Raw genomic sequence first — 115,343 nt, forward strand, 5'->3', positions numbered from 1 at the left:
ATCGTTGAACGCCTTGCGATGATTGAGGCCCATGACGCTGCCGATCACCGCGCCGCTGTCCTCGTCCTCAGCCAGCCAGTACACCGGGCCGCCCTCATGACGCGGGGTCAGCAGCGCGGGATCGATCGGCAACATGCCGCGCGCCTGGTACAGCTGATTGATCGCCTGCCAGTCCGCTTCGCTTTGCGCACGACGAATGCGAAAGCCACGAAACACGCGAGTGGCCGGACGATAGTCGCTGAACCACAAGCGCAGAGTGTCGGACGGGTCGAGGAACAACTGTGTCGGTTCGAGGCCGAGAATCTGCTGCGGCGCGGCGACGTACAGGGCGATATCACGCTCGCCCGGCTGCTCGTTGAGCAGTTCCTGGGCCAATGATCCAGGGTCGGGAAACGTGTGACCGATCAGCAACCGGCCCCAGCCGCAATGCACGGCAATCGGGGTGGTGTTGAGTTCGCTGCCGTCTTCAGCCAGACGCGCCTGTAATCGTTCATACGACGGTGTCTGGCCGCGTAGCAGGCGTTGGTTGATGGCTGTGGCGTGGGGTTTCATCAATCAGATTCCTTGTTCACTGAGCCACAGGTTCAGGGCTGCCAGTTGCCACAGCTTCGAGCCGCGCAATGGGGTCAGTTGGCCTTGCGGGTCAGTCAGCAATTTGTCGAGCATGGCCGGGTTGAACAGGCCGCGATCCTGACTTGGATCGAGCAGCAATTCGCGCACCCAACTCAATGTGTCGCCTTGCAAATGCTTGAGGCCGGGCACCGGGAAGTAGCCTTTCTTGCGGTCGATCACTTCACTTGGAATGACTCGTCGCGCAGCTTCCTTCAGCACTTGCTTGCCGCCATCGGGCAGCTTGAACTTGCCTGGCACACGGGCCGAGAGTTCAACCAGTCGATAGTCGAGGAACGGCGTGCGCGCTTCCAGACCCCAGGCCATGGTCATGTTGTCGACGCGTTTGACCGGGTCGTCGACCAGCATCACCGTGCTGTCCAGACGCAGGGCTTTGTCCACTGCGGCGTCAGCACCGGGCTGGGCGAAATGTTCTTTGACGAAGTCGCCGGCAGCGTCATTGGCGGTCAGCCATTTCGGTTGCACAGTGGCGGCGTAGTCGTCGTAGCTGCGGTCAAAAAACGCGTCGCGATACGCCGCATAAGGATCGGTAGCGCCATCCACCTGCGGATACCAGTGGTAACCGGCGAACAACTCGTCGGCACCCTGACCGCTCTGCACAACCTTGCAGTGTTTGGCCACTTCGCGGGATAGCAGATAGAAGGCGATGCAGTCGTGGCTGACCATCGGCTCGCTCATCGCGCGGAACGCGGCGGGCAGTTGCTCGATGATCTCTTTCTCGTCGATGCGCAGTTGGTGATGCTGGGTGCCGTAGTGCTTGGCGATCAGGTCGGAATACTGGAACTCGTCACCGCGCTCGCCACCGGCATCCTGAAAACCGATAGAGAAGGTCGACAGGTTTTCCACACCGACTTCACGCAGCAGGCCTACAAGCATGCTCGAATCGACGCCGCCGGACAGCAACACACCGACATCCACCGCCGCACGTTGACGAATCGCCACGGCTTCGCGGGTGCTGTCGAGCACGCGGTCGACCCAGTCTTCGAGGTTGAGGTTTTTCTCGTCTTCGCGGGGGCCGTAGGGCAGGGTCCACCAGGTTTTCTGCTCGGTGGTGCCATCGGCTTCAACGCGCATCCAGGTCGCTGGCGGCAGTTTTTCAATGCCCGCCAACAATGTGCGCGGCGCCGGTACAACGGCGTGGAAGTTCAGGTAATGGTTGAGCGCCACCGGATCGAGGATCGGGTTGATGTCGCCACCCTTGAGCAGCGCCGGCAGTGCAGAGGCGAAACGCAGGCGCTGGCCAGTGCGCGACAGGTACAGCGGCTTCACGCCGAGGCGGTCACGGGCGATAAACAGACGCTGTGCATCGCGTTCCCAAATGGCGAAGGCAAACATGCCGTTGAGTTTCGGCAGCAGTGCTTCGCCCCAGGCGTGGTAGCCCTTGAGCAACACTTCAGTGTCGCCACCGGAATAGAAGGCGTAACCCAGCGCTTCGAGTTCGGCACGTAGCTCCGGGAAGTTGTAGATCGCGCCGTTGAAGGCCAGGGACAAGCCCAGTTGACTGTCGATCATCGGCTGCGCCGAGCCGTCCGACAGGTCCATGATTTTCAGGCGACGATGGCCCAAGGCAATCGGCCCTTGGGCATGGAAACCCCACGCGTCAGGGCCGCGAGGGGCCAGGTGGTGGGTGATTCTTTCAATGGCTGCAAGGTCTGCAGGTTGTTGATCAAAACGTAACTCGCCAGCTAATCCACACATAAAATCCTTACCGGTTTTTCCGTTGGGGAGGGGTCAAACGCTACCTCGCCAAAAGGGCGGGTACTCAGAAACTGACCCGCCCCGGTAAATGGAGTTTTAGAACGATAAGTTATAAGGCTGCCAGTACGGCGACTGCCGGGCGCAGCTCAGGCCCCTAAACGTTTGTCATCCGGCGCAGGTGATTGTCTGTTTTGAGTTTCGCCTGCCTGTAGCGGCCTACGCTTACTGTGGCAAATGCCATCCGCTGGTTGTCGAGTACATTACGGGCGGTCTGAATGCGCTTTTATCGAGCGGGTGAATAACTCGCCAACCTTGGGAGGTGTGCTGAACCTTATAGGCACTGTCCTTGATCCAAATGTAGTAGTTGCCGTTAAGGTCTAAAGTCTGGTCATTATTGCTAGAGGGTTTGCCTGAGTTTTTCAGTCGATTTGCCACAAGCGCAGATTGTTGGTAACCCGACAGGTCGCGTTTCCACAGTAGAAGAAGACTTTTATTTTCAGACCTTGAGTTTTTTACCAGCTCGAAATCTTTGAAGTAATCGATGAACCGGGTTTGAATATCGCTGTTGATAGAGGGCGTGTTCTTCTGATTAAGCAGCTTCCTCAGTTCCAGTAATTGGCACACTTGCCGTTGCTTTTCTTCAATCGTCCAGTTCTCTACCCCTGTAAACAGTTCGTTCAACAGAGAATCCACTGGAGCCGACCGCTGGCGTGTGCGGAAGGAATAGGTGATCTTTTCGGACACCGTTGGGCGTGAATGTGAATGACAATTTGCGCGACGGTCGGCATGGATGGGTTGGTTGACTTCGTTTACGGGAACGGCAATTCGTTTGCTGTCGGATATAAACGTATTCAGATTCAGAGTGGAAATATAGGCGAACAGGCCTTTTTCCTTTAATGGAATGAACGCTACCCGGTCCTTGCCGGATAATCCGCCCCCAGGAAGTTTTTTTTCAGCCAGATCCACATCCTCATTCTGTGTGTCTTTTTTTTCGTCAAATGTCTTTAGCTCATTCAGGAAAGTTGCTTGGTCGACCAGGCTCATTCGGGACGCCAGGAAGTTGGCCAGTGGTGTGCCGTGTCTTAGTTGGTGATCCATCTTGGAGAGATACTCCACCGGGGTGTCGTACACATGGAAGCCAGGCCCGCTGTCATCGGGTACATATATGATGTATTGGCTTGTCGAAGGGGTTTTTCCGCGAACTAACAGCGCTACGGCATTCGCCACGTACTTGTCTAAAAGGCTCACGGCGTGAAAAACAATCGGCTCGCTCTTGAGTTCGCTACCGTTAACAATGTCGACTTTTCTGTCTGTCAGTTTTTTTATTGTTAACCAGGTTTCTTCATTGATTTCACCGCTGAAGAACTTGCTGTATGCCGCCACTCTCATATTGAGTATGGCCAGTTTCACGGCATTTTCGCGGGCGTCTGGAGTATCAAATTTGTCCTTGAGCATTTTTTGGTATTCGCTGCCCATATCAAGACTGCGGCTCAGTTCGGCAAATGCCTGCGCGGTGATTTTCTCGTTTGGAGATTCGTCAGGCGAACCCTGCGCACTGGATGAGACGCCGCTGTCGCTAGAGTAGTAATCCGGTGCGATTTCGGCACCGGTAAAGTTCAACATGGCAGCCTGTAGCAGGGTAATGCTGTGTCCGGCATCCTCTACGGCGGTATTGGGTTTGAGCTTGATTTTGTCCTTGGGCCTGAACCGGGCTGTGGATTTTTTTCGCAATGCCTCGCGGAGCTTTCGCTTGCAGAAGACGACGGGTGTCTCGAGTGTAGAAAGCGACCCTTCGAGTGTGCACTGAAGCACAAATGCTTCTTCCAGTGCCGTACGGTATTCATCAATCCTGGTGTTGTGTGACGTGTCGAAATTTTTCATCTTTGTGGACATGAATTCTTCCACAAGCAGCGCTTTGTACCGGTTTTTTCTGGAAGTAGTATTTCCCATGGGCGGGAAGCAGTTGGTAATTGTCCAGTTGAATAGTGTCATGTAAGTTGTTCCGTCTAATGGGTTGAAGTTGTCTTGCGCGTGTAGGCTGGATAGATAAACGCCAACAACAATAGTTTGTTGCCCGGAGTTTGCGGGTTTTGAAAGTCTTGTCCGGCGGGCCGCAGTCTGTTTCCGCAAGGCAGCGTCATGTTAGGTGCTTTCTTTGTGAAAGAATAACGCCATTATTTAATGGTTTTGCGGGTGAGTTCAGCGGGATTTTGAATTATTGATATACGTATGTATTGCACAATTATTTTTCAAATGTGCTCGGTCTGCTATTGGTTAAATATATCCGGTTTTATGTTTTTTATTTTGTCTGGTATCGATATGGTTGTAACTCAAACCTGCAATAAAGGAATATTGCCGATGCTCACTACACAAAACCAGGTCAACCCTCAGCCACCAACGAGTAACGAAGTTCTTGGCGTGCTACTGGAAAGCACGGGCGATCTGGACAGCGCCGAAGCGCTGCAAAAAAGCCTGCCCGACATACTGCTCAAAAGTTCGGCCGCAACTCTGGTCGCACTCGATCAAACGGCCCGCGACCTGCACGCCGCTCAGTTGGCAGTCGATAAGGAACTGAGCAAGCTGAAACCGTTGCACACCTTCTGCAAAAGCCAACTGATCAAGGCGCTGAATTCCAGGTGGACAGCCGTTTTTGATGTTGAAAAAGACCTGCTGAGTCTGCCGGGAGCCGAGTGTGGCTGCCCACCGAGCGCTACCGACAAGGAGGGTATTCAGACTTTCCCCCACGCCACGCAGACGTTGCTGCAAGCGGCGATGCAGAATTTCAGCAAAGACGAAGAGACCAACGATTACCCCGTCGGCAGCCTGGTGCGTGTGGCCAGTGCGCCTGCCGGCGTGGCCGGGTTGACTCCGGCGTCGTTTGCAAAGTTCTGTCGCGAACTGGATCTGGGCAAACGCTACCAGGAACATTTTCAGGAGGTGTTCGGCCTCAGCGACGCTGCAGGCAAGGTGGTGGCCACCAGCCCGGTAACGCGGGACATCGCAACAATGAAAAAACACCTGCTGCACCTGGATATGCACCTGGCCGGGCTCAGGCAGCACATCACGCCAGCAGGCTCGCAGATGATGCAAAGACTGATTGCCGCGGACGGGGTGGTATCGGCGAAAACCCTGCATTACCGGAAGCGTCCCTGGATCATGCAAGGCATTGAGGTCCTCGACAGTTGCATCTGGGGCGTCGTGGTGTTTTCTCAGCGCTCTTTCGAGTTGTACCCAGACGAAAAGTGCGTGGTGTACATGGCCGCAGAGCCGCAAAGACCTTTGTACGAATACCAGAGTTTCACCGCGTTCAAGCAATACCTGGCGCAGAGTCTGCGTACGCAAAGCTACAAGGATTATCTGGCCGACAGCATTGACGAAGATGACAAGGCGGACTTCTTCAAAGCCCTCAAGAAGACCGCAGACCTTGGACACATCAAACAGTTGTCAATCACCGTGCCGCTGTTCGAGTTCATGGTGCAAAGTCACCTCGGCAAGTTGCAGATCGACGCCTGCAAACTCGCCGTACCGACGGCAGAGATCGATGAGGATGTGCGACGCAAGCGCCTGCTCGACTTTATCGAGCTGGGTGTGACGGTGGCGACGGTGGCGGGATTTTTCGTTCCGGTCGTAGGGCAGTTGATGATGGGCGTCGCTGTCGGGCAAATCCTTGGCGAAGTGTATGAAGGTTACGAGGACTGGCAGCGGGGCGATCAGCAGGAGGCACTGTCACATCTGCTAAGCGTGGCGGAAAACATTGCGCTGATGGGCGTGTTTGCTGCGGGGCAGAAGGTGGTTGGAGCATTGGGGCGCAAACTGGTTCGTGCCCACCCGGAGTTTTTCAGTGAGTTCACCGCGATTCTCAACCCCGCCGGAAAATCGCGTCTATGGAAGCCTGATCTCACGGCTTACGAGCATCGCCTGCCACCAGGGTTCACAGTGGCGGACGACTCCGTGCAGTTGTATCAAGTCCGAGACAAAAGCGTTGGCTGTGTTGATCACCGGATCTTTTCCGGGACATATGATGCGGCCGCCCGCCGTTGGCACCTCGAACATCCCGCACGTACTCAGGCCTATACGCCCAGGCTGGACCAACACGTTGAAGGGGGCTGGCGCCTTCCGGCTGAAGATGCCGAAGAATGGAACAGCGCACCTTACACACTCAAACGTATTGATCCAGGTTTGTGCGAGTTCGGCGACAAGGATCTGGACGTGATCCGGCGGCTCGGCGGTGCCACTCATGACGAGTTGAATCGCACCTACAACGATAATCTCGCGCTGTCCGCTCGCTTGCGCGACACCGTACAACGCATGCGGATCGAACGGCAGCTGGATAAGTTGATCCGCGAGCTTGCGAGCGGTGAAACACACGCAGCCCAGCCGTTGCCAGAACAATTGCAGGGTTTGCCGCAAACGCCAGGCTGGCCCACTGACCGTTATTTGGAAATCACCGATGCGGAGGGTGGGATCACGGCGACCTATCCCGCCAACGTAGCGCATGACGAGACCCTCAGTGTGGTGGTCGGCCAGGAACAGCTGGAAGAGGGGCAGTTATTGCAGACGGTGATCGATGGCCTGTACCCGAAAGAGGTCGAAACATTGCTTGGGGCCAAGGTCAGTGCCGGCAACCAGAGACAGGCCTTGGCCAGGAAGCTGGGGGCGACATTCAACGCTGATCGGCGTGGGGTGTTCGAGCGGATGTACCAGCGCTACGACCAGAGTGATGCTGACGAGGTGAAAAAATTGCGCCAGGTATTCGCCGACATTCCGGCGCGTTATGCCCAGCGCTTGATTGATCAGGCGCCGAGTATCGAGCGAGTGCATTTGCGCTCGACCGGGCGAGTGCCTTTGCGCCTGGGGCAGAAGGTTCAAAGGGCCATTGCCACAGTGCGGGTGGATCGCGCGCTGAGCGGGTTTCACGTGCCGCAGATCGCCAACGCCGACAATGAAAAACTGGCAATCCAGTTGTTGCCTCGGCTGAGTGGCTGGGACGCGCGACTGCGCCTGACGGTGCGCGACAAAACGTTGACCGGGCCGGTGCTGGAAGCCATCGGCGACGAGGCAGCGACACCTTTGCACACTTGTACGCTGGTCAAGTCCGGCGATGGCTACGAAGCATTTGCCGGTGACGGTCAATCCCTCGGCCGCGTTGCCCCCGGCCCTGATAGCCTGTACGCCGCCATTCTCAAAGCGCTGCCACCACGCCAACGCATTGCCGCCGGTTTCTCCGACCCGGTGGACGCCGACAGTGCGCGGCTGCGCGGCAAATTGCTGGACGTTGCGCTCGATAATCGTGAGACCTGCGCGCAGGTATTGGCAGACGGCAAGCTGGATCCGCGGGTCAATGAGCCTGCGTGTATGCAGGCCAACCCGCCGGCGACAGCGTCGCTGCATCCGCTTGCGTTGCTGCGCAAGGTCAGAAAACTTTACCCGCTCTTGAGCGAGGTGCAGGCCAGCGAATTCATCGACGACCTGGGTGCCGACCCGTTGACCCGCGCGATCCGGGTGAAAACGTTGCGCCGTAATCTGGAGCAACTGCGTGACGTGCTGGAGGCATGGGACGGCGATGACGCGGCCATCAAGGCGTTGGGTGGCGACGTGCGCGAGGTGCAACAGAGCCGCACGATGATGGCAGAGCAGATCGAAGACAGCTTCCGGCGACTGTTCATGGAGAAGAATGAAAGCGGCAGGCTTGTCTGCACACTCAATCTTGACGGGTTACAGGGGGGTAAGTTACCCACGCTGCCGCCAGGGCTCAACTTTGACCATATCGAACATTTGTCGCTGAAGAACATGGCGCAGGGCGATGACCTTGCGTATTTCCTCAAGTCATTCAAGCAGGTGGTGTCGCTGGAACTCGACGGCAATCAACTGACCCGCATGCCGGAGGTGCTGTCGCAAATGCCCAGGCTCACGCATTTGAGTCTGGCGCGCAACCGCATCAAGTTGACCGAACAAACCCTGTCGAAGTTGGGCAACTTGCGCACATTACGCACCTTGATTCTGGACAAGAATCCGCTGGGTGCGACCCTCAAAGTCGAAAAACTGGCTGATCTGCGCACGCTTTGTCTGAACGATACCCACGCCACCGAGTTGCCCCTGGGGCTGCAACGCTTGCCGCATCTGGACTGGGTGGATCTGCGTAACAATGAAATCAAGGACTTGCCGGACTGGTTGTTCAAGACCGGCAAGCGTTTCAGTCGTACGCTCAATCTGCGCGGTAACCCTTTGTCACTCGTCAGCCAGACGCATCTGGCCGACTATCGCAACAACGTCGGCATCGGCATGGGCTATCTGGAGAACGACATTGCCCGTATGGACGAATACCAGGCACGTTCGTTGTGGTTCACCGATAAGGCCGGCCAGGAATGGGAGCGACGCAACCGGATCTGGACGGCATTCAAGGATGATCAAAGGGCCGATGGCTTGTTCCATTTGCTCTCGGAGCTGGGCGATACCGCCGACTCCGAGAGGGTCAAAGAGGACATGCATCGACGTGTGTGGCGGGTACTTGAGGCCGCCGAGCCGGATGCGCAGTTGTCCGCGCAGGTAATGGACGTGGCCGCTTCGCCGATCAACTGCACGGACACCGCGGCGATGAATTTCAGTGATGTGGAAATCGTCGTGGAGGTCAGCCGGGCGGCGGATAACCCTGAGCGGTTGCTCGAGCTTGGGCGCGGCCTGTTTCGGCTGGCTCAACTTGACGAGATTGCCCAGGCGCATATCAAGAAAAACCCCGGGGTCGATCCGCTGGAGGTGGGGCTCGCCTATCGCACCGGATTGGTCAATGAACTGAGCCTGCCCAACCAGCCGCAGCACATGCGCTATGCCGCGCTCGCCGGAGTGACAACAGCCGATCTGGCGGCGGCGAAAACTTCGGTCATTACCGCAGAACTGACGCCTCAGCTGCAGGCATTCGTGATGCAACAGGCGTTTTGGCGCGACCACCTCAAGCGTAGTCAGCGCCAGAAATTCGCCAGCATCGACGCAACTTACCCGCCACGGATGAACGAGTTGTACGAAAAGGCGAGTTCATTGAGTTCTGCCGACTACCGCAACCAGATGGAAGCCATCCAGCTCCAACAGGAGCAAGCCGAGGATGCGGTGATCAAGCAACTGACCGACGAAGCGATGCGCAGGGTGGATCTGGGCATCTGTGCGATGACCGATGTGTAAGGGTTACTTGCCACGAATCAACTGGCGTAACACGAAGCGGTTCGGATGACAGGCCTCGGCGACGCTGCGCGGCACGGGCAACGGTTCGTTGTTGAGCCAGGCGGCGAGCAATTCGCCGGACAGCGGAGCGGTGATCAGCCCGCGCGAACCGTGGCCGCTGTTGACGTATAAACCGTCGAGCCAGGGGCAGGGGATGTCCGGCACTTGTCGGGCATCCTTGCTCAGCGCTGCATAGGCTTGAGTGAAGGCTTCGCGATCGGCGAGGGGGCCGACAATCGGCAGATAGTCGGGACTGGTACAGCGAAAAGCCGCGCGGCCCTGAAGGTCTTCGACATTCTGATCGGCTATGTGCAGACGGGCGACGAGGTCGCTTGAGATCTCTTCGAGCATCGCCAGATTGCCCTGGTGTTCGGCGGTGGTCGGGGTCAGGTCATCGCTATTGAAATCGAAGCTGGCACCGAGGGTGTGTTCGCCCAATCGCGCGGGCGCAACGTAACCTTCGGCGCAGACCACGGTGGCCAACGCCTGGCTTTGCACTGTCTGCGCCAAGCGAGTGATCTGACCGCGAATGCGCTTGAGCGGTAGCTCGGCACTTTGGGCGAAACGCTTGATCTCGGCAGCGCCGGCCAGCACCACGACCGGCGCGCTGGCGAGCAGATGGTCACCGTCGAAGGCTTGCCACTGATCATCGACCCTGCGCAGTTCGACAGCCTCCTGATGGCTGAGCAATTTGATATTCGGGTGCGTCGCTTGTGCCTGGCACAACGCGGGCGGGTGCACCCAACCACCTTCGGGGTAGTACAAACCGCCATGGGCCAGACCGACACCGGCGCGGGTTTGCGCCTCGGGCTGTTCGAGCCACTGCAACAGATCTTCCGGGAACGCTGCAGCCAACTGCGCGTGGCGTTCGGCTTCCTTGGCATTGAACGCCAGTTGCAGCACGCCGCAATTGTCCCAGTCGGTGCCGCGTTGCAGGGTTTCAAGCAGGCGTCGGGTGTAGCCGAAACCACTGACGATCAGTTGCGACAGCGCCGTGCCATGGGCAGACAGTTTCAAATACAGCACACCCTGCGGATTGCCCGAGGCTTCTTGCGCAACGCCAGCGTGACGCTCCAGCAAACTCACCTGCCAACCGCGTGACGCGAGGCTGGCCGCCGTGGCACAGCCGGCCAGACCGGCGCCGATCACCAGCGCTCGCCGTTCACCGGTCAAGGGGGCCGGGCGCGCGAACCAGGGTTTCTCGGCGGCGGGCGGCGCAACGCCTTCGGGCCAGCCGAGGAACTCACCCCGCAGGATTTCCCATTTGTGGCCGATGCCCGGCGTGCGCTTCATCTTGAACCCGGCGGCATTGAGCAAGCGCCGCACCCAACCGGTGCTGGTGAAGGTGCTGATGGTCGAGCCGGGCGCCGCCAGACGTGCCAGTTCGGCGAACAGTTCGGCAGTCCACATGTCGGGGTTTCTTGCCGGAGCGAAGCCGTCGAGAAACCACGCATCGATCTGGGCATCGAGCTGCGGCAATTGCTCAAGGGCATCGCCGATCAGCAGTGTCAGGGTGACGCGACCATTGGCCAGCGTGATGCGCTGGAAGCCTTGATGAATGGCCACGTAATGCTTCAACAACTGATCGGCGAGCGGCTTGAGTTCCGGCCACAACGCCAAAGCGCGGTGCAGATCCGCCGGGCTCAACGGGTACTTTTCGACGCTGACAAAATGCAACTGCGCACCCGCCACGGCGTGTTGTTCGAACACTTGCCAGGCGCAGAGAAAATTCAACCCGGTGCCAAATCCGGTTTCGCCGATGACCAGCCGTCCACCTGCCGGCAACGCGGCAAAACGCTCGGCCAGACGGTTCTGTTCAAGGAACACATAACGGGTTTCATCGAGCCCCGACTGATCGGAAAAATACACGTCATCGAACTCCCGCGAACGCGGACGTCCGTGGTCATCCCAGTCGAGTTGGGCGTGGGGCGATACAGGTTTCATGGCAGGCTCGGCAACGACAAGGCGGCCATTCTAGCCGATCAGGAGCAGGGCGCTTGATCCATGGCAAAGTGCAGGGTGGACAGCTCACGGACAATCGATGGTTCAGGACTGGATATAAGGATTTATGTGGCGGAGATCCCTGTGGCGAGGGGATTTATCCCCGATGGGCTGCGAAGCAGTACCCAAACCATTCAACCCGGTTAATTCAGTCAAACCACATGTGCCGGGTTTGGGGCCGCTTCGCAGCCCATCGGGGATAAATCCCCTCGCCACAGGTTTCTTATTCACAAAAGTATCTGTGTGTGATCCTCGGGAATTTGTGCCCTGTAGCCGTGCCCAATCCGCTAGTCTTGCTGAATTCTGGAAGGAGCCGTCCTATGTTTGAATCCGCTGAAATCGGTCATGCCATCGACAAAGATACCTACGAGGCTGCCGTCCCTGCGCTGCGTGAAGCACTGCTCGAAGCCCAGTTCGAATTGCAGCAGCAAAAGCGTTTCCCGGTGATCGTTTTGATCAACGGCATCGAAGGTGCGGGCAAGGGCGAGACGGTCAAGTTGCTCAACGAGTGGATGGACCCGCGACTGATCGAGGTGCGCACCTTCGACCAGCAGACCGATGAAGAGCTGGCGCGTCCACCGGCGTGGCGCTACTGGCGGATGCTGCCGGCCAAGGGGCGGATGGGGATTTTCTTCGGCAACTGGTACAGCCAGATGCTTCAGGGCCGGGTTCATGGTTTGTTCAAGGACCCGCGGCTGGATCAGGCGATCGCCGGCGCCGAGCGTCTGGAAAAGATGCTCTGTGATGAAGGCGCGCTGATTTTCAAGTTCTGGTTTCACCTGTCCAAAAAACAAATGAAGGCGCGGCTCAAGGCCCTCGCTGACGATCCGCTGCACAGCTGGCGCATCAGCCCGCTGGACTGGCAGCAATCGCAAACCTACGACAAGTTCGTCAAATACGGCGAGCGTGTGTTGCGCCGCACCAGCCGCGACTATGCGCCGTGGCACGTTATCGAAGGCGTGGATGCCAACTATCGCAGCCTGGCGGTGGGCAAGATTCTCCTTGAAGGTTTGCAAGCGGCTCTGAAGCGTCCGGACGTTCATCCTCACGAAGTCAGCGCCGCGCCGCTGGGCACTGCGGTCGATCAATTGAACCTGCTCGACTGCCTCGACCTGAGCCAACAACTGGACAAGAAAGACTACGAAGAACAATTGATCACCGAGCAGGCACGGCTGTCCGGGTTGATGCGTGACAAGCGCATGCGCCGCCACGCCTTGGTGGCGGTGTTTGAAGGTAACGATGCGGCGGGTAAGGGCGGGGCGATTCGCCGGGTGGCGGCGGCACTCGATCCGCGCCAGTACAGCATCGTACCGATTGCCGCGCCGACCGAAGAGGAGCGCGCGCAACCGTATCTGTGGCGTTTCTGGCGGCATCTGCCGGCGCGGGGCAAGTTCACCGTGTTCGACCGTTCGTGGTACGGCCGGGTTTTGGTGGAGCGCATCGAAGGTTTCTGCCCGCCGGCTGACTGGTTGCGCGCCTACAGCGAGATCAACGACTTCGAAGAGCAGCTCGCCGATGCGGGAGTGATCGTGGTCAAGTTCTGGTTGGCGATCGACAAGGACACGCAAATGGAGCGTTTCCAGGAACGTGAGGAAATCCCCTTCAAGCGTTTCAAAATTACCGAAGACGACTGGCGCAACCGCGACAAGTGGGACGCCTATCGCACCGCAGTGGGCGACATGGTTGATCGCACCAGCACCGAGATCTCACCGTGGACATTGATCGAGGCCAATGACAAGCGCTGGGCGCGGGTCAAAGTGTTGCGCACGATCAACCTTGCGTTGGAAGAAGCCTTCGAGAAATCCGACAAGAAAGCGAAAAAACACAAGGACTGAAACGATGGGCACGCATACGCGGGGTGAATGATTGTCGCGGTCGGTAATCGGGTGGACTTATGCTCAGGTCCACTCTCAACCGACAACAACAATGAGGTATGCCATGCGTGAAGTGGTGATCGTCGACAGCGTACGGACCGGCCTGGCCAAATCCTTTCGCGGCAAGTTCAACCAGACCCGTCCCGATGACATGGCGGCTCATTGCGTCAACGCGCTGCTTGAGCGCAATGACATCGACCCGGCCAGTGTCGAGGATTGCATCGTCGGTGCCGGCTCCAACGAAGGCGCGCAGGGCTACAACATCGGTCGCAACGTCGCGGTGCTTTCGCGTCTGGGCACCGGCACCGCCGGCATGACCCTCAATCGTTTCTGTTCCTCAGGCTTGCAGGCCATTGCGATTGCCGCCAACCAGATCGCTTCTGGCTGCAGCGACATCATCGTCGCGGGCGGCGTCGAATCGATCAGCCTGACGATGAAAAGCGTCAACACCGATCACCTGATCAACCCGCTGCTCAAGCAGCAAACCCCGGGCATCTATTACACGATGGGCCAGACCGCCGAAGTGGTTGCGCGTCGTTATGGTGTCAGCCGTGAAGTCCAGGATCGCTACGCCCTGCAAAGTCAGCTGCGCACCGCGCAAGCCCAGGCCGCCGGTTTGTTCGACGATGAAATCGTGCCGATGGCGGTGAAGTATCGCGTTGAGGACAAGAACACGGGCGAGGTGCAGATCCTCGATGGCGTCGTCGAGCGTGACGACTGCAACCGTCTGGACACTACTTATGAAAGCCTCGCCGGGCTTAAACCAGTATTCGCCGAGGACGGTTCGGTGACGGCGGGCAACTCCTCGCAACTGTCCGACGGCGCGTCGATGACGCTGGTGATGAGCCTGGAAAAGGCGCTGCAACTGGGGCTCAAGCCGAAAGCGTTTTTCCGTGGTTTCACCGTGGCCGGTTGCGAGCCGGACGAGATGGGCATCGGCCCGGTGTTCTCGGTGCCGAAACTGCTCAAGGCCAAGGGCTTGCAGGTGGCTGACATCGATTTGTGGGAACTGAATGAGGCGTTTGCCTCGCAGTGCTTGTACAGCCGTGATCGGCTGGAGATCGATAACGACAAATACAACGTCAATGGCGGCTCGATTTCCATCGGTCACCCGTTCGGCATGACCGGGTCGCGGCAGGTCGGGCATCTGGTGCGGGAGTTGCAGCGGCGTAACTTGCGTTACGGCATCGTCACCATGTGCGTGGGCGGCGGGATGGGGGCGACGGGGTTGTTTGAGGCGGTGCGCTGACTCACCGCACCCCTGTAGGAGTTGCGGCACGCTGCGATCTTTTGATCTTGCTCTAATAAAGCCAGAATCGAAAGATCGCAGCCTCGTTTCACTCGAATGCTCCTACACAGGGTCCTGTTCGGATTAGCGGTTGGAATCCTGAAGTTGCATCCGCGCGATGTAAGCCTTGATCTCCTGCTCAGCCTTCTCATGGCTGTCAAACGGCCCCTCAAGGGTATTTTCCCGGGTGCTGAAAAACAGTTCGCCATTGACCCGACACACTCGGTCACTGCGAAAGTGCGTGGCGGGGGCGGGGTCTTGGGCGCGCATGCCTAACATGATCGATCTCCCTGCTGATGCAGCGCTTGGGCTGGATCGAATGAGCTTATGCCTGAACCACTTGGCCCGCCTGACCAGCCGATCAACGGCGTTGCGTCAATTTAATGCTGCGACCTGCACAGTTTCATTAGCGGCCCGACCCTAACTGTCCCTGTGTTGCATCAGGCGCGAAGCCTAGAATGAGCGCTCTAGTCAGCAGGCTTTGGGGTTCACATGCACATTTCATCCGGTCGCTGGGTTTACGGTTTGTTCCTGGCGCTGCTGACCGCATTTCTGTGGGGCATCCTGCCGATCAAACTCAAACAGGTGTTGCTGGTGATGGACCCGGTCACGGTGACCTGGTTTCGTCTGCTGGTGTCCGGCGGCTGCCTGTTCATTTATCTGGCCGCGGTCAAACGCTTGCCGAGCCGCAAGGTGCTCGGGCCCAAGGGCGGCTGGCTGGTGCTGATGGCGGTGCTCGGGCTGGTCGGCAACTATGTGCTGTACCTGATGGGTCTTAACCTGCTCAGCCCCGGCACGGCGCAACTGGTGGTGCAGATGGGCCCGATCATGTTGCTGATCGCCAGTCTGTTTGTGTTCAAAGAGCGTTTCAGCATTGGTCAGGGCGTGGGTCTGGCGGTATTGCTGATCGGTTTCGGGCTGTTTTTCAATCAGCGACTGGCGGAGTTGCTGACGTCGCTGTCGGATTACACCGCAGGCGTGTTGCTGGTTTTGTTGGCGTCGACGGTCTGGACGTTCTATGCGCTGGGCCAGAAGCAGTTGCTGACGGTGTGGAATTCGCTGCAGGTAATGATGGTGATTTACCTGTTTTGCGCGTTGTTGCTGACACCGTGGGTGCATCCGCTCGAAGCGCTTGAGTTGAGCCCGGTGCAGGGCTGGCTGCTGCTGGCGTGCTGCATGAACACGCTGATTGCCTACGGCGCGTTTGCCGAAGCGCTGGCACATTGGGAGGCCTCGCGTGTCAGTGCGACGCTGGCGATCACGCCGCTGGTGACATTCGTGGCGGTGGCGATTGCGGCCAGGATCTGGCCGGAATACGTGCATGCCGAGCAAATCAATGCGCTGGGGTATGGCGGGGCGGTGCTGGTGGTGCTGGGTTCGGCGCTGGTGGCGTTGGGGCCTTCGTTGCTTGCCGGGCTCAAGGCACGGCGCCTGCGGATGGCTTGAAGGTCAAAAGATCGCAGCCTGCGGCAGCTCCTACAGTTGGAATGCGTTCCCCTGTAGGAGCTGCCGAAGGCTGCGATCTTTTTGCTTCTAGCCTTTGGCGCCAGCCTCGATCATGTTCTCCGGCCGCACCCACGCATCAAACTCTTCATCCGTCAGATAGCCCAACTCCAGCGCCGCTTCGCGCAAGGTCAGCCCTTCGCTGTAAGCCTTCTTGGCGATTTCCGCCGATTTGTCATAACCGATGTGCGGGTTCAATGCCGTCACCAGCATCAAACCGCGCTCCAAGTGCTGGGCCATGACCTGCGCATCCGGCTCGAGTCCTGCGATGCAGTGCTGCTGGAAGTTGCTGCAACCGTCACCCAGCAAGCGGATCGATTGCAGCAGGTTGTGGATGATCACCGGTTTGAACACGTTCAACTGCAAATGGCCCTGGCTCGCGGCAATGCCGATCGACACGTCATTGCCCAGCACCTGACAGGCGAGCATCGACAGCGCTTCACACTGGGTCGGATTGACCTTGCCGGGCATGATCGAGCTACCCGGCTCGTTGGCCGGCAAGCGCACTTCAGCGAAACCTGCGCGTGGGCCGGAGCCAAGCAAACGCAAGTCGTTGGCGATTTTCATCAGGGCCACGGCGAGGGTTTTCAGTGCGCCGGACAGACTGGTCAGCGGTTCATGACCGGCCAGCGCAGCAAATTTGTTTGGCGCGGTGACGAAGGGCAGGCCGGACAGCGCAGCGAGCTCCGCCGCGATTGCCTCGCCAAAGCCGTGCGGCGAATTCAACCCGGTGCCGACGGCGGTACCACCCTGCGCCAGCTCACACACCGCCGGCAGTGCCGCGCGGATCGCGCGCTCGGCGTAATCCAGTTGCGCTATGAAGCCCGACAACTCCTGACCGAAGGTGATCGGCGTCGCGTCCATCATGTGCGTGCGGCCGGTTTTCACCAGTTTCATGTGCCGCGCGGCCAATTCAGCCAAGCCACCTGACAGCTCGGCAATCGATGGCAGCAAATGCTCTTGCACGGCTTTGACCGTGGCGATGCTCATGGCAGTGGGGAAGCAGTCGTTGGAGCTTTGCGAGCGATTGACGTGATCGTTCGGGTGGACCGGGGTCTTGCCGCCGCGTGGATTGCCGGCCAGTTCGTTGGCGCGACCGGCGATCACTTCGTTGACGTTCATGTTGCTTTGGGTGCCGCTGCCGGTCTGCCAGACCACCAGCGGGAACTGGTCGTCGTGCTGGCCGTCGAGGACTTCGTCGGCAGCCTGCTCGATCAAGCGGGCAATATCGGCGGGCAGATCACCGTTGCGGTCGTTGACCCGCGCGGCGGCTTTCTTGATCAGGGCCAGGGCGTGCAGTACCGGCAGCGGCATGCGTTCCTGACCAATGGCGAAGTTGATCAGCGAGCGTTGCGTCTGAGCACCCCAGTATGCGTCGTCCGGGACCTCGATCTGGCCCAGGCTGTCGGTTTCGATACGGCTCATCGTGCACACTCCTGTTGGTCTGTTTGCGCAGTTTAGGCCGGTGTCGGCCCAGGTGGTTCCCTCGAATCGATTGTTGACCGGTAAAACCCCGCCAATCAAGCGCGGCAAGGCTTGGGGGGTTGAGCCGCGATGAATGTTAGGCGCAGAATGGGCGCCCTTGGGGTTTTACCTCGCCTAGCTGAAAAGGAAACTCGATGACTCGTCTTCGTGCCATCTGTACCGCAGTAGCCCTGGTTTGCGCCAGCGGCCAGGCCCTCGCCGATACCGCCAGCCACAACGCCAGTGCCGAAGCTTTCCTGACCCTGGCGCACGCTGACAAACTGGGCACCCCGGTGTACATGCAAGTACAGCAAATGTTTGCCCAGCGTTTTGAGCAGACCAAAGCCCCGGAAGCCAAGAAAGCCGTGCTGGAAACCTATCAGGCCAAGGCTAACGCTGCGCTGGACCAGGCCATCGGCTGGAACAAGCTCAAGCCGGACATGGTCAAGCTCTACACCACCAACTTCAGCGAGTCCGAGCTCAAGGACCTCGTCGCGTTCTACAAGTCGCCACTGGGCAAGAAAGTCCTGGAAAAAATGCCGCAGCTGACTCAGCAATCGGCCCAGATGACTCAGGCCAAGCTGGAAAGCGCCGTGCCGGTGGTCAACAAGCTGCTGGAAGACATGACCAAAGAGCTGGCCCCTGCAGCTCCTGCGGCCAAGAAGAAGTAAGCGGAGTTCGTGATGACCATGCAACAACGCATTGAATCGACGCTGGCGCTGCTTCAGCCTGAACATCTGCAGGTGCTGGATGAAAGCCATATGCACAGTCGTGGGTTACAGACTCACTACAAGGCCGTGGTAGTCAGCGCGCAGTTCGAAGGGCTGAACCGGGTCAAGCGCCACCAGAAAGTCTACGGCACGCTCGGCGAGCTGATGGGCGAGTTCCATGCGTTGGCGCTGCACACTTACACCCCGCAGGAATGGGCAGAGACCGGCGCCGCCCCCGCGTCGCCGACCTGTGCCGGCGGTAGCAAGCACTGATTTGTATGTAACGGGCTTTTTGTGGTGTGGGAGCTTTTGTGGCGAGGGGATTTATCCCCGATCGGCTGCGCAGCAGTCGTAAACCCACAGAATGCGGTATCCCTGAGAGACTGAATTCGCAGGTTTTGGGGCCGCTTCGCAGCCCATCGGGGATAAATCCCCTCGCCACAGAGTTCTCGGCACATCCTATAACGATCCTGTTTTTGCTAGAATCCGCAACGCGCCGCTCACCCGGCGCGTTTTTTTTCGCATCCGGTTCACCCTTTACGAGGGTAGCCACCTGGAGAAATACCCATGACACAACCGATTGTCGTGGCGGCACTGTATAAGTTCGTCACCCTCGAAGATTACGTCAACCTGCGCGAGCCACTGCTGCAAGCGATGGTCGACAACGGCATCAAAGGCACATTGCTGATTGCCGAAGAAGGCATCAACGGCACGGTTTCCGGCACTCGCGAAGGCATCGACGGCCTGCTCGCCTGGCTGAAGAACGACCCGCGCATGATCGACATCGACCACAAAGAGTCGTATTGCGACGACCAGCCGTTCTACCGCACCAAGGTCAAACTGAAGAAAGAGATCGTCACCCTCGGTGTCGATGGCGTCGACCCGAACAAAAAAGTCGGCACCTACGTTGATCCGCAAGACTGGAACGCGTTGATCAGCGACCCTGAAGTGCTGTTGATCGACACACGCAACGATTACGAAGTTTCGATCGGCACCTTCGAAGGCGCCATCGATCCGAAAACCACCAGTTTTCGCGAATTCCCCGACTACATCAAAGCGCACTTCGACCCGGCCGTGCACAAGAAAGTCGCGATGTTCTGCACCGGTGGCATCCGCTGCGAAAAGGCCTCGAGCTACATGCTGGGCGAAGGCTTTGAAGAGGTTTACCACCTCAAGGGCGGCATTCTGAAGTACCTCGAAGAGGTGCCGCAGGAAGAAACCAAGTGGCAGGGCGACTGCTTTGTGTTCGACAACCGTGTGACCGTGCGCCACGACCTCAGCGAAGGCGACTACGATCAATGTCATGCTTGCCGCACACCGATCAGCGTTGAAGATCGCACCTCCGAACACTACGTCGCTGGAGTCAGTTGCCCGCATTGCTGGAACACGCTGAGCGAGAAGACTCGCCGCAGCGCCATCGACCGGCAGAAGCAGATCGAACTGGCCAAGGCCCGCAACCAGCCGCACCCGATCGGCTTTAACTATAAGCAAGCATCTACCGAGGCTTAACCATGTCTGCGCGCCTGCTCTATGTGATGGATCCGATGTGTTCGTGGTGCTGGGGATTTGCTCCGGTGGCCAAGGCACTGGTCGAGCAAGCGCAGGCAGCCGGGGTCGAGCTGCATCTGGTGGTGGGCGGATTGCGCACCGGCAGCGGTTCGGCGCTGGAGCCGAGCACCCGCCGCTACATTCTTGAACACTGGCAAGCGGTCACCGAGGCCACGGGACAGCCGTTCAAGCTTGACGGTGCGTTGCCCGACGGTTTTGTCTACGACACCGAGCCTGCCTGCCGTGCAATTGTCACTGCACGCAGCCTGGCACCGGATTGTGCGTGGAAACTGGTCGGACTGATCCAGCAGGCGTTTTACGCTGAAGGTCGCGATGTCACTCAGGCCAGCGTACTGGTCGAGTTGGCGGAGCAGGCGGGCGTGCCGCGCATCGAATTCGCTGCGTTGTTCGATCATGCCGATCAACACAAAGCCACTCAGGCCGATTTCACCTGGGTGCAGGACCTCGGCATCGCCGGTTTCCCCACGCTGCTCGCCGAACGCAACGGCCAACTGGCGCTGTTGACCAACGGTTACCAGCCGCTCAGTGAACTGTCGCCATTGCTCGGCCGATGGCTGGAGCGCGCAGCCTGTGCCTGACCGGGCCGATGACACGCCAGCCGTAAAGCGTGTCGACCGGCTGAGCTGGGCAGAAGTCCGGCGACTGGCACTCACTCACAAAAAATCCCTGTGGATCGCCAACGGCGTCGCCGTTCTGGCGACGCTGTGCAGCGTGCCGATTCCGTTGCTGCTGCCATTGCTGGTGGACGAAGTGCTGCTCGGCCATGGCGATGCGGCGCTGAAGGTGATGAATCACCTGTTACCGACGATGTGGCAGCAAGCGGCGGGCTATATCGGCCTGATGCTGGTGGTCACCTTGACCCTGCGCTGCGGCGCGTTGGGCTTTGGCGTGTTGCAGTCGCGGCTGTTTGCGCGTCTGGCCAAGGACATCGTCTATCGCATCCGCGTGCGCTTGATCGAACGGCTCAAGCGGATTTCCCTCGCCGAATATGAAAGTCTGGGCAGCGGCACGGTGACCACCCATCTGGTCACCGATCTCGATACCCTCGACAAGTTTGTCGGTGAAACCCTCAGCCGGTTTCTGGTGGCGATGCTGACGCTGGTCGGCACCGCGAGCATCCTGATGTGGATGCACTGGAAACTGGCGCTGCTGATTCTGCTGTTCAACCCGCTGGTGATCTACGCCACGGTGCAGTTGGGCAAACGCGTCAAACACCTGAAGAAACTCGAGAACGACAGCACCGCGCGGTTCACCCAGGCGCTGAGCGAAACCCTCGACTCGATTCAGGAAGTACGGGCGGGCAACCGTCAGGGTTTCTTCCTCGGCCGGCTCGGGTTGCGGGCGCAGGAAGTGCGTAACTACGCGATCAACTCGCAGTGGAAAACCGACGCCTCCAACCGTGCCAGTGGCCTGCTGTTCCAGTTCGGTATCGACATCTTTCGCGCGGCGGCGATGCTCACCGTGCTGTTCTCTGATCTGTCGATCGGGCAGATGCTCGCGGTGTTCAGTTACTTGTGGTTCATGATCGGCCCGGTGGAACAACTGCTCAACCTGCAATACGCCTATTACGCGGCGGGCGGGGCGCTGGCGCGGATCAACGAACTGCTGGCGCGGGCCGATGAGCCGCAGTATCCGGGCGGTGTCGATCCGTTCAAGGGCCGCGACACCGTGGGCATCGAGGTGCAAGGCCTGAGCTTCGGTTACGGCGATGAACCGGTGCTGGATCAGTTGAATCTGTCCATCGCGCCCGGTGAGAAAGTCGCGATTGTCGGCGCCAGTGGCGGTGGCAAAAGCACCCTGGTGCAATTGCTGCTGGGGCTGTACACGCCGCTGTCCGGGACGATTCGCTTTGGCGGTTCGACCCAGCAGGAAATCGGTCTGGAGACGGTTCGGGAAAACGTCGCGGTGGTGTTGCAGCATCCGGCGTTGTTCAATGACACCGTACGCGCCAACCTGACCATGGGCCGCACGCGCAGCGACGAAGCCTGCTGGCAGGCGCTGGAAATCGCTCAGCTCGAACCCGCCATCCGGGTCTTGCCGGAAGGCCTCGACAGCATTGTTGGGCGTTCCGGTGTGCGCTTGTCTGGTGGACAGCGCCAGCGCCTGGCGATCGCGCGGATGATTCTCGCCGAGCCGAAAGTGGTGATCCTCGACGAGGCCACTTCGGCCCTCGACGCCGCCACCGAATACAACCTGCATCAAGCCATGGCGCGGTTCCTCCATGGCCGCACCACGTTGATCATCGCGCACCGGTTATCGGCAGTGAAGCAGGCGGATCGGGTGTTGGTATTCGATGGCGGACAGGTTGCCGAGGATGGCGATCACCAGCAGTTGATAGCCGACGGCGGGCTGTACGCCAAGTTGTATGGCCATTTGCAGCAGATTCAGCGTCCCTGAGCTTCCAGCCCTTTTTGCCCTCAGTGTGTGAATCTCATTGAGTAAACCTGCTCGGAAAGCCTCTAAAGATCAGTCGGTTGCACGATCAGCGTTGCAGACGGCCAACCTGTCCCTTTGACATATCAAAAATTAGCCTAGGCTGAGCTGTCAGGAGCGGGATTTTACGGTTGTTCATCTGGCAGTACTTGCGCAAGGGATCTCATGGAGCAAAAGCGGACTCTCGGAACGCCACGGTTGTTGGGCATCGTCTGGCCATTTATTGCCGTCGTGTTGTTTCAAGCGTTATTGGGGGGCGTGAGTCTTTACGTGCTGTCGGCCGTTCGCGGTTACGTGGCGGGGGAGAGTCTCTGGTCCAAGGGCCAGAAAGATGCCATCTACTACCTCAATCTGTACGCAGACAGTCGTGACGAAACGATATTCCTCAAGTACCGGACCGCGATTGGCGTCCCTCAGGGCGGTCATCAGCTGCGTCTGGCGCTGGATCGTCAACCGCCGGATCTGGCCGCCGCACGCGAAGGCATTCTGAAGGGTGGCAACCATCCGGACGATGTCTCTAGCGTAATCTGGTTGTACCTCAACTTCCGTCATTTCAGTTACCTGGAGACCGCCATCGACCGCTGGACGGTGGGTGACGCTTATCTGGTCGAGCTGGATGAGCTCGCGCGCGGGATGCACCGCAGTATTTCCGAGAATACCGCCAGCAGTGCCGATATCCTGCGCTGGAAGGCGCAGATCTTTGCGATCAATGATGCCGTGACTCCGGCGGCAAAAGCCTTCAGCGATGCCTTGGGCGAAGGCTCGCGGATGATCCTGCGCCTGTTGCTGGTGATCAACCTGGCCACGGCGCTGGGGCTGATCGTGCTGGCCTTGTTGCGCACCCAGAAATTGCTCAAGCAGCGCCACGCCTTTGCCGAGGCGCTGCAACTGGAAAAGGATCGCGCGCACGTCACGCTGCAATCGATCGGCGATGGCGTGATTACCACCGACGTGACGGGGGCCATCGATTACATGAACCCCGCCGCCGAAGCCATGACCCACTGGAAAGCCGAACATGCCGCCGGTCTGCCGCTGGCGGCGCTGTTCAATTTGCTTGATGACAACGCCCAGGCCGAAGGCCTGGCACTGATCGAGCACATTCTCAGCGGTCAGCTCAGTGGCGGCAGTGAACACTCCAAGCTGATCCAGCGCCTGGACGGCAGTACGTTGTCGGTGACGCTGGTCGGCGCACCGATCCGCAATGCGGGCAAGGTCAGCGGCACGGTGCTGGTGCTGCACGACATGACCCAGGAACGCCAGTACATCGCCAATCTCTCCTGGCAGGCCACCCACGATGCGCTGACGGGGCTGGCCAACCGTCGCGAGTTCGAATATCGCCTGGAGCAGGTGCTGCACAACCTCACGCGGCAGGCGGGGCGGCACGCATTGATGTTCCTCGATCTGGATCAGTTCAAACTGGTCAACGACACCTGCGGCCATGCGGCGGGCGATGAACTGTTGCGACACATCTGCACGCTGCTGCAATCGGGCCTGCGCGAGGGCGATACGCTGGCGCGGCTAGGCGGTGACGAGTTCGGTATTTTGCTGCAGAACTGCGCGCCGGAGGCGGCGGAGAAAATTGCCGATGCGCTGCGCCAGACCGTTCAGAACCTGCACTTTGTCTGGAAAGGGCGGCCATTCCTGACCACCGTCAGCATCGGCCTGGTGCATATCACGCAGACGCCGACGACCCTCGAAACCTCGCTGCGTGCAGCTGATATGGCCTGCTACATGGCCAAGGAAAAGGGCCGCAACCGTGTGCAGGTCTATCACGCCGACGACTCCGAACTGTCGCTGCGCTTCGGTGAAATGGCCTGGGTCCAGCGTTTGCACATGGCGCTGGAAGAAGACCGTTTTTGCCTTTATGCCCAGGAAATCTCCCCCCTGAAACCGAGTGTAGGCAAGGGCGGGCACATTGAAATTCTGCTGCGTCTACATGATGAAGCCGGGCGAATGATTCTGCCCGACAGTTTCATTCCCGCCGCAGAACGCTATGGCTTGATGACTCAGTTGGATCGCTGGGTAGTGCAAAAAGTATTCAAGGTAATTGCTCAATGTATTACGCAAGAGCATGAAGGTCCTTTAGCGATGTGTGCGATTAATCTGTCAGGCATTACTATAGGAGATGACGCGTTTTTGCACTTTCTGCGCGAGCAGTTTGTTAAGTATTCAATACCGCCTGAAATGATTTGTTTTGAAATTACTGAAACCAGTGCAATTTCAAACTTGGGCAGTGCAATTAGATTTATTAATGAACTCAAAGGCTTAGGTTGCTATTTCTCACTGGATGACTTTTGTGCCGGAATGTCTTCGTTCGCTTATCTGAAACATTTGCCTGTAGACTTCCTGAAGATCGACGGGAGTTTCGTAAAGGATATGCTGGACGACCCGATAAACCGCGCAATGGTCGAAGTGATCAATCACATCGGGCATGTCATGGGTAAGCAGACAATTGCCGAGTTTGTTGAAACAACTCAGATCGAACAGGCATTGCTTGAAATTGGTGTGGATTACGCTCAAGGTTATGTTATTGAGCGTCCGCAATTATTTACCTGTGACAGTTTGCAAAGTCGGCCCGCCAGACCGCAACCGCTGTTATTCAAAGCGCCTGGCACGTTCCGTTGAAGTCTCTCGCCGATCCTTACAATCACAAATCAAAAGGAGCCGAACAGTGATCGACACATTCAACCGAACCGGACCACTCATGGAAGCCGCAAGTTATCCAGGCTGGGCACAACAGCTGATAGATGATTGCAGCGAGAGCAAGCGCCGGGTTGTCGAACATGAACTTTACCTGCGCATGCGTGACAACAAACTCAGCGCCAAAACCATGCGCCAGTACCTGATCGGGGGCTGGCCGGTTGTTGAGCAGTTCGCCTTGTACATGGCGCAGAACCTGACCAAAACCAGGTTTGCCCGTCATCCCGGCGAAGACATGGCGCGGCGTTGGCTGATGCGCAACATTCGCGTCGAGCTCAATCACGCCGATTACTGGGTGCACTGGAGTCGCGCGCATGGGGTAAGCCTGGAGGATCTTCAGGCCCAGCATGTGCCGCCCGAATTACATGCCTTGAGTCATTGGTGCTGGCATACAAGTTCCGCCGATTCACTGATCGTCGCTATCGCCGCGACCAACTACGCCATTGAGGGCGCGACCGGGGAGTGGTCGGCGCTGGTCTGTTCCGATGGCGTGTACGCCGCGGCATTCCCTGAAGAAGATCGCAAGCGTGCGATGAAGTGGCTGAAGATGCACGCCCAGTACGACGATGCTCACCCATGGGAGGCGCTGGAAATCATCTGCACCCTGGCGGGCATGAACCCGAGCGAGGCCTTGCAGGCCGAGTTGCGTCAGGCAATCTGCAAGAGCTACGACTACATGTACCTGTTCCTGGAGCGGTGCATGCAATTGGAAACGTCCGAACGCTTGCTGGTAAGCCGTGAGCGCAGGGCTGTGCTCGAGAACTGATTGCTCGGTACAACGCAAAAAAATGTAGGAGTGAGCCTGCTCGCGATGGCGGATTGTCAGTCAACATCATTGTTGAATGTCAGACCGCATCGCGAGCAGGCTCACTCCTACAGTTGTTTTAGGGTGTCTGAAGGGGCTCAGCCCGCCATTGCCAACCGATTCCGCCCCTCACGCTTGGCCACGTACAGCGCGCTGTCGGCACGGCGCAACAGGCTTTCTGCCGATTCACCCGGTAGCAGGGTGGAGCAACCCAGACTGACCGTCAGCTCGATCAGTTTTCCATCGGCGTAATACTCCGCCGCTTGCGCCGCATAACGCAGACGCTCGCCGACCATCGCCGCGGCTTCCCGGCTGGTGTTGGACAGCATGATCAGAAACTCTTCCCCGCCATAACGAAAGACCATGTCGACGTTGCGCAGTTGGCCCTTGATCGACGCCGCAACGGCTTTAAGCACATCATCGCCTGCGCTGTGGCCGTGACTGTCGTTGACGCGTTTGAAGTGGTCGATATCCAGCATCAAAACCGACAGCGGTTGCACATGGCGTCGAGACATCTCGATCTCGCGTTGCAGCGTCTGCTCCATCGCGATGCGATTGCCGGCGCCGGTCAGCGGGTCACGCAACGCGCTCTGGGTGGCCGCTCGGTACAGCAAGGCATTGCGCATCGGGTACAGCAACGACGACAGCAGCGATTCGAGATTGCCCTGATCCTGCTCGTTGAAGCGCTGATTGCGGCGAAATACCACTTCGCCCATGTGCTCGCCTTCGTGGCTCAGGCTGTAGCTGACGGAATGGTGACCGCGTGCGCCGAACTCCAGGCGCAAGTCGCTGCCCTTGTGCTCGTAGCTCAAGGCGTCCAGCGGCACAAGGCGTTGAACCTCGCGGAAAAACAGACCGAGTATGCGTTGCGGTTCGAGACTGGTTTGCAGTTGCAGGCTCATTTGCTGGCGCAATTGCGTCAGGCTGGTCGGGCGTTCCAGAAGTGGAGGAAGCTGACCAAAGCCCAGGCGTTGCAATTTGGCACTGTCAAAGTCAATTGCATTGGTCTGGGAGGGTGATTTCATGTGGCGTGAGCCCCTAAGCAGTAAGTCTGTCTTACAGGCTGGGTGAGAGCGGCTATGGGCTGCGCGTCGTACTGATCCATCAGTCCCGTAGGACATTTGGCGTAAGTTTAGTCTGCCTGATGACGATTAGTAAGCTATCGAACCAGGCCTCGCCCCACTGCCTTCACACGGCATGCTTTGTGGGAAATTAGAGCGAAAGTCGTGCCATTCAGTTCGGTTTTATTTAAACCCATATGAATCAATGGCTTGTGAAACCATTGGGTGGGGAGGTGCTGGATATTTGACTTTATTGTGACGGCCGATAGCGGCAAATGCCTGCCGCGACGGGAATCCGCCGCGGCAACAAAAGCGACGTATGGCATTACTGCGCGTTGAATGCCTGACCGTTGATACCCGTGCTGTCGGGGCCCATCAAGTAGAGGTAGACCGGCATGATGTCCTCCGGGGTCGGATTGTTCAGCGGGTTCTCGCCGGGATAAGCCTGCGCTCGCATGCTGGTGCGGGTGCCGCCCGGGTTGATGCTGTTGGAGCGCACCGGCGCCACGCCGTCGACCTCATCGGCCAGGGTTTGCATCAGGCCTTCGGTGGCGAACTTCGACACACCGTAAGCGCCCCAGTAAGCACGCCCCTTGCGACCGACACTGCTGGAGGTAAACACCACCGACGCATCCTGCGACAGCTTGAGCAGCGGCAGCAGCGTGCTGGTCAGCATGAACATGGCGTTGACGTTGACCTGCATGACACGCATGAAGTTTTCCCCGGACAACTGCTCGATCGGCGTACGCGGGCCGATGATCGAAGCGTTGTGCAGGAGGCCGTCGAGGTGGCCGAATTCGGTTTCGATCATCGCTGCCAGTTCATCGTATTGATGGGGCAGGGCGGTTTCGAGGTTGAAGGGGATGACTGCTGGTTGCGGGTGGCCGGCAGCTTCGATTTCGTCGTAGACCTGCGTCAGATTGGCTTCGGTCTTGCCCAGCAGCAACACGGTGGCGCCATGGGCGGCATAGGTTTTCGCGGCGGCCGCACCAATGCCGCGACCGGCACCGGTGACCAGAATGACCCGATCCTTGAGCAATTCGGGACGAGCGGAATAATCAAACATAAAAACCTCACAATCCGTTAATAGCTAAAAGATCGCAGCCTTCGGCAGCTCCTACATGAGTTAGGTAACTCCCCTGTAGGAGCTGCCGCAGGCTGCGATCTTTTGACTTTGATCAGCAACTGCAGAGCGCGCTATCCAGCACCTTGCGCAACTCCAGCGGATGATCCACCACCACATCCGCGCCCCAGTGCCGCGGGTTGTCGTCCGGATGGATGTAGCCGTAGGTTACCGCGGCCGTTTTGGTCCCGGCATCGCGCCCCGACTCGATATCGCGCAGATCATCGCCCACAAACAGAACGGTCGACGGATCCAGATCAAGCATCTTGCACGCGAGGGTCAGCGGTTCCGGATCCGGCTTGCTGTTCTTCACGTGATCCGGGCAGATCAGCAGCGCCGAGCGCTCGGCCAGCCCCAGTTGCTGCATGATCGGCTCGGCGAAACGCACAGGCTTGTTGGTGACCACGCCCCAGATCAGGTTGGCCTTTTCGATGTCGGCCAGCAGTTCGCTCATACCGTCGAACAGTTTGCTGTGCACCGCACAACCGACGAGGTAACGCTCAAGAAACTCCAGACGCAGTTCCTCAAAGCCCGGCGACTCCGGGTCCATCGAAAACGTCACCGCGACCATGGCTTTGGCGCCACCGGAAATCTCGTCGCGAATGTGCTTGTCGTTGATCGGCGGCAAGCCGCGATCCGCGCGCATCGCCTGGCAGATGGCAATGAAGTCCGGCGCGGTGTCGAGCAGGGTGCCGTCCATGTCGAAAAGAACTGCTCTGATGGCCATCGGCTTACTCCTCGCGCAGGGTCTGGATCATGTAGTTGACGTCAACGTCGCTGGCTAGTTTGTAGTGCTTGGTCAGCGGGTTGTAGGTCAGGCCGATGATGTCCTTGACGGTCAGGCCGGCGATGCGGCTCCAGGCGCCCAGCTCGGACGGACGAATGAATTTCTTGAAGTCGTGGGTGCCGCGCGGCAGCAGCTTCATGATGTATTCGGCGCCGATGATCGCGAACAGGTACGCCTTCGGGTTGCGGTTGATGGTCGAGAAGAACACCTGACCGCCCGGCTTGACCATGCGGTAGCAAGCGGCGATGACCGACGATGGATCAGGCACGTGCTCGAGCATTTCCAGGCAGGTCACGACGTCGAACTGCTCGGGCATTTCCTCGGCCAGGTCTTCGGCGGTGATCTGGCGGTACTCGACGCTGACGCCGGACTCCAGTTGATGCAACTGCGCGACCGCCAACGGCGCCTCGCCCATGTCGATGCCCATGACGGTGGCGCCGCGCTGGGCCATGGCTTCGCTGAGGATGCCGCCGCCGCAACCGACGTCGAGGACTTTCTTGCCGGCCAGATTGACCCGTTCGTCGATCCAGTTGACCCGCAGCGGGTTGATGTCGTGCAGCGGTTTGAACTCGCTCTCACGGTCCCACCAGCGATGGGCCAGGGCTTCGAATTTGGCGATTTCGGCGTGGTCGACGTTGCTCATGGTTCAATCCTCTAAAACTTGAAAAAGGCTGTAGCCCCGCAGGTTGGCTGCGAGGTGTTTACGATTCGGTGTGGCCGCTGATGCGCTGGCCCCAGGCCCGGGCGGTGGCGCCCAGTTGTTGTTCATCCATGCGCGTCAGGCGCCGGTCGTCGAGCAGTTGTTTGCCGGCGACCCACAGGTGTTTCACGCAATCGCGCCCGGTGGCATATATAAGCTGCGAAACCGGGTCATAGACCGGTTGCTGCGCCAGGCCGGACAGGTCGAAGGCGACGATGTCCGCGGCTTTGCCGATTTCCAGCGAGCCAACCTGCGCCTCTATTCCCAGTGCCCGGGCACCGTTGAGCGTAGCCATGCGCAACGCACGATGGGCATCGAGCGCGGTGGCGGAACCGGCGACAGCTTTGGCCAGTAGCGCTGCGGTACGGGTTTCGCCGAGCAGGTCGAGGTCATTGTTGCTCGCCGCACCATCGGTGCCGACCGCGACATTCACGCCAGCCTGCCACAAACGCTCGACCGGGCAGAAACCGCTGGCCAGCTTCAGGTTCGATTCCGGGCAGTGGATCACGCTGGTGTTGCTTTCTACCAGCAACGCCAGGTCGTCATCGCTGATCTGCGTCATGTGCACCGCCTGGAAGCGCGGGCCGAGCAGGCCCAGTCGGCCTAGACGGGCCAGAGGCCGTTCGCCGCGCTGCTCGACCGCTTGCTGCACTTCGAACGCCGTTTCGTGGACGTGCATGTGAATCGACGCGTCCAGCTCCTCGGCAATCACGCGGATTTTCTCGAGATTTTCATCGCCGACGGTGTAGGGTGCATGAGGGCCGAAGGTGATCTTGATGCGCTCGTGATGCTTCAGATCGCCGAACAGCTCGACACCTTGGCGAATGGCCTCATCGGCGCTGGCGGCGCCCGGAATCGGGAAGTCGAGGATCGGAATGGCGATCTGCGCGCGCATTCCACTGTCATGCACGCGTTCGCTGGCGACTTTGGGGAAGAAATACATGTCCGAAAAGCAGGTTATGCCGCCCTTGATCTGCTCGGCGATGGCCAGATCGGTGCCGTCACGAACGAAGTCTTCATCGACCCATTTGGCTTCGGCCGGCCAGATGTGGTTTTCCAGCCAGGTCATCAGCGGCAGATCATCGGCCAGGCCACGGAACAGCGTCATAGCCGCGTGACCGTGGGCGTTGATCAGGCCGGGGCTGAGCAGCACATCCGGCAATTCGCGTACTTCAGTGGCGTTACACTTCAACGCGTCGCTGCGCGGGCCGATAAAAACGATGCGACCGTCGCGGATGCCCAGGCCATGCTCCTTGAGCACAACGCCTGCGGGTTCGACGGGTACCAGCCAGGTCGGCAGCAATAATAAGTCGAGCGCAATGGCAGGTTTCGGCATCGAGGGTCGGTTCCAGTGCTTTTGTAAAGGATGGCGAAGTATACCCGAGCGTCTTCGCGGGGGGATCGCTATAATCGGCGGCTTTTGTTCATGAGTGCGGGGTGTGGGATGCGCGATCGACTGTTGGCTGCGGAGAAAGTGAAGGCCATCGATTGGCGAGATGGCGCGCTGCACCTGCTGGATCAGCGTATTTTGCCGTTCGAGGAAACCTGGCTCGCCTACACCAGCGCCGCCGGCGTGGCCGAGGCGATTCGTTCGATGGTGGTGCGTGGCGCGCCGGCCATCGGCATCAGTGCCGCTTATGGCATCGTCCTCGCGGCGCGTACGCGGGTAGCCGAAGGCGGCGACTGGTACGCGGCGCTGGAAGAGGATTTTGCCCTGCTGGCCGCTTCCCGGCCGACAGCGGTCAACCTGTTCTGGGCGCTGGGCCGCATGCACGATCGGCTCGATCGCCTCAAAGGCAATGCCGATCCGCTGGCGGCGCTGGAAGCCGAGGCCATCGCCATCCACGAAAGTGACCGCGAGGCTAACCTGACCATGGCCCAGCTCGGCGTCGATCTGATCCGCAAGCATCAGGGCAACGCCCAGGCGATTCTCACCCACTGCAACACCGGTGCTCTGGCAACGGGCGGTTTTGGCACGGCGCTTGGCGTCATTCGTGCGGCATTTATCGAGGGTATGGTCGAGCGCGTTTATGCCGACGAAACCCGGCCGTGGCTGCAGGGCTCGCGCCTGACAGCATGGGAGCTGGCCAACGAAGGCATTCCGGTCACCCTGAATGCCGATTCTGCCGCCGCGCACATCATGAAAACCAAAGGCGTGACCTGGGTGATCGTCGGCGCTGACCGGATCACCGCCAATGGCGACGTGGCCAACAAGATCGGCACTTATCAACTGGCGGTCAATGCCATGCACCATGGTGTGCGTTTCATGGTCGTGGCGCCGAGTTCGACCATCGACATGAATCTGGCCAGCGGCGACGAAATTCCGATTGAAGAGCGCGATGGTGCCGAATTGCTGGAAGTCGGCGGCAAGCGTGTCGGCGCGGACGTTGAGGCGTTCAACCCGGTGTTTGACGTGACGCCGGCGGACCTGATCGATGCCATCGTTACCGAAAAGGGCATCGTCGAGCGGCCGGACACGGCAAAAATGGCCCAGCTGATGTGCCGCAAGCGCCTGCATTGAGGCTGACACGTTCAAACCGTTGACACCTATTCAATGTAGGAGCTGCCGAAGGCTGCGATCTTTTGACTTTGCTGTCAAAGAAGCAGGATCAAAAGATCGCAGCCTTCGGCAGCTCCTACAGGGATGTGAGTCGTCATAGATGACCGGGTTTGCTCGCGATGAGGGTCTAAAAGTCAATAAACATCCTCAAACCAACCCCGAATTCTGCATTCAAAGAAGCTCTGAGCCTCTCTCGTCCCCGTTAAGCCTGTCACCAGTCAACTAACTATGCTCCATGCGCGTCTGGGGGATAGGTGCGTGGCGGCCTTTGTGATAACATCCGGCGTTTTCCGAGGCAGCTCCACGGAGCTGTCTTTACTGCGCAAATCCACTCTCCGGATTGTTGATTTGTCGTAAGTCGGCGCACGGCACTCGGCCGTGCCCGACGAGCTTCGTTGCTCCCACATGGAAATGACGAAGTTTCACCAGAAAAAGGAATCAGGCTTCTCATGGGCGAACTGGCCAAAGAAATCCTCCCGGTCAATATCGAAGACGAGCTGAAGCAGTCCTACCTCGACTACGCGATGAGCGTGATCGTCGGCCGTGCACTGCCGGATGCGCGCGATGGCCTCAAGCCCGTGCACCGTCGCGTACTGTTCGCGATGAGCGAGCTGGGCAACGACTACAACAAGCCGTACAAGAAATCTGCCCGTGTTGTCGGCGACGTGATCGGTAAGTATCACCCGCACGGTGATACTGCGGTGTACGACACCATCGTCCGCATGGCTCAGCCTTTCTCCCTGCGCTACCTGCTGGTCGACGGTCAGGGCAACTTCGGTTCGGTGGACGGCGACAACGCCGCGGCCATGCGATACACCGAAGTACGCATGACCAAGCTGGCGCACGAGCTGCTGGCCGACCTGCACAAGGAAACCGTGGACTGGGTGCCGAACTACGACGGCACCGAGATGATCCCGGCGGTCATGCCGACGCGGATTCCCAACCTGCTGGTCAACGGCTCCAGCGGTATCGCCGTGGGCATGGCGACCAACATTCCGCCGCACAACCTCGGTGAAGTCATCGACGGTTGCCTGGCGCTCATCGACAACCCTGAGCTGACCGTCGATGAACTGATGCAATACATCCCCGGTCCGGACTTCCCGACCGCCGCGATCATCAACGGTCGCGCCGGCATCATCGAAGCCTACCGCACCGGTCGCGGGCGCATTTACATGCGTGCCCGCTCGATCATCGAGGACATCGACAAGGTCGGTGGTCGTCAGCAGATCGTCATCACCGAACTCCCTTACCAGTTGAACAAGGCGCGTCTGATCGAGAAGATCGCCGAGCTGGTCAAAGAGAAGAAGCTGGAAGGCATCACCGAGCTGCGCGACGAGTCCGACAAGGACGGTATGCGCGTCGTGATCGAACTGCGTCGCGGCGAAGTGCCTGAGGTGATCCTCAACAACCTCTACGCCCAGACCCAGCTGCAAGCGGTGTTCGGCATCAACATCGTCGCGCTGATCGACGGCCGTCCGCGGATTCTCAACCTCAAGGATCTGCTGGAAGCCTTCGTTCGTCACCGCCGCGAAGTCGTCACCCGTCGTACCGTGTTCGAACTGCGTAAAGCCCGTGAACGTGGCCACATCCTTGAAGGTCAAGCGGTTGCCCTGTCGAACATCGACCCGGTGATCGCCCTGATCAAGGCTTCGCCGACCCCGTCGGAAGCCAAGGAAGCGCTGATCAAGACCGCGTGGGAATCCTCCGCTGTGGTCGCGATGGTTGAGCGTGCCGGTGCTGATTCGTGCCGTCCGGAGACCCTCGATCCGCAATACGGTCTGCGTGAAGGCAAGTACTTCCTGTCGCCAGAGCAGGCGCAAGCCATTCTGGAACTGCGTCTGCACCGTCTGACCGGTCTGGAGCACGAGAAACTGCTGGCCGAGTATCAAGAGATCCTCAACCAGATCGGGGAGCTGATCCGCATCCTCAACAGCGCCGTGCGCCTGATGGAAGTGATCCGCGAAGAGCTGGAAGTGATCCGTGCCGAATACGGCGATGTGCGTCGCACCGAAATTCTCGATGCGCGCCTCGATCTGACTCTGGGTGACATGATCCCGGAAGAAGAGCGTGTCGTGACCATCTCCCACGGTGGCTACGCCAAGACCCAGCCATTGGCTGCGTACCAGGCTCAGCGTCGTGGCGGTAAAGGCAAATCGGCGACCGGCGTCAAGGATGAGGACTACATTGCTCACCTGCTGGTTGCCAACAGCCACACCACGCTGCTGCTGTTCTCCAGCAAGGGCAAGGTGTACTGGCTCAAGACCTACGAGATCCCGGAAGCGTCCCGCGCTGCCCGTGGTCGTCCGCTGGTCAACCTCTTGCCATTGAGCGAGGGCGAATACATCACCACCATGCTGCCGGTCGATCTCGAAGCCATGAAGCGTCAGGCTGATGAAGAAGAAGCCGAAGGCGCCGAGGCTGATGTAGAAGAAATCGAAAACAGCAACGAGACCGACGAAGAGCGCCGCGCGCGCATCAAGGCTGCCGACCGCAAGAAGGCACCGTTCATCTTCATGTCGACTGCCAACGGTACGGTCAAGAAGACTCCGCTGGTGGCCTTCAGCCGTCAGCGTAGCGTTGGTCTGATCGCGCTGGAGCTGGACGAAGGCGACATCCTGATTTCCGCAGCCGTCACCGACGGTGAACAGGAAATCATGCTGTTCTCCGACGGCGGCAAGGTTACTCGCTTCAAGGAATCCGAAGTTCGCGCCATGGGCCGTACCGCCCGCGGTGTGCGTGGTATGCGTCTGCCGGAAGGTCAGAAGCTGATTTCCATGCTGATCCCGGAAGAGGGCAGCGAGATTCTCACCGCTTCCGAGCGCGGTTATGGCAAGCGTACCGCCATCACCGAGTTCCCTGAGTACAAGCGTGGCGGTCAGGGCGTTATCGCCATGGTCAGCAACGAGCGTAACGGCCGTCTGGTCGGTGCGGTTCAGGTGCAGGACGGCGAAGAGATCATGCTGATCTCCGATCAGGGCACGCTGGTGCGTACCCGTGTCGACGAAGTGTCGAGCCTGGGTCGTAACACTCAAGGTGTCACGCTGATCAAACTGGCCAAGGATGAAACCCTGGTCGGCCTGGAGCGGGTGCAAGAGCCTTCGGAAGTCGAAGGTGAAGAGCTCGAAGGTGAAGAGGGCGAGGAGTTCGAAGGCAATGTCGTGATCGACGACGCTGCCGAAGACCAGCAGCTCGACGCCGCAGCAGACGAAGAACCGCAAGAATAAGCGGACAAGCGAGGGGGCGGATGAGAATTCGCCCCCTTGTTATTTGTCCCGTATGAAAATAACGCAAGACCCTGTAGGAGCTGCCGAAGGCTGCGATCTTTTGATCCTGTTTTTTACAATCAAGATCAAAAGATCGCAGCCTTCGGCAACTCCTGCAGAGGTAGATGTGCAGAATTATCGATTTACAGATTTATTGTGATACCACCAAATCAGAGCGAGATTGGATGTGAGCAAGCGAGCCTATAACTTCTGCGCCGGTCCTGCGGCGCTTCCTGAAGCTGTCCTGCAGCGCGCCCAGGGTGAACTCCTTGATTGGCATGGCAAGGGCTTGTCGGTCATGGAAATGAGCCATCGCAGCGATGAGTTCGTGTCCATTGCTACCCAGGCCGAGCAGGATCTGCGTGACCTGCTGAATATCCCGTCGAACTATAAAGTGCTGTTTCTGCAAGGTGGCGCCAGCCAGCAATTCGCGCAGATTCCACTGAACCTGCTGCCTGAAGGCGGCTCGGCCGACTATATCGACACCGGTATCTGGTCGCAGAAAGCCATCGAAGAAGCCTCGCGCTACGGCCATGTCAACGTTGCCGCCACCGCCAAGCCTTACGACTATTTCGCCATCCCCGGCCAGAACGAGTGGAACCTGTCGAAAGACGCCGCTTACGTTCACTACGCGCCGAACGAAACCATTGGCGGTCTGGAATTCCAATGGATTCCGGAAGTCGGTGACGTGCCATTGGTGGCGGACATGTCTTCGGACATTCTGTCGCGTCCAGTCGATGTCTCGCGTTTCGGCATGATCTACGCCGGCGCACAAAAGAACATTGGCCCGAGCGGCATCGTCGTCAACATCATTCGCGAAGACTTGCTCGGCAAGGCGCGTGCGCTGTGCCCGACCATGCTCGACTACAAAGTCGCGGCGGATAACGGCTCGATGTACAACACGCCGCCGACGCTGGCCTGGTATCTGTCCGGTCTGGTGTTCCAGTGGCTGAAAGAGCAGGGTGGCGTCGAAGCCATCGCCAAGCTGAACGACACCAAGCAGCGCACGCTGTACGACTTCATCGACGCCAGCGGCCTCTACAGCAACCCGATCAACAAGTCGGATCGCTCGTGGATGAACGTGCCGTTCCGTCTGGCTGATGATCGTCTCGACAAGCCGTTCCTGGTCGGTGCCGAAGAGCGCGGTCTGCTCAACCTCAAGGGTCACCGTTCTGTGGGCGGCATGCGCGCCTCCATCTACAACGCCGTCGACATCACCGCCGTTAATGCGCTGGTGGCGTACATGGCTGAATTCGAGAAGGAACACGGCTGATGTCCGAGCAAGAACTCAAGGCACTGCGCGTTCGCATTGACGCTCTGGACACCAAAGTCATGGAGCTGATCAGTGAGCGTGCGCGTTGCGCCCAGGAAGTCGCGCGAGTAAAGATGGCCTCGCTGGCCGAAGGCGAAGTGCCGGTTTTCTATCGTCCTGAGCGCGAAGCCCAGGTGCTCAAGCGAGTGATGGAGCGCAATCAGGGGCCGTTGGGCAACGAAGAAATGGCGCGGTTGTTCCGCGAAATCATGTCTTCGTGCCTGGCGCTGGAGCAGCCGCTGAAAGTGGCTTACCTCGGTCCTGAAGGCACCTTCACTCAGGCTGCGGCCATGAAGCACTTCGGTCACGCGGTGATCAGCAAGCCGATGGCCGCGATCGACGAAGTGTTCCGTGAAGTGGCGGCCGGTGCGGTGAATTTTGGCGTGGTGCCGGTGGAAAACTCCACCGAAGGCGCGGTCAACCATACCCTCGACAGCTTCCTCGAGCACGACATGGTGATTTGTGGCGAAGTCGAGCTGCGCATACACCATCACCTGTTGGTCGGTGAAAACACCAAGACCGACAGCATCAGCCGCATCTATTCGCATGCTCAGTCGCTGGCCCAGTGCCGCAAGTGGCTGGACGCGCATTACCCGAATGTCGAGCGCGTTGCAGTGTCCAGCAATGCCGAGGCGGCCAAGCGGGTTAAAGGCGAGTGGAATTCTGCGGCGATTGCCGGCGACATGGCGGCCGGTCTGTATGGCCTGACGCGTCTGGCCGAGAAGATCGAAGATCGCCCGGACAACTCCACGCGCTTCCTGATGATTGGTAACCAGGAAGTGCCGCCGACCGGCGACGACAAGACCTCGATCATCGTGTCCATGAGCAACAAGCCCGGCGCGCTCCACGAGCTGCTGGTGCCGTTCCATGACAACGGCATCGACCTGACCCGCATCGAAACCCGGCCGTCGCGCAGCGGCAAATGGACCTACGTGTTCTTTATCGACTTCGTCGGCCACCACCGTGATCCGTTGATCAAGGGTGTGCTGGAAAAGATCAGTCAGGAAGCAGTAGCACTCAAAGTGCTGGGTTCCTACCCGAAAGCAGTTCTGTAAGGGGCGGTAGTAAATGAGTGGCAATTTCCTCGCTCTGGCACAGCCGGGCGTGCAACAACTTTCGCCGTACGTTCCGGGCAAGCCTGTGGACGAACTGGCGCGCGAGCTGGATCTGGATCCGGCGAAAATCGTCAAGCTGGCAAGCAACGAAAACCCATTGGGCGCCAGTCCTAAAGCCTTGGCGGCGATTCGCGAAGAGCTGGCCGAGCTGACTCGTTATCCTGACGGCAACGGTTTCGCACTCAAGTCCCTGCTGGCCGAACAGTGCCGCGTAGAGCTGGACCAGGTCACGCTGGGCAATGGCTCCAACGACATTCTTGAGCTGGTGGCGCGCGCCTATCTGGCGCCGGGCCTGAATGCTGTGTTCAGCGAACATGCGTTCGCGGTGTATCCGATCGCGACTCAAGCGGTCGGCGCTCAGGCCAAAGTAGTGCCAGCCAAGGATTGGGGGCACGACCTGCCTGCAATGCTGGCGGCCATCGATGCCAACACCCGCGTGGTGTTCATCGCCAACCCGAACAACCCGACCGGCACCTGGTTCGGCGCCGAGGCGCTGGACGAGTTTCTGCAGGATGTTCCGGAGCATGTGCTGGTGGTCCTGGATGAGGCATACATCGAGTACGCCGAAGGCAGCGACTTGCCGGATGGTCTGGATTTCCTCGCGGCGTACCCGAACCTGCTGGTTTCGCGCACCTTCTCCAAGGCCTATGGCCTAGCGGCATTGCGCGTTGGCTACGGTCTGTCGACTCCGGTAGTGGCGGACGTGCTGAACCGTGTTCGCCAGCCATTCAACGTCAACAGCCTGGCCCTTGCGGCTGCCTGTGCGGCGTTGAAAGACGAGGAGTATCTGGCGCAAAGCCGTCAGCTCAACGAGTCCGGCATGCAGCAGTTGCAAGCCGGTTTCCGTGAGCTGGGTCTTGGCTGGATCGAGTCCAAAGGCAACTTTATTTGCGTCGATCTCGCTCAGGTGGCAGCTCCGGTGTTCCAGGGCTTGCTGGCCGAAGGGGTGATCGTGCGCCCGGTGGCCAATTACGGCATGCCGAATCACCTGCGGATCACCATTGGTCTGCCGGCCGAAAACAGCCGTTTCCTTGAAGCGCTGCGCAAGGTTCTGGCTCGTGGGTGATGTCACTGCGCTGCAATCTGCTGCACCTATGATCGGTCGCCTTGTGGTGGTCGGTCTGGGGTTGATCGGTGGTTCGTTCGCCAAAGGCTTGCGTGAAAGTGGTGTTTGCCGCGAAGTGGTCGGGGTCGATCTCGATGCGCAATCGCGCAAGCTGGCGGTTGAGTTGGGTGTGGTGGATCGCTGTGAAGACGATCTGACGGCTGCCTGTCAGGGCGCTGACGTGATTCAGTTGGCGGTGCCGATTCTGGCCATGGAAAAAGTCCTCGCACGTTTGGCGAGCATGGATCTGGGTCAGGCGATTCTGACTGATGTCGGCAGTGCCAAAGGCAATGTGGTGCGCGCGGCGACCGAGGCGTTTGGCGGCATGCCGGCGCGGTTCGTGCCGGGCCATCCGATTGCCGGCTCCGAGCAGAGTGGGGTGGAAGCCTCCAATGCCGAACTGTTCCGTCGTCATAAAGTGATCCTGACGCCGCTTGAGCAAACCGATCCGGCTGCGCTGGCGATCGTTGATCGGTTGTGGCGCGAATTGGGTGCCGACGTCGAGCACATGCAGGTCGAGCGTCACGATGAAGTGCTGGCCGCAACCAGTCATTTGCCGCACTTGCTGGCCTTCGGTCTGGTTGACTCGTTGGCCAAGCGCAATGAAAACCTTGAGATCTTCCGTTACGCTGCCGGTGGTTTCCGCGATTTCACAAGAATCGCCGGAAGCGACCCGGTGATGTGGCACGACATCTTCCTCGCCAACCGCGAGGCTGTTCTGCGCACACTCGATACATTTCGCAGCGACCTCGACGCCTTGCGCGACGCGGTCGATGCAGGGGATGGGCACCAATTGTTGGGCGTTTTCACTCGCGCCCGGGTTGCTCGTGAGCATTTCAGTAAAATCCTGGCCCGCAGGGCCTATGTGGACGCTATGAATTCCAACGATCTGATCTTCCTGGCTCAACCTGGTGGCCGCCTGTCCGGTCGGATTCGCGTACCGGGCGACAAATCCATTTCCCACCGTTCGATCATGCTCGGCTCGCTGGCCGAAGGCGTCACCGAAGTCGAAGGTTTCCTCGAGGGCGAAGACGCTCTGGCAACCTTGCAGGCCTTCCGCGACATGGGCGTGGTTATCGAAGGCCCGCATCACGGCCGCGTGACCATTCACGGTGTTGGCCTGCATGGCCTGAAACCTGCGCCGGGTCCGATCTATCTGGGCAACTCCGGTACATCGATGCGTCTGCTGTCCGGGCTGTTGGCGGCGCAGAATTTCGACAGCACCCTGACCGGCGATGCTTCCCTGTCCAAGCGTCCGATGAATCGCGTGGCCAACCCGCTGCGTGAAATGGGCGCGGTGATTGAAACTGCCGCCGAAGGGCGTCCGCCGATGACTATTCGTGGCGGTCACAAGCTCAAAGGTCTGACCTACACCATGCCGATGGCCAGTGCTCAGGTTAAATCCTGCTTGCTGCTGGCGGGTCTGTACGCTGAAGGCAAGACCACCGTCACCGAGCCAGCGCCAACTCGCGATCACACCGAGCGCATGTTGCGCGGCTTCGGTTACCCGGTGAGCGTTGAAGGCGCGACTGCATCGGTCGAGTCCGGCGGCAAGCTGACCGCAACCCATATCGAAGTGCCGGGCGACATCTCGTCTTCCGCGTTTTTCCTGGTGGCGGCTTCGATCGCCGAGGGTTCCGAGCTGGTGCTTGAGCACGTCGGTATCAACCCGACCCGTACCGGTGTCATCGACATCCTGCGCCTGATGGGCGCGGACATTACTCTGGAAAACCAGCGTGAAGTCGGCGGCGAACCAGTGGCTGACCTGCGTGTGCGAGCAGCCAAGCTCAAAGGTATCGAGATTCCTGAAGAGTTGGTGCCGCTGGCCATCGACGAGTTCCCGGTGCTGTTCGTGGCCGCGGCCTGTGCCGAAGGGCGCACCGTGCTGACCGGCGCCGAAGAGCTGCGGGTCAAGGAATCGGATCGCATCCAGGTCATGGCGGACGGTTTGCTGGCGCTGGGTGTCAAGTGCGAACCGACCCCGGACGGCATCATCATCGACGGCGGCCAGATCGGCGGCGGCGAAGTGCATGGTCACGGCGATCACCGTATCGCCATGGCATTCAGCGTGGCTTCGTTGCGCGCCACTGCGCCGATTCGCATCCATGATTGCGCCAACGTCGCGACATCGTTCCCGAACTTCCTCGCGCTGTGTGCGCAGGTCGGTATTCGTGTGGCACAAGAGGCTCAGTCGTGAAAAAAATTGCACCGGTCATCACCATTGATGGGCCAAGCGGCTCGGGCAAAGGCACGGTAGCCGGGATTCTGGCCAAACGTCTGGGCTGGAACCTGCTGGATTCCGGTGCGCTTTACCGCTTGCTGGCGTTTGCTGCGCACAATCACGGTGTCGACCTGACCAATGAAGAGCTGCTGAAGAAACTTGCCGCTCATCTGGATGTGCAATTCATCGCGGCGACCGACGGTCAGCTGCAGCGCATCATTCTGGAAGGTGACGAAGTCAGCGATGTCATTCGTACTGAAAGCGTCGGTTCCGGCGCCTCTCAAGTGGCTGCATTGCCCGCCGTGCGCGAGGCGCTGCTGCAGCGTCAACGCGCGTTCCAGGAGGCGCCGGGTCTGGTGGCCGATGGTCGCGACATGGGTACGGTGGTTTTTCCGACCGCACCACTGAAGATTTTTCTGACCGCCAGTGCCGAGGAGAGAGCGCGCCGTCGATATTTGCAGTTGAAGGGCAAAGTCGAGGGTGTTAGTCTGTCGAGTCTGCTAGATGAGATCCGTGCACGCGATGAGCGTGATACCCAGCGCGCAGTAGCCCCGCTCAAGCCGGCGGCTGATGCCATACAGCTGGATTCCACGGAGTTGTCCATCGATCAGGTGCTTGAACGCATCATGAGCGAGATCGCCATTCGCGATATCGCCGGGTGACCAAGAAGGTTGCAGGGGACCAGTCATAGTCCTGCGGCGCTTCTTCTATATGAAACTAACCCACACCGTCTGGGGTGTGGAGATGGGCGTATCCTTCGCCCTCATTTACAGGAATTAAAATGAGCGAAAGCTTTGCGGAACTCTTTGAAGAAAGCCTAAAAACCCTGAACCTTCAGGCAGGCTCCATCATCACCGGTGTTATCGTTGATATCGATTACCAAGCTCGCTGGGTAACCGTTCACGCTGGCCTGAAGTCTGAAGCACTCATCCCGCTTGAGCAGTTCTACAACGACGCTGGCGATCTGACTATCAATGTCGGTGACGAAGTTCACGTTGCTCTGGACTCGGTTGAAGACGGTTTCGGTGAAACCAAGCTGTCCCGTGAAAAAGCCAAGCGCGCTGAATGCTGGATCGTTCTGGAAGCTGCCTTCGCAGCCGAGGAAGTGGTCAAGGGCGTTATCAACGGTAAGGTTAAAGGCGGCTTCACTGTCGACGTTAACGGCATCCGTGCGTTCCTGCCAGGTTCCCTGGTTGACGTCCGTCCAGTGCGCGACACCACGCACCTGGAAGGCAAAGAGCTGGAATTCAAGGTCATCAAGCTGGACCAGAAGCGCAACAACGTTGTCGTTTCCCGTCGCAGCGTCCTGGAAGCCGAGAACTCCGCCGAGCGTGAAGCTCTGCTGGAATCCCTGCAGGAAGGCCAGCAAGTCAAAGGTATCGTCAAAAACCTCACCGATTACGGCGCATTCGTCGATCTGGGTGGCGTGGACGGCCTGCTGCACATCACCGACATGGCCTGGAAGCGCATCAAGCATCCTTCCGAGATCGTCAACGTTGGTGACGAAATCGACGTTAAGGTTCTGAAGTACGATCGCGAACGCAATCGTGTTTCCCTGGGCCTGAAGCAGCTGGGCGAAGATCCATGGGTTGCTATCAAAGCCCGTTACCCAGAAAGCACTCGCGTTACCGCTCGTGTAACCAACCTGACCGACTACGGCTGCTTCGCTGAGCTGGAAGAAGGCGTTGAAGGTCTGGTACACGTTTCCGAAATGGACTGGACCAACAAGAACATCCACCCTTCGAAAGTCGTACAAGTCGGCGACGAAGTGGAAGTTATGGTTCTGGACATCGACGAAGAGCGTCGTCGTATCTCCCTGGGCATCAAGCAGTGCAAATCTAACCCATGGGAAGATTTCTCTGGCCAGTTCAACAAGGGCGATAAAATCTCCGGCACCATCAAGTCGATCACCGATTTCGGTATCTTCATTGGTCTGGACGGCGGCATCGACGGCCTGGTTCACCTGTCCGACATCTCCTGGAACGAAGTTGGCGAAGAAGCTGTTCGTCGTTTCAAGAAGGGCGACGAGCTGGACACCGTTATCCTGTCGGTTGACCCAGAGCGCGAGCGTATCTCCCTGGGTATCAAGCAACTGGAAAGCGATCCGTTCTCCGAGTACGTTCAAGAGAACGACAAAGGCGCAATCGTTAAAGGCACTGTGAAAGAAGTTGACGCCAAAGGCGCCATCATCGTTCTGGCCGACGACATCGAAGCGACTCTGAAAGCCTCCGAAATCAGCCGTGACCGCGTTGAAGACGCGCGCAACGTTCTGAAAGAAGGCCAGGAAGTAGAAGCCAAGATCATCAGCGTTGACCGCAAGAGCCGCGTAATCCAGCTCTCCATCAAGTCGAAAGACGATGCTGAAGAGAAAGAAGCTATCCAAAGCCTGAAGGCTGAAGAAGCTCCTGCTGGCGACACCACCATGGCGGCACTGCTGCGCCAGGCAATGGCCAAACAGAACTAAGTTCTGCTTGATCATTAAAAAGGGCGACTTCGGTCGCCCTTTTTTGTGCCTGCGATTTGATGCGTCGCTTCAGCGCGTGAAACCATTTCCTTTGCTCGTGGGTCTGTTTCTTTAATCGGATCAATCGTCTATTCACGACTAAGCTTGGTCTTAAGCGTGTAGTCGTCGGGCATGGCCTGGCATAAGGAAGTGGATGAACAAGTTTATTGTCGTTGCAGTGTTGCTGGCGTTGGCAGGTTGCACCACAAGTGCGAAGACCCATGCTGTGCGCGGCGTCAGTGGTATCGAGGTCGACTGTTCCGGGCTGGGCTCTGGCTGGGAAAAGTGCCAAAAGCGTGCGGCGAAGGAGTGCAAGGGTGCAGGTTACAAAGTCATTACGCGATCTGACGATGCCAAGGATGAGGATGATTACCCGTTCGGCTTCAACCCTGCGGGCTTCGTGACTCGGACCATGCTGGTGATCTGTCGCTGATCTTGCGTGATCGGTCAGGTGTTGATGCCCCGAAAATGGGCGTTTGGACGCGGTGGAAGATATGTCAATCCCTGGGCTGTTCAAATTCTTCCGGGCGTGCTAAAACCTTTCAAGCGCTGATCTAGCTGCTTGAAAAAGAAGGGAAAAATATGACGAAGTCGGAGTTGATCGAACGAATTGTCACCCATCAAGGGCTGCTCTCATCCAAGGATGTGGAGCTGGCCATCAAGACCATGCTTGAACAAATGTCCCAATGCCTGGCCACTGGTGATCGCATCGAGATCCGTGGGTTCGGCAGCTTCTCCCTGCACTATCGCGCGCCGCGCGTTGGTCGCAATCCCAAGACCGGCCAGTCCGTCAGTCTGGATGGTAAATTCGTTCCGCACTTCAAGCCGGGCAAAGAACTGCGCGATCGTGTGAACGAAGAAGAGGAGGAGGGGGTTTGACAGTGGCAATCTTTCAGGGAGCTAGTCATGCGTAACCTGAAGCGCATACTTCTCGGCGTTTTTATTCTTTTGCTGGTGTTGGTGATTTTGGCGTTTGTGCTTGAGAATCAGCAGTCGGTATCTTTGTTGTTTCTTGGGCTGTCTGGTCCGCAGTTGCCAGTCTCGTTGGTCGTCGTACTGGCGTTGCTCATTGGTATGTTGATCGGGCCAATACTCGGCTGGTTCTTGGGGCGTTCCTCCAGGGCTGCGCGAAAACGACTGGTCTGAGAACGAGAGGTGCAGGGCATCTGTCGAAATTGCTCTCCAACCTATCTTTATCCATTAGTAAAACCGTCATTAAGCTGTAAAATGCAACCCTTGTTCGATAGTGCCTTGTTGCACGTCGTTTCAGACTGACACTGACGGATGCCACTACTTGATGGCTTCTGCATTCATGGATTAGACAGCGCTCTTTGTTGGCTCTGTCCGCAGCTCAAGGGTATCGTTTCGCGTGAAAATTCTAGTTACCGGCGGCGCCGGATTCATCGGCTCGGCAGTCATTCGTCACATCATCTCCAATACCACCGACTCCGTCGTTAACGTCGATAAGCTGACCTACGCCGGTAACCTCGAGTCGCTGGCAGAAGTCAGTCAGGATTCGCGTTACGCATTTGAGCGCGTGGATATCTGTGATCGCGATCAGATCGACCGTGTTCTGCGTGAGCACCAGCCGGATGCAATCATGCACCTGGCCGCGGAGTCTCACGTTGATCGCTCGATTTCCGGCCCTTCAGAGTTCATCCAGACCAACATCATCGGTACTTACACTTTGCTGGAAGCCGCACGCCATTATTGGGCTGCGTTGGATGATGCGCGCAAGACTAACTTCCGCTTCCATCACATTTCGACTGATGAAGTTTACGGAGACCTCGAAGGTCCGGAAGATCTCTTCACCGAAACCACGCCGTATCAGCCAAGCTCGCCATATTCGGCCAGCAAGGCCAGTTCCGATCACCTTGTTCGCGCTTGGGCGCGTACCTATGGCCTGCCAACACTGGTAACCAATTGCTCGAACAACTATGGCCCATGCCACTTCCCTGAGAAGTTGATCCCGCTGATCATTCTCAATGCGCTGGAAGGCAAGCCGCTGCCGGTTTATGGCAAAGGCAATCAAGTTCGTGACTGGCTGTATGTAGAAGATCACGCTCGTGCGTTGTACAAAGTCGTTACCGAAGGTGTGATCGGTGAGACTTACAACATTGGTGGTCACAACGAAAAACAAAACATCGAAGTGGTGCATACCCTCTGTGCATTGCTCGATGAATTGCGTCCGGATTCGGCGCATCGGCCACATTCGAGCTTGATCACATATGTTCAGGATCGCCCGGGTCACGATCAGCGTTACGCAATCGATGCGAGCAAGATCCAGCGCGAACTGGGCTGGACTCCGGAAGAAACCTTCGAAACCGGTATTCGCAAGACCGTTGAATGGTATCTGAACAACACTGAATGGGTTGAGCACGTGAAGAGCGGTAGCTACCAGCAGTGGATCGATCAGAACTATAGCGATCGCTCGAGCAAAGCATGAAGATCCTGCTTTTAGGAAAAAACGGCCAGGTGGGTTGGGAGCTGCAACGTTCTCTTGCACCGCTCGGTGAATTGATTGCCCTTGACCGCAACTCGGGTGGTGATCTGTCCGACTTGGACGCATTACGCGAGACCATTCGCCTGGTCAAACCTGATGTTATTGTCAACGCTGCCGCCTACACTGCGGTTGATAAGGCTGAGTCAGAAACCGAGCTGGCCGACCGGGTCAACGGTGGGGCATGTCAGGTCATGGCTGATGAGGCCATGTTCCTGGGCGCGTGGTTAATTCACTACTCGACCGACTATGTGTTCAGCGGTCAAGGTTCTCAGCGCTGGCAGGAAACTGATCAAGTCGCCCCCGTGAATCACTATGGCGCCAGCAAGCTGGCTGGTGAGCAAGCGATTATCGCATCGGGTTGCAAGCATCTGATCTTCCGCACCAGTTGGGTGTATGGCGCTCGTGGCAACAATTTCGCTAAAACCATGTTACGTCTGGCCAAGGATCGCGAAACCCTTAGCGTTATCGCCGACCAAGTTGGTGCGCCGACGGGTGCAGACCTGATTGCCGACGTGACTGCATCGGCTATTCAGCAGGTCATGCATCGCCCTGAATTGGCGGGCCTATATCACTTGGCCGCCAGCGGCGAAGTTTCTTGGCATGGCTACGCCAGTCATGTGATCGATTTTGCGCAGACAAATGGTGAGGAACTCGCCGTTACGGCGATCAATCCGATTGATACTTCTGCGTATCCAACACCTGCGCGTCGTCCCCTGAACTCCCGATTGAATACTCAGAAACTGCGCGACAATTTTTCTCTACACTTGCCGGATTGGCAAAGTGGTGTAACCCGAATGCTTAGGGAAGTTCTGAACAAATGACCACGACAAATCGTAAAGGCATCATCCTCGCTGGCGGATCGGGAACGCGTCTGCACCCGCTCACGCTTGGTGTCTCCAAGCAAATGCTGCCGATCTATGACAAGCCGATGATCTTTTATCCGCTGTCGGTCCTGATGCTGGCAGGGATGCGCGAAATCCTGATTATCTCCACGCCTGAGGACTTGCCGTTATTCCGCAAGTTGTTGGGCGATGGCAGCCTGTATGGCATCAAGTTGACCTATGCAGAACAACCTACTCCGGATGGTCTCGCTCAGGCGTTCATTATCGGTGAGGAATTTATTGGTCAGGATCCTTGCTGCCTGATCCTCGGCGACAATATTTTCTATGGCCAGCACTTCTCGGACAATTTGCGTTCGGCGACCGAACAGAAGAGCGGCGCGACCGTGTTCGGTTATCACGTTTCAGATCCCGAGCGTTTTGGTGTAGTCGAGTTCGATGCTAAGGGCCGAGCGCTCAGCATTGAAGAGAAACCACTAAACCCAAAATCCAACTACGCAGTAACGGGTCTTTATTTCTACGACAACGAAGTTGTGGAAATAGCCAAGAACATCAAACCGTCTGAGCGTGGTGAACTGGAAATTACCGACGTAAACCGCGTTTATCTTGAGCGCAAGTCCCTCAGTGTCGAAATGCTTGGTCGTGGTTTCGCTTGGCTCGACACGGGCACTCACGACTCGTTGCTCGAGGCCAGTCACTTTGTGCACACCATCGAACAGCGCCAAGGTCTGAAAGTCGCTTGCCTGGAAGAGATCGCTTACCACAACGGCTGGATTTCTGCCGAGCAGTTGGGTGAACAAGCCAACGCGTTGAAAAAGACTGGCTACGGTCAGTACCTCCAGAAACTTCTGGATTCACCTTCGCACTGATTCAAACACCAGTTCCCGTCGAACATCAGCGTTTTTTCAGTGCAGCAGGAATGGCATGCCAGTAAAACGTCCCAAGGTTGCAGTTTTGCTGGCTGCTTATAATGGCATGCAGTGGATCGAGGAGCAGTTGGCCTCGATCCTTGGCCAGTCAGCAGTCGATGTAACCGTTTATATAAGCATCGACCCCTCTACCGACGGTACTGAAGCGTGGTGTGCAGTTTATGCCTCCAATCACCCGCAAGTTCGGGTCTTGCCGCCAGCAGGTAACTTTGGTGGCGCATCTCGTAATTTCTTCCGACTCATCCGCGATATTGAGTTTGAAACTTTCGATTTCGTTTCCTTTGCTGATCAGGATGATATTTGGCACGTAGATAAGTTGCAGCGTGCGACTCATGCCATCCAAAGTCGTCATGTCGACGCCTACTCCAGCAATGTCACGGCTTTTTGGCCTGATGGAAAAACCCATTTGTTGGATAAGGCGCAGCTTCAGGTTGACTGGGACTTTCTTTTTGAAGCGGCGGGGCCTGGCTGCACTTATGTTATGAACAAAAGGCTCGCTGACTCATTAAAGGTGTCAATGATCAGTAATTGGCATCTGTTACAAGATGTCAGTCTGCACGATTGGTATTGCTATTCCTTTGCTCGTAGCCATGGTTTTCTTTGGTACATAGATCCTGAGCCGACGATGGACTATCGCCAGCATGAGCGTAACCAGGTAGGCGCCAACAAGGGGTTGGCGCCATTGCTTGCGCGTTATAAAACTATCCATGACGGCTGGTGGTTCACTCAAGTTCAATTAATTGTGCACTTGGTCGGACAGGATAAAAATCCATTTGTAATGACTTGGCTCAAACTGCGCCGCAGGCAATTAATTAAACTTTCATTCAGTGCCTGGCAGTGTCGCCGTCGGGTAAGGGATAAAGTTTTTTTCTTTTGTATTTGCTGGGTCACTGCGTTGATTGGGAATAAGGCCCAATGACTGCCCTAAAGGTTTTGGTAACCGGGGCGAGCGGTTTTGTCGGAGAAGCTGTGGTTTTCAGGTTGTTGATGGACGGGAAATTTTGTCCGATCGCAGCATCGCGCAGTGCCACCCGCTTAAATGGATTGTGTTCCGTCCAGCCTTTCAATATGAATGCCGATGTTTTGCCTGCGCTGGATGATGTTCAAGTAGTCGTTCATGCTGCGGCTCGGGTGCATGTCATGAATGAAACGGCAGAAGATGCTCTCGCGCAGTTCCGCAAGGTCAACGTGCAAGGAACCTTGAGGCTGGCACGGCGCGCAGCGGAATCGGGAGTCAAACGTTTCATCTTTGTCAGTTCAATCAAGGTCAACGGTGAAGGCACAGTCCCATCCAGACCTTACGAAGCAGACAGTCGGCCGAATCCTGTGGATCCCTATGGCATCTCCAAATACGAAGCCGAAGAAGCGTTGAAGAAACTACACTCCGATACCGGGATGGAGGTTGTCATTATTCGGCCGCCCTTGGTTTATGGGCCTGGGGTGAAGGCCAACTTTCTGAACATGATGATGTGGCTGGATAAGGGTATTCCGCTGCCTCTGGGATCAATCCGCAATCAACGAAGTTTTGTAGCAATTGGCAATCTCGTGCATTTGATCGTCGTATGCATTGATCACCCCATGGCGGCCAATCAGACATTTTTGGTAAGCGACGGCGAAGATCTGTCCACAACGCAATTGCTGCGTCGCCTTTCGGTAGCAATGGGTAGATCTGCACGACTTTTGCCAGTGCCAGCCTGGCTTTTGAAGCTGGCGGCCATCACATTGGGTAAGCAAGCTTTCGCTCAGCGACTATGCGGTTCGTTGCATGTTGACATTAGTAAAAATCGAGAATTAATGGGCTGGACGCCGCCCGTCAGCGTTGACGACGCTATGCGACAGACTGCTGATCATTATCTGGAAAACGTAAAGAGATGACTGTTTGGAGCCTATTACTGGCGGTATTCGTGTTGTCGTGGGTTTTGACAATGATTCTGCGTCGATACGCTCTGGCGAAGAGTTTGATGGATATACCCAATGAACGTAGCTCCCACTCTGTGCCTACTCCAAGGGGCGGGGGCGTTGCGATCGTTGCCGCCTTTCTACTTGTCTTACCAGTTCTTGCCCAGTTGAATCTAATCAACCCAGCTGCGCTCTGGGGGCTCTCGGGTTCAGGTTTGTTGATAGCCGTTCTCGGATTCATTGATGATCACGGGCATATTGCTGCCAGATGGCGGTTGATCGGCCATTTTGTTGCTGCCGCCTGGGCGTTGTACTGGCTCAATGGACTGCCTGCGATCCTGCTCTGGGGTATCAACTTTGATCCGGGATGGATCGGGTGCTTTCTCGCTTTGATTTATCTGGTCTGGATGCTCAACCTCTACAACTTCATGGACGGTATCGATGGATTGGCCAGCGCTGAAGCGATGAGCGTCTGCCTGGGCATGTGTCTGGTTTATTATGTCCTTGGATGCGTTGAGCTGATCTGGCCACCACTAATGCTAGCGGCGGCCGTTGGAGGATTTCTGTGGTGGAATTTCCCTCCCGCGAAGATATTCATGGGCGATGCGGGGAGTGGCTTTCTCGGTATCATCCTAGCCGTCTTGTCTCTCCAAGGAGCCTGGAGCAAGCCTGAATTGCTGTTCAGCTGGGTTATCCTGTTAGGTGTCTTCATCGTGGATGCGACATGGACTCTCGGTCGACGCTTGCTCAGAGGTGACAAGGTTTATCAGGCACACAGTTCGCACGCTTACCAGCATGCTGCTCGAAGTGTAGGTCACAAGAAAGTCACGCTCGCCGTTGTGATGATAAACGTGCTGTTCCTGCTGCCTTTATCGATGTTCGTTGCATTGGGCATGTTGAGCGTAATAACCGCTCTGCTCATTGCTTTTACTCCGCTGATTTATCTCGCTTATCGCTTTGGTGCTGGCAAGGCTTGAAGTCGTAAGGTATCTGTAGCGAGTGGGGCGTTTACAATGTGGATGCAGGCTGTCCGAGCGTCATTCAGTCGGTCAGGGGCTGCACTCGAAAACGGTCAGACATCAAAATGACGAGAAATTATGCAGAATAATCTCACTTGCCAGCCTATCTCGACGACCAGTCGGGTGCGCGGCGAGCAAAAAAATCAGCGTCCCGTAGTAATCTGGCTGACCGGTCTTAGCGGCTCAGGCAAGTCTTCTCTGGCCGATGCGCTTGAGCAGCGGCTCATAGCGAATGGCTTCCACACTTATCTGCTTGATGGCGATAACGTACGAATGGGGCTGTGCAAGGACCTAGGGTTCGGTGATCAGGATCGAACGGAAAACATCCGTCGCGTGGCGGAAGTAGCTAATCTTTTCATGGATGCCGGGCTAATTGTCATTACGTCCTTTATATCTCCGTTCCACCGCGATCGTGCGCTTGCCCGCAGTGTGATTGGTGAGGAGTCCTTTATCGAAGTCTATCTTGATACACCGCTGAGCGAGTGTGAGCGAAGGGATCCAAAAGGCCTTTACAGCAAAGCTCGGCAGGGGCTTATCAAGAACTTCACCGGTATCGACTCGCCCTATGAAGTGCCTGATTCTCCTCACGTCAAAATCGATACACTGACTCATTCAATAGATGATGGGGTGGATACCATCATGGCTTACTTGAAACAATGGAATACCAAGTGAAGCGTTTAGTCATCATTGGCGCAGGCTTTAGCGGGGCAGTAACGGCTATTGAGTTTCTCAAACACGCCCCCAAGGGATCCCGACTCACCATTATCAACCGTTCAGGCAAGATGGCGCGTGGGTTGGCTTATGGAACCAGCAGTCCTGACCACTTGCTGAATGTACCCGCAGGCAATATGTCTGCACTTGTAGGTGATCCCGACTCCTTTCTTGAATTTTGTCGCAATTTTGATCCAGAAGTACATTCCGGTAGTTTTGTCTCGCGCAAAATGTACGGTGCGTATCTGAGTGAGTTGCTGGCTCAGGCTGAAAAAGAGTCTGAAGTCCAATGTTCGCGTATGACGGGCGAGGTCTTGTCAATTGAGCCTTCGGGAACCGGGGCGGTATTAGAAATTCATACCGGAGAGCGGATTGTTGCGGATCATGTGGTGTTGGCATTCGGGAATTTTTCGCCAGCCAAGCCTCAAGGGTTACAAAAACTCGACGAGTGCCCAGCATATTTAGGAGATCCTTGGTCTGCACCCGCTGCCGAGATGAATCAAGAAGCACCCACTGTTTTATTGATTGGAAGTGGCCTGACCGCAGTTGATACTTTGATCTCTCTGCGTCGTACACATCCGGATGCCAAAGTAACTATGGTTTCGCGCCGTGGCTTATTGCCGACTGCACATAGAGTGCGGCTGCCTGCACCTGGATTCAAGACAACGATCTGTGATGACCTGCTTGCCGCCGATCCTGTTGTTTCCGTGTACACCCAGCTAATTCGCAGGGAAGTTTCCCGCTCCCCAGAGCACTGGCGTGAAGTTGTGGCGGCACTCAGGCCCATTACCTCTATTTTGTGGGAGCGCCTGCCTGTTAATGAGCGGAAACGCTTTTTGCGTCACCTGCAACCGCACTGGGATGTTTACCGTCACCGAGTCGCACCGCAGACTTTCAGGATTTTTCAGGAAGCGTTTGCAGCGTCCACTGTCAGTTCGATCGCTGGTCGAATCGTAGCGATTGACATCAAAGGAACGTGTGTCTCAGCGCAAATCAAATTAAGAGGCACTGATAATATTCTCGAGCGTCAGTTCGATCAGGTCATCAATTGTACGGGACCGTGCACAGATGTCTGTAAAATTACTGATCCGTTCATTTCTTACTTACTGAAAGAGTCTGTAATTTGCGCCGACGATCTGCACCTCGGCATCAAAGTTGCTGACGATTACGCAGTTATTGATCGGTCCGGGAAAAGTCTGGATTGGTTAAGTTATGTCGGCCCTATGCTTAAGGCTCATTTGTGGGAAGCCACGGCGGTTCCTGAGCTTCGTCAGCATGCCCGTGCTCTGGCGAGCAAAGTTGTTAAAAGCTTTTCAAAGGATGAACCCGAGGCTGAATAGTAGTTTTCTCTGAACACTTGGAGCCCTCAACCGTCACGCGGTTGAGGGCTTTTTCATTGTTCAGGATCAGACGAGAGTTGATAGCAAAAAAAGACCAATAGCATCTTAAGCTATTGGTCTTTTCAAAAGACAACTGGATGCCGTGAGTTTCCGCATCGAACCTGGAGGAGAAGGGCAGCAACCCATCAATAACCTTCGGTGCTGCCATTCAGTTCTTGAGTTTTCAGAGGATCAATTCTGCACACCGAAACTTGGGTTGCCGAGCGTAAAGCGAGTGCAGTTCTTAACTGCCTCGACATCCACACGAACACGTTTGATGTCAGCTCCTACTGGCCAATTCGGAATTGTTTTCAGGTTGATCAAAGACTGCCCGGTTCGCAACAGCAACCGAGTGCTATGCGCTTCATCGTAGTAGGCCTGCCCATCTTCCATCCAGAACAACTGTAGCGGAACGGTTGGAGAGCCGTCAGTACACGTCAGATTGATATTGAGGTACTGAGCACTGATCCGCGCATCCTTACTGGAGAATGAGTAATCAACGTAGGCGTCATCACCATTGATTTCATACTCATTAACGGACGGTCCGGTTGCCAATTGATTTACTTTGGCGGTCGACGCGATGCTCCCAACCTGGAAATTTTCACCTGTAGGGATCACACTGATTGCAGGCATGCTGCTCGACCAAAGTGACGGCGTCTCGCGCTCAACTACAGTCATAAAAACGTAATCCGGTTTCCACTTTTCAACCAGTTCAGTGAAGTTACCGTCAGGCCCTGTTGCGTTACCCCAATGAATTTGAAGCACTTCGCTAAACGTCGCAGCCATCAAAGGCGACAGGCTGTTCCCAAATGAATCCCTCAGCCATAGCACTTTTTTGTTATTCAATGCACCTTCAGACTTTACAATAAATGCTTTACTGGTAGGACCGACTTCCGGGTTGCCACCCTCAAAAAGAATTTTTTTGGTTTCGAAGTCAATTCTTGTCGTCTTTATCGGCAGGTTGCCAGCATTTATGAGCGGTTCGCTATCGGAAAGACTCGCTGACAGCCTAAGAAAGTTTGCCAAATCACCACCATGTATATTTTTGATTTGTGCAATCCCGTACGCCTCCTCTGAAGGCCATTTAAGTTCGGGGGCAGCTTTTGCAACTTCATAAGCAAAACCCCGAAATGCCAATCCGGCACCCAGCGCATTCCAGTGAGTATCTGTTTTAAAATAAAGATTCTCAGGGTGTGTCTTTTTCGCTGCCAACAGTGTTGGCCTCAGGTCAATAAAGGTCCCTGGCTCGGCTTCAGCAAGAAGCGCATCAGTCGGATTGAACGAGGCTGTCTTAGCCCACGATGGCAAATGTTCAGGGTAAATGCTGCCTTTGTCTGGTCCGATCATGATGCGGAAGACTTTGACGCCTCTATCTGCCAAGAAGGAGTTCCAATTCTTGGTGGCCGCGGCAATTCTTTTCGCAAGAACAATGTCCGAATCTGTCGCGGTACGTCGGTTATTTGATAGGGTTTCGTGGTACATGTCACCCAGATAAAGCCAATCATCCTTGCCGATAATTACCTGTTTGGAATCTATGCTGATACCGAACGGATAGAGTATTTTCGACGTCCACCGGGCAACGAAGTCCATGTTGTACAGAAAAGACTTCTCAGTAAGTTTTATGGCGCTTTTGCTTGGTGCATTTATGATGTTTATTGCTGGAATAAACAACAGTATGAGCAAAATTGATGATAGGAAAATAAGTGCGATACGTTTCATGTCGACGCCATCAAAAGTTGAAGTAAAGAAATACAGAGCTAGTAGCAGCGAGCATGAAACACATCGCTACCGAAAATAGGGCTGCACCGTAAGCCAGCCTCCATTTACCTATCACTCCTTTTGCCATTTCAAGCGAGTTTTTTTGAGCAACAATGATAAACGCCAGAGCAATGGCCACAAAAATTGGCAGTTGACCCACCAGTGTTGCCGGCATGATGTTCAATGCGACATCGGACAGACTGCCTCCCCAAGCCAAATCTGCTACTGGCACGGTAGCCGCTGTGTGTCCAAATGCCGAGCTCACATCAACCATGCCGCTCAGCACGCGCATCGCGTCGTCCATGGTCTTTGCGCGGAAAAATACCCATGTCACATTCACGAACATAAAGGTCAGAAACCAGCCAAGTATCGGAGACATGGGGCGGCGCAATTGTGACCATAAGCGATGGATGACCAGGGCGGCGCCATGCAACGCTCCCCAGATTACAAACATCCACGTTGCACCGTGCCAGAGACCGCCGAGCAAGAATGTGGCGAAGAGATTGATGTAGGTACGAAATTCGCCAGAACGATTGCCACCAAAGGGGATGTAGAGGTAGTCACGCAGAAAATGACTGAGCGTTATGTGCCAGCGCCGCCAGAAATCCTGGATGCTCAGGGCCTTGTAAGGCGAATTGAAGTTTATTGGCAGCCAGATATTGAAGAGTAACGATGCCCCAATGGCCATGTCGCAATAGCCGCTGAAGTCAAAATAAAGCTGGAATGTGTAAGCCAGACTGGTTGCCCATGCTTCGAAGAATCCGAGGCTATGACTACCATCGAATCCCGCAGTGGCCCAGACGGCAAAACTGTCCGCAATGACGACCTTTTTGAATAGGCCGATCGCAAAGATAAACAAGCCCTTGAGGATGTTCGGATACCTGCGCACCAGTGTCCAGCGCGAAGCAAACTGCGGCATTATCTGGCGGTGATGAACAATCGGACCGGCAATCAGATGTGGAAAGAATGTCACGAAGAGCGAGTAATTCAGCAGGTCGTACTCTGCGGTTTCGCCTCGATAGCTATCCACCAGGTAAACGATTTGGGTGAAGGTAAAGAAGCTGATCGCTAACGGCAGCAGGATATGCTGAATGGCGTAGTCAGTGCCGAAAACGGCGTTAACGTTGCCAATCAGGAAGTCGGTGTACTTGAAATACCCCAAGAGCACCAGGTTAGCCACGATTCCAGTTGTCAGAACAACTTTTCTGTTAATCGCGTGATGTGACTTCTTGATATCGTCAAGGGAGGCTTTGTGCGCTTGGGCGAGGCCGGTACCTATCGCGAAGTTCAGGAAAATCGAGCCCAATATGAGGGGGAGGTAGTGAACGTCCCAATAAGCATAGAAAAACAGGCTGACGGCAACCAGCCAGACCTTTCCTGCCACGATTAAACGTCGGTCGTTTAACCAAAAATAGACGAAGAATGAGATGGGCAGAAAAAGCAGAATAAACTGCCACGAACTGAAAATCATGTTGGTTATGCCTGATGGGATGAAGGGAAAGGTCCGGCGATGGCTTTGAGGTCGCCGGAGCTTTAAAAACAAGCCAATCGCAGTATCCGGAATCCTCATCCATCGTACCGATGGTTAATGCCACCACTGGCGTCAGATGAGAGTTTGATCCAGGTACCGCAGTACTCAAGCCCGCAAGATCCTGGAGATCTTATCGATTACTTGAGGATTGAACGCATCATCCCAATCACGAACCCAGTCGAACGATGCCCCTTGAATGCGAGCTTCGCTATCACTGGCGCGCGCCACTGCAGTTTCCAGGGCTTCGGCGATCGAGAACGGATCGGCCTCGCACGGTTCGATGTTTGAGGAAATAGACCGTAACACGTCGGCGGTACGAGATTCATAGGTGTTGGTGACGACGACCTGACCAGCCGATGCCATTTCGAATGGCAGAATACTCGGATGCGGAGCCAGCATCAGGCTCAAGCCGATATCGAATTCACCCAAGGCTTTACCGTAATCGCTCTGCGGAAGCGTTCCGCTCAGTTTCATCACGCGGCCGTGACCCAATTCAACATCGTAGTCAGGACCCAGCGTACCAACACCATAGAATTCCCAATCGCTATCGAACACGCCGTTGGCGATAGCAGCTTTGAGCCCGAGGATGCCGATCTCGAAGATATTACGACGAGCGTGGCCTTCTGGACGTCCGTAAAACAACAAGCGTTTTGTCTCGCGTTTCGCCAGCTGCTCAACCGAAGGCGGTGTTGTAGGCGTCAGGGCGTGCTGAAAAGCAACGTAATGATCCTCCAGCTCTTCGCCTTCGTGGCGCGAGAACACCCCTAGTTGTTTACTGCGGAAATAGTCGGCGAGCAACTCGGTATTGAAAATCACCTTGTGAGGTAGTCGATATACATAACTGCCAATGGCATACAAGGAATCGTGCGGGTGGAAAATTGGTTCATATTCCTGCAAAAAGAAGATGAACTCTTTTCCGATTGCCTTGGCCAAATGGTGCGCTTTGATACACGTCCAGAAGGAATAGCCGACAAATGCGTCGCCTGGAGATATCACCAGCTCGTGCGTCCCTTGCGTAATATCTTCAACTTCAGCAGCGGCGACTGCTTTCTGCAAAGCCGGATTGGAGGCAAGTTTTGAATCCACGGCTTCGCGGTCAAATCGATCAGACTCGGTGAGTAGAATCCTGACCTGAAAACCCTCGGACTGGATTTTCGAGATGAACTGCAGGCAAGCGATATAGCCGCCGAACATGATCAATGGATCCAGTTGCGGCAACAGGACATTCACCCGCGAAGGTGCCAGAGGATCAACTACAAACGGTGGAGCGGAGATTTTTTCTTCCAGCAGGAAAATGTTTCCCAGGCCAACTGGTTGCGTGATACCCGGGTAGCACTTTTCCAGTGCCTGAGCCTTGAGCAAACCTGGGTGCGAGGTTTCATCGGCCTGGTGAACGCGGGCAAGCACCTTGTCTTGCTCGATTTTGTCCTTGGCCAGATTTATTACAGTTTCCTCATTGTGTCGGGGTACGGCGGCAAAGAACCGGCGTACGTTTGCCATGTTGAGGTTACGCACGAAAAAGCCGGGGTTGGCAATGCTGAGTTTTATAAGTTTGTACAACAGACTGATCTTGGCTTGCTGTTTCATAACATCCTTTCCAGATTCTTGCTTGGTACGTTTCTTGAAGAGAGTGCTGAGTGTTCTAAGTGGCTTCGTGGCGCACCAACTTTTGGATTTGTAAATCGCTTCTATCCTTGTGTCACGCTCCAAAATCACTGCGTTACGTTCATTGATCTGCACGTCACGCTCCCATATCACTGCGTTACGCTCATTGATCAGAGCGTCACGTTCCGAGATCACTGCGTTAAACCTATCTATCTGCGCGTCCCGTTCGCAGATCACTGCGTTACGCTCTTTGATCAGCGCGTCCCGTTCCGAGATCACTGCGTTAAACCCATCAATCTGCGCGTCCCGCTCGGAGATCACTGCGTTGCGCTCATTGATCAGCGCGTCCCGTTCGCAGATCACTGCGTTAAACCCATCAATCTGCGCGTCCCGCTCGGAGATCACTGCGTTGCGCTCATTGATCAGCGCGTCCCGTTCGCAGATCACTGCGTTAAACCCATCAATCTGCGCGTCCCGCTCGGAGATCATTGCTTTACGCAGCGCGTCCCGCTCGGAGATCACCGCGTTACGCTCATTGATCAGCGCGTCCCGCTCGGAGATCACTGCGTTACGCTCATTGATTAGCGCGTCACGTTCCGAGATCACTGCGTTAAACCCATCTATCAGCGCGTCCCGCTCGGAGATCACTGCGCTAAACTCAACTATCTGCGCGTCACGCTGAGCTATCATTTCATCACGCTCGATTATTTGCTGCTCGCGATGTGTCAGCTGGGAGTCACGGTCAGTGATCTTTGCCTGCTGTTCCAACAGCAGTGCGTCCAGTTCGGCGACTTGTGCTTCGCGCTTCGACAACGCAATTGAAATTTCTTTAATCTGAGATTCACGTTCTGAAATCACGATGCCGCACTCGGCCAAGTGCTCGTCACGCTTGTAAACCTCAGCTTCGTGCTCAGCTGCCACCTTGGCAAGGTGGTCGAAATGACCCATCTTCAATGGATCAAGCTCTGCAGTAAGTCTGACGAACTCAGTTACGCTGAATTCTGCTGGCACTTTTTTGTCAGGCGAATTCAGAATTTTGAAAAGATCTGTCAAGGCGAAAGGTACGACAATGTCAAATGTCTTGACCTCGAGCATGGCTCTTGCCATTGCGTAATGCACGCAAGTGCCTTCCTCGCTGAGGAATGCCTCGGCTTCAGGAAACACCTTCAGAAGATCGTCTTTGTCAGTGATCTGACCGTAAAGCGGCAGTAGCATGCTGAACTCAAAGAGTACACGAGCGCGTGTTTCTGGTCGATTCCCGCTGGAATTTGCCTCGTTGTCTCTCACCCGGAACTTGACAAGTTTTTCCGGCAGGACGTGGATCTCGTATTTCAGGCAGAGTCTGATCCACATATCAAAATCGGCAAGCTGTGCCAGACCCAAACGGTACAAGCCACAGTCGTCATAGCATTGCCGACGGATAAGCACGCTCGGATGGCAAAGCGCATTACCTTGATCGAAGAATAAGCGCAGCCATTCCTGGCGTGAACGGTTTTCTCGATCGAACACAGAAGAATAGTAATGCGAGGTATCCGGATGGATTGCCCCGTCTTCGTCGATTGCCCGCGCGTTGGAGAATACTGCGCCGACTGACGGGTGGGTGTTCAGAAAGCCTATTTGCTTGGCAAGCTTGTCGGCTTCCCAGACATCGTCGGAGTGGTGAATGGCGATGTATTCACCTTGCGCAACATCAGCAATGGCCTTGTTGATGCCATAGACGCCACGCTTCGATTTGCTGTTTCGAAAGGGTTTAATTCGCGCATCGGCGTAACTGTTGATAATTTCCCACGATTCATCCTGAGACGCATCGTCCCAGATAATCAGCTCGAAATTCTCGTACGTCTGGTTCAGAACGCTTTCAATCGCCGCTCGCAAATATTTCGAGTGATTAAAAGAGGTCAAAATGACGGAGACTGTAGGGGCTTGCAACATGACCATTACCATTGTTTTAGGTGTGTTTTAAAGCGCCTTGGTGCTGAACATGCAATCCTGAAAACACACGTGCGATCTCGTTGTGAGTTGAGCTCACCGTTTTCTCGTTACTTCAAATGCTGCAGTGCCGGTGTATGGCGCGTCAGTCATTCCCAGCTTTCTCGACAACGCTTCAAAATACTTCGCAGGCGAAGCGCAGAAGTCTTCGTATTGGACGACCATCTTCCGAGACTCGGCAACGTGTTTCAGACCAGTCTCAACGGCTTGATTGATGGCGCGAACCTGGCCTAGCGCTTGCTCAGATGGGCTGAGGTGCATCAGTTGCTCTTTTTCCGGGATGTCGAACGAATACCAGGCTTTTTCATCGCCCAGTTGCCGTCTGCGCGCTTCCAACACGGACTCGGCATTCGTCACTTCGTCTCTGACGATATGAACGAAGAGTACCTTATTAAAGACTGAGTCAAGGAAGGGAATGTTGTAGTTGAACAACATTCCCTTGGCTGCAAATGGCTTCTGGAAAACATCCATCATCCCTCGAAGCTCGCTTAGCATGGTCTGGGTATCCATGTTCTGCTTCAACTCTGGGTCGCTCCACACATCGCGTGAAGGTTCAGCGAGAAAGCGGCGCCAGAAATACCAGAATTCGTTAGGGGCCAGAGCGCCCTCAGTCTTGCCGTTCTCGGAGCGATACTGAGTCTGCTGTGCGAACTCGGACAACTCGCCCCGGAAGTCAAACCGCGGATCGGTTAACAAAAGTTGAATTTTGGCGCCGATCACAGGTGCCTGATAGAAGCGCGACAGCAGATTGGTCGGGTACGCAACCAAGCCAGTGTTTGCGAGCCATTGCATAAATAACGTGGTTCCACTCCGAAGAGGGCCCATCACGAATATCACTGGGTGGTCGGCGTCCAAGCTGCCCTGTTGCTTCAACAAGGCTTGTTCAGACGGCTGCAAATCCTTGTTCAACTCCGCGAGGAAATTTTCCAGCAACTCGTTGCGGCGAAATTTGGCCGTACGTTCATCAGACAAGGTCGTACTCCTGAAGCAATTGAGCGCATTGCTCTCGGTCATTGAACATCATCACATCGACGATGGACAAATTGGGCAGAAATTCTTTGCCGAACTGTGAATAGCTGATGGGGCGTGACTGAATGAAGGAAAGCTTCAAGCCATGTGAGGCGAAGGATTGCGCATCATAAAGCGCCTTACCTCCAGCCGTATTGATGTAGTGTGTAGCTCCAAGCTCGCGGCAGATGGCGATTACTTTGTCTTGGCTACGCAGTTCGATATTTTTTTTGAGTGCGGAGGAGATATGCCACTCCGGGCTTAGGTTGAGATAGCCGCATAGAACTCTTAGTTGGTGATCAAGAAACTCCGCCAGATTGCGGTGGTTGTATCTGAGGATTTTTTCGAGCATGGGGAAGACACACTCGAAATAGGGCGCCTTGTTGTAATTCTGCCGAATGCTCTGCAAGATCTTGTGCTGAGTACCAATGTCGACCTGATTGATCATTTTGTTTGGGCTGGCACCCTGCAGCGGCAGTGTGATCAGCTGCTTGTCACCATTGGAGAGAATGTAATTGCGGTTGATCCAGCCACCTTTGATGAAGTTGACGTCGTCGTAAACAACAAATGCATCAACTGCTCGCATCAGCTGAAAGTAGCCAAGATACGGGAACAGGTAAGGTTGCATGATCGCCAGCTTCAAATGTTCCACCTCAGGACTCAAGCACATTCTTGATGCAAGTAGAAATCATCGAGATTTCTTGCTGAGAGAGCGCAGTATAAAGTGGCAGCGACAGGACGCGGCTCGCCAGTGATTCCGAGGTGGGACACAGGCTACGGGTAGCATCATCCAGAAATGGCAGGGTGTTGAGAGAAGGGTGGAAGTAACGACGTGGAAATACGCCGCGTTCGTTCAGGGCTTCTCGTACTGCCATTGCTATTTGATGAGTTTCGAAAACGACAGGGTAGTACGCATAGTTGTAATCAAGCCCACTGACAACTTGTGGCCGTTGTAGTCGAGTACCTGCCAGAAATTCATCGTACCAAGCCGAGCATTGGCGACGCGCCTCGATGATCGAGCTGACATGCGGTAGCATGCTAAGCCCCATGGCTGCATGTAATTCGGACATCTTTGCATTGATGCCCAGATCAATGTAGTCATCCTCGCCCAAATGACCGAACTTGCTCATCAGGAACGCCCCGTCGGCTACTTCCTTATCGCGAAATACGATTGCACCGCCTTCACCCGTATGAAAGAGCTTTGTAGCATGGAAGCTCAGGGTGCTGCAGTCACCGTGATTTAACACTGATTGCCCGTGCAGGCGCACACCGTACGCGTGCGCGGCATCGTAGATGACCTTCAGGTCATGACGGTCCGCGATTTCCTGAATTCTGTCGACATCGCATGGGTAGCCATATACATGCGTTGCCAAAATAGCGGATGTCTTTTCTGTGATTGCAGCCTCGATCAAGTAGGGGTCAATGCAGAAGGATTCAGCGTCCACGTCGACAAATCTCGGCGTGCAGCCCTCCCAAAGGATAGAGTTTGTCGTAGCTACGTAGCTGTAGGGCGTGGTGATGATCTCGCCTAGCAATCCAAGGGCCTTGATAGCCAGTTGTAGTGCCAGCGTGCCGTTGGTAACGAGTTGCAGGTGGGTTACGCCGAGCGCACTGGAGAGCTCTGCGCCGAGTTGCTTCACCAGCGGACCATTGTTTGTCAGCACCCCGGATTCCCACATACCCTTGAGGTACGCGGTATAGACATCCAGTTCTGGCAGGTGCGTTCGGGTAACCGGAATCATGATGCAGTTACAACGAGCAGGATGCGCGAGGATTGGCGGCCTGGATGCACAGGAGTACCCGGTTCAGCGGCGCACCATGTGCCAGCATTTGACAGCTGTAAGCGCCTTGTAACGTTCAGTGTGGACGTGCTCATAGATTCTGCACCTCGATAGTGTTTTCCACATACGCCTTGGCCCAGATACGCCCCGCGGCGCGTCTCTGCACATTGAAAACAATCGCGTCATCAATGACATCGAGAAACTCGGCACTTTGCTCTAAAACCACCGGTTTTGAAATTTGAATCTGAATGCTGTAATTGCCTTCTTGCAAAGGCAGTAGGGTAGTGTAGGAAACAATGTACCGCCCGCCCGCCACGCATTCCAGAAGCGGTAGTCCAGCCGTTCTGAATCCAGCACCAAGAATCTGAATCTTCTTGTCGTCCTGGATGTAGTAGTTGACTGAGCATTCCGTCTGCTCTTCAGCTTCAATATAGATTCTGATGGTTACTTTCTGGTTGAACTCAGCAGCGACCACAGGCTCGCCAGAGGCGTCTATCAATTCCGCAAAGGCAATTCGTACACCACCTTTGCCATATCGGAAGCCGGCGGCGCGACGATCGAACTCCTGGGATTCTTTAAACCCATGAGTGCTGGCGGAGGTCGACAAGACCTCGGTCTTGTCGGCTTTCGGATTTTTTATTTCCGGCAAATATTTGAGCACTTCACTGTTCATTTCTTCGCGGGTGACGCGAATATATTCTTCCGTGAGAGTGCTTGCCTTGCCAAAACTCTTGAGCCTGCCTTGTTCAAGATACGCTGCCTGGGAGCACAGACTGCGAATGCTGCCGATGTCATGGCTGACAAAAAGTACGGTTGCACCGTTATCTTGAATGCGGCGAAGTGCAGTCATGCATTTGGCTTGGAAACTCATATCGCCAACGGCTAATGCCTCATCCACAATCATGATGTCTGGTTGGGACACGATGTTCACCGCAAAGGCGAGGCGGACGAACATTCCGCTTGAATATGTCTTGACCGGTTGTTCGATGAAATCGCCGATATCCGCGAAGCTGGCAACATCATCAAAGCGCGCGTCGGTCTGTTCTTTGGTGAGCCCAAGCAGAGCGCAACTCAAATAGACGTTTTCCCGGCCCGTGAACTCGGGATTGAAGCCAGAGCCGAGTTCAAGCAGCGCCGCGATGCGTCCGTTGGTCTCGATCAATCCACCGGTTGGGTTGAGTGTGCCGCAGATAAGCTGCAGCAACGTCGATTTCCCCCCGCCGTTGCGGCCGATAATACCGACGGTCTCGCCCTTTTTGATTTCGAAGGATATATCCCTCAATGCCCAGAATTCGCGATAGTACTGCTGAGCCTGCATGCCTAAAGTGCTCTGCAATTTTGGCAAAATGAACTGCTTCAGGCGATCACGTGGCGTGTTGTAGATCTCGTAGCACTTGCTCAGACCTTCTATCTTGATAGCGATTTCAGAGGACATCTGCGAACCCCTTTCTTGTCTTCTGAAACAGAGCAAAACCTAGCCAGGCGATAACCGCAGCAGCCAGGGTATAAATTGCCAGCGCGTTCAGGTCGGGCGATTTGCCCCAGTAGAGAATGTCCCTGACCATCTCAATCACGGGCACAAGAGGATTGTAATAAAGGATGTGTTGATACTCGTCGGGCAAGGCGCTGGCCGGATAAAAGATCGGGCTTAAAAACATAAGGACGGATGTTACTACGGCGATCAGTTGGGACACGTCACGCAGGAATACTCCAAGTGATGCCAGTGTCCAGCATAGGCCCATGATGAACAGGGCGAAGGGAATCAGGACCAAGGGCAGGTAAAGTGCCGTGATCATAGGGGCGCCGATGAGAAGGGCATAGGCGACAAGCCACACTGTCACGCTGATTGCAGCGTGATAGAACGCTGCCAGCAACCCCACGAACGGTAGTATTTCCAGCGGATACACCACTTTTTTAACGTAGTTCGCATTGGACAGGATCAGTGATGGTGCCCGGTTTACACATTCGGCGAATAAATTGAAGACGATCAGTCCGGCAAACAACACCAGGGCGAACTCAATTTTTGAACCCTCTCCGCCGGTGCCCCAGCGAGCCTTGAATACGACGCTAAATACAAACGTGTATACAAGAAGCATGAGTAGTGGATTGAAGAATGACCACAGCAAACCGAGCATTGAGCCGCGATACCGGCCTAATACCTCGCGTTTGGCTGAGGCGTGAATTAGCGCTCGATGGCGCCACAGGCTTGCCACCATTTCAACCGGTGTAGCTGGGAAGATACGCATTAACCGACAACCTCGACAAGTGAGTGCCCGCCGGGGTGAATACAGGAAGGGGTGGTTGCTGTTTTAGTGATTTGACCGGCTTGACGACTCATCGAAGCGAGTGTCGGACCACGCATTATGCATCCCGCCGCTTGGATAAACATCGAATATGGCGGTTTGGAGGGTGACAGATACGACATTTTTGAGTTGTCTCTTCAATATACCTGATGCTTAAAAGCCTTTAGCCGCTTTGGGAGGCAGCCGCCACCTGTAGGTCGTGGCTGGAGCTAACTTTATTTGGGGAAATATTCCCAGAGCATAGCCGCTCAAGATTAACAGGACATGGCGTTTCAGGGCTAGCGGTCGTTGCTCAACTGAAGTGTTTCAGAGCTTGGCAAGCGGAAAGGACAGAGATTTTGCTGGGCTTTCCAAAGGCTGTCCCATGCGTGGATGGCCTGAGCCCGATGGTGGCTAATGAGTGGCCGGTATCAGTCGAGCGGCCCTCGCAAAGGCGTGGTTGAAGTTTTGCCAGCAGCTTCCTGAGATCAGGCACGTGACCATGATGTCTGGTGTATGCGCAATTGATTGGTGTCGAGCTCGATCAGAGCGTTCCAATCAATGATCAGGGCTCTTTCGATCAGCAGGTAGTGTTACTCCTGCGAGGGTGAATCAATCTACTGATTACATTTTGTTAATTAAGATCGCTAAAGCCAGGCCTACATTGCCTATGAAAGTCTGACGATAAAAGCGGCTGGAAATCATCATTTTGATTCTGCTGAAAAGTGCGGCATTGCGGCCGCGCTCAAATTGCTTGAACGTCTCCACATTGCGTTCGCTCAAATGCGCGGAAAGAAGCGTCAAGGCGGCGATGTTGGCATCGTTCCATTCTTTCATTGAACCCTGGAACATCCGCTTGACTCGAAGCAGGCGACTTTTGACCGAGGTGTTGGCGCCGATGACGTTTTGCGAATGTTGACGATAATCCAGCGTGGGGGTCGGATCGTAATGGACGTTGCCGTCAGAGCCGGTGATCAACAAATAGGTCCACCAGTCATGACATACCAATGGTGCGGCCGGCGGAGTCATGTTCAGTAGAGAACAGGCTGCCTGATTAATCAGCATCGTGTTGCCGCCAGCCAGATTCTGCATCAACGCGTTTTCGAAGCTCGGAGGTTTGCAAAACAAAGGAGACAGTCCGGCGAACTCACCTGTCTCAGTGACAATTCGAGTGCGTCCGCAATAAAGCGCGGGCGTGTCGACGGGCTGGCATTTCAGCCATGCCACTGCTCGTTGCAGTTTCGTGGGATGCCAGTAATCGTCCTGATCGCAGAAGGCGTAATATTTTTGACGACCGCACGCATGACCCAGCACGGACAGAAAATTGTTTGAAAAACCGCGTCCTGGCCCTTGCAGGATAATCAAGCGATCCTGACCCCAGGCTTCACGGTAGCGCTGCAGGGTTTCGAGGGTGTCATCCGTCGAGCCGTCGTCGGATGCGTATACGACCCAGCGCTCGTGACTTTGAGCAGCGATCGAGTCCAGCTGATCCTTGAGAAAGCTACCGCCATTGTAGGTGCACAGAAGAATCGCCACGCATTCAATTTCTATCGCTGGCTTACTCGTAGCGGCGGCAGGGGAGCAGGAGTCATTTGGCACAGGTCTTACGCTCTTTCCATGGTGGCGAGTAAAGCTTTGATATCACAGCTAGGCTTGTTAGCTTATCGTGTTTGTCCGGGTATTACACGGCATAAGCCGCATCAGGCAGTGGCGTGCCAAAACAGATGTACACGCCGGGAGCAGTTAACGTTTTCGGGTGCGTTCGTCGTTTCAGTGAAACACTTCTCCTCCGCGTTGGTCCGACTCTACGGTAACGCGGCTCATGCGCCTCACGGATTGGAGAAGGTGTGCATTCGTTGACTTCTCATCGGCTATCAAACTCCCCTTGACCGAGAAAGTTTCAGATTCGAGCCGTTCAGATTCTTCAGGTCAATGCGGTATGCTGTCCGGAGCTCGACCGGTAATGCAGCCGCGGAAAGGAGAAGTTTGAGGTGAGCGAGGTATTTATGGACAAAGTCAGGACTTATCTGGTGAATCTGCCCCGACGGCGCAAGCGTCTGATTCAGGTCGCTACCGATGTTTTCCTGGTCTGGATCGCTTTGTGGCTGGCGTTTATCGTTCGTCTGGGAATAGACGACATGTACAACCCGCTAAAAATACATTTTTGGCTGTTCGCTTGCGCTCCGGTGATCGCTATTCCCCTTTTTATTCGCTTCGGCATGTATCGTGCCGTAATGCGTTATTTTGGCAATGACGCTCTTATTGCAATCATCAAAGCCGTTAGTCTTTCATCGCTGATTCTTGCTGTAGTTGTTTACTGGTACAGCAACCATGAAGCCGTAGTACCTCGTTCTATTATCTTCAATTACTGGTGGCTGAGCCTCGTCATCATCGGTGGCCTGCGCCTGTGCATGCGTCAATATTTCATGGGGGACTGGTTCACGGCTGCCCAGCACGTGCCGTTCACCAATCGCGATGATGGCCTGACCAAGGTCGCCATCTACGGTGCAGGCGTTGCGGGCAACCAATTGGTTGCTGCATTACGGATGGGCAGGGTCATGCGGCCTGTGGCGTTTATCGACGACGATACCAATATTGCTGATCGATCCATTTCTGGTCTCCAGGTCTACAAACCCAAGCATATTCAGCAGATGATCGATGTCACGGGCGCGCAGGAGATACTCCTGGCGCTGCCCTCGTCAACTCGAGCACGACGCAGGGAAATCCTCAATTTTCTTGAAGCTTATCCGCTCCACATACGCAGTGTTCCCAACTTCACCGACTTGGCCAGCGGCAGAGTTAAGGTTGAGGATATTCAGGAAGTTGATATCGCCGATTTGCTGGGGCGCGACGCCGTTCCAGCGCAGCCGGAATTGCTGGAGCGCTGCATCAAGGGCAAGACAGTCATGGTTACTGGCGCCGGCGGTTCGATCGGCTCGGAGCTGTGCCGACAGATTTTTTCGCTGGGGCCAACTGAGCTTCTACTGTTCGACCATAGCGAATTCAATCTATATAGCATTCTCTCAGAGTTGGAGCAGCGAAGTACGCGAGAGTCGGCGCCTATCCGTCTGCTACCGATTCTCGGTTCTATCCGGCATCAGGAAAAGTTACTGGATGTGATGAAAGCCTGGCAGGTGGACACCGTTTACCACGCAGCCGCTTATAAACATGTACCGATGGTCGAGCATAATATTGCTGAAGGCGTCCTGAATAACGCAATCGGAACGCTTAACACGGCTCAAGCGGCTTTGCAGTCTGGCGTATCGAACTTTGTTCTGATTTCAACTGATAAGGCGGTTCGTCCGACCAACGTCATGGGGAGTACCAAACGTCTGGCGGAGATGACTCTCCAGGCGCTGAGTCGTGAAGTCGCTCCAGTGCTGTTTGGTGACAGCGCCAATGTGTCTCGGGTCAACAAGACCCGCTTCACCATGGTCCGCTTTGGTAACGTACTGGGCTCGTCAGGTTCGGTCATTCCACTGTTCCACAGTCAGATCAAATCCGGTGGTCCACTGACAGTCACCCACCCGAAAATCACCCGCTACTTCATGACAATCCCGGAAGCCGCGCAGTTGGTCATTCAGGCAGGCTCAATGGGGCAGGGTGGCGATGTGTTTGTTCTGGATATGGGCGAACCGGTGCGAATTGTCGAGTTGGCAGAGAAGATGATCCATCTGTCCGGCTTGAGCATTCGCTCCGACCGCAACCCGCAAGGTGATATTTCCATCGAGTTCACCGGCTTGCGACCGGGAGAAAAGCTCTATGAGGAGCTGCTGATCGGCGATAACGTCGCAGCAACATCGCACCCGATGATCATGACAGCCAATGAAGACCACCTCCCTTGGGAGGTATTGAAGGCCAAGTTAGATGAGTTGCTCATCGCTGTAGAAAAAGACGACTACACCCGCGTCCGCCAACTCCTGCGCGAAACCGTCAGCGGCTACACCCCCGATGGCGAAATTGTCGACTGGATCTACCAGCAACGCCGCCTCGAGCCCTGATTGTTTCACATCCTGTAACGCACGCATTTTTGACTTGCGCCCGTCATGGCCTACTTTTGAAGAGCAGCTTCGGAAAAGCTGCTTTCTCAAATGATGATGGAGCGTCACCTATGCGTACCGGTTACTTTTACTCCTTGATGTTTGCCCTGCTTACAAGTGCCTCGATAGCCGCGATTGCTGCGCCTCTGTCGCCACCGGAGCCAGTGAAGGCGCCAATCGTCATTGACGTTGCGCCGTCTTCACAAAGCGCAAAAATCAATCTCAACGACGCCGACTCGGCAACGCTGCAAAAAGAACTGTCCGGTGTAGGAGAGGCCAAAGCCAAAGCGATTGTTGCATATCGTGAAACAAATGGGCCGTTCGCATCGGTGGACGAGTTGCTGGAAGTGAAGGGTATTGGAAAAGCGATCCTGGATCGCAATCGCGACAAGCTGGAAGTGAACTAAGCTGATTGTTCAACGCCAAGGGGCCGGTCATTGACCGGCCTTTTTGTTTTTCAGGTAGCGCGTTTGCCTGAGGAAACCAGAAGCACGCTCGTCTGCCAGTTAAAAATTACGGCTATCATATTGCGCTAGGATTATGCCTATAATAATTACCGCGCGCTCTGTATCACCGAGATCCAGAGGGCGATCCCCCAAGTATTCCAGGAGTCCTGTCATGAATTCTGTTGCGTCTCAAGGTACAGCTCTCGTCACTGGTGCATCGTCTGGTATCGGTGCGATTTACGCAGAGCGGTTGGCATCGCGCGGTTTTGACTTGTTGTTAGTGGCCCGTGACCAAGAGCGTCTGGACAGTGCCGCAAGCAGGTTGCGGGATGCCCATGGCATTCAGGTCGAAGTGCTCAAGGCGGACCTGACGCAAAAAGATGATGTGCTCAAACTTGAGCAGCGTCTGCGCAGTGATTCCAGCATCAGCCTGCTGGTCAACAACGCCGGCGTTGCGGCTGATGGTCTGTTGGCCAATGCAGATTTAGACAATCTTGAGCGTCTGATCCAGCTCAACGTCACCACGGTCACCCGGCTGGCATCGGCCGCTGCGGCGAGTTTTGCCAAGGCTGGTCGCGGCACGATCATCAACATTGCCTCGGTTGTGGCCCTGTTTCCAGAGCGTTTCAACGCCACTTACAGCGCCAGCAAAGCCTATGTGCTGAGCCTGACTCAATCGCTTAACGCCGAACTCGACGGCACCGGTGTAAAAGTCCAGGCGGTGCTGCCCGGCGTTACCCGCACTGAAATCTGGGAGCGTTCCGGAATCGACGCCAGCGGCATACCGGCCGAAATGGTCATGGACGCTGGCGAGATGGTCGATGCCGCGCTGGCAGGTCTGGATCAGGGCGAGCTCATTACCATCCCGTCCCTTCCGGATGCGGGTGAGTGGCAAGCCTTTGTGGCTGCGCGGATGGTGATGGCGCCGAACCTGTCCCGCAGTTCGGCTGCCAGCCGTTACAAGTAAGTTTTTCTGAATCAGTTAGAGGTACATGCGGTATGGATCAGCGTCGAATAGTCGTCACGGGCATGGGCCTGGTTTCACCCTTGGGCAGCGGTGTTGAGGTTGTTTGGCAACGTTTGCTGCAGGGGCGTTCGGGGTTGCGCAATTTGCCTGAAGCAGTGGTCGCTGACTTGCCAACGAGTGTTGGCGGCAGAGTGCCGACTCTGGAAGAGGACGCCGAGGCCGGTTTCGATCCGGATCGCGCCACCGCGCCGAAAGAACAGAAGAAGATGGACCGCTTTATCATGTTTGCCATGGAAGCGGCGCGGCAGGCGTTGGAGCAGGCGGGATGGCATCCAGCCGATGCGACGGATCAAGAACGCACCGCGACAATCATCGGGTCCGGTGTCGGCGGATTCGGTGCCATCGCTGACGCGGTGCGTACGACTGATAGCCGTGGCCCGCGTCGTTTGTCGCCATTCACCATTCCGTCGTTTCTGGTCAATCTCGCAGCCGGGCACGTATCCATTCAGCATCACCTCAAAGGACCGTTGGGGGCGCCAGTGACTGCTTGCGCCGCCGGTGTTCAGGCGATTGGTGATGCGGCGCGATTGATTCGATCCGGTGAAGCCGATATCGCCGTGTGCGGCGGCGCGGAAGCGTCGATCGATCGCGTCAGTCTTGCGGGTTTCGCCGCGGCACGAGCGCTGTCCAGCGGCTATAACGACACCCCGGAGCGAGCCTCACGTCCATTCGACAGTGGTCGTGACGGCTTTGTCATGGGCGAGGGCGCCGGCCTGTTGGTGATCGAGTCTCTTGAACATGCCTTGGCTCGTGGCGCGCAGCCCTTGGCCGAACTGGTCGGTTACGGCACCACGGCCGATGCCTATCACCTGACCGCTGGGCCGGAAGACGGCAGTGGTGCACGGCGGGCAATGGCGCTGGCCCTGGCTCAGGGCGGCATCACGCCGGATCAGGTCCAGCATCTGAATGCGCACGCGACGTCCACGCCGGTTGGCGACCTCGGCGAACTGGCGGCCATCAAGGCGTTGTTCGGTGTGCAGAATAAAATCGCCGTGACCTCGACCAAATCCGCCACCGGTCACTTGCTGGGTGCTGCGGGCGGACTTGAGGCGATCTTCACGTTATTGGCGATTCGCGATCAGGTGGTTCCACCGACGCTCAATTTTGACAATCCGGATCCTGCCAGTGAAGGCGTGGACATCGTCCATGGTCAGGCCCGGCCGATGCCGATCGAATATGCGTTATCCAACGGGTTCGGTTTTGGCGGTGTGAATGCCAGCGTGTTGTTCAAGCGTTGGCAGGCTTAGTTTTCGGATTGTTTGAGGTGCTCGCGGGTGACGTCGAGGATGCGTTGAGCAAACTCGGTATCCGCGACACTGCGTGACAGCAGTAGCGCGCCAACCAGGGTCGACATGATGACGATGGCCCGGTCGGCGCGATTGTCACCTTCGAGGGTGTTTTCGATCTGATCCAGTCGTGCGTTAAGCACGGCGTCACTGGTTGGACTGGGTTGTCCGCGCAATCCCAGTTCTGCAGAGATGGTCGGGAGAGGGCAGCCTTCCTGTGGAGACGTCTGATGCCATTCGGACAGGTAAGTGTCGATAAACAGTTGCAACGGATGTTCATGGGCAAAGATTTCAGCGCATAGCCCATCAACCTGGTCGCTTGCTTCTTGCAATGCCTTTTCGACCAACTCGTCCTTCGATCGGAAGTGCGAGTAAAAACCGCCGTGGGTCAGCCCCAGCGCTTTCATCAGCGGCTGCAGGCCTGTCGCACCGATTCCATCCTTGCGGAATCGTGCCGAGGCTTCCTTGATTATCCGTTGATGTGTCTGGGCTTTATGGTCCTGCGAGTAACGCATTTGGATCTCTCCGCAACAATACCCCCATATTAACCATGGAAAATTAAATGGTGACTGTACTTCTACTTCTAAAAAACACACAGAAGGGCGGATACGGATCTGAAAAACAAACCCCGCCAGTTAGGCGGGGTTTTTTCTTTAGCGGTCTTGCGCTTCTTTCGCGTCCGCTTCGGCATTGCGTTGAGCGACACGCTTGCGTTCTTCATCGGTCAGTTCGACCTTGTTGGCGGTGTCTCGCAACATCATCAACCCGCCCACGATCGAGCCGATTGCAACGACCAGAATCAACCAGGCATACCAAGGCATAACGGCTCTCCTTAAAGGCAGATCGGTGGGCGAGGATTTCGCCTGAACCGCTGCATACAACTTTTGAGCGAAGTGAACTCGCAGTGGTTCCATTCTAGGCCCGTTATGCCCGGTGCACCCGATCAATCCCTCATTGACCGGTAAGCATTGCGTCGGCCGGTGCGTTGGCACGCAGTTGGCCGGTGAGCAGGAAGTAGCCGAAACCGACCGCCATGAAGCCGAGGAAAATCAGCCCGATCAGCGTGTTGAACCACGCCATCGCCACCAGACACACCACCGCCAATACCAATGCAATCATCGGAATCAATGGATAGCACGGCGCGCGAAAGGTGCGCTCAAGGTTCGGTTCGGATTTACGCAGTTTGAACAGGCTGAGCATGCTCATGATGTACATCACGATCGCGCCGAACACCGCCATGGTGATCATCGCGGCAGTGAGGGTCATACCGCCGAGGTTGATCAGGCCGTCGCTGTAGATCGCGGCGATGCCGATAATTCCGCCGGCGATGATCGCCCGATGCGGCGTCTGGAAGCGCGACAGTTTTGCCAGCGAGGCGGGCAGGTAGCCGGCGCGGGCGAGGGCGAAGAACTGGCGCGAGTAGCCAAGAATGATCCCGTGGAAGCTCGCCACCAGACCGAACAGGCCGATCCATACCAGCATGTGCAGCCAGCCGGAATTGTCGCCGACCACGGTTTTCATCGCTTGCGGCAGTGGATCGTTGATGTTCGACAGAGTGCGCCAGTCACCTACTCCGCCAGCGAAGAACATCACGCCCATTGCCAGCAGCACCAGAGTCAGAATGCCGCTGATGTAAGCCTTGGGGATCGTGCGTTTCGGATCCTTGGCTTCTTCGGCGGCCATGGCTGCGCCTTCGATGGCGAGGAAGAACCAGATAGCGAACGGAATCGCGGCGAACATCCCGGCAATCGCTGGCGCGCCGAAAACGTCCGAGCCGGCCCAGCCATTGAGGGCGAAGTTGCTGAAGCTGAACGCTGGTGCGACGACGCCCATGAAAACCAGCAATTCAGCAACGGCCAGCACGCAGACGATCAGCTCGAAGGTCGCCGCCAGTTTCACCCCAAGGATGTTCAATCCCATAAAGACGATGTACGCGCCGACTGCCGCGTGTTTCGGATCAAGTGCCGGAAATTGCACATTCAGATAGGCGCCGATGGCCAGAGCAATCGCCGGCGGTGCGAAGACGAACTCGATCAGCGTCGCCAGCCCGGCGATCAATCCGCCTTTTTCACCGAATGCTCGACGGCTGTAGGCAAACGGCCCGCCAGCGTGGGGAATCGCGGTAGTGAGTTCGGTGAAGCTGAAGATAAAGCAGGTGTACATGGTCGCGACCATGAACGAAGTCACCAGAAAACCCAGCGTCCCGGCCACGCCCCAGCCGTAACTCCAGCCGAAGTATTCCCCGGAAATCACCAGCCCCACGGCGATGCCCCACAGGTGCAGCGTGCCCAGCGTGGGTTTGAGTTGTGTGTTCATGCGTTTGCTCCCTGAACGGTTGGAAAGCTCGGGGGAGGGTGTGTGCAGTGGGCGTGCCATTGCGGTGAAACAAGTCGTAATGAGTTGAAAGCTGTCGTATCGGGGATGCTTACTGCTGAGCGAACCGTTTTTGTGCGCCAGTTGGGTGCGATGTCGTCTGTAATGCCGCCATCGCGAGCAGGCTCACTCCTACAGTCTGGAATGCATTTCCTCTGTAGGAGTGAGCCTGCTCGCGATGGGGCCAGTGAAAACACCGCTGTAAAGCCCGCATAAACCCACTCTTTACGCTTTCTTTATGCCCCGCCACACCCCTCGCTCTCGTTCCTTTACAGCCTCCTTCCCGACAATCACTCCACACGCGGCAATACGCCGTAACACGGAGATCTTCCATGAGCGTTCTGGACGGGGTGTCACTGCTATTGGCAGTGGGGCTGTTCATTTATCTGTTGGTTGCGCTGTTGCGCGCGGATCGGAACTAGGAGCGGCTATGCACAGTTATGACTATTGGCTGATCCTCGCGTTCTTCGCGTTGGTCTTGCTGCCGGCGCCGTTCCTCGGGCGCTTCTACTACAAAGTGATGGAAGGCCAGCGCACCTGGTTGACGCCGATTCTCGGCCCGGTCGAGCGCGGCTGTTTTCGCGTGGCCGGGGTCAATCCGCAGGATGAACAGAGCTGGCAGAAATACACGCTGGCGCTGCTGGCTTTCAACCTTGCCGGTTTCCTGCTGCTGTTCACGATTCTTCTATTTCAGGATCACTTGCCGCTGAACCCGCAGAACCTGCCGGGCCAGGAATGGACTCAGGCGTTCAACACTGCGGTCAGTTTCATGACCAACACCAACTGGCAGTCCTACAGTGGTGAAGCGACGCTCAGCTACCTGAGTCAGATGGTCGGCCTCACCGTGCAGAACTTCGTCAGCGCCGCCACCGGCCTCGCCGTGTTGGTCGCGCTGTGCCGTGGCATCGGCCGCAAGTCGAGCAAGACACTGGGCAACTTCTGGGTCGACATGACCCGCGCTACCCTCTACGGCTTGTTGCCGCTGTGCCTGCTGCTGGCGCTGTATCTGGTCTGGCAGGGCGTGCCGCAAACCTTCGCGCAGTATGTGAATGCGGTGACCCTGCAGGGCGTTGATCAAGTGATCCCGCTGGGCCCGGCGGCGAGCCAGATTGCGATCAAGCAACTGGGCACCAACGGTGGTGGCTTCTTCGGCGTCAACTCGGCGCATCCGTTCGAGAACCCGACCGCGTGGAGCAACCTGTTTGAAGTCGCCTCGATCATCCTGATCCCGGCGGCGCTGGTGTTCACGTTCGGCCATTACGTGAAGGACCTGCGTCAGAGCCGCGCGATCATCGCCTGCATGCTGGCGCTGTTCCTGATCGGCGGCGCGACTTCGCTGTGGGCTGAGTACCAGCCGAATCCGACTCTGAACAACGCGGCCGTCGAACAGACCGCACCGCTGGAAGGCAAGGAAGCGCGCTTCGGCACAACCGCCACTGTGCTGTGGTCGGTGACCACCACGGCGGCGTCGAACGGCTCGGTCAACGGCATGCACGACAGCCTCAATCCGCTGAGCGGCATGGTTGCGCTGGTCAACATGATGGTCGGCGAAGTGATTTTCGGCGGCGTCGGTGCCGGGCTTTACGGCATGTTGCTCAACGTGTTGATCGCGGTGTTCCTCGCCGGTCTGATGATTGGTCGGACGCCGGAATACCTCGGTAAAAAACTCCAGGCGCGAGAAGTGCAATTGCTCGTGGTCACGCTGCTGGTGATGCCGGTCGGCGTGCTGGTACTCGGTGCGATTGCCGCCACCTTGCCAGGCCCTGCGGCAACCATCAGCAACCCCGGCCCGCACGGTTTCAGCCAGTTGCTCTACGCCTACACCTCGGCCAGTGCGAACAACGGTTCAGCGTTTGGTGGCCTGAGCGCGAACACGCCGTTCCACAACCTGATGCTCGGCTTGGGCATGTTGATCGGTCGCTTCGGCTACATCCTTCCGGTTCTGGCCTTGGCCGGCAGCCTGGCAATGAAGAAAACCGCACCGATCGGCCAGAACAGCTTCCCGACCCATGGCCCGCTGTTCGTGACCCTGTTGACCGTGACCATTTTGCTGGTGGGCGGCCTGACCTTCCTGCCGACGCTGGCGTTGGGTCCGATCGCTGAACATCTGAGCCTAGGCTTCTAAGGAGTCCATGATGAATATGCCCGCCATCAAACCGGCTGCCGTCAAGGCGCCGGAACAAGCAAAAACCGCGATCTCGGCCCTGTGGCGTCCGGCGCTGGTGCAAGCCTTCGTCAAGCTCGACCCTCGGCAACTGAAGCGTTCGCCAGTGATGCTGGTGGTCGAACTGACCGCGATTTTTACCACCGTGTTGTGCTTCATTCCCGACGCTGATGTGCCGACGTTCGTCGCCGCGCAAATCGCCCTGTGGCTATGGTTCACCGTACTGTTCGCCAACTTCGCCGAAGCCTTGGCCGAGGGTCGCGGCAAGGCCCGCGCCGATAGCCTCAAGGCTGGCAGCGAAGGCCTCAGCGCTCGACGTAAACAGGCGAACGGCAGCTTCCAGGTTGTGCCGGCGACCAGTCTGCGCAAGGGCGATGTGGTTCGCGTCGAAGCGGGGGAGATGATCCCGGGTGACGGCGAAGTCATCGAAGGCATCGCGGCGGTCAACGAAGCGGCGATTACCGGTGAATCGGCGCCGGTCATTCGTGAGTCTGGTGGCGACCGCTCGGCCGTCACCGGCAACACCCGACTGGTGTCTGACTGGTTGCTGGTGCAGATCACCGCCAATCCCGGTGAATCGACCCTCGACCGCATGATCGCCTTGGTCGAAGGCGCCAAGCGCCAGAAGACCCCGAACGAAGTCGCGCTGGATATCCTGCTGATCGGTCTGACGCTGATCTTTCTGCTGGTGGTGGTGACCCTGCAACCCTTCGCCCACTTCGCCAACGGCAGCCTGCCGCTGGTGTTTTTGGTGGCGCTGTTGGTGACGCTTATTCCGACTACCATCGGCGGCCTGCTGTCGGCGATCGGTATCGCCGGGATGGATCGTCTGGTGCGCCTGAACGTGATTGCCAAATCCGGTCGCGCGGTGGAAGCGGCGGGCGATGTGCATGTGCTGCTGCTCGACAAGACCGGCACCATCACCTTCGGCAACCGTCGGTGCAGCGCGGTGTATGCCGCGCCGGGTGTGACGGGCCGGGACTTGGCCGAAGGTGCGTTGTTTGCGTCGCTGGGTGACGAAACCGCCGAAGGCAAATCCATCGTCGAGTACCTGCGCGGTCTGCACCCGCAACCTGAGCCTTCGCCGGAAACCCTGACTGTTGTGCCGTTCAGCGCTGAAACCCGCTTGTCCGGTGTCGACTATCAGGGCCGCGTTTATCGCAAAGGTGCGGTGGATTCGCTGTTGAGTTTCATCGGTCAACCACGCACCGATCTGGCCCCGGCCCTGTCGCGGGAAATCGACAAAATCGCCCAGAGCGGCGGCACCCCGTTGCTGGTCTGTGTCGACGGTAAATTGCTCGGCGCGATCCACCTCAAGGACGTGGTCAAGCCGGGTATCCGCGAGCGTTTTGCCGAGCTGCGCAAACTGGGGATTCGCACGGTGATGGTCACCGGTGACAACCCGCTGACCGCTGCTGCGATTGCGGCTGAAGCAGGCGTCGATGACGTCCTCGCCGAAGCCACACCGGAGAAGAAACTGGCGCGTATTCGCCTTGAGCAGAACGACGGTCGTCTGGTCGCGATGTGCGGCGACGGCGCCAACGACGCCCCGGCGCTGGCGCAGGCCGACGTCGGCATGGCGATGAACGACGGCACGCAAGCCGCACGCGAAGCGGCGAACATGGTCGACCTCGACAGCGATCCGACCAAACTGCTGGACGTGGTGCAGATCGGCAAGGAATTGCTGGTGACCCGTGGTGCGCTGACGACCTTCTCCATCGCCAACGACATCGCCAAATACTTCGCGATTCTGCCGGCGTTGTTCGCCTCGATCTACCCGCAACTGGGCGTGCTGAACATCATGCACCTGAGCAGTCCGCAGAGCGCGATTCTGTCGGCCATTGTGTTCAACGCGTTGATCATCGTAGTGCTGATTCCGCTGGCTCTGCGCGGTGTACGCGTGCAAGCGGCGAGTGCGGCGGCGTTGCTGCGACGCAATCTGCTGATTTATGGCGTTGGCGGGATTTTGGTGCCGTTTGTGGGGATCAAGGCGATCGACATGCTGCTCACGGCGTTGCACTTGGTGTGATTTTGAGTGGCGTGCCAGGCATGCCGCCATCGCCAGCAGGCTGGCTCCCACATTTGAAATGCATTCCCCTGTGGGAGCCAGCCTGCTGGCGATGAACTCGACTCGATCCACCTGACTTAATGCGATATGTGCTTTTTGAATTCGAGGATTATGAAATGTCCACAATGATACGTCCGGCCCTGAGCCTGCTGGTGCTGATGACCCTCGTCACCGGCGTTGCCTATCCGCTGGTAGTCACGGGCGTCGCGCAGTTCGCGTTTCCCGAGCAGGCCAACGGCAGCCTGGTGCACGACGCCGCCGGCAAGGTCCGCGGTTCATCGCTGATCGCCCAGGATTTTGTTGGCGATGCGTGGTTCCATCCGCGGCCATCGGCCGGTGCCTTTGCCACTGTTTCCAGTAGCGCAAGCAACCTGGCGCCGAGCAATCCGGCACTGGCCACCCGCGTGATCGACGACGCCAACAAGTTGCAGGTGCCCGGCCAAGGCCCGGTGCCGCTGGCGCTGCTGACTACCTCCGGCAGCGGCCTCGATCCGCACTTGCCTCCGGCGGCAATTGCCTATCAACTGGCGCGTGTCGCGCAAGCGCGTAACCTGCCGGTGTCGACCGTGCAGCAACTGTTTGATGCACACATCGAGCAGCCGCTGGTGGGGCCGCCGGTGGTGAATGTGTTGGCGCTGAACATGGCGCTCGAGAAGCTGTAGATCAAAAGATCGCAGGCTTCGCCAGTTCCTACAGGGTGTACGCCGTTCCATTGTAGGAGCTGCCGAAGGCTGCGATCTTTTAACGCTTCAACCAATCTCAAACCGAACAAGGCAATCCCAGATGAGCGACTCCGGCCGCGCCGACGCACTGTTAGCAGACCTGCCCCGCGACGGCCGAGGCCGGCTCAAGGTTTTCCTTGGCGCCGCGCCCGGTGTCGGCAAGACCTACGCGATGCTCCAGGCCGCCCACACCCAACTGCGTCAAGGTGTGAAAGTCATCGCCGGCGTCGTTGAAACCCACGGCCGAGCCGAAACCGAAGCGTTGCTCGGCGGCTTGCCGCAGCAGCCTCTGGTGCGCTCGGAATACCGTGGCGTGATGCTCGAAGAAATGGACCTCGACGGCCTCCTCGCCGCCAAACCGAAGCTGGTGCTGGTCGATGAACTGGCCCACAGCAACGCCCCCGGCAGCCGCCATGCGAAACGCTGGCAAGACATTCAGGAACTGCTCGCGGCCGGCATCGACGTGTTCACCACGGTCAACGTCCAGCACCTCGAAAGCCTCAACGATCAGGTGCGCGGTATCACCGGGGTGCAGGTGCGCGAAACCCTGCCGGACTGGGTGCTGCAAGAAGCCTTCGAGCTGTTGCTGATTGACCTGCCGCCGCGTGAATTGCTCGAGCGGCTGCGCGAAGGCAAGGTCTATGTGCCGGAGCAGGCGCGGGCGGCAATCGATGCATTCTTCACCCAGACCAACCTCACCGCATTGCGCGAACTGGCGATGCAAACGGCCGCGGCACAGGTCGATAACGACCTCGCCCAAGGCTATCGCCAAATGGGTCAGGCAGCGCCGGCGGTGCGCGGACGTTTGCTGGTCGGCATTGATGGCGATGCTCAGGCCGAGCGTCTCGTGCGTCACGCCAGCCGCGTCGCGCAGCGTCGGCATTTGCCGTGGAGTCTGGTGCACGTCGACAACGGCAGCGTGCGCGACGAGCAATCACGTTTGCGTCTGCAAAGTGCTCAGCAACTCGCCGAACGCCTCGGTGGCGAAGTGGTGTTGCTGCGCGCCGGCGAGGTGGCGAAAACCCTGATCCAGCATGCTACCGAACGCCGTGCGAGTCTGGTCCTTGTCGGGCAGTCCCGCCCGCGTCTGCGCCGTCGTCTGTTCGGTGGTGGTCTGGCCGCTCGGTTGCTGCGCCAGGCCCATGGGCTGGAAATCAACGTCCTCGACAGCGATCAACAACAGGATCAACCGCGTACTCGAAATCCACTGACACTGGTTTGGTTCGACTACCTGCTGGCGCTGGTCGCCACAGTGTTGGCCACTGCACTGGCGTGGGCAGTGTCGAGTGTGTTGCCGCTGCCGAACATCTCGCTGGTGTTCCTGGCGGCCGTGTTGCTGGTTGCGGTGCGCAGCAGTCTCGGTCCGGCGCTGGCCTGTGCGGCGTTGTCGTTTCTGACCTACGACTTTCTGTTCATTCCGCCGAATTTTTCGTTCAGCATTCAGCGTGAAGAAGACGTGCTGACCTTGCTGTTCTTTCTGTTGATGGCGGCGCTCACTGGCAACCTGGCTGCGCGTCAGCGTCGGCAATTGCAGGCGTTGCGCGACACCCAGGAAGAAACTTCCGAGCTGCTCGACCTGTCGCGCAAACTCACCGCCGCCACCGACCGCCAGGCCGTGGTCAATGCCGCCGCGCAGCACCTCAATGGTTGGAGCGATCTGCAAATCTGCTTGCTCAATCGCGACGGGCAGGGTGGCTGGAAAGTTGAAACCGGCGGCCCGCTGCAATTCACCGAATCCGAACGCGCTGCCGCCGATTGGGCCTGGCAGCACGATCAACCGGCCGGGATGGGCACCGGCACGCTGCCGTTCGGTCGCTGGTGGTGGTGGCCGCTGTCGGTCGAGGACGGTCCGCTGGCGCTGCTCGGGGTGTGCGCCAAAGAGGGCCAGACCTTGAGTGGTCAGCGTCGCCGGTTGCTCACCGCGCTCAGCCAGCCACTGGCGCAAGCGTTGGCTCGCGCGCAGTTGGCGGATGATCTGGAAGCGGCGCGCCTGCACGGCGAAACCGAGCAATTGCGCAGCGCACTGCTGGCCTCGGTTTCCCATGATTTGCGCACGCCGCTGACGTCCATGCGTGGCAGCATCGACAGCCTGTTGGCCCTTGGCGAAGCGATCCCGCTGGAGGATCGTCGCGAGCTGCTCGAAGGCACCCGTGATGAAGCCGAACGCCTCGACCGCTACATCCAGAATCTGCTCGACATGACACGCCTAGGCCATGGCGCGCTGAAGCTGGCGCGGGACTGGGTGTCGCCGGCCGATATCGTCGGCAGTTCGCTCAATCGTCTGCGCGCAGTGCTCGCGCCGTTGCAGGTCAGCACCGAGGTGCCGGCCGAGTTGCCGTTGCTGTACGTGCACGCGGCGTTGATCGAACAGGCGCTGGTCAATGTGCTTGAAAACGCCGCACGTTTCTCGCCACCTGACGGCCGATTGCAATTGAATGCCGGCGCGAACGACAACGAAATTTACTTCTCGGTCAGCGACGAGGGGCCGGGGATTCCCGAAGACGAGCGGGCGAAGATTTTCGATATGTTCTACACCGCCGCACGCGGTGATCGCGGCGGCCAGGGCACCGGCCTCGGCCTGGCGATTTGTCAGGGCATGGTCGGTGCACATGGCGGGCGAATCAGCGTTGCCGATGGCATTGACGGGCGCGGCACCTGCATCACCTTGCACCTGCCATTGCAGGCGCAACCGGGGATGGACGATGAAGCCTGAATCCGACTGCGCTACTCTCTTGCCAATCTTTTGTGTTGATGTGAATTCATGAGCCAGACCGCGACCATTTTGGTCATCGACGACGAACCGCAGATCCGCAAGTTCCTGCGCATCAGCCTCGTTTCACAAGGCTACAAAGTGCTCGAGGCCGGCACCGGCGCCGAGGGCCTGGCGCAAGCCGCGCTGAATAAACCGGATCTGCTGGTGCTCGACCTCGGCCTGCCGGACATGGACGGCCAGCAAGTGCTGCGCGAGTTTCGCGAGTGGGCCACGGCGCCGGTGCTGGTGCTGTCGGTGCGCGCCAGCGAAGGGCAGAAGGTCGAGGCATTGGACGGCGGCGCCAACGATTACGTGACCAAACCGTTCGGCATTCAGGAGTTTCTGGCGCGGGTGCGCGCGTTGTTGCGTCAGGCGCCGGCCGGGGAGGCACAGCAAGCAGCGCTGAATTTCGGCCCGCTGACGGTGGATCTGGCCTATCGGCGAGTGTTGCTGGATGGCGTCGAAGTGGCCCTGACTCGCAAGGAGTATGCGGTGCTGGCGCAACTGGCGCGGCATCCGGGACGGGTGATCACCCAGCAGCAATTGCTCAAGGATATCTGGGGGCCGACGCACACCGAGGACAGTCATTACCTGCGAATCGTGGTCGGGCATTTACGCCAGAAACTGGCGGATGATCCGACGCGGCCACGATTTATCGTGACAGAGGCGGGGGTTGGGTATCGGCTGTTGAGTGAGAGCAGTCTGTAGTTTTTGTGTGGCCTTTTCTGGCCCTATCGCTGGCAAGCCAGCTCCCACAGGTATCTCGGGTGTGGTTGAAAACTGTGTTTCACACAGACCACTGTGGGAGCTGGCTTGCCAGCGATGAGGGCCTGACAGTCAGTCGAGAACTTCAGGAATCTCTGCTCTGCTCCTCTTCATATCGATCAAAGGTGTCCCGCGCAATCTCGCGCCCCAAAGCGATCAACTCCGGCGCCTTGTAAAACTCGAAAAACCGGCACACCCGCTTCGGCACGTTGATCAAGATGTCCGGCGGATACCCGGCAATCTTGTACTGCGCCAACGAGGTCTGCATCACCTCGAAGCTCTGGTTGATCAAGTCCAGCAATGACGCGGGCCCAACGTTATCGATGATGAATGAACCTGTCGCGGATTTCGGTGCGCCTTCGCGTTCGGGAGCCGCGGCGGGTTGTTGCGATTCGGGTTCGGCGCCTTCGAGCCACGGGTTGATACTCGCCGCTTCGGCACGCAGTGCTTCCTGTTCCAGACGCAGCAGTTGCTCGGCCTGGGTGCGGCGGAATGGCAGCTTCGAACCGAGCGAACTGATCAGGCTGTCGAACCGAGAACGAAAGGCGGCAGGACGCTGGATCACCGGTAACTTGTAATGCCGCTGGTTGGTCGAGTTGAGATTGACCGCGATGATCAGATCGCAATGACTCGACACCACCGGCACGATCGGCAGCGGGTTGAGAATCCCGCCATCCACCAGCATCCGGTTGCCTTGCATCACCGGGGTGAACAGGCTGGGAATCGCCGCCGACGCGCGCATGGCCTGATGCAGGCAGCCTTCCTGAAACCAAATTTCCTGCTGGTTGGTGAGGTCGGCGGCGACCGCGGTGTAAGGGATACGCAAATCTTCGATGTTGATATCGCCGACGATCTTGCGGATCTGGCCGAAGACCTTTTCACCGCGAATCGCGCCGAGACGAAAACTCACGTCGACCAGGCGCAGCACGTCGAGGTAATCGAGGCTTTCGATCCAGTGTTTGTATTCATCAAGCTTGCCGGCGGCGTAGATCCCGCCGACCACCGCGCCCATCGAACAACCGGCAATACAGGCGATGTCATAACCGCGTCGTTCGATCTCTTCTATGACTCCGATATGGGCGTAGCCCCGGGCGCCTCCGGAACCCAGCACCAGTGCGACACGCTTTTTCATCAAACTTCCTCCCGACAAGGTTGCACAATGCACTCATCGCGCAGGTGGCTCAATCGTCGAAGTCGCTCAGCGCGTCAATGACGTCGTTTTTTCGATACTGTGTGACCACTCGGCGCTATCCTTTCGCCATCGCATAATCATGGGGCGACAAGGCACTTTTTCTCAGCCTTATCGTCTTACCTGCACGACTGTTGACCTATCTTTGAGGTGTGAGTGATGAAAGCCTGGATCTGTGTACCGTTGTTGGCTCTGGCATTGGCCGGTTGCGCCGGTAAGACCGCTTACCGCGACAGCTGCGGCAGCCAGCTCGACACCGCGTGGCATGAGCTGGACCTGGCCAAGGCCGAAGGCTTTGCCGGCACCGTGAGTTATTCCAAAGCGCTGTCATTGTTGACCGCCGCCAAAACTCAACAACAATTTGAAGGCTTCGAAGGTTGCGCCAGCAAAGCCGAGAAGGCGCGTTTCTACATTCGCGAATCTCGCGCCGGCCGCTAAGCTGCTGACTTGGCACAAGTCGACTGAGGCTGCGACATTGCAGACTCAGTCGACAGGCTTTTTGAATCAGGGAGCAAGTGATGTCTGCGTTGGTTGACGGCTTGGTGGCTCATGTCTTGAGCCTGGAAGTGCGATTGCTGGTCTGTCAGGCGCGCCTCACCGCGCGGACCGACCCCGAGGCGCTGCACGATCTGCGCACTACGGTGCGGCGCTTGCGCAGCCTGTTGCGGCCGTTGCGCGGCTTGCCGGGTGTCGAGCAACTGGAAGACGCGGCGTCGGCGGTCGGCCAGTTGACCACGCCGTGGCGAGATCGCGAAGTGCTGGCGGCGTACCTGCTCGAACACGATCAACCTGAAGCCGCACAACGGCGCATGGCGCAAATGGCCGAAGCCTATCCGGCGCTGGCGGCGAGCCAGGAAGTGGCCTCGCTGCTGATGATCCTCGACGCTTTCCCGCGCTTTTTGCGTGCCTCGCAGCGTCAGGGCTTGCTCAAACGTCTGGGCAAGCGCATCGAAAAACGCCTCGGCAAACAATGGAAGAATCTCGACCAGGCGCTGCACGATCCGGCCCATGACCGGCATCGCCTGCGACTGCTGATCAAGCGTGTGCGTTATGGCATCGAAGCCTATCCCGAACTGGATCGCTTGCCCGAATCAGCGCTGGAACGGCTGAAATCCGCGCAAGGTGCCTTGGGTGATTGGCACGATTGCTGGCAGTGGCTGGCGCGGGCCGAGCTGGAGGCGGACCTTCAGCCGTGTGTTGCGACGTGGCAGGCAACGATGATCAAGGCTGAGGCCAAGGCAGATCGGGTGCTCGAAAAACTCAGTTCCTCCTGCTTCAAATAACCCCGCAATCCCCCTGTAGGAGCTGCCGAAGGCTGCGATCTTTTGACTTGGGTTTTAAAAACAAGATCAAAAGATCGCAGCCTTCGGCAGCTCCTACAGGGTTTCTCATTGGGTTTGAAATCAGTGTAAGGCCTATCTGTCTGCCCATTTGACCGGAATAGACGCTGCGGCGCTCTGCGTGGCTGGTTAAGATCCCGGCATTCATTTTTGCTTTCTGAGGTTGCCATGCGCTTTAGCGATCTGCTTGATGCGGTCCGCCGCGATTCGACGCTGACTATCCCTGCCGAATGGGGACAGGGCCGCGCCAGTTTCGGTGGCCTGGTCGCCGCCCTGCAATTTGAAGCCATGCGCGCCAAGGTGCCGGCGGATCGCCCGGTGCGTTCGCTGGCGATCACCTTTGTCGGCCCGGTCGAGCCCGAAGTGCCGGTGAGTTTTGAAGTCGATGTGCTGCGAGAAGGCAAAGCCGTCAGCCAGGTGCTGGGCCGGGCGATGCAGAACGGTCAGGTGGTGACGATCGTTCAGGGCAGCTTTGGTGCCTCGCGACCATCGGAAGTAGCGGTTGAAGCGTATCCCGCGCCGCAAATGAAGCACAGGGACGAATGCCAGGAGTTGCCGTACATAAAAGGCGTGACGCCGGAGTTCATGCGCCATCTGGCGATGCGTTGGAGCGTCGGCGGCATGCCGTTTACCGGCACCCCATCGCGGCTGATGGGTGGTTGGGTACGACTGCGTGGGGATGTGAAAGAAGAGCCGGTCAGTGAAGCGCATCTGCTGGCGCTGGTGGATGCGTGGCCACCCGCGCTGTTGCCGTATCTGAAAAAGCCTGCGCCGGGCAGCACGTTGACCTGGACCATCGAATTCGTTCAGCCGCTACGCGACTTGAGTACGCTGGACTGGTGCCAATATCTGGCAGACATCGAGTACGCTGCCGACGGCTATGGCCACGTTGCTGCCAAGCTGTGGAGCGCGCAAGGGGAGCTGATCGCCATGAGTCGCCAGACGGTCACGATCTTTGCCTGACTCGATGCCGACGGGCGCTCACGCTTCCAGGTGATGGCCGCGGCGCTGTAAACCCGCCGCCGCGACGATACCAATCACACCGATGGCCACGCTGGTCAGGCTCAGGCTGAACACGCCGGAAACGATCAGCAGAAACGCCACGATGAACAACGGCACAGCGATTAAATGCAGCACCTGATGGGTCGGATGCTGGTGATTGCCCGGGTGCGTGCGCCATTGCCACGCGGGAAGGTTGGGGTGACGTTTGCCCATGTCTGCTACTCCTCGATCCGTGTTGAACACATGGGTGAAGAATAGGCCGGGGCGTGGAGGGCGGCGAATCAAGGTTGGCTATTGAAGTGATAGTGACAATGGCTAAATTCGATGTCGATTCAGCTGACGCCATCGCGGGCAAGCCCGCTCCCACAGGGTTGAGCGGTGTCCACATAATTTGTGTCCGCCAGAGATCCCTGTGGGAGCGGGCTTGCCCGCGATGAGGGCCTCAAAGTTTCAATTGTCCGATCGCCTTGCTCAATTCCCCAGCCAACGTCGCCAACTCATTACTGGTCGTCGCCGAATCCACGGTCTGCTGCACGGTGTTCTCGGTCACATCGCGAATGCTCACCACTGCCCGATTCATCTCCTCGGCGACCTGACTTTGCTGCTCTGCCGCTACGGCGATCTGCGTGTTGCTCTCACGCATCTGCGCCACCGCTCCAGTGATTTCCGCCAGTGCCTCGCCAGCCTCCTGCGCCTGCTGCACACAATCGTCAGCCTTGTACGAACTCTCTTGCATGAAATCCACCGCATCGCGAGTGCCGGCCTGCAACGCCGAAACCATGGTGGTGATCTCGTCGGTTGAGGTCTGCACGCGTTTGGCCAGGTTGCGCACTTCATCGGCGACCACCGCAAACCCACGGCCCATCTCACCGGCGCGGGCCGCCTCGATGGCGGCGTTGAGCGCGAGCAGATTGGTTTGCTCGGCGATGCTGTGAATCACGCTGACTACGCCGTTGATCTTCTGGCTGTCCTCGGCCAGCCGTTGAATCATCTGCGCGGTCTGTTGCACGCCGCTGGACAGGCCGGTAATCGAATGCTGCACCCGCGCCACCACCTGCTGGCCGCTGCCGGCGAGGGCATCGGCGGTTTGTGACAGATCGCGGGTGGCGCCGGCGTGCTGGGCGATGTGATAAACGGTGGCGGTCATTTCGTTGATCGCCGTGGCTGCCTGATCGGTTTCACTCTGCTGGCCAAGCATGCCGTGACGCACTTCGTTCATGCTCGACGCCAGGCGCGCCGCCCCGACATCCAGTTGCCGTGCGGTATTGGCGACAGTGGTAACGACGCGCTGATAACCGGCCTGCATCGCATTGAACGCATTGGCCATCTGCCCGACTTCGTCCTTGCAGGCCAATGGCACACGGGCGGAGAGGTCGCCGCTTTTTTCAACGTGCAGCATCACGTCTTTCAACGTGTTCAGCTGGCTGAGCAGGAAGCGAATCAGCAATTGCGAAGCGCCGAGCATCGCCAGCATCAGGATGAACACCGCCACCGCGTAATTGGCGAAGCGCTCACCGAATACTTGAGTCAGGCTCGGGCCATAGGCGACGACAGCGACTTGCTGACCGTCGGCGCGGCTGAACACTTCAGCGCCGATCAGCAGGTTGTCGCCGAACAGTGGCAAGTGATTGAGCTCGTGCCAGCCGTTGCTATCGGTGATCTCCAACAGCGGCTGATCGTTGAAGCGCGGTACTTCGCCGCGTTTAAACGTCAGCACTTGCTCGGCCTTGGGCAGCGGCTGCCCGGCCGGCCAGGCCTTGAGCAACTGCGCCTGAGCTTGCGCCGACGATTGCGCCGCTTGACTGCGGGCCTGCTGTTCGAGTTGAACGGCATACAGCACCAGCAGCAGGGTAGTGACGAAGGCGACCGCGTTGACCGCCCAGAATTTGTATTTCAGCGAGATATTGCTAAGCCAGGCACCCATGGAGGTCTTCTCTGATAGCGGAAACAGTTTTGGCAAGGTGCCAGCATTGTGCCGCTATGCAGGGGAGCCGATTTGATGTGGGTCAACAGATCCGGTGGTGAAAGAAAAAGATCGCAGCCTTCGGCAGCTCCTACAGGGGAATGCCGTCCATGTAGGAGCTGCCGAAGGCTGCGATCTTTTGATGTTCAGGCCAATTCAGGAAGACCAAAAAAAGCCCGACTACAGGCGGTCGTGTGCGCCGCCAGATCTTCCTCGGTCTCACCCCGATGCAACGCCACCTCACGCAACACCTCAGTCAGATACGCCGGCTCATTGCGTCCGTTCTTCGGTTTCGGTCGCAAGGTGCGTGGCAGCAAATACGGCGCGTCGCTTTCGAGCATCAGCCGTCCGCGCTTGATCTCTTTGACCAGCGGATGCAGATGCGTGCCTCGGCGCTCGTCACAGATCCAGCCGGTAATGCCGATGTGCAGATCCAGGTCGAGATAGCTGAACAACGCCTTTTGCTCGCCGGTGAAGCAATGCACCACGGCGGCGGGCAGTTGATCGCGGAAAGTCTTGAGAATTTCCAGCAGCCGCTGACTGGCATCGCGCTCGTGCAAGAACACCGGCAATTGCAGTTCAACGGCCAGTGCCAGATGTTCTTCGAGGACTGTTTCCTGCTGCGGGCGCGGCGAGAAATCGCGGTTGAAATCCAGACCGCATTCACCCACTGCGACCACGCTGGATTCCTTCAGCAAACTGCGCAGGCGTCGGGCGCTGTCAGCGTTCCAGTCACTGGCCGAATGCGGGTGAATCCCGGCGGTGGCGAACAGTCGTTGGCCGCTTTCATCCAGCTGCTGGCAGAGTTCCAGCGCCTGCTCGCTCCCCTCGATGCTGGTGCCGGTCAGCACCAGTTGGCAGACCCCGGCGGCATAGGCGCGGTCGAGTACGGCCTGGTGTTTGTCGGCGAAACTTGGATTGGTCAGGTTGACGCCGATATCGATGAGTTGCATGGTTGCTACCTCGGGCCGAAGGCCGGAAAGCATACCAGAGCTGTAGATTCATAAGAAAAGCCAAGAACTACAATGAGTTATCGCGGTCTTTTGATGCCGCGACGCAGCGTGGGTTGGCAGCAATGCCATCACTGTGCCAGTCTCTCGCACCATGCCAGCGCTCCTGGCGCTCTGTTTTCGTCGGTGATCTCAACCGTTTCGTGGTGATTTCGCCCCGTATTCTTTCCGGAGAGTGGATGATTCGTCCCTCGGTTTTGCTGCTGTTTTGCGCATCGTTGCTACTGCCAATGACGGCGGTTGCGCGTCTGCCCGGGCCGCTACAAGCCGTGCCTGCCGCCAAGGTCCGCGATCTTTCGGAGATTCGCAGCAGTCGCGTGTTGCGGGTGCTGGTCAACCAGAGCCGTAACAGTTCCGGTGAAGTCCAGGGTCAGGCCATCGGCGTCGAATACCATCGTCTGCGCGCCTTCGAGCAATACCTCAATGGCCATTCCCGCGATGGCCAGGAAATTACCCTCAAGATCATTCCCAAAGCCAAGGATCAACTGCTCGGCGCGTTGCAGCGTGGCGAAGGTGACTTGGTCGCCCCTGGGGAGTTGCTCGATCTGCATGCCGGTTATGCGGTAGCCAGCAGTGAGCCGATTGCCGCTAACGTGCCGTTGGTACTGGTCGGCATCAAGGGCGAGCGGCGCTACACCAAGGTCGAGCAACTTGCCGGCAAAACCCTTGCGTTACCCACCGGCAGCGCTGCTGGGGAGGCGGTCAGTCAACTCAATCAGAAACTGGCGTTACGCAAACTCGCGCCGATCAAGATCGAATGGGTCGATCCGACGCTGGCCGTGGAAGACGTGTTGGAGATGGTGCAGGGCGGCATCTTTCACCTGACCGTCGTTGAACTGCCGATTGCCGAGCGCTGGGGCAAGATCCTGCCCAAGCTGCGTGTCGATCGACAATTGGTGATCAGCGAACCGGGTGAGGAAAACTGGTTCGTGCGCCGTGATGCGTCGATGTTGCGGGCCAGCGTCGACCGCTTCATCAGCGGTTACAAGAAACCGGCGAACGAAGATGCGGCGTTTCTGCGCATTTATCGCCGGCTCTATCAGGTTCACTATCCATTGGCCAAGGCCGACCGTCAGCGTCTTGAAAAACTGCGCCCGACCCTGCAAAAACACGCCGCTGCGCAAAATATGGATTGGTTGAACCTGGCAGCGCTGGCGTTCAAGGAATCGGCGCTGCAGCCCAACGCCCGCAGCGGCAGTGGCCCGACCGGGCTGATGCAAATTACTCCATCCGCCGCCCAGCGCGTCGGTGTGAACAATATCCAGAATCTCGATGCGAACGTGCAGGCCGGGGCCAAGTACCTGGCGCTGATCCGCCGCAAGTTCTTCAACAGCCCCAAACTTAACGAGCGCGAACGCATGGCGTTCACGCTGGCGGCCTACAACATCGGCCCCGAGCGAGTGCAGGGCATGCGCGCCGAAGCCCGGCGCCGTGGGCTCAATCCCAACCAGTGGTTCTTCCAGGTCGAGCGCATTGCCATGGAGCAGGTGGGAATGGGGGCCGTCAGCTATGTTAATAGCGTGAACAAGTATTACTTGGCGTTCGATCGGGAGCGGGAGTCGTTGGAGCCCGGTGGACAGAAAGTTGTCTCACGGAAATAATCAAATAAATCGATTGTTATGGCGAAATATTTGCGCTTTAAACATGAAAATAACTGATTAATATAGCGGCCAACCCACACACACTTTCGCAAAACAAGGAACGCAGCATGAGCTCTCTGATCAACAAGGTACTGTTCACCCGCGCTGGCTACGGCCTGACCATCCTGCGCATCGTAGTCGGCGTGATCTTCGCCGCACATGGCGCGCAGAAACTCTTCGGAATGTTCGGTGGGTATGGCCTTGCCGGCACCGCGCAGTACATGGAGAGTCTGGGTCTGACGCCGGGTTATGCCATGGCCGTTCTGTCGGGTGGTACCGAGTTTTTCGCTGGCCTGGCGCTGATCATCGGCCTGCTGGTCCGTCCGGCAGCATTGGGTCTGACCGTCCTGTCGCTGGTGGCGATCTTCACCGTGCACATCAGCAACGGCCTGTTCATGGCCAACAACGGTTACGAGTTCGCCTTGGCTTTGCTCGGTGGCAGCCTCGCGGTGCTGATCGAAGGTGCCGGCAAGCTTTCGGTGGACCGCGCCATCGCCGGTTGACCGCTCTGGCTCAAGCAAAGGCCCGCATTGTGCGGGCCTTTTTTGTTGGCGCTGATTCTTGACACTGATCGGTCACGTTCTCTAGGATGTTGCCCATGCGCCGATTTAAACAGCTACTTGCGGGGCGCCAGGTGACTCGATCAGTCACCGTCAGAAGCCGGAACAGGGCTTCGAAATACCGCTAAAGCGCTGGTTCGGTGTTGCCTCTCACCTGCCATGCAGACTTTTGAGGCAGAGACACGACACAATGAATGCACTACGCCCTCCAGCACGTCCCGCGCCGATCACGGCACATATCACCCAGCGCAATCCAAAAATCCTCCTTGGCGGTAAACATCAGCCGACGCTGTTGCGTTATCTCGATGGCTGGCCACGTCGCAGCGGAGGTCCTGCCGCGTTCCTGATCCAGTTCGTTGAAGACGGCGAGTCGCTGACGCGTTTCGCCAGTGACAGTTTCGATCTGGCGGTGATTCAGTCACCGAGTGAGGAAGATGCGCCTGAAATGATCAAGCAACTGGTGCGTGTCGCGCGGCAGGGGCTGATTACCCGTCGCTGATCGCGCTCACGGGTAATCGATCGCCACGATGTAAACGCATTGTTCGCCGGTCGGAGTTTGCACACGCACTTCGGCATCCAGCGCCTTGCCAATCAAGGCTCGGGCCAACGGCGAATCAATGCTGATTAAACCCAGTTTCAGATCCAGTTCATCCGGGCCAACGATGCGGTAGCGCGATTGCTTGCCGTCTTCGTCCTCGATGGTGACCCAGGCGCCGAAGTAGACCTTGTTCGGATCGCTGGGTTTTTCGCTGACTACCTTGAGCGCTTCGAGACGTTTGGTAAGAAAGCGCACACGACTGTCGATTTCGCGCAGCATCTTCTTGCCGTAGGTGTATTCAGCGTTTTCCGAGCGATCGCCCTGGGCCGCCGCCTCGCTGACCGATTGCGTCACTTGCGGGCGGCGCACGTGCCACAACTCATGGAATTCGGCGCGCATCCGCGCTTCACCTTCAGGGGTGATCAGCGCGGTGCCGGCGGTGCGGGGAGGGCGATAACGGCTCATGGCAACTTCTTGTGGTGACGAGCGCTTGAGTCTATCAACCCTCGCGCAACACTGTCAGCGGACTTGCGTTGAGTGCCCGGCGCGTGCCGAACACACCAGCGCCGCCGATCAGCACTGCGCCAATCAGCGGTAGCACCAGCAGCCACGGATGCGGATGCCACGGCAGATCGAACGCGTAGCGATACAACACCAGACTTACCACTTCCGAGCCAATCGCCGCGAGCAAACCGCTGACCGCGCCGAGCAGGCCGAACTCGATGCGCCGAGCCTTGATCAGCAATTGCCGCTCCGCACCCAAGGCACGCAGCAGCGCGCCTTGGCGAATGCGTTCATCCAGCGTCGCTTGCAACCCGGAAAACAACACGGCCATGCCCGCCGCCAAGACAAACAACAACACATATTCCACCGCCAGGGTGACCTGGGCGAGGATGCTGCGCAGCTGTTCAAGCAAGGCTTCGACCTGAAGAATGGTCACCGCCGGGAAGGCGCGCGACAGTTCGACGATCTGCTGGTCGTGACCCGCGGCCAGATAGAAACTGGTCAGGTAGGTCGCTGGCAGGTCCTTCAATGTGCCAGGCTGGAAGATCATGAAGAAGTTCGGCTGGAAGTTGTCCCAGTTGATATCGCGCAGACTGGTGACTTTCGCTTCGCGATTGACCCCGCCAACACTGAACACCATGTGATCGCCCAGTTTGAGCTTGAGGCTCTCGGCAACTTTGCCCTCCACTGACACGCCCGGTACATCGCCGGTTGGCTGTTCGGTCCACCACGTTCCGGCAGTCAGTTTGTTGCCGGCGGGCATATCCGCGGCCCAGGTAAGGCTCAGGTCACGTTGTACCGCGCGGTCGCCGGCAGAATCCTTGCTGACGATTTGCTGCACCGGGTCGCCGTTGATGCTGATCAGCCGTCCCGGCACGACCGGGTACAGCGGCGCCGCTTGCGCGGACACCTTGATCAGGTGATCGGTGAACGCCTGCTTGTCCGCCGGCAAAATATTCAGGGCAAAGTAGTTCGGTGCGTTTTTGGGCAGCTGGTTTTGCCAGGTGTCGAGCAGTTCGCCACGCAACAGCGCGATCAGCGCCATGGACAACAGGATCAGGCCGAACGCCAACGATTGACCCGCTGCGGCCAGTGGATGGCGCAACAGTTGGCCGAGGCCAAGACGCCACGGCAACGATGCGCGGGCGAGCATCCGCCGCAGGCTTTGCAGCAATAACAGCAACAGACCACCGAGCACCAGCGCAGCGACGATACCACCGCCGAGCAGTGCGAACGTCAGCAGCAGATCAAGGCTGAGGCGCCACATGATCAAGCCGAGAGCGCCCAAAGCGGCGCCGTAAACCATCCAGGTACTCGATGGAATCGGCAGCATGTCACGGCGCAACACGCGCAATGGCGGTACACGACCCAGCGCGGCGAGCGGCGGCAGGGCGAAACCGGCCAGCGCCACCAACCCGGTGCCGATCCCGGCGATGGCCGGAAACAGGCCGCCCGCTGGCACATCACTCGGCAACAGATCATGCAGCAGCGCAAACAAACCCAGTTGCGCCAACCAGCCGAGCAGCGCACCGCCAATGGCGGCGAACAACCCCAGCACCGTCAGTTGAATACTGAACAGCAGCATGGTTTCCCGACGTGATAACCCGAGACAGCGCAGCAAGGCACTGGCATCGAAACGACGGCTGGCGAAGCGATTTGCTGACAAAGCGACGGCCACCCCGGCCAGCAGCACCGCGACCAGACTGGCCATGTTCAGATAGCGCTCGGCTTTGCCCAACGCGCCACCAATCTGCCGGTTGCCGTCGCGGGCATCCTGAATCCGCTGGTTCGCCGCGAGCCCCGGTTTGATCAACTGTCGATAGGTTTCCAGCGCTTGCGGCTCGCCGCGCCACAGTTCGCGGTAGCTCACCCGACTGCCGGGCTGCACCACTGCGGTAGCGGCAAGATCGTCGAGATTGATCAGCACCCGTGGCGTCAGGCTGTAGAAGTTGCCGGCGCGATCCGGCTCGTAGGTCAGCACCCGGGTCAGCTTCAATGTCTTCGAGCCGACATCGATGCTGTCGCCGATATTCAGATCCAGCGCAGTCAGCAGACGTGCCTCGACCCAGGCTTCGCCCGGTTGTGGTTCGCCGCCGGGCTCTTCAGTGGCGAAGGGCGCCGGGGCGCTTTTCAGCTCGCCGCGCAATGGGTAAGCGCGATCAACCGCTTTGATACTCGACAACTGAATGCCGTTGTCGGTGGCGATGACGCTGGAAAACTCCACCACCTGCGCATGGTTCAGGCGCAGTTCGGTGCCGCTCCTGATCTGCTCCTCACGAGCCGGTGAGCTGCCTTCAAGCACCAGGTCTGCGCCGAGAAACTCGGTGGCACGCAACATCATGGCGCCGTTGAGGCGAGCGCCGAAATAACCGATGGCGGTACTCGCCGCCACCGCCACGACGAGGGCGAAGAACAATACCCGCAATTCTCCGGCGCGGGCATCGCGCAGCAGTTGGCGGATGGCGAGACTGAACAGACGCAACAGCGGCAGACGTGCCATCAAGGCTCCAGAGGGGCGACCAACAGCCCGGCTTCAAGACGGATCAGACGCCGGCAGCGATGGGCCAGGCGTTCGTCGTGGGTCACCAGCACCAGGGTGGTGCCGCGTTCCTTATTCAATTCGAACAGCAAGTCGCTGATGCGCTCGCCGGTGTGGCTGTCGAGGTTTCCGGTGGGTTCATCGGCGAACAGTACGTCAGGTTCGGCAGCAAACGCCCGGGCAATCGCCACGCGTTGTTGCTCACCACCGGACAATTGGCGCGGCGAGTGCGTCAGGCGCTGGCCGAGTCCGACCCGTTGCAGCAATTGGGTTGCGCGCTCACGAGCGTCTTTGCGGCCATCGAGTTCCAGCGGCAGCATGACGTTTTCCAGTGCATTGAGACTGTCGAGCAACTGGAATGACTGAAAAACGAAACCGACGTGCTCGGCACGGATGCGCGCGCGCTGGTCTTCGTCGAGACCGCTCAGGCCCTGGCCGGCCAGCGTGACTTCGCCGCTGCTGGGCAGGTCGAGCCCGGCGAGCAGGCCGAGGAGGGTGGATTTGCCGGAACCGGACGCGCCAACGATGGCCAGGCTGTCGCCCTTGTTCAGTTCCAGGCTGAGTTCGTGCAGGATAGTCAGTTCACCTTCCGCGCTGGAAACCACTTTGCTGAGGTTCTTCGCGGTGAGAATGCTTGCGCCCATGGAGAATCCGATGCGTGTATGGTTTTTGAGTGCTGGCCTGGCCTTGATGTGCATGGCCCAGAACGCAGCGGCGGGTACTGTCCTGATCGTTGGCGATAGTATCAGCGCCGGTTTCGGCCTGGATACCCGTTTGGGGTGGGTGTCGTTGCTGGAGCAACGGCTCAAACAGGAGGGTTTCGACGATAAAGTGGTCAATGCCTCCATCAGCGGCGACACCAGTGCCGGAGGCCAGGCGCGGCTGCCCGCGCTGCTTGCAGAGCATAAGCCTGAACTGGTCATCCTCGAACTGGGTGGCAATGACGGCCTGCGCGGAATGCCGCCAACGCAATTGCAACAAAACCTTGCGGCGATGATCGACAGCTCGCGGCAAAGCGGCGCGAAGGTGCTGCTGCTGGGCATGCAACTGCCGCCCAACTACGGCAAGCGCTACACCGATGCTTTCGCCGAGGTCTACGGCAAACTCGCCGATGACAAAAAAATCCCGCTGGTGCCGTTTTTCCTCGACGGCGTGGGCGGCCATCCGGACCTGATGCAGGCCGATGGTCTGCACCCGGCGGCCGGGGCTCAGGGCAAGTTGCTGGAAAATGTCTGGCCGACGCTAAAACCGCTGCTTTGAGGCTTTTCTAGCGGCAGGCTTTCGGCTAATGTGGCGCCCCCTTAATCGGAGGCCCCGATGTCGCGTTCTGCCTGGTCCCTTTTTGCCTATCAACTGATCGAGCCTGACGAGCAGCTGGATCTGTTCGCCTGCCAGGAAGTGCGGGTGCATCTGGTGACCCGTCAACTCGAACTCGGCGGCTCGGCCGATCGCACTCTGTGCGGCAGCCTGCTGCCGGCGCAACCACGCTGGTCGAGCGTGGATCGCCGGGTGTTTCAGGACCAGCGCCTGTGCTCGCTGTGCCGGGCGATTCTTGAGTCGCAGAAGCGCGGGACTTCGCCGATCTGGCCTGAGTTGCGTTTCGAGCTCTAAGATAAGATCAAAAGATCGCAGCCTTCGGCAGCTCCTACATTTGGAATGCAGTCTTCTATAAGGGAGCTGCCGAAGGCTCGGGCCGCGATCGGACGATCTTTTCGCACTCAGCGCGGTCTATCGGCCTGTCTCCCCGAATATTCAAAGTGCAGTGTACAATCGCGCTCTTATACCCTTGATGATCATGCGAAGGATTTTCCGGATGTTGCCGCGCTTTCCTGCCGTCACCCGCTGCCTGTCACTTGCCGCCCTGTGTGTGGCCGGTCCCGTTGCTGCATTGGAGCTTCCCCTGCCACCACCCGGTGAGGACATCGTCGGCCAGGTGCAGGTGATCAAAGCCAAGTACGAAGACACCTTCGCCGATCTGGGCACCACCTACGATCTGGGCTATTCGGAAATGGTCGCGGCCAACCCGGGTATCGATGCCTGGCTGCCAGGTGCCGGTACCGAAATCGTGCTGCCGACACGTTTCATTCTGCCGCCGGGCCCGCGTGAAGGTATCGTCATCAACCTTGCCGAATACCGCCTCTACTACTACCCGAAAGGCCGGAACGTGGTGTACACCTTCCCGCTGGGTATCGGCCGTGAGGGCTGGGGGTCGCCGATCGCGCACACCACCATCACCGCCAAAACTCCTAATCCGACCTGGACGCCTCCAGCGTCGATCAAGGCTGAACACGCTGCTGATGGTGATCCGCTGCCAAACGTGGTGCCGGCCGGTCCTGACAACCCGCTGGGTCCGTTCAAGTTCACCCTGGGCACGCCGGGCTACCTGATCCACGGTTCGAACAAGAAGTTCGGCATCGGCATGCGCACCAGCCACGGTTGCTTCCGCATGTTCAACAACAACGTGCTGGAAATGGCCGGCATGGTGCCGGTCGGGACTTCGGTGCGCATCCTCAATGATGCCTACAAGTTCGGTCGCAGTGGCGGCAAGGTCTATCTGGAAGCGCACACGCCGATCGACGACAAAGGCAACCCGTCAGTGGTCGACAAGCACACGGCTGTGATCAACGCGATGCTCAAGCGTGAAGACATCACCAATAACTTGCGCATGAATTGGGATGTGGTGCGTGATGTAGTCGCAGCCGAAGATGGCCTGCCAACCGAAATCGGTACGCCTGGCACTACGGCGCCGATGGTCTCCAGCGCCCCGATCGATCTACAGCAGTAAGCTCAAAAAAAACCCGCCGATGCGTGAGCGTCGGCGGGTTTTTTATTGCCCGGACAAAAGCATCCGGCACAAAAAAGCCGACCCAAAAAATGGGTCGGCTTGATAACAATCCCGAAGGACTATTACTTGCGGCTAGCTTTTTCCAGCATGCGCAGAGCACGCTCGTTAGCTTCGTCAGCAGTCTGTTGTGCTTTTTGAGCAGCAGCCAGAGCTTCATCAGCTTTACGGTAAGCTTCGTCTGCACGAGCCTGGGAGCGAGCAGCTGCGTCTTCAGTAGCGGTCAGACGTGCTTCGGTTTCTTTCGATGCGCTGCTGCAACCGGTAGCCAGAACTGCGGCCAGAGCCAGAGCAGAGAATTTCAGAACGTTGTTCATCGTGTTCCCCTTCAAGGACTTTCAATTAAGTGGCTGTCTCCTCCGATTGAGGAAATAGCCGGCGTACATACTACCCATTACTTGTAGTAAGTAAACTGACGTATAGCAAGAAGCAAAAAAAATTGTAGGCGCTGATTCTTTTTCGAGCAACTTTTAACTGCGCTGTATAAAAAACATCCAGCTGCAAGCCCCGCGCTGAGCGAGTCAATCAGAAAAAGTTCCCGTCATGGCGTGTTGTTTTTGCAGTGTTGGCTAAAGTCTTTCTAGATGAATTCGTCCACACTTTTGTTCCGATTTTGCGTGCTGCTTCGCTTATCTTTATCCATGTTGAGGTGACTTTAAAAAAGGTCGCACGTCTTAAGTCTCAACATCCGGCAATGTTCAGGTGAGCGGCCCGGGAAGATCTTCTCCCAAACCGCACCTGCGTCCATCGGAGCCAACACCGTCAACCGCTTGATGACGAGCGCACCTTGAGCAATTTTGCCAATGGTGCCTACTATTTATCAGGTGCTCGGTTGTACGAGATCGGTGTGTCTCTTCTCGCTGTCGATCAGGCACGGGGTGGCGTAGATGTTCCTTCGCCGGAAAAACATCGGTAAGGTAGGGGTCAGAATCCAAGACCCGCGAGGAGTAGTGATGAGCGAGGCGTTGTCCATCCACCATGACCAGGCTGGTCATCAGTTCGAGACCAATGTGGACGGTCATCGTGCCTACCTGACCTATATGGATCTGGGGAAACAGACCCTGGATATCTATCGCACGTTCGTGCCCAACGCCTTGCGCGGCCGCGGCATTGCGGCGGCGCTGACCGAAAGCGCGCTGCAATATGCCGAAGAAATGGGCTACACGGTGATTCCATCCTGCTCGTACGTCGAGCGTTACATGGAACGTCATCAGCGCCGCGCCGCAAAGATCTGAATCGCACACAAAAAAACGCCGGGCAATGCCCGGCGTTTTTTATGCCTGAAAAACGCGTATCAGCTGCGCTGGCGTTTTGGCAGAACATCCTTGAGCTTGGCGTGCATGCTGCGCAGGGTGTTCTCGGTAGCGGACCAGTCGATGCAGGCATCGGTGATCGATACGCCGTATTGCAGATCGGCGAGGTCCTTCGGAATCGCCTGGCAGCCCCAGTTCAAGTGACTCTCGACCATCAGGCCGATGATCGACTGGTTGCCTTCGAGGATCTGGTTGGCGACGTTCTCCATCACCAGCGGTTGCAGGGCCGGATCCTTGTTGGAGTTGGCGTGGCTGCAATCGACCATGATGTTCGGCTTGATCTTCGCCTTGTTCAGCGCCTGCTCGCACAGCGCAACGCTGACCGAATCGTAGTTCGGCTTGCCATTGCCGCCACGCAGCACCACGTGACCGTAAGCGTTGCCTTTGGTGGTGACGATCGACACGCCACCTTCCTGGTTGATCCCCAGGAAACGGTGCGGGCTGGAGACCGACTGCAAGGCGTTGATCGCCACGGTCAGGCCACCATCGGTGCCGTTCTTGAAACCGACTGCCGAGGACAGGCCGGAAGCCATTTCACGGTGGGTCTGGGATTCGGTGGTGCGCGCGCCAATGGCCGACCAGCTGATCAGGTCCTGCAAATACTGCGGGGAGATCGGGTCGAGGGCTTCGGTCGCGGTCGGCAGGCCTTTTTCAGCCAGGTCCAGCAGCAGCTGACGACCGATGTGCAGACCGTCCTGGATCTTGAACGAGTCGTCCAGGTACGGATCGTTGATCAGGCCTTTCCAGCCGACGGTGGTGCGCGGCTTTTCGAAATACACGCGCATGACCAGATACAAGGTATCGGAGACTTCCGCGGCCAGCACCTTCAGGCGCTCGGCGTATTCGTGGGCAGCCTTGATGTCGTGGATCGAGCACGGGCCGATCACTACGAACAGACGGTGGTCGGTGCCATCAAGAATGTTGCGAATGACTTCGCGGCCCTTGGTGACGGTGCGCAGGGCAGCGTCGCTCAGAGGGATATCACGCTTGAGCTGATCAGGTGTGATCAGGGTCTCGTTAGAGGCGACGTTTAGGTCGTTGATCGGTAAATCAGCCATCGTTTACTCGTCAGGTCACGGGTGCCGGCCGCCAGCGATCCCCGCGCGGCGGAGCACAGCGGATTTAAGCGCGTCGGGGAGCGGAACCTTAGCGCGTTACGCGCCTGCTCGACAATGGGCAAACGCCGCTTTAATCCAGCACTGGCAGGGTAAAGGCCTTGCTCACGCTATCGTGGGAGAACTCGTCGGCATGTTGTTCGACCCATTGCAGGGCCGCCGCTTGAATATTCTGCAGGCCATCGTGGGCGTCGTTGATGCGGCAGTAGCGTTCAATCTGACACACCTGCTCACCCATTCGTGCACTGAACAGCGTTTGTTCGTCGGTGAAGGCGATGCCCACCAGATAACCTTTTTTACGGCGCAGACACCACGCCACATAGCCCGGAAAACAGAGGTCGGCGTTGAGAGTCGGCAGGCGTACTTGCAGCGCGGTGCCATGGCGCCAGGCACGGTGGTAATTGCAAGCGATGCCGCCGAGGCTGATAGTGTGCAGCTGTTGCCTGGAAATACATTCGGGCTTGAGCAACGTCAGTTCAACCGGCACTTCGTCCGGATGAGGAATGAAACGTCCCATGAGCACAGACTCCCTGTGTCAGCCATTTGACATTGTTTCCCCCAGTATAGTGGTCGAATCCGAACTGACCGATTTCGACGCCGACCAAAGGCTGTTGGCGATGAGCGGCGTTTCGCTGGTGATTTTCACCAGTGTCGGCTGCGCCAGTTGCCGCTTCGCCCGCGAGGTGTTGCCGGGGTTCGCACTGGCGGTGGATCGTCTGTGCTGGATCGATGCCGGCAACAACGGTGGTCTGGTCGAGCGATATCAGGTCTTTCATTTGCCGGCGCTGTTTGTGGTGCGCGACGGCGAATTCTTTGGCGCATTGCACACGCGCCTGACAGCCGATGCACTCAACACGGCATTGGCGCAGGCACTGGGTCGAATTGCAGAGGAGTTGCCATAAATGGGGACAATCAACAAACCGGTGGTGGGAATTATCGGCACCGGTGCGATTGGCGGGTTCTACGGGTTGATGCTGGCGCGGGCGGGGTTCGATGTGCACTTTCTGTTGCGCAGCGAGTTTTCTGCCGTCGCCGAACGTGGCTTGCAGGTGGACAGTGCGGTGCATGGTCTGCTGAAGCTCGATCCGGTACAGGCCTATTCTGCGGCCGAAGACATGCCCAAATGCGACTGGCTACTGGTCGGCGCCAAGACCACCAGCAATGCCGGGCTGGCGCCGTCGATCATTGCGGCAGCCAAGCCAGGCGCGAAAGTGCTAGTGCTGCAAAACGGTCTCGACGTGGAAGACAGCCTGCGGCAATTGCTGCCTGACACACTGCATTTGCTCGGTGGGCTATGCCTGATCTGCGTGCATCGCGACGGCCCGGGTCTGATCACCCATCAGGCACTCGGCGCAGTCAACGTCGGTTATCACAGCGGCCCGGCAAGCGATGACGGCGCGCGTATGGCGATCGTCGAGGAGGGCTCCGGACTGTTCCGCGTTGCTGGCATTGATTCCCAGGCAATGCCCAATCTGCATCAGGCGCGCTGGCAGAAACTGGTCTGGAACATTCCCTATAACGGACTCTCGGTGCTGCTCGGCGCGGGCACCACGCCCCTGATGGCCGATGCCGACAGCCGTGCGTTGATTCAGGCGTTGATGGCCGAGGTCGTGCAGGGCGCCAAGGCTTGCGGCCAGGACGTGGCGCCCGGTTACGCCGACTTCCTGTTCACGATGACCGAAAAAATGCCCGACTACTGGCCGAGCATGTACCACGACTTTTTGCACAAGCGCCCGCTGGAACTTGAAGCGATTTATGCCCGACCCTTGGCGGCGGCGAAAGCGGCAGGCTGTGAACTGCCGCGCATCGAAGCGCTGTATCGAACATTGAGTTTTATTGACCGACGCAACACGTGAGTCGGTTTTTTGCGCAAGGAGGGGGAACGTATGGCCAAGAACATCGATGACAAACTGGTGCTGGCGATTTCGTCGCGTGCCTTGTTCGACCTGAGCGAGAGCCACAAGGTCTACCTGTCGAGCGGCGTCGAAGCCTACCGGCAATATCAGATCGAACACGAAGACGAAATTCTTGCCCCCGGCGATGCTTTCCCGCTGGTGGAGAAACTCCTGAGCCTGAACAGTCGCCTCGGCCGTGCGCGTGTCGAGGTGATTCTGGTGTCGCGCAACAGCGCAGACACCGGATTGCGCGTCTTCAATTCGATTCACCATTATGGTTTGGCCATTTCTCGCGCGGCGTTCGTCGGTGGGCGCAGTCCTTATCCCTACCTCAAAGCGTTTGGTTGCGACCTGTTTCTCTCCACGCACGCCGAAGACGTACGCTCGGCGCTGGATGCCGGTTTCGCTGCGGCAACGATTTTGTCCGGAGGCGCCAGCCGCGCCGCCAGCGACGAATTGCGCATCGCTTTCGACGGTGACGCGGTGATTTTTTCCGACGAGTCGGAGCGGGTTTATCAGTCCGGTGGGCTCGAAGCCTTTCAGGCCAAGGAGCGCGAATCGGCGCGCGAGCCATTGCGCGGCGGGCCGTTCAAGGGCTTTCTGGCGGCGCTCAACCTGTTGCAACGCGAGTTCCCTGACGACGACTGTCCGATCCGCACGGCGCTGGTCACCGCGCGTTCGGCACCGGCCCATGAGCGGGTGATTCGTACGTTGCGTGAATGGGACATCCGCCTCGACGAATCATTGTTTCTCGGTGGCCTGACCAAATCGGCGTTCCTCGAAGCGTTTGCCGCCGACGTATTCTTCGACGATCAGGCCGGTCATTGCGAACTGGCCCGTGAAGTGGTCGCCACCGGCCATGTGCCGCATGGCATCAGCAACGAGCCGTCGATCTAAAGCCCTGTGCTTCAAGACGTTGCGTTGCCCGTCGTACTCGCCAAGGCACTGCTAAGCTGAATCAAATCTCCGCCATGTTGGCTTGCGAGGAGGTCATATGATTCGTTCGATGCTGTATGCCACTGACCTCGGTCTGTACGCACCCTTCGTCATGCAGCATGCCCTGGCGTTGGCGCGAACGTTCAATGCCGATCTGTATGTAGTGCACGCGGTGGAACCGATGGGGCTGTTCGCCGAATCGGTGTTGCAGAGTTATCTCGACGAGCAGTCGCTGAACGAATTTCATAGCCAGGGTCTGAAAACAGTCATCGCCAATATCGAGCAGCGCGTGCTGGAGAGTTTTCGCGAAGAGCTTGGCGAAGAGGGCGAGCAGGATTTGCAGCGGATTCGTGCAGTGCGCGTGGTGCAGGGCGATCCGTCGCATGTGATTCTCGACCAGGCGCAGAAACTCTCTGTCGATTTGCTGATCGTAGGAAGTCACAGCCACGGGGTGGGCGCGGAAACGCCGTTGGGGCGCACGGCGGCGCGGGTCCTGCAGCTGGCCAAGGTGCCGGTCTATCTGGTGCCGTTGGTGGAGCGGCGGCGACGCGAAGATCGCTGAAGCGGGAATAATGGCACTTTGACAAAAAAGTTCTAGATTTATTCTTCAAACCATTAATATAGTTATATACCGTCGCTGATGCCCGTGGCGTCTATCTGCTTTGAGGGATACATATGAAGCTTCAACAATTGCGCTACATCTGGGAAGTGGCGCACCACGACCTCAACGTTTCCGCTACAGCCCAAAGCCTTTACACCTCGCAACCGGGCATCAGTAAGCAAATCCGACTGCTGGAAGACGAACTCGGCGTTGAAGTGTTTGCCCGCAGCGGCAAGCACCTGACCCGCGTCACCCCTGCCGGCGAGCGCATCATCACCACCGCCGGTGAGATTCTGCGCAAGGTTGAAAGCATCAAGCAGATCGCTCAGGAATTCTCCAACGAGAAGAAAGGCACCCTGTCGATCGCCACCACTCACACTCAGGCACGTTATGCACTGCCGCCGGTGATCAGCAACTTCATCAAGCAATACCCGGATGTGGCGCTGCACATGCACCAGGGCTCGCCGATGCAGATCGCCGAAATGGCGGCTGACGGCACCGTCGATTTCGCCATCGCCACCGAAGCGCTGGAACTGTTCGGCGATCTGGTGATGATGCCTTGCTACCGCTGGAACCGCTGCGTAGTCGTGCCACAGGGCCACCCGCTGACCAAGCTGCCGAAGCTCACTCTGGAAGCGCTGGCCGAATACCCGATCGTGACTTACGTGTTCGGTTTCACCGGCCGTTCGAAACTCGACGAAGCCTTCAGCCATCGTGGTCTGACGCCGAAAGTGGTGTTCACCGCTGCCGACGCCGACGTGATCAAAACCTATGTGCGTCTGGGCCTGGGCGTGGGCATCGTCGCCAAAATGGCGGTCGACACCAAACTCGACAGCGACCTGGTGGTACTGGATGCCAGCGAGTTGTTCGAATCGAGCGTCACCAAGATCGGTTTCCGTCGCGGCACTTTCCTGCGTGGTTTCATGTGCGACTTCATCGAGAAGTTTGCCCCGCACCTGACCCGCGAAGTAATGGCAAAAGCCATCGCGTGCCACAACAAGCAGGAACTGGAAGAGCTGTTCGACGGCGTCGAACTGCCGGTCCACTGATCCACTGCTTCAGAGCACCTCGGTAACAGCAAATTGTTGCCGGGTGCCCGCCACCAGAATCTCTACCTCATCACCCTCGAACTTGCCCAGCAGGCTTTTGCCCAGCGGCGAGCGCGGCGTGATGACGGTAATCGGCTGACCCACCACATCGATTTTCAGGCCTGCCGCATCCGGTGCCAGGAACAGCCATTGCTCGCGACCCTTTTCGTCTTCCAGACCGAGCAGGGCGCCGACCTCGATGCCACGGTTTTCGTCATAGGCGCGCAGCGTCAGGTTCTGGCACAGCGCCAGTGACTGACGGATTTCCTCGACACGTTTCGCTTGCCCCGCCGCCAGATAAGACGCCTCAAGTCCAAGCGTGTCGTACTTGTTCTCGGCGATGTTCTCTTCGTGGGTCGCGGTTTCGTAAGCGGTTTGCGCGGCGCGTTCGGCTATATCGAGGTCGATGCGCAGCTTGTCGAGGATCAGTTGGTGGACGCTGTGTTTGTTCATGATCAATCGCAGAATTGCAAAACGTTGGCGCGGCTTTTTTCGCTTGGCGCGGTTTGGTCCTGTTGCAACCAGAACTGACATTTGGGGTTCGACAGATTGCGGCGGCTGTCGCGTGCCTGATCCAGACGATTCTGTTGCTCGTTCTTGCGCAGGTTTTCTTCGTACTGATCGAACAGCGGACTCTGCGGCGCAATGTCCGGCACCGGTTGCACCACGGGTGGAGTGGCCAGTTGCTGAACTGCCTGGGCCACCGGCGCCAATTGTTCATTGAACACAAAACGCGAGAGCAGCCAGCAGGTCAGCGCAATCGCGAGGAAACCCAGCCACAGGCCCAAGGCAATACTGCCGGTCAATTGCAGCGCGCTAAGCTGAACAGGCAAGGGGCGACGCGGGTTGGGACGATAGGGCATGGCTGCCTCCTGGCGGATGGTTGCGGGCAAGTGGCGATTGTCGCACGAAGATTAATCGCCGTCGGCTCTTCTGCATTCGCTCATTAATGCGGACAATCGGTGCTTTTGCCAACGGGAGTCTTGAATGCCGTCACTGAATACCCGCTGGGATATTTTTTGCACCGTCGTCGACAACTACGGCGACATCGGCGTGACCTGGCGTCTGGCCAGGCAATTGGTGGCCGAACATTCGCTGGCCGTGCGGCTGTGGGTTGATGATCTGCGTGCGTTCGAACGTATTTGCCCAGAGATCGATATCAACGCCGCGCAACAATGGCAGCAAGGTGTAGAGGTGCGGCACTGGCCGAGCGAGTGGTTGCCCATCGACGCCGCTGACGTGGTGATCGCAGCGTTCGCCTGCCAGTTACCGAGTGCTTACATGGACGTCATGGCCGAGCGGGAGAAGCCGCCGTTGTGGCTGAACCTCGACTATCTCAGCGCCGAAGACTGGGTCACCGGCTGCCACGGCCTGCCGTCGGTCAAATACAAGTCGGTGCAGAAAATCTTCTTCTTCCCGGGGTTCCGCCCCGGCACTGGTGGACTGCTGCGCGAAAGAGGCTTGCTCGAACAGCGTCGGCAGTTTCAGCGCGATGACCAGGCGCAGCGACAATTCCTGCAAGGTCTGGGCATTGAGCGTGCTCCCGATGCACAACTGATCTCGTTGTTTGCCTACGAGAACGCTGGACTGGCCAGTTGGCTCGACGTGCTGGCGGCTGGCGCGACGCCCACGCATTTGCTGGTGCCGGAAGGGCGGATTCTCGGTGACGTTGCGCGCTGGCTCGGCGTGGAAACCTTGACCGTCGGGGCGATAGAGGTGCGTCAGGCGCTGACCGTGCAGGTGCTGCCGTTCGTTCGTCAGGATCAATACGATCACTTGCTCTGGTGCTGCGATTTCAACGCGGTGCGCGGTGAGGACTCATTCGTCCGGGCGCAGTGGGCGGGGCGGCCGATGCTGTGGCACATCTATCAGCAGGACGAAGACATCCATCTGGACAAGCTCGACGCCTTCCTTGCCCTGTATACGAAAGGCCTCTCGCCCGCAGCGGCGCAGGCGATGAACGGTCTATGGCAGGCGTGGAGTGCGGGTCAGCCAATTGGCGATCAATGGCTCAGCGCCCGTAAACACTGGCCAGAACTGCAGGAAAATGCCGAGACATGGTGTCTGGAACAAGGCTTGCAGGCCGATCTTGCCGCAGCGCTGGTACAGTTTTACCTAAATTGGATATGATACGCGGCCTAGATTTATGTAAATCCCATCCAAATTCGGATATTCGCAATGAAAACTGGTAAAGAACTCAAACCCGGTACCGTGATCCGTCTCGAAAACGATCCTTGGCTGGTTCAGAAAGCTGAATTCACCAAGTCGGGCCGTAACAGCGCGATCATGAAGACCAAGCTGAAAAACCTGCTGACCGGTTACAAGACCGAGATCGTTTACAGCGCTGACGACAAACTGGACGACGTAATCCTCGACCGCAAAGAAGCGACCCTGTCCTTCATCAGCGGCGACACCTACACGTTCATGGACACCACTGACTACACCATGTACGAACTGAACGCCGAAGACATCGAAGCCGTTCTGCCTTTCGTTGAAGAAGGCATGACCGATGTTTGCGAAGCGATCTTCTTCGAAGAGCGTCTGGTTTCGGTAGAACTGCCGACCACCATCGTGCGCGTCGTTGACTACACCGAAGGTTCGGCTCGTGGCGACACTTCCGGCAAGGTAATGAAGCCAGCCAAACTGGCCAACGGTACCGAGCTGCAAGTTGCTGACTTCATCGAAATCGGTGACAAGATCGAAATCGACACCCGCGAAGGCGGTTCCTACAAAGGCCGTGCCAAATAAGCACTGCTTTTTGCGGAAAGAAAAAGCCCGACCATTGAGTCGGGCTTTTTTGTGTCTGCAAGAAAGATCAAAAGATCGCAGCCTGCGGCAGCTCCTACACCTGTTCATGTAGGAGCTGCCGAAGGCTGCGATCTTTTTCTTTGCTTACACCGTGACGTGCAGACGTACTCCGACATTGCCACGCGTGGCGTTGGAGTACGGGCAGACCTGGTGAGCGGCGTCGACCAGGCTTTGTGCGTCGGCTTGTTCAAGGCCCGGCAGGCTGATGTGCAGGTCGATGTCCAGACCGAAACCACCAGGGATCTGGCCGATACCGACGTGGGCGGTGATCGAGGCATCGTCCGGGATTTTGCGTTTGGTCTGGCTGGCGACGAATTTCAGCGCGCCGATGAAGCAGGCCGAATAGCCGGCGGCGAACAGTTGCTCAGGGTTGGTCGCCGCGCCGCCAGCACCACCGAGTTCTTTCGGGGTGGCGAGTTTGACGTCGAGCACGTTGTCGCTGGAGATCGCACGACCGTCACGGCCGCCGGTGGAGGTTGCGATTGCGGTGTAGAGAGTTTGCATGGTGTGAGCCTCGATGGGTGTGATTTGTCGCGCTAATTGTTTGCGCGCTAAGTAAGTTCGAGGTGAATGTAGCTCGCCAATGTTTAGTGCGCAATATAAATTTTGAAAAAAGTTGGCTTCGTTGATCCGGAAGGAGCGCCAAGAGCGTCAGAACCCTTGATCCAGAGCAGTTATCAGCATTGAACAGGGAGTGGGAAAATTGCACAGCGCAGGGTTCAACTGTAGGAGCTGCGGCACGCTGCGATCTTTTGATCTTTAAAAACAACATCAAAAGATCGCAGCGTGCCGCAGCTCCTACATTGATTCGGTCCAGCCCGGGTTCAGATCAAGCTTTCTTGCAGATGACTGCGCAGAGCCTGCAACTCGGCTTGCAGATTCTGCAAACGCTCGAGGCTGAAACCGCTGGCGCCGAGGATGCATTGCGGGATGCTTTGAGCTTTGTCTCGCAGAGCGCGGCCCTGCGCAGTCAACTCGACAATCACTACGCGCTCATCTTCACGGCTGCGTGTGCGACTGAGTAACCCTTCACCCTCCAGTCGCTTGAGCAGGGGGGTCAGCGATCCCGGATCCGTCAGCAGCCGCGTGCTGATTTCTCCCACGGTAAGACCATCCTTCTCCCACAGCACCATCATCGCCAGATACTGCGGATAGGTCAGGCCGATGGCTTGCAGCATCGGCTTGTAGACTTTGGTCATCATCAGCGAAGTGGAATGCAGGGCGAAGCAAGCCTGATTATCCAGCAGCAGGTCATCGCAGGTGTCGCGGTCGGTGGTCATGTCAAAGCCTTGATCAGTAATGCTCATGAATCTAGCGTTCGAATGTTTAATGCGCCAGATAATTTTCCAGACATCAAAGTCTGCCCAAATCCCGTTGCAACGCGAGATCCCACGGCGGCACCGGGCTGAAGCGGGTCTTGAGGTATTCCAGCAACAAACGGCTGCGCGAGTTTGTCTGCTGCTCCATGCGCAAGGCGTAGATGCCGGTACTCTCGGGTTGCGGCAGACCGTTTTCGCAGAACAGTGGCAGCAGTTCGCCGCGCAGCAGATATTCGCTGGCCAGCCACGTCGGCAGGTGCGCGATGCCCAACCCGGCCAACGCGCCGCACACCAGTGCTTCAGCGTTATTGGCGCTCATGCGGATGCGCGCCGGGCGGTGCAACTGCATCTGCCCGTCTTGCTCGAAACGCCAGGCGAAGGGCGGGGCGAGGCCATCCCAGTCGAGGCCGTCATGTTCGCTCAACTGCGCGGGATGATTCGGTACACCGCGCCGCTTGAGATAATCGGGGCTCGCGCAGGCGATGCGCACCATGCTCGCCAGTGGCGTAGCAACCAGTCGGGTGTCGGCCAGTTGCCCGGCGCGCAACACCAAATCGACCTTGCCCAGATTCGAGCCGTGCATGTCGACGAAACTGTCGATCAGGTGCAGTTGCACATCCAGGCCCGGATACATCACCAGAAAATCAGCAATCACTGGCGCCAGATGTCGGCGTCCGAACGCTGCTGGCGCATCGATGCGGATCAAGCCTTCCGGTGCACTGCTCAAGGAAACGGCTTCGGCGCGGGCCAATTGCAGTTCGGCGACGATCCGCCGCGCCCGTTCGGCAAAGGCCAGACCTGCCGGCGTGGCGCGTACGGCATGGGTGCTGCGAATGAACAACTGGCTGCCCACCGCGCTTTCCAGACTGTCGATGCGCCGCGCGACAGCCGAAGGTGTCAGTGGATGGCGACGAGACGCGGCAGAGAAACTGCCGCTTTCCAGCACATCGAGAAAAAGTCCGAGTTGATCGGTCAATTGATTGGGATTCATGTTATTCAACGCTTGTGCGAAATCGGCACAGCCATTGTGCGTTGCTATGCGTTTCCCCGCCAGCCGCGACTGCGTAGGATGAGTCGCCTGACGTAAGAGGAATTCGGCTGTGATGGAGTTTTTGTTGTTCCTGCTATTCGGCGCCGCGCTGGGCACACTGGGTGGCATCTTCGGCATCGGCGGTGGCTTGATCGCGATCCCGCTGCTCGGTGTGTGGTTCGGGCTTGATCAACAGATCGCCCAAGGCACGGCGCTGGTGATGGTGGTGCCGAACGTGATGCTGGCGCTGTGGCGCTATCACCAGCGCAATCGCATCGAACTGCGTCACGCGTTGCCATTGGCGGTGATGGGGTTCTGCTTTGCCTGGATCGGTTCGATCTGGGCCGTAGGCATTGACGCGCAAACCATGCGCATTGGTTTCGTCGCATTTCTCGTGGTGCTTTCGGTTTACAACCTGCTGAAAATGTTCGGCAAGCGCCCGGCGCCGACGGCCGAGATGCGTTACTCCTGGCCATGGCTGGGCGTACTCGGCGCAGCGTCGGGGACCATGGGCGGGTTGTTCGGTGTCGGCGGGGCGGTGGTCGCGACGCCGGTGCTGACCAGCCTGTTTGGCACCACACAAGTGGTCGCCCAAGGCTTGTCGCTGGCGCTGGCATTGCCGAGTACCGGCGTCACTTTGGTGACTTACGCGGTGCACCACGAAGTCGACTGGATGATCGGTTTGCCGCTGGCGATTGGCGGTCTGGCCAGCATCAGTTGGGGGGTAAAAGTCGCCCACGCCATGCCGGAAAAACTTCTGCGTGGGCTGTTCTGTGGTTTCCTGGTGCTGTGCGCGGTGATGCTCGCCTTTAAAGTTTGAAGCCTTCGACGATGTGTTCGGCCAAGCATTCGGTGATCGGCGATGGATTGTTCAGATTGCGGATCAGCATGATGCTGGCCTCGGGCAGTTGCGGCAGATCTTCATCGGCACCGAGAATGCGCATGTCCGGGGTTATCAGGCTTTCCAGTTGCGCGGTGATCGCCAGACCCGCGCTCACTACGGCCATCAGCGCCGAGAGGCTGCTGCTGTTGTAGGCGATGCGGTAATCGCGGCCCATCGCGTCCAGCGCATTGCACGCCCACAAGCGGCAGAAACAATCACTGTTGAACATCGCCAGCGGCAACGGCGTCTGTTCGTGGGCGCTGAAATTTTGTGCCTCGGCCCAGACGAAACGCTCTTTGCGCAGCAGTTGGCCGATCTCGTTGCCCGGTTCGCGGGTGACGATCGACAAGTCGAGATCGGTGCGCTGCAACAACTGTTTGCTCGATTCGCAATGCACTTCGATCTGGATCAACGGATAGAACTGCGCAAACCGCGACAGAATCCCCGGTAGAAAACGCATCACGTAATCGTCCGGCGTGCCGATCCGCACGGTGCCGACCATGTGTGGCTCGCGCAGGGTATTGAACACTTCACTGTGCAGTTTGAGGATGCGCCGCGCGTAACCGAGCAGCACCTGACCCTCGGCAGTCAGCCGCACCTGCCGCCCGTCACGCTCGAACAATTGGCGCTGCAACACGTCTTCTTCCAGGCGCTTCATCTGCATGCTAACCGCTGATTGCGTGCGGTTGACCATTTCGCCAGCGCGGGTAAAACCGCCCTGATCGGCTATCGCGACAAAGGTGCGCAAGACATCGGTATCGATACTGGGGTAGGCCGACAATTGATGAATCTCCGTGATGCATACCATCAGAAACATTCGTTGGATTGATCTTAGCGCTGGCGCGAGACTTGAGCCATCCACAAAGGAGAGCAAAACGATGAAAGGTCAAAGAGAGTATGTAGGCGAAGAAAAATTTTCCGGCCATGGCCACATGGTTTCTGACTTGCTGCACAAGTTTAGCCGCTGGTACGAACTTCACCGTGAGCGTGAATTGCTCGCCAGTCTGAGCGACGAAGCGTTGAAAGACATCGGGGTCAGTCGTGCCGACGTCGAGCACGAGTCTGTGCGGCCGTTCTGGGATGATCCGATGCATAAATGATGAGGCCATCGCTACACAAAACCTTCTGGACTGAGGTAGGTTGCGAGCAGACAAGGAGATGCTCATGCCCGCGACACTGTCCTTTTCCCTCAAACAGGCTCGACGTCTGGCGCTGGCTGCCCAAGGGTTCAACGGGCGCCAGCCGCCGACCGTCAAGGCGCCCCACATCAACCGGCTGATCGAACGGCTGGGCCTGCTGCAAATCGACTCCGTCAACGCTGTAGTGCGCTCGCACTATCTGCCGCTGTTTTCTCGTCTTGGTTCCTATTCTTTCGATCTGCTCGACCAGGCTGCCTGGAGTTCGGGGCGTCGTCGTACGCTGTTCGAGTATTGGGGGCATGAGGCGTCGTTGTTGCCGTTGTCGATGTATCCGCTTATGGGTTGGCGCATGCAGCGGGCCAAGCGCGGCAAAGATATTTATCAGCAACTGGCGAAGTTTGGTCTTCAGCAACAGGATGTTATTCGCCGGGTTTTGAGCGCGGTCGAAGAGCGGGGCGCGTTGGGCGCCGGTAGTTTATCGACTCGCGAAGACAAGCCTGGGCAGTGGTGGGACTGGAGTGCGGAAAAACATGCGCTGGAATGGTTGTTCGCCGCCGGTGAAGTCACCGTCGCCGGGCGGCGTGGCTTCGAGCGTTTGTACGATTTACCGGAGCGGGTGATTCCTGCGGCGATCCTGCAACAACCGTTGCCTGATGAAGCGCAGGCGCAGCGTGGGTTGTTGCTGCATGCGGCCGAAGCGCTGGGCGTCGGCACGGAAAAAGACCTGCGTGATTACTTTCGCTTGAACCCTGCTGATGCACGTCCGCGACTGGCCGAGCTGGTCGAGGCGGGGCAATTGCAGATGTGCGAAGTCGCCGGTTGGCGGCAAATCGCTTATTGCCTGCCGGAGCCGAAAGTCCTGCGCAAGGTCGCGGCCAGTGCACTGCTGTCGCCCTTCGATTCGTTGATCTGGGAGCGCAGTCGCACCGAGCGTCTGTTCGATTTCCGCTATCGGCTGGAGATTTACACGCCGCAGGACAAACGCGTTTATGGGTATTACGTGCTGCCGTTTTTGCACAACGAGCGGATAGCCGCGCGGGTGGATTTGCGTGCCGAGCGGGCAGCGGGGCGGTTGGCGGTGCATGCGGTACACGAGGAGGAGCCGGGGCTGGATGAAGAGGGGATGTTGGCACTGGCGGTGAATTTGCGGCGAATGGCGGATTGGTTGGGACTGGCGCAGGTGCAGCTCAATTGCCAGCGCGAGAGTGCGGGGCGGTTGCGGGTGGCGTTGGCGCAGATCGATGTTGTCTGAACTGGCCTAATCGCCAGCAGGCTAGCTCCCACAGGGATCTGTGTTGCCCACAAAAACCAGTGTAGGAGCTGCCGAAGGCTGCGATCTTTTGATCTTGCTCTTGTCTTTGAAGATCAAGATCAAAAGATCGCAGCCTTCGGCAGCTCCTACAGGGGGGGGCGGTCGACCCCTTAATACAGGGTGACGCGGTTTAGCGCCGAACCTGCTTCAGGGTTTCGGCAATCAAAAACGCCAACTCCAGCGACTGATCAGCATTCATCCGCGGATCACAATGCGTGTGATAGCGATCCGACAAGCCGTCCTCAGTGATCGGCCGCGCGCCACCAATGCATTCGGTGACATTCTGCCCGGTCATTTCGATGTGAATGCCGCCGGCATAAGTGCCTTCGGCTTCGTGCACCTGGAAGAACTGCTTAACCTCGCCAAGGATCTGCGCAAAATCGCGAGTCTTGTAGCCGCTGCTGGCCTTGATGGTGTTGCCGTGCATCGGATCAGAGCTCCACAGCACCTGCTTGCCTTCACGCCGCACCGCGCGGATCAGCGCCGGCAGGTGATCGCCCACCTTGTTCGCACCCATCCGTGCGATCAGGTTCAAGCGCCCCGGATCGTTGTCCGGGTTGAGCACGTCGATCAGGCGGATCAGATCGTCGGGGTTCATGCTCGGGCCGACTTTGACCCCGATCGGGTTGTTCACCCCGCGCAGGAATTCGACGTGTGCGCCGTCGAGCTGACGGGTGCGGTCGCCGATCCACAGCATGTGCGCCGAGCAATCGTAATAATCGTTGGTCAGGCTGTCGCGGCGCACGAACGCTTCTTCGTAGTTCAGCAGCAGCGCTTCGTGGGCGGTGAAGAAACTGGTTTCGCGCAGTTGCGGCGAGCTGTCCATGCCGCAGGCGCGCATGAATGCCAGCGTTTCATCGATGCGGTCGGCGAGGTGGCTGTACTTCTCGGCCAGCGCGGAGTTGGCGATGAAGTCGAGGTTCCACTTGTGCACCTGATGCAAGTCGGCAAAACCGCCTTGGGCGAAGGCGCGCAGCAGGTTCAACGTCGCGGTGGACTGGTGATACGACTGCAGCAGACGTTCCGGGTCCGGCACGCGGCTCTTTTCGTCGAAGCCGATGCCGTTGACGATGTCGCCACGGTAGGCGGGCAGGGTCACGCCATCAATGGTTTCGTCGTTGGCCGAGCGCGGTTTGGCGAACTGGCCGGCCATGCGTCCGACCTTGACCACCGGGCAGCCGGCCGCGAAGGTCATGACGATCGCCATTTGCAGCAACACTTTAAAAGTGTCGCGAATCTTTGCTGCGGAGAATTCGGCAAAGCTTTCGGCGCAATCGCCGCCCTGCAACAGGAACGCGCGGCCTTGAGTCACTTCGGCAAATTGACGACGCAGTTCCCGCGCCTCGCCGGCAAATACCAGCGGCGGATAACTGGCCAGGGTCTGCTCGACCTGGCGCAGATGCGCGGCGTCCGGGTATTGGGGTTGTTGCTGGATCGGCAGGGCGCGCCAGCTATCAGGGCTCCACGGTTGGCTCATCACGGTCTCTAAGGTTCTACGCACGGAAGGCCATGTTAGCAGCAATTAGTGCGTGACCTGCTCCCGCCCCTTCGTCGACAATCGCCGCTTTGCCACGGCGCCACTGCGGTGCCATCGCGTCACCGCGCCCGGTGACCACCAGGAGACAAGATGACTGAGGAGCGCGTCGAGCATCTGCTCGCCGAAGTACAGGATGAGTTCGGCGTGATTCGCGTGCTGGAAGTGGCCGATTACCGCTTTCTCGAATTCGGCGATGCGATCGAGCAGAGCTGCGTGTTCACTGCCGATCCTAGCTGGCTGGAATATGACTACACCCGGGCGATGCTGATTGGCGCGTTGTGCCACGAGCACCCGGAGAGTGCGCTGTTCCTCGGGCTCGGCGCAGGCACGCTGACGCAGGCGTGCCTCAAGTTTCTGCCGCTGGAAGATGTCGAGGCGATCGAGTTGCGCCCGGACGTCCCGCGCCTGGCCATTGAATACCTTGGCCTGGATGACGATCCGCGCTTGTACATCCGCGTCGGCGATGCCCTTGATTTGCTGCCCACTGCTGAGCCTGCGGACCTGATCTTCGTCGACCTCTATACCGACGTCGGCCCCGGTGTCGGGCATCTGGCCTGGAGTTTCCTCGGTGACTGTCAGAAACGCCTGAATCCGGGCGGCTGGCTGGTGATCAATCAATGGGCCACCGATGATGGCAAACCACTGGGCGCAGCATTGTTGCGCGGGCTCTATCACCGCCATTACTGGGAACTGCCGGTGAAGGAGGGCAATGTGATTCTGCTGGTGC

General features: G+C 57.7%; 100 protein-coding genes and 1 pseudogene (2 of these 101 only partly in view). 61 read left to right on the forward strand and 40 right to left on the reverse strand.

Going from position 1 to position 115,343, the window contains the following annotated elements; genetic code table 11:
• The 3 genes from ngg to ICA16_RS08525 form a co-directional block, all read right to left on the reverse strand.
• Positions 1-552 carry the 5' portion of an N-acetylglutaminylglutamine synthetase gene (gene ngg / locus ICA16_RS08515; RefSeq protein WP_210700387.1) on the reverse strand. The gene continues 1,197 nt to the left of window position 1, outside the view, so 552 of the gene's 1,749 nt are visible here — the first part of the coding sequence; the start codon lies at positions 550-552; its stop codon lies off the left edge, out of view.
• Positions 553-555: 3 nt separating this feature from the next.
• Positions 556-2,328, reverse strand: coding sequence for an N-acetylglutaminylglutamine amidotransferase (locus ICA16_RS08520; RefSeq protein ID WP_210700388.1), 1,773 nt, complete (start codon positions 2,326-2,328; stop codon positions 556-558).
• 222 nt (positions 2,329-2,550) lie between these two features.
• Positions 2,551-4,320 carry a dermonecrotic toxin domain-containing protein gene (locus ICA16_RS08525; protein WP_210700389.1) on the reverse strand — a complete coding sequence of 590 codons (1,770 nt, stop codon included), beginning with the start codon at positions 4,318-4,320 and terminating at the stop codon, positions 2,551-2,553.
• A gap of 366 nt (positions 4,321-4,686) precedes the next feature.
• On the opposite strand from ICA16_RS08525, the gene ICA16_RS08530 reads away from it, so the two are divergent.
• On the forward strand, positions 4,687-9,501 hold the full coding sequence (locus tag ICA16_RS08530) for an NEL-type E3 ubiquitin ligase domain-containing protein (RefSeq protein ID WP_210700390.1): 4,815 nt from the start codon (positions 4,687-4,689) through the stop codon (positions 9,499-9,501).
• A gap of 3 nt (positions 9,502-9,504) precedes the next feature.
• Here the strand turns inward: ICA16_RS08530 and mnmC are convergent, their stop codons facing one another.
• The gene (gene mnmC / locus ICA16_RS08535; protein ID WP_210700391.1) at positions 9,505-11,484 is read right to left on the reverse strand and encodes a bifunctional tRNA (5-methylaminomethyl-2-thiouridine)(34)-methyltransferase MnmC2/FAD-dependent 5-carboxymethylaminomethyl-2-thiouridine(34) oxidoreductase MnmC1; all 1,980 of its coding nucleotides are present in this window, start codon (positions 11,482-11,484) and stop codon (positions 9,505-9,507) included.
• A 377-nt stretch (positions 11,485-11,861) separates the two neighbouring features.
• Between mnmC and pap the strand changes: the two genes are divergently transcribed.
• Entirely contained in the window at positions 11,862-13,376 is a 1,515-nt protein-coding gene (pap, locus tag ICA16_RS08540) for a polyphosphate:AMP phosphotransferase (protein ID WP_150603282.1), read from the forward strand.
• A 103-nt stretch (positions 13,377-13,479) separates the two neighbouring features.
• On the forward strand, positions 13,480-14,664 hold the full coding sequence (locus ICA16_RS08545) for a thiolase family protein (RefSeq protein ID WP_210700392.1): 1,185 nt from the start codon (positions 13,480-13,482) through the stop codon (positions 14,662-14,664).
• A 123-nt stretch (positions 14,665-14,787) separates the two neighbouring features.
• Here the strand turns inward: ICA16_RS08545 and ICA16_RS08550 are convergent, their stop codons facing one another.
• On the reverse strand, positions 14,788-14,982 hold the full coding sequence (locus ICA16_RS08550) for a DUF6316 family protein (protein WP_042560379.1): 195 nt from the start codon (positions 14,980-14,982) through the stop codon (positions 14,788-14,790).
• 213 nt (positions 14,983-15,195) lie between these two features.
• Between ICA16_RS08550 and ICA16_RS08555 the strand changes: the two genes are divergently transcribed.
• Positions 15,196-16,149, forward strand: coding sequence for a DMT family transporter (locus tag ICA16_RS08555; RefSeq protein WP_150603284.1), 954 nt, complete (start codon positions 15,196-15,198; stop codon positions 16,147-16,149).
• Positions 16,150-16,236: 87 nt separating this feature from the next.
• Here ICA16_RS08555 and ICA16_RS08560 read toward each other — a convergent pair whose 3' ends face one another.
• Positions 16,237-17,631 (reverse strand): class II fumarate hydratase, encoded by a 1,395-nt coding sequence (locus ICA16_RS08560; RefSeq protein WP_150603285.1) that lies wholly within the window; start codon positions 17,629-17,631, stop codon positions 16,237-16,239.
• A 194-nt stretch (positions 17,632-17,825) separates the two neighbouring features.
• On the opposite strand from ICA16_RS08560, the gene ICA16_RS08565 reads away from it, so the two are divergent.
• The 7 genes from ICA16_RS08565 to ICA16_RS08595 all read left to right on the forward strand — a co-directional run bounded on the left by ICA16_RS08565 (position 17,826) and on the right by ICA16_RS08595 (position 25,848).
• On the forward strand, positions 17,826-18,341 hold the full coding sequence (locus ICA16_RS08565; protein ID WP_042560377.1) for a DUF2059 domain-containing protein: 516 nt from the start codon (positions 17,826-17,828) through the stop codon (positions 18,339-18,341).
• A gap of 12 nt (positions 18,342-18,353) precedes the next feature.
• Complete coding sequence (locus ICA16_RS08570; protein ID WP_150603287.1) at positions 18,354-18,653, forward strand: BolA family protein; 300 nt, start codon at positions 18,354-18,356, stop codon at positions 18,651-18,653.
• A 294-nt stretch (positions 18,654-18,947) separates the two neighbouring features.
• Positions 18,948-19,889, forward strand: coding sequence for an oxygen-dependent tRNA uridine(34) hydroxylase TrhO (gene trhO / locus ICA16_RS08575; protein WP_150603288.1), 942 nt, complete (start codon positions 18,948-18,950; stop codon positions 19,887-19,889).
• Positions 19,890-19,924: 35 nt separating this feature from the next.
• Positions 19,925-20,527, forward strand: a complete 603-nt coding sequence (locus tag ICA16_RS08580) for a DsbA family protein (RefSeq protein ID WP_210554165.1) — start codon at positions 19,925-19,927, stop codon at positions 20,525-20,527.
• Complete coding sequence (locus ICA16_RS08585) at positions 20,520-22,346, forward strand: ABC transporter ATP-binding protein (RefSeq protein WP_210554001.1); 1,827 nt, start codon at positions 20,520-20,522, stop codon at positions 22,344-22,346. Before ICA16_RS08580 ends, ICA16_RS08585 begins: the two co-directional genes overlap by 8 nt.
• Positions 22,347-22,547: 201 nt before the next feature.
• The gene (locus ICA16_RS08590; protein ID WP_210700393.1) at positions 22,548-25,007 is read left to right on the forward strand and encodes an EAL domain-containing protein; all 2,460 of its coding nucleotides are present in this window, start codon (positions 22,548-22,550) and stop codon (positions 25,005-25,007) included.
• 79 nt (positions 25,008-25,086) lie between these two features.
• Positions 25,087-25,848 carry an iron-containing redox enzyme family protein gene (locus ICA16_RS08595; protein WP_215731397.1) on the forward strand — a complete coding sequence of 254 codons (762 nt, stop codon included), beginning with the start codon at positions 25,087-25,089 and terminating at the stop codon, positions 25,846-25,848.
• Positions 25,849-25,985: 137 nt separating this feature from the next.
• On the opposite strand, the gene ICA16_RS08600 is transcribed toward ICA16_RS08595, so the two are convergent.
• The 5 genes from ICA16_RS08600 to ICA16_RS08620 form a co-directional block, all read right to left on the reverse strand.
• Complete coding sequence (locus ICA16_RS08600) at positions 25,986-26,912, reverse strand: GGDEF domain-containing protein (protein WP_210700394.1); 927 nt, start codon at positions 26,910-26,912, stop codon at positions 25,986-25,988.
• A gap of 361 nt (positions 26,913-27,273) precedes the next feature.
• The gene (locus ICA16_RS08605; RefSeq protein ID WP_042560369.1) at positions 27,274-28,014 is read right to left on the reverse strand and encodes a YciK family oxidoreductase; all 741 of its coding nucleotides are present in this window, start codon (positions 28,012-28,014) and stop codon (positions 27,274-27,276) included.
• 112 nt (positions 28,015-28,126) lie between these two features.
• A complete protein-coding gene (mupP, locus tag ICA16_RS08610) occupies positions 28,127-28,798 on the reverse strand; it encodes an N-acetylmuramic acid 6-phosphate phosphatase MupP (protein WP_150603294.1) in 672 nt (223 codons plus the stop codon).
• 4 nt (positions 28,799-28,802) lie between these two features.
• A complete protein-coding gene (gene ubiG / locus ICA16_RS08615) occupies positions 28,803-29,501 on the reverse strand; it encodes a bifunctional 2-polyprenyl-6-hydroxyphenol methylase/3-demethylubiquinol 3-O-methyltransferase UbiG (protein ID WP_150603295.1) in 699 nt (232 codons plus the stop codon).
• Between the two features lie 58 nt (positions 29,502-29,559).
• A complete protein-coding gene (locus ICA16_RS08620; RefSeq protein ID WP_210700395.1) occupies positions 29,560-30,894 on the reverse strand; it encodes a TRZ/ATZ family hydrolase in 1,335 nt (444 codons plus the stop codon).
• Between the two features lie 108 nt (positions 30,895-31,002).
• On the opposite strand from ICA16_RS08620, the gene mtnA reads away from it, so the two are divergent.
• The 19 genes from mtnA to ICA16_RS08715 all read left to right on the forward strand — a co-directional run bounded on the left by mtnA (position 31,003) and on the right by ICA16_RS08715 (position 52,877).
• The gene (gene mtnA / locus ICA16_RS08625) at positions 31,003-32,079 is read left to right on the forward strand and encodes an S-methyl-5-thioribose-1-phosphate isomerase (RefSeq protein WP_210700396.1); all 1,077 of its coding nucleotides are present in this window, start codon (positions 31,003-31,005) and stop codon (positions 32,077-32,079) included.
• A 488-nt stretch (positions 32,080-32,567) separates the two neighbouring features.
• Positions 32,568-35,342 carry a DNA gyrase subunit A gene (gene gyrA / locus ICA16_RS08630; protein ID WP_150615977.1) on the forward strand — a complete coding sequence of 925 codons (2,775 nt, stop codon included), beginning with the start codon at positions 32,568-32,570 and terminating at the stop codon, positions 35,340-35,342.
• A 226-nt stretch (positions 35,343-35,568) separates the two neighbouring features.
• On the forward strand, positions 35,569-36,654 hold the full coding sequence (gene serC, locus ICA16_RS08635) for a 3-phosphoserine/phosphohydroxythreonine transaminase (RefSeq protein ID WP_150603299.1): 1,086 nt from the start codon (positions 35,569-35,571) through the stop codon (positions 36,652-36,654).
• Positions 36,654-37,748, forward strand: a complete 1,095-nt coding sequence (gene pheA / locus ICA16_RS08640) for a prephenate dehydratase (RefSeq protein WP_007908404.1) — start codon at positions 36,654-36,656, stop codon at positions 37,746-37,748. The genes serC and pheA overlap by 1 nt, the downstream gene beginning before the upstream one ends.
• Before the next feature lie 13 nt (positions 37,749-37,761).
• A complete protein-coding gene (hisC, locus tag ICA16_RS08645; RefSeq protein WP_210700397.1) occupies positions 37,762-38,874 on the forward strand; it encodes a histidinol-phosphate transaminase in 1,113 nt (370 codons plus the stop codon).
• 28 nt (positions 38,875-38,902) lie between these two features.
• Positions 38,903-41,110 carry a bifunctional prephenate dehydrogenase/3-phosphoshikimate 1-carboxyvinyltransferase gene (locus ICA16_RS08650; RefSeq protein WP_241865730.1) on the forward strand — a complete coding sequence of 736 codons (2,208 nt, stop codon included), beginning with the start codon at positions 38,903-38,905 and terminating at the stop codon, positions 41,108-41,110.
• Entirely contained in the window at positions 41,107-41,796 is a 690-nt protein-coding gene (gene cmk, locus ICA16_RS08655) for a (d)CMP kinase (RefSeq protein ID WP_210553992.1), read from the forward strand. Before ICA16_RS08650 ends, cmk begins: the two co-directional genes overlap by 4 nt.
• Before the next feature lie 119 nt (positions 41,797-41,915).
• Positions 41,916-43,598: a 30S ribosomal protein S1 gene (rpsA, locus tag ICA16_RS08660; RefSeq protein WP_007908431.1), complete on the forward strand. Its 1,683-nt coding sequence runs from the start codon at positions 41,916-41,918 to the stop codon at positions 43,596-43,598.
• A 193-nt stretch (positions 43,599-43,791) separates the two neighbouring features.
• Complete coding sequence (locus ICA16_RS08665; RefSeq protein WP_150603302.1) at positions 43,792-44,070, forward strand: hypothetical protein; 279 nt, start codon at positions 43,792-43,794, stop codon at positions 44,068-44,070.
• Positions 44,071-44,219: 149 nt separating this feature from the next.
• The gene (gene ihfB, locus ICA16_RS08670) at positions 44,220-44,516 is read left to right on the forward strand and encodes an integration host factor subunit beta (protein ID WP_003189779.1); all 297 of its coding nucleotides are present in this window, start codon (positions 44,220-44,222) and stop codon (positions 44,514-44,516) included.
• 27 nt (positions 44,517-44,543) lie between these two features.
• On the forward strand, positions 44,544-44,783 hold the full coding sequence (locus ICA16_RS08675; protein ID WP_210553990.1) for a lipopolysaccharide assembly protein LapA domain-containing protein: 240 nt from the start codon (positions 44,544-44,546) through the stop codon (positions 44,781-44,783).
• Between the two features lie 223 nt (positions 44,784-45,006).
• Positions 45,007-46,083 (forward strand): dTDP-glucose 4,6-dehydratase, encoded by a 1,077-nt coding sequence (gene rfbB / locus ICA16_RS08680; protein ID WP_210553989.1) that lies wholly within the window; start codon positions 45,007-45,009, stop codon positions 46,081-46,083.
• Positions 46,080-46,961, forward strand: a complete 882-nt coding sequence (gene rfbD, locus ICA16_RS08685) for a dTDP-4-dehydrorhamnose reductase (RefSeq protein ID WP_210553988.1) — start codon at positions 46,080-46,082, stop codon at positions 46,959-46,961. Before rfbB ends, rfbD begins: the two co-directional genes overlap by 4 nt.
• Positions 46,958-47,848 carry a glucose-1-phosphate thymidylyltransferase RfbA gene (gene rfbA, locus ICA16_RS08690; protein ID WP_210553987.1) on the forward strand — a complete coding sequence of 297 codons (891 nt, stop codon included), beginning with the start codon at positions 46,958-46,960 and terminating at the stop codon, positions 47,846-47,848. Before rfbD ends, rfbA begins: the two co-directional genes overlap by 4 nt.
• Before the next feature lie 55 nt (positions 47,849-47,903).
• The gene (locus tag ICA16_RS08695) at positions 47,904-48,827 is read left to right on the forward strand and encodes a glycosyltransferase (protein WP_210700398.1); all 924 of its coding nucleotides are present in this window, start codon (positions 47,904-47,906) and stop codon (positions 48,825-48,827) included.
• Positions 48,824-49,783 carry a UDP-glucose 4-epimerase family protein gene (locus ICA16_RS08700; protein WP_210553985.1) on the forward strand — a complete coding sequence of 320 codons (960 nt, stop codon included), beginning with the start codon at positions 48,824-48,826 and terminating at the stop codon, positions 49,781-49,783. The genes ICA16_RS08695 and ICA16_RS08700 overlap by 4 nt, the downstream gene beginning before the upstream one ends.
• Positions 49,780-50,784, forward strand: a complete 1,005-nt coding sequence (locus ICA16_RS08705; RefSeq protein WP_210553984.1) for an MraY family glycosyltransferase — start codon at positions 49,780-49,782, stop codon at positions 50,782-50,784. Before ICA16_RS08700 ends, ICA16_RS08705 begins: the two co-directional genes overlap by 4 nt.
• A 120-nt stretch (positions 50,785-50,904) precedes the next feature.
• A complete protein-coding gene (cysC, locus tag ICA16_RS08710; protein ID WP_210553983.1) occupies positions 50,905-51,498 on the forward strand; it encodes an adenylyl-sulfate kinase in 594 nt (197 codons plus the stop codon).
• A complete protein-coding gene (locus ICA16_RS08715; protein ID WP_210700399.1) occupies positions 51,495-52,877 on the forward strand; it encodes an FAD/NAD(P)-binding protein in 1,383 nt (460 codons plus the stop codon). The genes cysC and ICA16_RS08715 overlap by 4 nt, the downstream gene beginning before the upstream one ends.
• 231 nt (positions 52,878-53,108) lie before the next feature.
• On the opposite strand, the gene ICA16_RS08720 is transcribed toward ICA16_RS08715, so the two are convergent.
• From ICA16_RS08720 to ICA16_RS08760, 9 genes are all read right to left on the reverse strand, one after another.
• Complete coding sequence (locus ICA16_RS08720) at positions 53,109-54,635, reverse strand: alginate O-acetyltransferase AlgX-related protein (RefSeq protein ID WP_210553981.1); 1,527 nt, start codon at positions 54,633-54,635, stop codon at positions 53,109-53,111.
• A gap of 10 nt (positions 54,636-54,645) precedes the next feature.
• Positions 54,646-56,145, reverse strand: coding sequence for an MBOAT family O-acyltransferase (locus tag ICA16_RS08725; RefSeq protein WP_210553980.1), 1,500 nt, complete (start codon positions 56,143-56,145; stop codon positions 54,646-54,648).
• 165 nt (positions 56,146-56,310) lie between these two features.
• Positions 56,311-59,742, reverse strand: a complete 3,432-nt coding sequence (locus ICA16_RS08730; RefSeq protein WP_210700400.1) for a rhamnosyltransferase WsaF family glycosyltransferase — start codon at positions 59,740-59,742, stop codon at positions 56,311-56,313.
• 93 nt (positions 59,743-59,835) lie between these two features.
• The gene (locus ICA16_RS08735; protein ID WP_210553978.1) at positions 59,836-60,771 is read right to left on the reverse strand and encodes a sulfotransferase; all 936 of its coding nucleotides are present in this window, start codon (positions 60,769-60,771) and stop codon (positions 59,836-59,838) included.
• Positions 60,764-61,450 carry a WbqC family protein gene (locus ICA16_RS08740; protein WP_224450887.1) on the reverse strand — a complete coding sequence of 229 codons (687 nt, stop codon included), beginning with the start codon at positions 61,448-61,450 and terminating at the stop codon, positions 60,764-60,766. Before ICA16_RS08740 ends, ICA16_RS08735 begins: the two co-directional genes overlap by 8 nt.
• 10 nt (positions 61,451-61,460) lie before the next feature.
• On the reverse strand, positions 61,461-62,549 hold the full coding sequence (locus tag ICA16_RS08745; protein WP_210700401.1) for a DegT/DnrJ/EryC1/StrS family aminotransferase: 1,089 nt from the start codon (positions 62,547-62,549) through the stop codon (positions 61,461-61,463).
• Between the two features lie 130 nt (positions 62,550-62,679).
• Complete coding sequence (locus tag ICA16_RS08750) at positions 62,680-64,023, reverse strand: ABC transporter ATP-binding protein (protein WP_210553975.1); 1,344 nt, start codon at positions 64,021-64,023, stop codon at positions 62,680-62,682.
• Complete coding sequence (locus ICA16_RS08755) at positions 64,013-64,834, reverse strand: ABC transporter permease (RefSeq protein WP_210553974.1); 822 nt, start codon at positions 64,832-64,834, stop codon at positions 64,013-64,015. Before ICA16_RS08755 ends, ICA16_RS08750 begins: the two co-directional genes overlap by 11 nt.
• A 660-nt stretch (positions 64,835-65,494) precedes the next feature.
• The gene (locus tag ICA16_RS08760) at positions 65,495-66,406 is read right to left on the reverse strand and encodes a glycosyltransferase family 2 protein (protein ID WP_224450888.1); all 912 of its coding nucleotides are present in this window, start codon (positions 66,404-66,406) and stop codon (positions 65,495-65,497) included.
• A 470-nt stretch (positions 66,407-66,876) separates the two neighbouring features.
• Between ICA16_RS08760 and ICA16_RS08765 the strand changes: the two genes are divergently transcribed.
• From ICA16_RS08765 to fabF, 4 genes are all read left to right on the forward strand, one after another.
• On the forward strand, positions 66,877-68,871 hold the full coding sequence (locus ICA16_RS08765) for a polysaccharide biosynthesis protein (protein ID WP_210554164.1): 1,995 nt from the start codon (positions 66,877-66,879) through the stop codon (positions 68,869-68,871).
• Positions 68,872-68,981: 110 nt separating this feature from the next.
• On the forward strand, positions 68,982-69,317 hold the full coding sequence (locus ICA16_RS08770; RefSeq protein WP_150615956.1) for a ComEA family DNA-binding protein: 336 nt from the start codon (positions 68,982-68,984) through the stop codon (positions 69,315-69,317).
• A 211-nt stretch (positions 69,318-69,528) separates the two neighbouring features.
• The gene (locus tag ICA16_RS08775; RefSeq protein ID WP_210700402.1) at positions 69,529-70,323 is read left to right on the forward strand and encodes an SDR family NAD(P)-dependent oxidoreductase; all 795 of its coding nucleotides are present in this window, start codon (positions 69,529-69,531) and stop codon (positions 70,321-70,323) included.
• Positions 70,324-70,355: 32 nt separating this feature from the next.
• Positions 70,356-71,630: a beta-ketoacyl-ACP synthase II gene (gene fabF / locus ICA16_RS08780; protein WP_150603324.1), complete on the forward strand. Its 1,275-nt coding sequence runs from the start codon at positions 70,356-70,358 to the stop codon at positions 71,628-71,630.
• On the opposite strand, the gene ICA16_RS08785 is transcribed toward fabF, so the two are convergent.
• The 3 genes from ICA16_RS08785 to eat form a co-directional block, all read right to left on the reverse strand.
• Entirely contained in the window at positions 71,627-72,184 is a 558-nt protein-coding gene (locus ICA16_RS08785; RefSeq protein WP_210700403.1) for a TetR/AcrR family transcriptional regulator, read from the reverse strand. The two genes, fabF and ICA16_RS08785, sit on opposite strands and share 4 nt — an antisense overlap.
• Positions 72,185-72,322: 138 nt before the next feature.
• Positions 72,323-72,490, reverse strand: coding sequence for a DUF2897 family protein (locus ICA16_RS08790; RefSeq protein WP_100847753.1), 168 nt, complete (start codon positions 72,488-72,490; stop codon positions 72,323-72,325).
• A 130-nt stretch (positions 72,491-72,620) separates the two neighbouring features.
• Entirely contained in the window at positions 72,621-73,985 is a 1,365-nt protein-coding gene (gene eat, locus ICA16_RS08795) for an ethanolamine permease (RefSeq protein WP_150603326.1), read from the reverse strand.
• 389 nt (positions 73,986-74,374) lie between these two features.
• On the opposite strand from eat, the gene kdpF reads away from it, so the two are divergent.
• From kdpF to ICA16_RS08825, 6 genes are all read left to right on the forward strand, one after another.
• Complete coding sequence (kdpF, locus tag ICA16_RS08800) at positions 74,375-74,464, forward strand: K(+)-transporting ATPase subunit F (protein WP_007899818.1); 90 nt, start codon at positions 74,375-74,377, stop codon at positions 74,462-74,464.
• Positions 74,465-74,472: 8 nt separating this feature from the next.
• Positions 74,473-76,167, forward strand: a complete 1,695-nt coding sequence (kdpA, locus tag ICA16_RS08805) for a potassium-transporting ATPase subunit KdpA (RefSeq protein WP_047302405.1) — start codon at positions 74,473-74,475, stop codon at positions 76,165-76,167.
• 10 nt (positions 76,168-76,177) lie between these two features.
• On the forward strand, positions 76,178-78,235 hold the full coding sequence (kdpB, locus tag ICA16_RS08810) for a potassium-transporting ATPase subunit KdpB (RefSeq protein WP_210700404.1): 2,058 nt from the start codon (positions 76,178-76,180) through the stop codon (positions 78,233-78,235).
• Positions 78,236-78,390: 155 nt separating this feature from the next.
• A complete protein-coding gene (gene kdpC / locus ICA16_RS08815) occupies positions 78,391-78,936 on the forward strand; it encodes a potassium-transporting ATPase subunit KdpC (RefSeq protein WP_210700405.1) in 546 nt (181 codons plus the stop codon).
• Positions 78,937-79,057: 121 nt separating this feature from the next.
• Positions 79,058-81,709 (forward strand): sensor histidine kinase, encoded by a 2,652-nt coding sequence (locus tag ICA16_RS08820; protein WP_150615949.1) that lies wholly within the window; start codon positions 79,058-79,060, stop codon positions 81,707-81,709.
• A 48-nt stretch (positions 81,710-81,757) separates the two neighbouring features.
• A complete protein-coding gene (locus ICA16_RS08825) occupies positions 81,758-82,456 on the forward strand; it encodes a response regulator (protein WP_150615948.1) in 699 nt (232 codons plus the stop codon).
• A 142-nt stretch (positions 82,457-82,598) separates the two neighbouring features.
• On the opposite strand, the gene ICA16_RS08830 is transcribed toward ICA16_RS08825, so the two are convergent.
• A complete protein-coding gene (locus ICA16_RS08830; RefSeq protein ID WP_150615947.1) occupies positions 82,599-83,645 on the reverse strand; it encodes a patatin-like phospholipase family protein in 1,047 nt (348 codons plus the stop codon).
• A gap of 216 nt (positions 83,646-83,861) precedes the next feature.
• Here ICA16_RS08830 and ICA16_RS08835 point away from each other — a divergent pair, with 216 nt between their 5' ends.
• From ICA16_RS08835 to ICA16_RS08845, 3 genes are all read left to right on the forward strand, one after another.
• Positions 83,862-84,140, forward strand: coding sequence for a hypothetical protein (locus ICA16_RS08835; protein WP_150603333.1), 279 nt, complete (start codon positions 83,862-83,864; stop codon positions 84,138-84,140).
• 80 nt (positions 84,141-84,220) lie between these two features.
• Positions 84,221-84,985 (forward strand): CHAD domain-containing protein, encoded by a 765-nt coding sequence (locus ICA16_RS08840; protein ID WP_210553964.1) that lies wholly within the window; start codon positions 84,221-84,223, stop codon positions 84,983-84,985.
• Positions 84,986-85,210: 225 nt separating this feature from the next.
• Complete coding sequence (locus ICA16_RS08845) at positions 85,211-86,005, forward strand: acyl-CoA thioesterase (protein WP_210700406.1); 795 nt, start codon at positions 85,211-85,213, stop codon at positions 86,003-86,005.
• A gap of 21 nt (positions 86,006-86,026) precedes the next feature.
• Here the strand turns inward: ICA16_RS08845 and ICA16_RS08850 are convergent.
• The 3 genes and pseudogenes from ICA16_RS08850 to ICA16_RS08860 form a co-directional block, all read right to left on the reverse strand.
• A pseudogene (locus tag ICA16_RS08850) lies at positions 86,027-86,257 on the reverse strand (terminase); the annotation flags it as partial.
• 229 nt (positions 86,258-86,486) lie between these two features.
• A complete protein-coding gene (locus ICA16_RS08855) occupies positions 86,487-87,968 on the reverse strand; it encodes a methyl-accepting chemotaxis protein (protein WP_210700407.1) in 1,482 nt (493 codons plus the stop codon).
• 185 nt (positions 87,969-88,153) lie between these two features.
• The gene (locus ICA16_RS08860; RefSeq protein ID WP_210700408.1) at positions 88,154-88,960 is read right to left on the reverse strand and encodes a TatD family hydrolase; all 807 of its coding nucleotides are present in this window, start codon (positions 88,958-88,960) and stop codon (positions 88,154-88,156) included.
• Between the two features lie 236 nt (positions 88,961-89,196).
• Here ICA16_RS08860 and ICA16_RS08865 point away from each other — a divergent pair, with 236 nt between their 5' ends.
• From ICA16_RS08865 to ICA16_RS08875, 3 genes are all read left to right on the forward strand, one after another.
• Positions 89,197-90,618 carry an MltF family protein gene (locus tag ICA16_RS08865; protein ID WP_150603338.1) on the forward strand — a complete coding sequence of 474 codons (1,422 nt, stop codon included), beginning with the start codon at positions 89,197-89,199 and terminating at the stop codon, positions 90,616-90,618.
• A 107-nt stretch (positions 90,619-90,725) separates the two neighbouring features.
• A complete protein-coding gene (locus ICA16_RS08870; RefSeq protein ID WP_047302390.1) occupies positions 90,726-91,160 on the forward strand; it encodes a DoxX family protein in 435 nt (144 codons plus the stop codon).
• A 247-nt stretch (positions 91,161-91,407) separates the two neighbouring features.
• Positions 91,408-91,716: a class I SAM-dependent methyltransferase gene (locus ICA16_RS08875; protein WP_150615941.1), complete on the forward strand. Its 309-nt coding sequence runs from the start codon at positions 91,408-91,410 to the stop codon at positions 91,714-91,716.
• A 6-nt stretch (positions 91,717-91,722) separates the two neighbouring features.
• Here the strand turns inward: ICA16_RS08875 and greB are convergent, their stop codons facing one another.
• From greB to ICA16_RS08890, 3 genes are read right to left on the reverse strand one after another with little or no spacing between them, the layout of a single operon-like run.
• Positions 91,723-92,220, reverse strand: a complete 498-nt coding sequence (gene greB, locus ICA16_RS08880; RefSeq protein WP_025113125.1) for a transcription elongation factor GreB — start codon at positions 92,218-92,220, stop codon at positions 91,723-91,725.
• Positions 92,221-92,254: 34 nt separating this feature from the next.
• Positions 92,255-94,759, reverse strand: a complete 2,505-nt coding sequence (locus ICA16_RS08885) for an ABC transporter permease (RefSeq protein ID WP_210553959.1) — start codon at positions 94,757-94,759, stop codon at positions 92,255-92,257.
• Entirely contained in the window at positions 94,759-95,442 is a 684-nt protein-coding gene (locus ICA16_RS08890) for an ABC transporter ATP-binding protein (protein ID WP_150603341.1), read from the reverse strand. Before ICA16_RS08890 ends, ICA16_RS08885 begins: the two co-directional genes overlap by 1 nt.
• A 10-nt stretch (positions 95,443-95,452) precedes the next feature.
• Between ICA16_RS08890 and ICA16_RS08895 the strand changes: the two genes are divergently transcribed.
• The 3 genes from ICA16_RS08895 (at position 95,453) to ICA16_RS08905 (ending at position 97,583) form a co-directional block, all read left to right on the forward strand.
• Complete coding sequence (locus ICA16_RS08895; RefSeq protein ID WP_047599834.1) at positions 95,453-96,058, forward strand: arylesterase; 606 nt, start codon at positions 95,453-95,455, stop codon at positions 96,056-96,058.
• A 57-nt stretch (positions 96,059-96,115) separates the two neighbouring features.
• Positions 96,116-96,409: a hypothetical protein gene (locus tag ICA16_RS08900; RefSeq protein WP_007908575.1), complete on the forward strand. Its 294-nt coding sequence runs from the start codon at positions 96,116-96,118 to the stop codon at positions 96,407-96,409.
• 202 nt (positions 96,410-96,611) lie between these two features.
• Positions 96,612-97,583 carry a L,D-transpeptidase family protein gene (locus tag ICA16_RS08905; RefSeq protein ID WP_210700409.1) on the forward strand — a complete coding sequence of 324 codons (972 nt, stop codon included), beginning with the start codon at positions 96,612-96,614 and terminating at the stop codon, positions 97,581-97,583.
• Positions 97,584-97,705: 122 nt separating this feature from the next.
• On the opposite strand, the gene oprI is transcribed toward ICA16_RS08905, so the two are convergent.
• Positions 97,706-97,957 carry an outer membrane lipoprotei OprI gene (oprI, locus tag ICA16_RS08910; RefSeq protein ID WP_003183784.1) on the reverse strand — a complete coding sequence of 84 codons (252 nt, stop codon included), beginning with the start codon at positions 97,955-97,957 and terminating at the stop codon, positions 97,706-97,708.
• Between the two features lie 636 nt (positions 97,958-98,593).
• Here oprI and ICA16_RS08915 point away from each other — a divergent pair.
• A complete protein-coding gene (locus ICA16_RS08915; RefSeq protein ID WP_003226804.1) occupies positions 98,594-98,875 on the forward strand; it encodes a GNAT family N-acetyltransferase in 282 nt (93 codons plus the stop codon).
• 59 nt (positions 98,876-98,934) lie between these two features.
• Here ICA16_RS08915 and ICA16_RS08920 read toward each other — a convergent pair whose 3' ends face one another.
• Together ICA16_RS08920 and ICA16_RS08925 are read right to left on the reverse strand one after the other, a co-directional pair.
• On the reverse strand, positions 98,935-100,011 hold the full coding sequence (locus ICA16_RS08920; protein ID WP_042560279.1) for a 3-deoxy-7-phosphoheptulonate synthase: 1,077 nt from the start codon (positions 100,009-100,011) through the stop codon (positions 98,935-98,937).
• A 130-nt stretch (positions 100,012-100,141) separates the two neighbouring features.
• Entirely contained in the window at positions 100,142-100,585 is a 444-nt protein-coding gene (locus tag ICA16_RS08925; RefSeq protein ID WP_150603344.1) for a PilZ domain-containing protein, read from the reverse strand.
• Between ICA16_RS08925 and ICA16_RS08930 the strand changes: the two genes are divergently transcribed.
• The 5 genes from ICA16_RS08930 (at position 100,584) to cysB (ending at position 104,549) form a co-directional block, all read left to right on the forward strand.
• Positions 100,584-100,970, forward strand: coding sequence for a thioredoxin family protein (locus ICA16_RS08930; RefSeq protein WP_047302379.1), 387 nt, complete (start codon positions 100,584-100,586; stop codon positions 100,968-100,970). The genes ICA16_RS08925 and ICA16_RS08930 overlap by 2 nt on opposite strands.
• Positions 100,971-101,924, forward strand: a complete 954-nt coding sequence (locus ICA16_RS08935; RefSeq protein ID WP_210700410.1) for a putative 2-dehydropantoate 2-reductase — start codon at positions 100,971-100,973, stop codon at positions 101,922-101,924.
• 30 nt (positions 101,925-101,954) lie between these two features.
• On the forward strand, positions 101,955-102,860 hold the full coding sequence (locus tag ICA16_RS08940; RefSeq protein WP_150603346.1) for a 5'-nucleotidase: 906 nt from the start codon (positions 101,955-101,957) through the stop codon (positions 102,858-102,860).
• A 97-nt stretch (positions 102,861-102,957) separates the two neighbouring features.
• Complete coding sequence (locus ICA16_RS08945) at positions 102,958-103,461, forward strand: universal stress protein (RefSeq protein ID WP_210700411.1); 504 nt, start codon at positions 102,958-102,960, stop codon at positions 103,459-103,461.
• 113 nt (positions 103,462-103,574) lie between these two features.
• Positions 103,575-104,549 carry an HTH-type transcriptional regulator CysB gene (cysB, locus tag ICA16_RS08950; protein WP_042560273.1) on the forward strand — a complete coding sequence of 325 codons (975 nt, stop codon included), beginning with the start codon at positions 103,575-103,577 and terminating at the stop codon, positions 104,547-104,549.
• Between the two features lie 9 nt (positions 104,550-104,558).
• On the opposite strand, the gene ICA16_RS08955 is transcribed toward cysB, so the two are convergent.
• Complete coding sequence (locus ICA16_RS08955; RefSeq protein ID WP_150593146.1) at positions 104,559-105,041, reverse strand: GreA/GreB family elongation factor; 483 nt, start codon at positions 105,039-105,041, stop codon at positions 104,559-104,561.
• Between the two features lie 2 nt (positions 105,042-105,043).
• On the reverse strand, positions 105,044-105,451 hold the full coding sequence (locus tag ICA16_RS08960; RefSeq protein WP_150615936.1) for a hypothetical protein: 408 nt from the start codon (positions 105,449-105,451) through the stop codon (positions 105,044-105,046).
• 124 nt (positions 105,452-105,575) lie between these two features.
• Between ICA16_RS08960 and earP the strand changes: the two genes are divergently transcribed.
• Together earP and ICA16_RS08970 are read left to right on the forward strand one after the other, a co-directional pair.
• Positions 105,576-106,718, forward strand: coding sequence for an elongation factor P maturation arginine rhamnosyltransferase EarP (earP, locus tag ICA16_RS08965; protein ID WP_210553955.1), 1,143 nt, complete (start codon positions 105,576-105,578; stop codon positions 106,716-106,718).
• 48 nt (positions 106,719-106,766) lie between these two features.
• Entirely contained in the window at positions 106,767-107,336 is a 570-nt protein-coding gene (locus ICA16_RS08970) for an elongation factor P (protein WP_007908599.1), read from the forward strand.
• A 144-nt stretch (positions 107,337-107,480) separates the two neighbouring features.
• Here the strand turns inward: ICA16_RS08970 and ICA16_RS08975 are convergent, their stop codons facing one another.
• From ICA16_RS08975 to ICA16_RS08985, 3 genes are all read right to left on the reverse strand, one after another.
• Complete coding sequence (locus ICA16_RS08975; protein ID WP_210700412.1) at positions 107,481-107,900, reverse strand: organic hydroperoxide resistance protein; 420 nt, start codon at positions 107,898-107,900, stop codon at positions 107,481-107,483.
• Positions 107,901-108,220: 320 nt separating this feature from the next.
• Positions 108,221-108,676 (reverse strand): MarR family winged helix-turn-helix transcriptional regulator, encoded by a 456-nt coding sequence (locus tag ICA16_RS08980; protein WP_191626444.1) that lies wholly within the window; start codon positions 108,674-108,676, stop codon positions 108,221-108,223.
• Between the two features lie 73 nt (positions 108,677-108,749).
• Positions 108,750-109,706 carry a LysR family transcriptional regulator gene (locus tag ICA16_RS08985; protein WP_150615933.1) on the reverse strand — a complete coding sequence of 319 codons (957 nt, stop codon included), beginning with the start codon at positions 109,704-109,706 and terminating at the stop codon, positions 108,750-108,752.
• A 109-nt stretch (positions 109,707-109,815) separates the two neighbouring features.
• On the opposite strand from ICA16_RS08985, the gene ICA16_RS08990 reads away from it, so the two are divergent.
• Positions 109,816-110,565: a sulfite exporter TauE/SafE family protein gene (locus tag ICA16_RS08990; protein WP_191626445.1), complete on the forward strand. Its 750-nt coding sequence runs from the start codon at positions 109,816-109,818 to the stop codon at positions 110,563-110,565.
• Here ICA16_RS08990 and ICA16_RS08995 read toward each other — a convergent pair.
• The gene (locus ICA16_RS08995) at positions 110,555-111,409 is read right to left on the reverse strand and encodes a LysR substrate-binding domain-containing protein (protein ID WP_191626448.1); all 855 of its coding nucleotides are present in this window, start codon (positions 111,407-111,409) and stop codon (positions 110,555-110,557) included. The genes ICA16_RS08990 and ICA16_RS08995 overlap by 11 nt on opposite strands.
• A gap of 97 nt (positions 111,410-111,506) precedes the next feature.
• Between ICA16_RS08995 and ICA16_RS09000 the strand changes: the two genes are divergently transcribed.
• Positions 111,507-111,728 (forward strand): DUF1127 domain-containing protein, encoded by a 222-nt coding sequence (locus ICA16_RS09000; RefSeq protein ID WP_150615931.1) that lies wholly within the window; start codon positions 111,507-111,509, stop codon positions 111,726-111,728.
• Positions 111,729-111,792: 64 nt separating this feature from the next.
• Positions 111,793-113,019, forward strand: coding sequence for a winged helix-turn-helix domain-containing protein (locus tag ICA16_RS09005; RefSeq protein WP_210700413.1), 1,227 nt, complete (start codon positions 111,793-111,795; stop codon positions 113,017-113,019).
• Between the two features lie 190 nt (positions 113,020-113,209).
• Here the strand turns inward: ICA16_RS09005 and ICA16_RS09010 are convergent, their stop codons facing one another.
• A complete protein-coding gene (locus ICA16_RS09010) occupies positions 113,210-114,556 on the reverse strand; it encodes a class II 3-deoxy-7-phosphoheptulonate synthase (RefSeq protein WP_210700414.1) in 1,347 nt (448 codons plus the stop codon).
• 150 nt (positions 114,557-114,706) lie between these two features.
• On the opposite strand from ICA16_RS09010, the gene ICA16_RS09015 reads away from it, so the two are divergent.
• Positions 114,707-115,343 carry the 5' portion of a spermidine synthase gene (locus ICA16_RS09015; RefSeq protein WP_210700415.1) on the forward strand. The gene runs 119 nt beyond the window's last position, so the window shows 637 of its 756 coding nt (coding positions 1-637); its start codon is at positions 114,707-114,709; its stop codon lies off the right edge, out of view.

The sequence above is a fragment of the Pseudomonas anatoliensis genome (assembly GCF_017976235.1).
In the GTDB taxonomy this organism is placed as follows: Bacteria; Pseudomonadota; Gammaproteobacteria; order Pseudomonadales; family Pseudomonadaceae; genus Aquipseudomonas; species Aquipseudomonas anatoliensis.

Bases quoted from the DNA above. Each gene is read 5' to 3' on its own strand.
- ICA16_RS08520 (WP_210700388.1), bottom strand. From the start codon at position 2,328: ATGTGTGGATTAGCTGGCGAGTTACGTTTTGATCAACAACCTGCAGAC.
- ICA16_RS08525 (WP_210700389.1), bottom strand. From the start codon at position 4,320: ATGACACTATTCAACTGGACAATTACCAACTGCTTCCCGCCCATGGGA.
- ICA16_RS08530 (WP_210700390.1), top strand. From the start codon at position 4,687: ATGCTCACTACACAAAACCAGGTCAACCCTCAGCCACCAACGAGTAAC.
- mnmC (WP_210700391.1), bottom strand. From the start codon at position 11,484: ATGAAACCTGTATCGCCCCACGCCCAACTCGACTGGGATGACCACGGA.
- pap (WP_150603282.1), top strand. From the start codon at position 11,862: ATGTTTGAATCCGCTGAAATCGGTCATGCCATCGACAAAGATACCTAC.
- ICA16_RS08545 (WP_210700392.1), top strand. From the start codon at position 13,480: ATGCGTGAAGTGGTGATCGTCGACAGCGTACGGACCGGCCTGGCCAAA.
- ICA16_RS08550 (WP_042560379.1), bottom strand. From the start codon at position 14,982: ATGTTAGGCATGCGCGCCCAAGACCCCGCCCCCGCCACGCACTTTCGC.
- ICA16_RS08555 (WP_150603284.1), top strand. From the start codon at position 15,196: ATGCACATTTCATCCGGTCGCTGGGTTTACGGTTTGTTCCTGGCGCTG.
- ICA16_RS08560 (WP_150603285.1), bottom strand. From the start codon at position 17,631: ATGAGCCGTATCGAAACCGACAGCCTGGGCCAGATCGAGGTCCCGGAC.
- ICA16_RS08565 (WP_042560377.1), top strand. From the start codon at position 17,826: ATGACTCGTCTTCGTGCCATCTGTACCGCAGTAGCCCTGGTTTGCGCC.
- ICA16_RS08570 (WP_150603287.1), top strand. From the start codon at position 18,354: ATGACCATGCAACAACGCATTGAATCGACGCTGGCGCTGCTTCAGCCT.
- trhO (WP_150603288.1), top strand. From the start codon at position 18,948: ATGACACAACCGATTGTCGTGGCGGCACTGTATAAGTTCGTCACCCTC.
- ICA16_RS08580 (WP_210554165.1), top strand. From the start codon at position 19,925: ATGTGTTCGTGGTGCTGGGGATTTGCTCCGGTGGCCAAGGCACTGGTC.
- ICA16_RS08590 (WP_210700393.1), top strand. From the start codon at position 22,548: ATGGAGCAAAAGCGGACTCTCGGAACGCCACGGTTGTTGGGCATCGTC.
- ICA16_RS08595 (WP_215731397.1), top strand. From the start codon at position 25,087: ATGGAAGCCGCAAGTTATCCAGGCTGGGCACAACAGCTGATAGATGAT.
- ICA16_RS08600 (WP_210700394.1), bottom strand. From the start codon at position 26,912: ATGAAATCACCCTCCCAGACCAATGCAATTGACTTTGACAGTGCCAAA.
- ICA16_RS08605 (WP_042560369.1), bottom strand. From the start codon at position 28,014: ATGTTTGATTATTCCGCTCGTCCCGAATTGCTCAAGGATCGGGTCATT.
- mupP (WP_150603294.1), bottom strand. From the start codon at position 28,798: ATGGCCATCAGAGCAGTTCTTTTCGACATGGACGGCACCCTGCTCGAC.
- ubiG (WP_150603295.1), bottom strand. From the start codon at position 29,501: ATGAGCAACGTCGACCACGCCGAAATCGCCAAATTCGAAGCCCTGGCC.
- ICA16_RS08620 (WP_210700395.1), bottom strand. From the start codon at position 30,894: ATGCCGAAACCTGCCATTGCGCTCGACTTATTATTGCTGCCGACCTGG.
- mtnA (WP_210700396.1), top strand. From the start codon at position 31,003: ATGCGCGATCGACTGTTGGCTGCGGAGAAAGTGAAGGCCATCGATTGG.
- gyrA (WP_150615977.1), top strand. From the start codon at position 32,568: ATGGGCGAACTGGCCAAAGAAATCCTCCCGGTCAATATCGAAGACGAG.
- pheA (WP_007908404.1), top strand. From the start codon at position 36,654: ATGTCCGAGCAAGAACTCAAGGCACTGCGCGTTCGCATTGACGCTCTG.
- hisC (WP_210700397.1), top strand. From the start codon at position 37,762: ATGAGTGGCAATTTCCTCGCTCTGGCACAGCCGGGCGTGCAACAACTT.
- ICA16_RS08650 (WP_241865730.1), top strand. From the start codon at position 38,903: ATGATCGGTCGCCTTGTGGTGGTCGGTCTGGGGTTGATCGGTGGTTCG.
- rpsA (WP_007908431.1), top strand. From the start codon at position 41,916: ATGAGCGAAAGCTTTGCGGAACTCTTTGAAGAAAGCCTAAAAACCCTG.
- ICA16_RS08665 (WP_150603302.1), top strand. From the start codon at position 43,792: ATGAACAAGTTTATTGTCGTTGCAGTGTTGCTGGCGTTGGCAGGTTGC.
- ihfB (WP_003189779.1), top strand. From the start codon at position 44,220: ATGACGAAGTCGGAGTTGATCGAACGAATTGTCACCCATCAAGGGCTG.
- ICA16_RS08675 (WP_210553990.1), top strand. From the start codon at position 44,544: ATGCGTAACCTGAAGCGCATACTTCTCGGCGTTTTTATTCTTTTGCTG.
- rfbD (WP_210553988.1), top strand. From the start codon at position 46,080: ATGAAGATCCTGCTTTTAGGAAAAAACGGCCAGGTGGGTTGGGAGCTG.
- rfbA (WP_210553987.1), top strand. From the start codon at position 46,958: ATGACCACGACAAATCGTAAAGGCATCATCCTCGCTGGCGGATCGGGA.
- ICA16_RS08695 (WP_210700398.1), top strand. From the start codon at position 47,904: ATGCCAGTAAAACGTCCCAAGGTTGCAGTTTTGCTGGCTGCTTATAAT.
- ICA16_RS08700 (WP_210553985.1), top strand. From the start codon at position 48,824: ATGACTGCCCTAAAGGTTTTGGTAACCGGGGCGAGCGGTTTTGTCGGA.
- ICA16_RS08705 (WP_210553984.1), top strand. From the start codon at position 49,780: ATGACTGTTTGGAGCCTATTACTGGCGGTATTCGTGTTGTCGTGGGTT.
- cysC (WP_210553983.1), top strand. From the start codon at position 50,905: ATGCAGAATAATCTCACTTGCCAGCCTATCTCGACGACCAGTCGGGTG.
- ICA16_RS08720 (WP_210553981.1), bottom strand. From the start codon at position 54,635: ATGAAACGTATCGCACTTATTTTCCTATCATCAATTTTGCTCATACTG.
- ICA16_RS08725 (WP_210553980.1), bottom strand. From the start codon at position 56,145: ATGATTTTCAGTTCGTGGCAGTTTATTCTGCTTTTTCTGCCCATCTCA.
- ICA16_RS08730 (WP_210700400.1), bottom strand. From the start codon at position 59,742: ATGTTGCAAGCCCCTACAGTCTCCGTCATTTTGACCTCTTTTAATCAC.
- ICA16_RS08745 (WP_210700401.1), bottom strand. From the start codon at position 62,549: ATGATTCCGGTTACCCGAACGCACCTGCCAGAACTGGATGTCTATACC.
- ICA16_RS08750 (WP_210553975.1), bottom strand. From the start codon at position 64,023: ATGTCCTCTGAAATCGCTATCAAGATAGAAGGTCTGAGCAAGTGCTAC.
- ICA16_RS08755 (WP_210553974.1), bottom strand. From the start codon at position 64,834: ATGCGTATCTTCCCAGCTACACCGGTTGAAATGGTGGCAAGCCTGTGG.
- ICA16_RS08765 (WP_210554164.1), top strand. From the start codon at position 66,877: ATGGACAAAGTCAGGACTTATCTGGTGAATCTGCCCCGACGGCGCAAG.
- ICA16_RS08770 (WP_150615956.1), top strand. From the start codon at position 68,982: ATGCGTACCGGTTACTTTTACTCCTTGATGTTTGCCCTGCTTACAAGT.
- ICA16_RS08775 (WP_210700402.1), top strand. From the start codon at position 69,529: ATGAATTCTGTTGCGTCTCAAGGTACAGCTCTCGTCACTGGTGCATCG.
- fabF (WP_150603324.1), top strand. From the start codon at position 70,356: ATGGATCAGCGTCGAATAGTCGTCACGGGCATGGGCCTGGTTTCACCC.
- ICA16_RS08785 (WP_210700403.1), bottom strand. From the start codon at position 72,184: ATGCGTTACTCGCAGGACCATAAAGCCCAGACACATCAACGGATAATC.
- ICA16_RS08790 (WP_100847753.1), bottom strand. From the start codon at position 72,490: ATGCCTTGGTATGCCTGGTTGATTCTGGTCGTTGCAATCGGCTCGATC.
- eat (WP_150603326.1), bottom strand. From the start codon at position 73,985: ATGAACACACAACTCAAACCCACGCTGGGCACGCTGCACCTGTGGGGC.
- kdpF (WP_007899818.1), top strand. From the start codon at position 74,375: ATGAGCGTTCTGGACGGGGTGTCACTGCTATTGGCAGTGGGGCTGTTC.
- kdpA (WP_047302405.1), top strand. From the start codon at position 74,473: ATGCACAGTTATGACTATTGGCTGATCCTCGCGTTCTTCGCGTTGGTC.
- kdpB (WP_210700404.1), top strand. From the start codon at position 76,178: ATGAATATGCCCGCCATCAAACCGGCTGCCGTCAAGGCGCCGGAACAA.
- kdpC (WP_210700405.1), top strand. From the start codon at position 78,391: ATGTCCACAATGATACGTCCGGCCCTGAGCCTGCTGGTGCTGATGACC.
- ICA16_RS08820 (WP_150615949.1), top strand. From the start codon at position 79,058: ATGAGCGACTCCGGCCGCGCCGACGCACTGTTAGCAGACCTGCCCCGC.
- ICA16_RS08825 (WP_150615948.1), top strand. From the start codon at position 81,758: ATGAGCCAGACCGCGACCATTTTGGTCATCGACGACGAACCGCAGATC.
- ICA16_RS08830 (WP_150615947.1), bottom strand. From the start codon at position 83,645: ATGAAAAAGCGTGTCGCACTGGTGCTGGGTTCCGGAGGCGCCCGGGGC.
- ICA16_RS08835 (WP_150603333.1), top strand. From the start codon at position 83,862: ATGAAAGCCTGGATCTGTGTACCGTTGTTGGCTCTGGCATTGGCCGGT.
- ICA16_RS08840 (WP_210553964.1), top strand. From the start codon at position 84,221: ATGTCTGCGTTGGTTGACGGCTTGGTGGCTCATGTCTTGAGCCTGGAA.
- ICA16_RS08845 (WP_210700406.1), top strand. From the start codon at position 85,211: ATGCGCTTTAGCGATCTGCTTGATGCGGTCCGCCGCGATTCGACGCTG.
- ICA16_RS08855 (WP_210700407.1), bottom strand. From the start codon at position 87,968: ATGGGTGCCTGGCTTAGCAATATCTCGCTGAAATACAAATTCTGGGCG.
- ICA16_RS08860 (WP_210700408.1), bottom strand. From the start codon at position 88,960: ATGCAACTCATCGATATCGGCGTCAACCTGACCAATCCAAGTTTCGCC.
- ICA16_RS08865 (WP_150603338.1), top strand. From the start codon at position 89,197: ATGATTCGTCCCTCGGTTTTGCTGCTGTTTTGCGCATCGTTGCTACTG.
- ICA16_RS08870 (WP_047302390.1), top strand. From the start codon at position 90,726: ATGAGCTCTCTGATCAACAAGGTACTGTTCACCCGCGCTGGCTACGGC.
- ICA16_RS08875 (WP_150615941.1), top strand. From the start codon at position 91,408: ATGAATGCACTACGCCCTCCAGCACGTCCCGCGCCGATCACGGCACAT.
- greB (WP_025113125.1), bottom strand. From the start codon at position 92,220: ATGAGCCGTTATCGCCCTCCCCGCACCGCCGGCACCGCGCTGATCACC.
- ICA16_RS08885 (WP_210553959.1), bottom strand. From the start codon at position 94,759: ATGGCACGTCTGCCGCTGTTGCGTCTGTTCAGTCTCGCCATCCGCCAA.
- ICA16_RS08890 (WP_150603341.1), bottom strand. From the start codon at position 95,442: ATGGGCGCAAGCATTCTCACCGCGAAGAACCTCAGCAAAGTGGTTTCC.
- ICA16_RS08895 (WP_047599834.1), top strand. From the start codon at position 95,453: ATGCGTGTATGGTTTTTGAGTGCTGGCCTGGCCTTGATGTGCATGGCC.
- ICA16_RS08900 (WP_007908575.1), top strand. From the start codon at position 96,116: ATGTCGCGTTCTGCCTGGTCCCTTTTTGCCTATCAACTGATCGAGCCT.
- ICA16_RS08905 (WP_210700409.1), top strand. From the start codon at position 96,612: ATGTTGCCGCGCTTTCCTGCCGTCACCCGCTGCCTGTCACTTGCCGCC.
- oprI (WP_003183784.1), bottom strand. From the start codon at position 97,957: ATGAACAACGTTCTGAAATTCTCTGCTCTGGCTCTGGCCGCAGTTCTG.
- ICA16_RS08915 (WP_003226804.1), top strand. From the start codon at position 98,594: ATGAGCGAGGCGTTGTCCATCCACCATGACCAGGCTGGTCATCAGTTC.
- ICA16_RS08920 (WP_042560279.1), bottom strand. From the start codon at position 100,011: ATGGCTGATTTACCGATCAACGACCTAAACGTCGCCTCTAACGAGACC.
- ICA16_RS08930 (WP_047302379.1), top strand. From the start codon at position 100,584: ATGAGCACAGACTCCCTGTGTCAGCCATTTGACATTGTTTCCCCCAGT.
- ICA16_RS08925 (WP_150603344.1), bottom strand. From the start codon at position 100,585: ATGGGACGTTTCATTCCTCATCCGGACGAAGTGCCGGTTGAACTGACG.
- ICA16_RS08935 (WP_210700410.1), top strand. From the start codon at position 100,971: ATGGGGACAATCAACAAACCGGTGGTGGGAATTATCGGCACCGGTGCG.
- ICA16_RS08940 (WP_150603346.1), top strand. From the start codon at position 101,955: ATGGCCAAGAACATCGATGACAAACTGGTGCTGGCGATTTCGTCGCGT.
- ICA16_RS08945 (WP_210700411.1), top strand. From the start codon at position 102,958: ATGATTCGTTCGATGCTGTATGCCACTGACCTCGGTCTGTACGCACCC.
- cysB (WP_042560273.1), top strand. From the start codon at position 103,575: ATGAAGCTTCAACAATTGCGCTACATCTGGGAAGTGGCGCACCACGAC.
- ICA16_RS08955 (WP_150593146.1), bottom strand. From the start codon at position 105,041: ATGAACAAACACAGCGTCCACCAACTGATCCTCGACAAGCTGCGCATC.
- ICA16_RS08960 (WP_150615936.1), bottom strand. From the start codon at position 105,451: ATGCCCTATCGTCCCAACCCGCGTCGCCCCTTGCCTGTTCAGCTTAGC.
- earP (WP_210553955.1), top strand. From the start codon at position 105,576: ATGCCGTCACTGAATACCCGCTGGGATATTTTTTGCACCGTCGTCGAC.
- ICA16_RS08970 (WP_007908599.1), top strand. From the start codon at position 106,767: ATGAAAACTGGTAAAGAACTCAAACCCGGTACCGTGATCCGTCTCGAA.
- ICA16_RS08975 (WP_210700412.1), bottom strand. From the start codon at position 107,900: ATGCAAACTCTCTACACCGCAATCGCAACCTCCACCGGCGGCCGTGAC.
- ICA16_RS08980 (WP_191626444.1), bottom strand. From the start codon at position 108,676: ATGACCACCGACCGCGACACCTGCGATGACCTGCTGCTGGATAATCAG.
- ICA16_RS08985 (WP_150615933.1), bottom strand. From the start codon at position 109,706: ATGAATCCCAATCAATTGACCGATCAACTCGGACTTTTTCTCGATGTG.
- ICA16_RS09000 (WP_150615931.1), top strand. From the start codon at position 111,507: ATGAAAGGTCAAAGAGAGTATGTAGGCGAAGAAAAATTTTCCGGCCAT.
- ICA16_RS09005 (WP_210700413.1), top strand. From the start codon at position 111,793: ATGCCCGCGACACTGTCCTTTTCCCTCAAACAGGCTCGACGTCTGGCG.
- ICA16_RS09010 (WP_210700414.1), bottom strand. From the start codon at position 114,556: ATGAGCCAACCGTGGAGCCCTGATAGCTGGCGCGCCCTGCCGATCCAG.